Annotated in this window: 107 protein-coding genes, 1 tRNA gene and 1 riboswitch (3 of these 109 only partly in view); of the genes, 79 read left to right on the forward strand and 29 right to left on the reverse strand. The window is 70.2% G+C overall.

All coding sequences use genetic code 11. The features are described from left to right. The 9 genes from alaS to AC1DWR_RS14895 form a co-directional block, all read left to right on the forward strand. Positions 1 to 761 carry the 3' end of an alanine--tRNA ligase gene (gene alaS / locus AC1DWR_RS14855; protein WP_477612696.1) on the forward strand. The gene continues 1984 nt to the left of window position 1, outside the view, so 761 of the gene's 2745 nt are visible here — the last part of the coding sequence; its start codon lies off the left edge, out of view; it ends in the stop codon at positions 759 to 761. A gap of 20 nt (positions 762 to 781) precedes the next feature. Continuing rightward, positions 782 to 1297 carry a Holliday junction resolvase RuvX gene (gene ruvX, locus AC1DWR_RS14860; RefSeq protein ID WP_477613412.1) on the forward strand — a complete coding sequence of 172 codons (516 nt, stop codon included), beginning with the start codon at positions 782 to 784 and terminating at the stop codon, positions 1295 to 1297. Next, a complete protein-coding gene (gene mltG, locus AC1DWR_RS14865; protein WP_477612697.1) occupies positions 1294 to 2475 on the forward strand; it encodes an endolytic transglycosylase MltG in 1182 nt (393 codons plus the stop codon). Before ruvX ends, mltG begins: the two co-directional genes overlap by 4 nt. Beyond that, complete coding sequence (locus tag AC1DWR_RS14870; protein ID WP_477612698.1) at positions 2468 to 3286, forward strand: shikimate dehydrogenase; 819 nt, start codon at positions 2468 to 2470, stop codon at positions 3284 to 3286. Before mltG ends, AC1DWR_RS14870 begins: the two co-directional genes overlap by 8 nt. After that, positions 3283 to 3978 (forward strand): prepilin peptidase, encoded by a 696-nt coding sequence (locus tag AC1DWR_RS14875; RefSeq protein ID WP_477612699.1) that lies wholly within the window; start codon positions 3283 to 3285, stop codon positions 3976 to 3978. The genes AC1DWR_RS14870 and AC1DWR_RS14875 overlap by 4 nt, the downstream gene beginning before the upstream one ends. A gap of 37 nt (positions 3979 to 4015) precedes the next feature. Then, positions 4016 to 5239 (forward strand): chorismate synthase, encoded by a 1224-nt coding sequence (gene aroC / locus AC1DWR_RS14880; RefSeq protein ID WP_477612700.1) that lies wholly within the window; start codon positions 4016 to 4018, stop codon positions 5237 to 5239. Next, complete coding sequence (locus AC1DWR_RS14885) at positions 5236 to 5769, forward strand: shikimate kinase (RefSeq protein WP_477612701.1); 534 nt, start codon at positions 5236 to 5238, stop codon at positions 5767 to 5769. Before aroC ends, AC1DWR_RS14885 begins: the two co-directional genes overlap by 4 nt. Further along, on the forward strand, positions 5766 to 6839 hold the full coding sequence (gene aroB, locus AC1DWR_RS14890; RefSeq protein WP_477612702.1) for a 3-dehydroquinate synthase: 1074 nt from the start codon (positions 5766 to 5768) through the stop codon (positions 6837 to 6839). Before AC1DWR_RS14885 ends, aroB begins: the two co-directional genes overlap by 4 nt. Before the next feature lie 82 nt (positions 6840 to 6921). Next, positions 6922 to 7794 (forward strand): peptidase associated/transthyretin-like domain-containing protein, encoded by an 873-nt coding sequence (locus AC1DWR_RS14895; protein ID WP_477612703.1) that lies wholly within the window; start codon positions 6922 to 6924, stop codon positions 7792 to 7794. 74 nt (positions 7795 to 7868) lie between these two features. Here AC1DWR_RS14895 and AC1DWR_RS14900 read toward each other — a convergent pair whose 3' ends face one another. Beyond that, the gene (locus AC1DWR_RS14900; protein WP_477612704.1) at positions 7869 to 8837 is read right to left on the reverse strand and encodes an aldo/keto reductase; all 969 of its coding nucleotides are present in this window, start codon (positions 8835 to 8837) and stop codon (positions 7869 to 7871) included. A 251-nt stretch (positions 8838 to 9088) separates the two neighbouring features. Here AC1DWR_RS14900 and efp point away from each other — a divergent pair, with 251 nt between their 5' ends. From efp to rpe, 23 genes are all read left to right on the forward strand, one after another. Beyond that, positions 9089 to 9649: an elongation factor P gene (gene efp / locus AC1DWR_RS14905; protein WP_477612705.1), complete on the forward strand. Its 561-nt coding sequence runs from the start codon at positions 9089 to 9091 to the stop codon at positions 9647 to 9649. Beyond that, positions 9650 to 10063 (forward strand): transcription antitermination factor NusB, encoded by a 414-nt coding sequence (nusB, locus tag AC1DWR_RS14910; protein WP_477612706.1) that lies wholly within the window; start codon positions 9650 to 9652, stop codon positions 10061 to 10063. Between the two features lie 131 nt (positions 10064 to 10194). After that, a complete protein-coding gene (gene pyrR, locus AC1DWR_RS14915) occupies positions 10195 to 10839 on the forward strand; it encodes a bifunctional pyr operon transcriptional regulator/uracil phosphoribosyltransferase PyrR (RefSeq protein ID WP_477613413.1) in 645 nt (214 codons plus the stop codon). After that, entirely contained in the window at positions 10836 to 11852 is a 1017-nt protein-coding gene (locus AC1DWR_RS14920; protein WP_477612707.1) for an aspartate carbamoyltransferase catalytic subunit, read from the forward strand. Before pyrR ends, AC1DWR_RS14920 begins: the two co-directional genes overlap by 4 nt. Next, complete coding sequence (locus AC1DWR_RS14925) at positions 11852 to 13141, forward strand: dihydroorotase (RefSeq protein ID WP_477612708.1); 1290 nt, start codon at positions 11852 to 11854, stop codon at positions 13139 to 13141. Before AC1DWR_RS14920 ends, AC1DWR_RS14925 begins: the two co-directional genes overlap by 1 nt. Next, a complete protein-coding gene (locus AC1DWR_RS14930) occupies positions 13138 to 13797 on the forward strand; it encodes a PH-like domain-containing protein (protein WP_477612709.1) in 660 nt (219 codons plus the stop codon). Before AC1DWR_RS14925 ends, AC1DWR_RS14930 begins: the two co-directional genes overlap by 4 nt. Further along, positions 13794 to 15062, forward strand: coding sequence for a glutamine-hydrolyzing carbamoyl-phosphate synthase small subunit (carA, locus tag AC1DWR_RS14935; RefSeq protein ID WP_477612710.1), 1269 nt, complete (start codon positions 13794 to 13796; stop codon positions 15060 to 15062). The genes AC1DWR_RS14930 and carA overlap by 4 nt, the downstream gene beginning before the upstream one ends. Continuing rightward, complete coding sequence (gene carB / locus AC1DWR_RS14940) at positions 15062 to 18427, forward strand: carbamoyl-phosphate synthase large subunit (RefSeq protein ID WP_477612711.1); 3366 nt, start codon at positions 15062 to 15064, stop codon at positions 18425 to 18427. The genes carA and carB overlap by 1 nt, the downstream gene beginning before the upstream one ends. Then, a complete protein-coding gene (locus tag AC1DWR_RS14945; RefSeq protein ID WP_477612712.1) occupies positions 18424 to 19329 on the forward strand; it encodes a dihydroorotate dehydrogenase electron transfer subunit in 906 nt (301 codons plus the stop codon). Before carB ends, AC1DWR_RS14945 begins: the two co-directional genes overlap by 4 nt. Continuing rightward, complete coding sequence (locus AC1DWR_RS14950) at positions 19329 to 20285, forward strand: dihydroorotate dehydrogenase (RefSeq protein ID WP_477612713.1); 957 nt, start codon at positions 19329 to 19331, stop codon at positions 20283 to 20285. The genes AC1DWR_RS14945 and AC1DWR_RS14950 overlap by 1 nt, the downstream gene beginning before the upstream one ends. A gap of 2 nt (positions 20286 to 20287) precedes the next feature. Beyond that, entirely contained in the window at positions 20288 to 21142 is an 855-nt protein-coding gene (gene pyrF / locus AC1DWR_RS14955) for an orotidine-5'-phosphate decarboxylase (protein ID WP_477612714.1), read from the forward strand. 240 nt (positions 21143 to 21382) lie between these two features. Beyond that, the gene (mihF, locus tag AC1DWR_RS14960) at positions 21383 to 21700 is read left to right on the forward strand and encodes an integration host factor, actinobacterial type (RefSeq protein WP_179420118.1); all 318 of its coding nucleotides are present in this window, start codon (positions 21383 to 21385) and stop codon (positions 21698 to 21700) included. Then, positions 21697 to 22281, forward strand: a complete 585-nt coding sequence (gmk, locus tag AC1DWR_RS14965; RefSeq protein ID WP_477624725.1) for a guanylate kinase — start codon at positions 21697 to 21699, stop codon at positions 22279 to 22281. The genes mihF and gmk overlap by 4 nt, the downstream gene beginning before the upstream one ends. Positions 22282 to 22348: 67 nt before the next feature. Beyond that, complete coding sequence (gene rpoZ / locus AC1DWR_RS14970; RefSeq protein ID WP_140737392.1) at positions 22349 to 22612, forward strand: DNA-directed RNA polymerase subunit omega; 264 nt, start codon at positions 22349 to 22351, stop codon at positions 22610 to 22612. A 41-nt stretch (positions 22613 to 22653) separates the two neighbouring features. Next, entirely contained in the window at positions 22654 to 23913 is a 1260-nt protein-coding gene (gene coaBC / locus AC1DWR_RS14975) for a bifunctional phosphopantothenoylcysteine decarboxylase/phosphopantothenate--cysteine ligase CoaBC (protein WP_477612716.1), read from the forward strand. An 82-nt stretch (positions 23914 to 23995) separates the two neighbouring features. After that, positions 23996 to 25216, forward strand: coding sequence for a methionine adenosyltransferase (gene metK, locus AC1DWR_RS14980; protein WP_477612717.1), 1221 nt, complete (start codon positions 23996 to 23998; stop codon positions 25214 to 25216). A 26-nt stretch (positions 25217 to 25242) separates the two neighbouring features. Then, entirely contained in the window at positions 25243 to 27291 is a 2049-nt protein-coding gene (locus tag AC1DWR_RS14985; RefSeq protein ID WP_477612718.1) for a primosomal protein N', read from the forward strand. An 89-nt stretch (positions 27292 to 27380) separates the two neighbouring features. Then, positions 27381 to 27926, forward strand: a complete 546-nt coding sequence (gene def, locus AC1DWR_RS14990) for a peptide deformylase (RefSeq protein ID WP_477612719.1) — start codon at positions 27381 to 27383, stop codon at positions 27924 to 27926. Beyond that, positions 27926 to 28864 carry a methionyl-tRNA formyltransferase gene (fmt, locus tag AC1DWR_RS14995; protein WP_477612720.1) on the forward strand — a complete coding sequence of 313 codons (939 nt, stop codon included), beginning with the start codon at positions 27926 to 27928 and terminating at the stop codon, positions 28862 to 28864. Before def ends, fmt begins: the two co-directional genes overlap by 1 nt. Further along, positions 28857 to 30395: an RsmB/NOP family class I SAM-dependent RNA methyltransferase gene (locus AC1DWR_RS15000; protein WP_477612721.1), complete on the forward strand. Its 1539-nt coding sequence runs from the start codon at positions 28857 to 28859 to the stop codon at positions 30393 to 30395. The genes fmt and AC1DWR_RS15000 overlap by 8 nt, the downstream gene beginning before the upstream one ends. Positions 30396 to 30400: 5 nt before the next feature. Continuing rightward, positions 30401 to 30961 (forward strand): N-acetyltransferase family protein, encoded by a 561-nt coding sequence (locus AC1DWR_RS15005; protein ID WP_477612722.1) that lies wholly within the window; start codon positions 30401 to 30403, stop codon positions 30959 to 30961. Positions 30962 to 31003: 42 nt separating this feature from the next. Next, a complete protein-coding gene (locus AC1DWR_RS15010) occupies positions 31004 to 32056 on the forward strand; it encodes an LLM class flavin-dependent oxidoreductase (protein WP_477612723.1) in 1053 nt (350 codons plus the stop codon). Positions 32057 to 32138: 82 nt separating this feature from the next. Further along, positions 32139 to 32795: a ribulose-phosphate 3-epimerase gene (rpe, locus tag AC1DWR_RS15015; RefSeq protein ID WP_477612724.1), complete on the forward strand. Its 657-nt coding sequence runs from the start codon at positions 32139 to 32141 to the stop codon at positions 32793 to 32795. A 43-nt stretch (positions 32796 to 32838) separates the two neighbouring features. Here rpe and AC1DWR_RS15020 read toward each other — a convergent pair whose 3' ends face one another. After that, complete coding sequence (locus AC1DWR_RS15020; protein WP_477624726.1) at positions 32839 to 34269, reverse strand: HNH endonuclease signature motif containing protein; 1431 nt, start codon at positions 34267 to 34269, stop codon at positions 32839 to 32841. Between the two features lie 214 nt (positions 34270 to 34483). Continuing rightward, a riboswitch (FMN riboswitch) is annotated at positions 34484 to 34612 on the forward strand. Positions 34613 to 34733: 121 nt separating this feature from the next. Here AC1DWR_RS15020 and ribD point away from each other — a divergent pair. Genes ribD through AC1DWR_RS15060 form a run of 8 tightly spaced genes read left to right on the forward strand, consistent with a single transcriptional unit; the run spans position 34734 to position 40393 of the window. Then, a complete protein-coding gene (gene ribD, locus AC1DWR_RS15025) occupies positions 34734 to 35759 on the forward strand; it encodes a bifunctional diaminohydroxyphosphoribosylaminopyrimidine deaminase/5-amino-6-(5-phosphoribosylamino)uracil reductase RibD (RefSeq protein WP_477612726.1) in 1026 nt (341 codons plus the stop codon). Further along, positions 35759 to 36361, forward strand: coding sequence for a riboflavin synthase (locus AC1DWR_RS15030; RefSeq protein WP_477612727.1), 603 nt, complete (start codon positions 35759 to 35761; stop codon positions 36359 to 36361). Before ribD ends, AC1DWR_RS15030 begins: the two co-directional genes overlap by 1 nt. Next, the gene (locus AC1DWR_RS15035; protein ID WP_477612728.1) at positions 36358 to 37062 is read left to right on the forward strand and encodes a nicotinamide mononucleotide transporter family protein; all 705 of its coding nucleotides are present in this window, start codon (positions 36358 to 36360) and stop codon (positions 37060 to 37062) included. Before AC1DWR_RS15030 ends, AC1DWR_RS15035 begins: the two co-directional genes overlap by 4 nt. Continuing rightward, the gene (locus tag AC1DWR_RS15040; RefSeq protein WP_477612729.1) at positions 37059 to 38285 is read left to right on the forward strand and encodes a bifunctional 3,4-dihydroxy-2-butanone-4-phosphate synthase/GTP cyclohydrolase II; all 1227 of its coding nucleotides are present in this window, start codon (positions 37059 to 37061) and stop codon (positions 38283 to 38285) included. The genes AC1DWR_RS15035 and AC1DWR_RS15040 overlap by 4 nt, the downstream gene beginning before the upstream one ends. Then, on the forward strand, positions 38282 to 38767 hold the full coding sequence (gene ribH, locus AC1DWR_RS15045) for a 6,7-dimethyl-8-ribityllumazine synthase (protein WP_477612730.1): 486 nt from the start codon (positions 38282 to 38284) through the stop codon (positions 38765 to 38767). Before AC1DWR_RS15040 ends, ribH begins: the two co-directional genes overlap by 4 nt. Next, positions 38764 to 39027: a phosphoribosyl-ATP diphosphatase gene (locus AC1DWR_RS15050; RefSeq protein ID WP_477612731.1), complete on the forward strand. Its 264-nt coding sequence runs from the start codon at positions 38764 to 38766 to the stop codon at positions 39025 to 39027. Before ribH ends, AC1DWR_RS15050 begins: the two co-directional genes overlap by 4 nt. 14 nt (positions 39028 to 39041) lie before the next feature. Further along, complete coding sequence (hisG, locus tag AC1DWR_RS15055; protein ID WP_477612732.1) at positions 39042 to 39887, forward strand: ATP phosphoribosyltransferase; 846 nt, start codon at positions 39042 to 39044, stop codon at positions 39885 to 39887. After that, a complete protein-coding gene (locus AC1DWR_RS15060) occupies positions 39884 to 40393 on the forward strand; it encodes a PH domain-containing protein (protein WP_477612733.1) in 510 nt (169 codons plus the stop codon). The genes hisG and AC1DWR_RS15060 overlap by 4 nt, the downstream gene beginning before the upstream one ends. A 5-nt stretch (positions 40394 to 40398) precedes the next feature. On the opposite strand, the gene AC1DWR_RS15065 is transcribed toward AC1DWR_RS15060, so the two are convergent. From AC1DWR_RS15065 to AC1DWR_RS15080, 4 genes are all read right to left on the reverse strand, one after another. Next, positions 40399 to 41595 carry an MFS transporter gene (locus tag AC1DWR_RS15065; RefSeq protein ID WP_477624727.1) on the reverse strand — a complete coding sequence of 399 codons (1197 nt, stop codon included), beginning with the start codon at positions 41593 to 41595 and terminating at the stop codon, positions 40399 to 40401. Between the two features lie 23 nt (positions 41596 to 41618). Next, entirely contained in the window at positions 41619 to 42737 is a 1119-nt protein-coding gene (locus AC1DWR_RS15070) for an FUSC family protein (RefSeq protein WP_477612735.1), read from the reverse strand. A 1-nt stretch (position 42738) separates the two neighbouring features. Then, positions 42739 to 43314, reverse strand: coding sequence for a DUF5655 domain-containing protein (locus tag AC1DWR_RS15075; protein WP_477612736.1), 576 nt, complete (start codon positions 43312 to 43314; stop codon positions 42739 to 42741). 63 nt (positions 43315 to 43377) lie between these two features. Further along, complete coding sequence (locus AC1DWR_RS15080; RefSeq protein WP_477612737.1) at positions 43378 to 43959, reverse strand: nucleoside/nucleotide kinase family protein; 582 nt, start codon at positions 43957 to 43959, stop codon at positions 43378 to 43380. 31 nt (positions 43960 to 43990) lie between these two features. Here AC1DWR_RS15080 and hisF point away from each other — a divergent pair, with 31 nt between their 5' ends. Then, positions 43991 to 44764, forward strand: a complete 774-nt coding sequence (gene hisF / locus AC1DWR_RS15085; protein WP_477612738.1) for an imidazole glycerol phosphate synthase subunit HisF — start codon at positions 43991 to 43993, stop codon at positions 44762 to 44764. Positions 44765 to 44786: 22 nt separating this feature from the next. On the opposite strand, the gene AC1DWR_RS15090 is transcribed toward hisF, so the two are convergent. Next, positions 44787 to 45431 carry a TIGR03085 family metal-binding protein gene (locus AC1DWR_RS15090; RefSeq protein ID WP_477612739.1) on the reverse strand — a complete coding sequence of 215 codons (645 nt, stop codon included), beginning with the start codon at positions 45429 to 45431 and terminating at the stop codon, positions 44787 to 44789. 69 nt (positions 45432 to 45500) lie between these two features. Here AC1DWR_RS15090 and AC1DWR_RS15095 point away from each other — a divergent pair, with 69 nt between their 5' ends. Then, positions 45501 to 47330 (forward strand): ABC transporter ATP-binding protein, encoded by a 1830-nt coding sequence (locus AC1DWR_RS15095; RefSeq protein WP_477612740.1) that lies wholly within the window; start codon positions 45501 to 45503, stop codon positions 47328 to 47330. 35 nt (positions 47331 to 47365) lie between these two features. Further along, positions 47366 to 49108 (forward strand): ABC transporter ATP-binding protein, encoded by a 1743-nt coding sequence (locus AC1DWR_RS15100; RefSeq protein WP_477613414.1) that lies wholly within the window; start codon positions 47366 to 47368, stop codon positions 49106 to 49108. 25 nt (positions 49109 to 49133) lie between these two features. Here the strand turns inward: AC1DWR_RS15100 and AC1DWR_RS15105 are convergent, their stop codons facing one another. Continuing rightward, on the reverse strand, positions 49134 to 51818 hold the full coding sequence (locus tag AC1DWR_RS15105) for a P-loop NTPase fold protein (RefSeq protein WP_477612741.1): 2685 nt from the start codon (positions 51816 to 51818) through the stop codon (positions 49134 to 49136). A gap of 261 nt (positions 51819 to 52079) precedes the next feature. Further along, positions 52080 to 53576: a cobyric acid synthase gene (locus AC1DWR_RS15110; protein WP_477612742.1), complete on the reverse strand. Its 1497-nt coding sequence runs from the start codon at positions 53574 to 53576 to the stop codon at positions 52080 to 52082. Positions 53577 to 53952: 376 nt separating this feature from the next. On the opposite strand from AC1DWR_RS15110, the gene AC1DWR_RS15115 reads away from it, so the two are divergent. The 21 genes from AC1DWR_RS15115 (at position 53953) to AC1DWR_RS15215 (ending at position 74065) form a co-directional block, all read left to right on the forward strand. Next, positions 53953 to 54471 (forward strand): hypothetical protein, encoded by a 519-nt coding sequence (locus AC1DWR_RS15115; RefSeq protein ID WP_477612743.1) that lies wholly within the window; start codon positions 53953 to 53955, stop codon positions 54469 to 54471. A gap of 32 nt (positions 54472 to 54503) precedes the next feature. After that, positions 54504 to 54917: a phosphoribosyl-AMP cyclohydrolase gene (gene hisI / locus AC1DWR_RS15120; RefSeq protein WP_477612744.1), complete on the forward strand. Its 414-nt coding sequence runs from the start codon at positions 54504 to 54506 to the stop codon at positions 54915 to 54917. Continuing rightward, positions 54914 to 56467: an anthranilate synthase component I gene (locus AC1DWR_RS15125; protein WP_477612745.1), complete on the forward strand. Its 1554-nt coding sequence runs from the start codon at positions 54914 to 54916 to the stop codon at positions 56465 to 56467. Before hisI ends, AC1DWR_RS15125 begins: the two co-directional genes overlap by 4 nt. Further along, complete coding sequence (locus tag AC1DWR_RS15130; RefSeq protein ID WP_477612746.1) at positions 56464 to 57060, forward strand: Trp biosynthesis-associated membrane protein; 597 nt, start codon at positions 56464 to 56466, stop codon at positions 57058 to 57060. The genes AC1DWR_RS15125 and AC1DWR_RS15130 overlap by 4 nt, the downstream gene beginning before the upstream one ends. A 64-nt stretch (positions 57061 to 57124) precedes the next feature. Then, the gene (locus AC1DWR_RS15135) at positions 57125 to 57385 is read left to right on the forward strand and encodes an HGxxPAAW family protein (protein WP_477612747.1); all 261 of its coding nucleotides are present in this window, start codon (positions 57125 to 57127) and stop codon (positions 57383 to 57385) included. A gap of 125 nt (positions 57386 to 57510) precedes the next feature. After that, positions 57511 to 58302 (forward strand): indole-3-glycerol phosphate synthase TrpC, encoded by a 792-nt coding sequence (gene trpC, locus AC1DWR_RS15140; RefSeq protein ID WP_477612748.1) that lies wholly within the window; start codon positions 57511 to 57513, stop codon positions 58300 to 58302. Beyond that, positions 58299 to 59570 carry a tryptophan synthase subunit beta gene (trpB, locus tag AC1DWR_RS15145; protein WP_477612749.1) on the forward strand — a complete coding sequence of 424 codons (1272 nt, stop codon included), beginning with the start codon at positions 58299 to 58301 and terminating at the stop codon, positions 59568 to 59570. Before trpC ends, trpB begins: the two co-directional genes overlap by 4 nt. Further along, the gene (gene trpA, locus AC1DWR_RS15150) at positions 59567 to 60385 is read left to right on the forward strand and encodes a tryptophan synthase subunit alpha (protein ID WP_477612750.1); all 819 of its coding nucleotides are present in this window, start codon (positions 59567 to 59569) and stop codon (positions 60383 to 60385) included. The genes trpB and trpA overlap by 4 nt, the downstream gene beginning before the upstream one ends. A gap of 2 nt (positions 60386 to 60387) precedes the next feature. Beyond that, on the forward strand, positions 60388 to 60978 hold the full coding sequence (locus AC1DWR_RS15155) for a DoxX family protein (protein ID WP_477612751.1): 591 nt from the start codon (positions 60388 to 60390) through the stop codon (positions 60976 to 60978). Then, entirely contained in the window at positions 60975 to 61754 is a 780-nt protein-coding gene (locus AC1DWR_RS15160) for a DsbA family protein (protein WP_477612752.1), read from the forward strand. The genes AC1DWR_RS15155 and AC1DWR_RS15160 overlap by 4 nt, the downstream gene beginning before the upstream one ends. 90 nt (positions 61755 to 61844) lie before the next feature. Then, on the forward strand, positions 61845 to 62267 hold the full coding sequence (locus AC1DWR_RS15165; RefSeq protein ID WP_477612753.1) for a hypothetical protein: 423 nt from the start codon (positions 61845 to 61847) through the stop codon (positions 62265 to 62267). A 168-nt stretch (positions 62268 to 62435) separates the two neighbouring features. Continuing rightward, entirely contained in the window at positions 62436 to 63002 is a 567-nt protein-coding gene (locus AC1DWR_RS15170) for a hypothetical protein (protein WP_477612754.1), read from the forward strand. Positions 63003 to 63016: 14 nt separating this feature from the next. Then, positions 63017 to 63877, forward strand: coding sequence for a prolipoprotein diacylglyceryl transferase (lgt, locus tag AC1DWR_RS15175; RefSeq protein ID WP_477612755.1), 861 nt, complete (start codon positions 63017 to 63019; stop codon positions 63875 to 63877). A gap of 138 nt (positions 63878 to 64015) precedes the next feature. Then, positions 64016 to 68560: a glutamate synthase large subunit gene (gene gltB / locus AC1DWR_RS15180; protein WP_477612756.1), complete on the forward strand. Its 4545-nt coding sequence runs from the start codon at positions 64016 to 64018 to the stop codon at positions 68558 to 68560. Then, the gene (locus AC1DWR_RS15185) at positions 68553 to 70007 is read left to right on the forward strand and encodes a glutamate synthase subunit beta (protein ID WP_477624728.1); all 1455 of its coding nucleotides are present in this window, start codon (positions 68553 to 68555) and stop codon (positions 70005 to 70007) included. Before gltB ends, AC1DWR_RS15185 begins: the two co-directional genes overlap by 8 nt. 93 nt (positions 70008 to 70100) lie before the next feature. Further along, a complete protein-coding gene (gene pyk, locus AC1DWR_RS15190) occupies positions 70101 to 71552 on the forward strand; it encodes a pyruvate kinase (RefSeq protein WP_477612758.1) in 1452 nt (483 codons plus the stop codon). Between the two features lie 102 nt (positions 71553 to 71654). After that, positions 71655 to 71737, forward strand: a tRNA-Leu gene (locus AC1DWR_RS15195). Positions 71738 to 71980: 243 nt separating this feature from the next. Further along, positions 71981 to 72985, forward strand: coding sequence for a C1 family peptidase (locus tag AC1DWR_RS15200; RefSeq protein ID WP_477612759.1), 1005 nt, complete (start codon positions 71981 to 71983; stop codon positions 72983 to 72985). Positions 72986 to 73024: 39 nt separating this feature from the next. After that, positions 73025 to 73237 (forward strand): hypothetical protein, encoded by a 213-nt coding sequence (locus AC1DWR_RS15205; protein ID WP_477612760.1) that lies wholly within the window; start codon positions 73025 to 73027, stop codon positions 73235 to 73237. 31 nt (positions 73238 to 73268) lie between these two features. Further along, a complete protein-coding gene (locus tag AC1DWR_RS15210) occupies positions 73269 to 73700 on the forward strand; it encodes a hypothetical protein (RefSeq protein WP_477612761.1) in 432 nt (143 codons plus the stop codon). A 5-nt stretch (positions 73701 to 73705) separates the two neighbouring features. Beyond that, the gene (locus AC1DWR_RS15215) at positions 73706 to 74065 is read left to right on the forward strand and encodes a protease inhibitor I42 family protein (RefSeq protein ID WP_477612762.1); all 360 of its coding nucleotides are present in this window, start codon (positions 73706 to 73708) and stop codon (positions 74063 to 74065) included. Here AC1DWR_RS15215 and AC1DWR_RS15220 read toward each other — a convergent pair. The 8 genes from AC1DWR_RS15220 to AC1DWR_RS15255 form a co-directional block, all read right to left on the reverse strand. Then, a complete protein-coding gene (locus AC1DWR_RS15220) occupies positions 74026 to 74757 on the reverse strand; it encodes an AfsR/SARP family transcriptional regulator (protein WP_477612763.1) in 732 nt (243 codons plus the stop codon). The two genes, AC1DWR_RS15215 and AC1DWR_RS15220, sit on opposite strands and share 40 nt — an antisense overlap. Positions 74758 to 74949: 192 nt before the next feature. Then, on the reverse strand, positions 74950 to 75249 hold the full coding sequence (locus tag AC1DWR_RS15225; RefSeq protein WP_477612764.1) for a three-helix bundle dimerization domain-containing protein: 300 nt from the start codon (positions 75247 to 75249) through the stop codon (positions 74950 to 74952). 51 nt (positions 75250 to 75300) lie between these two features. Continuing rightward, positions 75301 to 77301 (reverse strand): DUF6541 family protein, encoded by a 2001-nt coding sequence (locus tag AC1DWR_RS15230; protein ID WP_477612765.1) that lies wholly within the window; start codon positions 77299 to 77301, stop codon positions 75301 to 75303. After that, the gene (locus AC1DWR_RS15235) at positions 77298 to 78026 is read right to left on the reverse strand and encodes an ABC transporter ATP-binding protein (protein WP_477612766.1); all 729 of its coding nucleotides are present in this window, start codon (positions 78024 to 78026) and stop codon (positions 77298 to 77300) included. The genes AC1DWR_RS15230 and AC1DWR_RS15235 overlap by 4 nt, the downstream gene beginning before the upstream one ends. Positions 78027 to 78028: 2 nt before the next feature. Next, entirely contained in the window at positions 78029 to 78904 is an 876-nt protein-coding gene (locus tag AC1DWR_RS15240) for an ABC transporter permease (protein ID WP_477612767.1), read from the reverse strand. Next, positions 78901 to 80868 carry a glycosyltransferase gene (locus tag AC1DWR_RS15245; protein WP_477612768.1) on the reverse strand — a complete coding sequence of 656 codons (1968 nt, stop codon included), beginning with the start codon at positions 80866 to 80868 and terminating at the stop codon, positions 78901 to 78903. Before AC1DWR_RS15245 ends, AC1DWR_RS15240 begins: the two co-directional genes overlap by 4 nt. Then, positions 80865 to 82058 carry a UDP-galactopyranose mutase gene (gene glf / locus AC1DWR_RS15250; protein ID WP_477612769.1) on the reverse strand — a complete coding sequence of 398 codons (1194 nt, stop codon included), beginning with the start codon at positions 82056 to 82058 and terminating at the stop codon, positions 80865 to 80867. The genes AC1DWR_RS15245 and glf overlap by 4 nt, the downstream gene beginning before the upstream one ends. Next, positions 82055 to 82954, reverse strand: coding sequence for a glycosyltransferase (locus AC1DWR_RS15255; RefSeq protein ID WP_477612770.1), 900 nt, complete (start codon positions 82952 to 82954; stop codon positions 82055 to 82057). Before AC1DWR_RS15255 ends, glf begins: the two co-directional genes overlap by 4 nt. 167 nt (positions 82955 to 83121) lie before the next feature. Here AC1DWR_RS15255 and glfT1 point away from each other — a divergent pair, with 167 nt between their 5' ends. After that, complete coding sequence (gene glfT1, locus AC1DWR_RS15260; protein WP_477612771.1) at positions 83122 to 84063, forward strand: galactofuranosyltransferase GlfT1; 942 nt, start codon at positions 83122 to 83124, stop codon at positions 84061 to 84063. 37 nt (positions 84064 to 84100) lie between these two features. Here the strand turns inward: glfT1 and AC1DWR_RS15265 are convergent, their stop codons facing one another. Then, a complete protein-coding gene (locus tag AC1DWR_RS15265; protein ID WP_477612772.1) occupies positions 84101 to 85060 on the reverse strand; it encodes a sulfotransferase family 2 domain-containing protein in 960 nt (319 codons plus the stop codon). Between the two features lie 322 nt (positions 85061 to 85382). Here AC1DWR_RS15265 and AC1DWR_RS15270 point away from each other — a divergent pair, with 322 nt between their 5' ends. Next, on the forward strand, positions 85383 to 85784 hold the full coding sequence (locus AC1DWR_RS15270; RefSeq protein ID WP_477612773.1) for a hypothetical protein: 402 nt from the start codon (positions 85383 to 85385) through the stop codon (positions 85782 to 85784). Between the two features lie 66 nt (positions 85785 to 85850). On the opposite strand, the gene AC1DWR_RS15275 is transcribed toward AC1DWR_RS15270, so the two are convergent. After that, positions 85851 to 86666, reverse strand: a complete 816-nt coding sequence (locus AC1DWR_RS15275; RefSeq protein ID WP_477612774.1) for a hypothetical protein — start codon at positions 86664 to 86666, stop codon at positions 85851 to 85853. A gap of 344 nt (positions 86667 to 87010) precedes the next feature. Here AC1DWR_RS15275 and AC1DWR_RS15280 point away from each other — a divergent pair, with 344 nt between their 5' ends. The 3 genes from AC1DWR_RS15280 to AC1DWR_RS15290 all read left to right on the forward strand — a co-directional run bounded on the left by AC1DWR_RS15280 (position 87011) and on the right by AC1DWR_RS15290 (position 88936). Continuing rightward, a complete protein-coding gene (locus AC1DWR_RS15280; RefSeq protein WP_477612775.1) occupies positions 87011 to 87622 on the forward strand; it encodes an ANTAR domain-containing response regulator in 612 nt (203 codons plus the stop codon). Between the two features lie 2 nt (positions 87623 to 87624). Then, entirely contained in the window at positions 87625 to 88155 is a 531-nt protein-coding gene (locus AC1DWR_RS15285; protein ID WP_477612776.1) for an N-acetyltransferase family protein, read from the forward strand. A 190-nt stretch (positions 88156 to 88345) separates the two neighbouring features. After that, entirely contained in the window at positions 88346 to 88936 is a 591-nt protein-coding gene (locus tag AC1DWR_RS15290) for a GNAT family N-acetyltransferase (protein ID WP_477612777.1), read from the forward strand. 27 nt (positions 88937 to 88963) lie between these two features. Here the strand turns inward: AC1DWR_RS15290 and AC1DWR_RS15295 are convergent, their stop codons facing one another. Next, positions 88964 to 89356, reverse strand: coding sequence for a PaaI family thioesterase (locus AC1DWR_RS15295; protein ID WP_477613415.1), 393 nt, complete (start codon positions 89354 to 89356; stop codon positions 88964 to 88966). Positions 89357 to 89459: 103 nt separating this feature from the next. Here AC1DWR_RS15295 and polA point away from each other — a divergent pair, with 103 nt between their 5' ends. The 3 genes from polA to AC1DWR_RS15310 all read left to right on the forward strand — a co-directional run bounded on the left by polA (position 89460) and on the right by AC1DWR_RS15310 (position 94080). After that, positions 89460 to 92132 (forward strand): DNA polymerase I, encoded by a 2673-nt coding sequence (gene polA / locus AC1DWR_RS15300; RefSeq protein WP_477624729.1) that lies wholly within the window; start codon positions 89460 to 89462, stop codon positions 92130 to 92132. 11 nt (positions 92133 to 92143) lie between these two features. Further along, entirely contained in the window at positions 92144 to 93781 is a 1638-nt protein-coding gene (locus AC1DWR_RS15305; RefSeq protein ID WP_477612779.1) for an MmpA family trehalose lipid delivery protein, read from the forward strand. A 95-nt stretch (positions 93782 to 93876) separates the two neighbouring features. Beyond that, positions 93877 to 94080: a hypothetical protein gene (locus AC1DWR_RS15310; RefSeq protein WP_477612780.1), complete on the forward strand. Its 204-nt coding sequence runs from the start codon at positions 93877 to 93879 to the stop codon at positions 94078 to 94080. On the opposite strand, the gene AC1DWR_RS15315 is transcribed toward AC1DWR_RS15310, so the two are convergent. Beyond that, complete coding sequence (locus AC1DWR_RS15315) at positions 94068 to 95246, reverse strand: glycosyltransferase family 4 protein (protein ID WP_477612781.1); 1179 nt, start codon at positions 95244 to 95246, stop codon at positions 94068 to 94070. The genes AC1DWR_RS15310 and AC1DWR_RS15315 overlap by 13 nt on opposite strands. Positions 95247 to 95331: 85 nt before the next feature. Between AC1DWR_RS15315 and AC1DWR_RS15320 the strand changes: the two genes are divergently transcribed. Both AC1DWR_RS15320 and AC1DWR_RS15325 read left to right on the forward strand, forming a co-directional pair. Further along, positions 95332 to 96093 (forward strand): class I SAM-dependent methyltransferase, encoded by a 762-nt coding sequence (locus AC1DWR_RS15320; RefSeq protein WP_477613416.1) that lies wholly within the window; start codon positions 95332 to 95334, stop codon positions 96091 to 96093. Beyond that, a complete protein-coding gene (locus tag AC1DWR_RS15325) occupies positions 96090 to 100214 on the forward strand; it encodes an alpha-(1->3)-arabinofuranosyltransferase domain-containing protein (protein ID WP_477612782.1) in 4125 nt (1374 codons plus the stop codon). Before AC1DWR_RS15320 ends, AC1DWR_RS15325 begins: the two co-directional genes overlap by 4 nt. A gap of 6 nt (positions 100215 to 100220) precedes the next feature. Here the strand turns inward: AC1DWR_RS15325 and AC1DWR_RS15330 are convergent, their stop codons facing one another. Continuing rightward, positions 100221 to 101432, reverse strand: coding sequence for an acyltransferase family protein (locus tag AC1DWR_RS15330; protein ID WP_477612783.1), 1212 nt, complete (start codon positions 101430 to 101432; stop codon positions 100221 to 100223). Continuing rightward, positions 101429 to 103228 (reverse strand): hypothetical protein, encoded by a 1800-nt coding sequence (locus AC1DWR_RS15335; RefSeq protein WP_477612784.1) that lies wholly within the window; start codon positions 103226 to 103228, stop codon positions 101429 to 101431. Before AC1DWR_RS15335 ends, AC1DWR_RS15330 begins: the two co-directional genes overlap by 4 nt. Positions 103229 to 103369: 141 nt before the next feature. On the opposite strand from AC1DWR_RS15335, the gene pgfA reads away from it, so the two are divergent. Next, positions 103370 to 104368, forward strand: coding sequence for a cell envelope lipid trafficking protein PgfA (pgfA, locus tag AC1DWR_RS15340; protein ID WP_477612785.1), 999 nt, complete (start codon positions 103370 to 103372; stop codon positions 104366 to 104368). 111 nt (positions 104369 to 104479) lie between these two features. On the opposite strand, the gene AC1DWR_RS15345 is transcribed toward pgfA, so the two are convergent. Further along, on the reverse strand, positions 104480 to 105295 hold the full coding sequence (locus AC1DWR_RS15345) for a class I SAM-dependent methyltransferase (protein ID WP_477612786.1): 816 nt from the start codon (positions 105293 to 105295) through the stop codon (positions 104480 to 104482). Positions 105296 to 105447: 152 nt separating this feature from the next. Here AC1DWR_RS15345 and rpsA point away from each other — a divergent pair, with 152 nt between their 5' ends. Continuing rightward, the gene (gene rpsA / locus AC1DWR_RS15350) at positions 105448 to 106956 is read left to right on the forward strand and encodes a 30S ribosomal protein S1 (RefSeq protein WP_477612787.1); all 1509 of its coding nucleotides are present in this window, start codon (positions 105448 to 105450) and stop codon (positions 106954 to 106956) included. Positions 106957 to 107077: 121 nt separating this feature from the next. On the opposite strand, the gene AC1DWR_RS15355 is transcribed toward rpsA, so the two are convergent. Genes AC1DWR_RS15355 through AC1DWR_RS15375 form a run of 5 tightly spaced genes read right to left on the reverse strand, consistent with a single transcriptional unit; the run spans position 107078 to position 113050 of the window. Next, the gene (locus AC1DWR_RS15355; protein WP_477612788.1) at positions 107078 to 108037 is read right to left on the reverse strand and encodes an ABC transporter permease; all 960 of its coding nucleotides are present in this window, start codon (positions 108035 to 108037) and stop codon (positions 107078 to 107080) included. Positions 108038 to 108047: 10 nt separating this feature from the next. Further along, positions 108048 to 109121: an ABC transporter permease gene (locus tag AC1DWR_RS15360; protein WP_477612789.1), complete on the reverse strand. Its 1074-nt coding sequence runs from the start codon at positions 109119 to 109121 to the stop codon at positions 108048 to 108050. Between the two features lie 6 nt (positions 109122 to 109127). Further along, on the reverse strand, positions 109128 to 110210 hold the full coding sequence (locus AC1DWR_RS15365) for an ABC transporter ATP-binding protein (RefSeq protein WP_477612790.1): 1083 nt from the start codon (positions 110208 to 110210) through the stop codon (positions 109128 to 109130). Further along, positions 110207 to 111241, reverse strand: coding sequence for an ABC transporter ATP-binding protein (locus AC1DWR_RS15370; protein ID WP_477612791.1), 1035 nt, complete (start codon positions 111239 to 111241; stop codon positions 110207 to 110209). The genes AC1DWR_RS15365 and AC1DWR_RS15370 overlap by 4 nt, the downstream gene beginning before the upstream one ends. A gap of 9 nt (positions 111242 to 111250) precedes the next feature. Continuing rightward, positions 111251 to 113050: an ABC transporter substrate-binding protein gene (locus tag AC1DWR_RS15375; RefSeq protein ID WP_477624730.1), complete on the reverse strand. Its 1800-nt coding sequence runs from the start codon at positions 113048 to 113050 to the stop codon at positions 111251 to 111253. 242 nt (positions 113051 to 113292) lie between these two features. On the opposite strand from AC1DWR_RS15375, the gene AC1DWR_RS15380 reads away from it, so the two are divergent. Next, positions 113293 to 113976, forward strand: a complete 684-nt coding sequence (locus AC1DWR_RS15380) for a response regulator (RefSeq protein WP_477612793.1) — start codon at positions 113293 to 113295, stop codon at positions 113974 to 113976. 54 nt (positions 113977 to 114030) lie between these two features. Beyond that, positions 114031 to 115343: the 5' portion of an ATP-binding protein gene (locus tag AC1DWR_RS15385; protein WP_477624731.1), read on the forward strand. It continues 22 nt past the right edge of the window; the window shows 1313 of its 1335 coding nt (coding positions 1-1313); its start codon is at positions 114031 to 114033; the stop codon falls past the right edge of the window. After that, positions 115334 to 115343: the 5' end (the start) of a hypothetical protein gene (locus AC1DWR_RS15390; protein WP_477624732.1), read on the forward strand. The gene runs 605 nt beyond the window's last position; the window shows 10 of its 615 coding nt (coding positions 1-10); its start codon is at positions 115334 to 115336; its stop codon lies off the right edge, out of view. Before AC1DWR_RS15385 ends, AC1DWR_RS15390 begins: the two co-directional genes overlap by 32 nt.

Raw genomic sequence — 115343 nt, forward strand, 5'->3', positions numbered from 1 at the left:
TGCCGGAGGCGCGGAAGTTCGGCGCGCTCGCGTTGTTCGGCGAGACGTACGACGAGCAGGTCCGTGTGATCGAGATCGGCGGCCCCTGGTCGCGCGAGCTCTGCGGTGGCACGCATGTCGGGCACTCGAGCCAGATCGGCGCGCTGACAGTCACCGGCGAGTCGTCGGTGGGATCGGGTGTGCGACGTCTCGAGGCCTTCGTCGGCATGGACGCGCTGCACTACCTCGCCAAGGAGCGAGCCCTGGTCGCCGAGCTCACGGACATCGTCAAGGTGCAGCCGGGCGAGCTCAAGGAGCGGGTTGCCGCGCTCGTGGCGCGCGTCCGCGACGCCGAGCGCGAGCTGGAGAAGCTGCGCCGGGAACAGGTCCAGGCGGCGACCGGCAAGCTGGTCGGGTACGCCCACGACGTCGACGGCGTCCGGGTGCTGACGCACGATGCCGGCGACGGGACGACCGCCGACGACCTGCGCACGATGGTGCTGGACCTGCGGGGCCGCCTCGGCGACGCAGCCCCGGCAGTCGTGGCCCTGACGGGAGTGGCCAGTGGTCGCCCGGCCATCGTGGTGGCCACCAACGCAGGCGCTCGCGACCGGGGAGTCAAGGCGGGAGCGCTCGTGCGCCTGGCGGCCCAGACCCTCGGCGGCGGCGGAGGCGGCAAGGACGACCTGGCGCAGGGCGGTGGCACCGACCCCAGCCGCACCGGCGAGGCGCTCGGGCAGATCGACCGTGCCGTGCAGGCGGCGACCCAGGGACCTGGGTGAACCAGTCCACCTCGACCTCGATGCCCACCCGCCCCGGCCGGCGGGTGGGCATCGACGTCGGCAGCGTGCGTGTCGGCGTCGCGGCGAGTGACCCGTCCGCCCTGCTGGCGACGCCGGTGCGGACCGTGGCGCGCGATCCCGACGACACCGCTGACGCACCGACCGACCTCGAGGAAGTGGCCGGCATCGTGACCGAGCTGGAGGCCGTCGAGGTCGTGGTCGGGCTGCCCCGCACCCTCGCAGGCGGGGAAGGGGCCGCCGCAGAGACCGCCCGCACGTATGCTGGGCGGCTGTCGGTGCGCATCGCCCCCGTGCCCGTCCGTCTGGTCGACGAGCGACTCACGACGGTCGATGCCCACCGCAACCTCCGCGAGAGTGGGGTCGACGGTCGGCGGCAGCGCTCGGTCGTCGACCAGGCTGCTGCAGTCCTCATCCTGCAGGCCGCCCTCGACACGGAGCGCAACTCCGGGCGACCGCCCGGGGAGCTGGTCAGGACAGGTGGGCGCAAGCCCAGGACGAAGGACAGGCGGCGATGACCGACCCCCACTTGGAGCACTCGATCTTCGGGGGGCACGAGGACGCGCACGGCAGCCAGCCCGAGGTCCGCAGCCGAGCGGACCGTCGTCGCGCCACGCGCCGACCGCGCCGCAGGGGGCGTCGCACCGGATGCCTGTTCGTGGCGCTGGTGATCGTCGCGGTGGCCGCGTTCGCGGCATACACGGTGTTGCGTCCGATGGTCGAGGGGTTCCTCGAGAGCAACGACTACCCGGGGCCGGGCACCGGCGAGGTGCAGATCGTCGTCAACGACGGCGACACGGGGCGCGCCATCGGCGCGACCCTGCAGAAGGCCGACGTGGTCAAGACGGCCAAGGCGTACCTCGACGCCGCTGCGGCCGACACACGGGCGGCCGCGATCCAGCCGGGCAGCTACACGATGAAGAAGCAGATGTCCGCCAAGGCGGCGCTCGCGATCCTCGTGGACTCCAAGAACCGCAGCGTCCCCCGGGTCACGGTGCGTGAGGGACTGTGGAAGAGCGAGGTGTTCGCGGCCTTGTCCAAGGGCACGGGCGTACCCGTCGCGGAGTACACGGCGGCGGCGAAGAACCCCCAGGCCCTTGGGCTCCCGGCGGGCGCCAAGGGCAACGTCGAGGGCTACCTGTACCCCGCGACGTACGAGTTCCCCGTCAAGGCGACGGCCACGCAGCAGCTCAAGATCATGGTGGCCCAGGCGGTCGCCCAGCTCGAGAAGGCCGGGGTCAGCGAAGCCGACTTCCAGAAGACCCTCATCGTGGCCTCGATCGTCGAGGGCGAGGCCGGGGTCGCCGACCGCGGCAAGGTCGCCCGCGTCGTCGAGAACCGCCTCGACAACCCGAACGGCCCGACGGTCGGGCTGCTGCAGATGGACTCGACGGTCAACTTCGCCCTGCAGAAGCGGGGCAACCTGACCAAGACCGAGTACGACTCCGCGAAGTCCAGCCGCTACGACACCTACGCCTTCAAGGGCCTGCCCCCGGGCCCGATCAGCAGCCCGGGCGCCAAGGCCATCGAAGCAGCCGCCCACCCCACCCCGGGGCCGTGGTTCTACTTCGTGACCGTCAACTACGACACCGGCGAGACGCTCTTCGCCGTGACCCAGGCCGAGCACGACCGCAACAACGCCCAGCGCCAGGAGTGGTGCGACGCCAACAAGCCGAAGTGCGAGGGCGGTGGCTGACCCGCGCCGCGCGGCGGTCCTCGGATCACCGGTGGCGCACTCCCTGTCACCGGTGTTGCACCGTGCCGGCTACCGCACGTTGGGCCTCGCCGACTGGACGTATGCCGCGCACGAGGTCCGCGAGCTTGAGCTCTCCGAGTGGGTGGCTGGTCTCGACGACTCGTGGCGGGGGCTCAGCCTCACCATGCCGCTCAAGGAGGTCGCCTTCACCGTGGCCACGACCGTGACCGAGACCGCTCGCGTCACTGGTGCGGTCAACACGCTGGTGCGCCGCCAGGACGGCGGGTGGGACGCCCACAACACCGACGTCCGGGGGATCGAGGCGTCGCTGGCGGACATCGACCACGGTGGTGTGGCGACCATGCTCGGCGGGGGCGCCACCGCGCGCTCGGCCGTCATCGCCCTCGGTGCGCTGGGGGTGGAGCGGATGAGGCTCGCTGTGCGCGCTGAACCCCGGCCCGAGACCCTGAGGCTCGCGGTGCATGCCGGGATCGCGGTGGAGGTCGTCCCACTGGCGTCGTGGGGCAGGGGCCACCGCGGCGGACTCGTGATCAGCACCCTTCCGCCGGCAGCGGGTGAGGTGGCTGCCCAGGCACTGGGCGTCGGCAGACGACATGGCACCCTCATGGACGTCGTGTACGCCGACTGGCCGACCCCGTTGGCCCGCGCCGCCGCCGCCGTGGGCATGGACGTGGTGTCCGGCCTCGACATGCTGGTCTACCAGGCTGCCGAGCAGTTCCGCCTGTTCACCGGTGAGCAGGCGCCCGTCCAGGCGATGTACGCCGCCGGGCGACAGGCGCTCGGCCGATGATCGAGCTCGCCAACGGCTCGGGCGTCGCGGCCTGGGTGGTCGTCCTGCTGGCCGTGGCGGGGGCAGGCCTCGGAGCGGTGACGGGACGGTCGCTGGCCGAGGCGGGCTACCGCATCGAGTCCGACGAGGCCGGAGCCCCGCCACGGCACTGGTGGTGGCCCGCGGTCGCGCTGGCCCTGCTCTGGGCACTGGTGGGCTGGCGGATCGGTGACCTCGCGGGCTGGGCCGCCGCCCCGGCATACCTGCTGTTCGCGTGGTTGGCCGTCGGGCTGGTGTGGATCGACGCGGACGTGCACCGCCTGCCGGACGGACTGGTCCTGCCCGCCTACCCGGCCCTGCTGGTGCTGGTGGTCGTCGCCACCGCCGGCCTGGGCGACTGGCGGGCCCTGGTGCGGGCGCTCGTGTGCATGGCCGCCCTGTACGTCCTGTACTTCGTCCTCGCGTTCGTCTCCCCGAGCTCGCTGGGTTTCGGCGACGTCAAGCTGTCCGGGCTCATCGGGCTCCTGCTGGGGTGGCTCGGGGTGGGGCACGCCGTCGTGGCGCTGCTGGCGGGCTTCATCGTGGGCGGGGTGGTCGCGCTCGTCATGCTCGTCGGGCAACGGGTCGGGCTGCGCTCGCACATCGCGTTCGGGCCGTCGATGCTCGCCGGCGCCTTCGTGGCGCTGGCGGTCGAGTACCACGTGCTGGCCTAGCCGAACCGGCCCGTGCCCTGCATGGGAGGATCGGGACATGCTTCGCTGGTTGACCGCAGGTGAGTCCCACGGCCCGGCCCTCCTCGCGACGATCGAGGGTCTCCCGGCCGGGGTCGAGGTGACGACCAAGGACGTTGCCGCCGCACTGGCCCGCCGCCGACTCGGCTTCGGCCGTGGCGCTCGGATGAAGTTCGAGCAGGACGACGTCGAGTTCCTCGGAGGTCTGCGCCACGGCGTGACCATGGGGTCCCCCGTCGCCATCCGGATCGGCAACACCGAGTGGCCGAAGTGGGAGACGGTGATGTCTCCCGACCCCGTGTCCGAAGAGGCCTACGCCGCGTCCGACGACGTGAACGCCGAGAAGGAGGTCGCCCGCAACCGACCCCTGACCCGACCGCGCCCGGGCCACGCCGACCTCGTCGGCATGCAGAAGTACGGCTTCGACGACGCGCGGCCGGTGCTCGAGCGGGCCTCCGCCCGCGAGACGGCCGCCCGGGTCGCCCTGGGTGAGGTGGCGTCCCGCTTCCTCGACCAGGCCTATGGCATCCGGCTCGTCTCGCACACGGTCGCCATCGGCGCTGCGGGCGTGTCCGAGGACGCACCGCTGCCGACCCCCGACCAGGTCGAGCAGATCGACGCCGACCCCGTGCGCACCCTCGACCCTGCTGGCTCCGCGGCGATGGTGGCCGAGGTCGAGGCGGCCAAGAAGGACGGCGACACCCTCGGCGGCGTCGTGGAGGTCGTGGCCTACGGGCTGCCGCCGGGCCTGGGTTCGCACGTCCACTGGGACCGGCGGCTCGATGCCCAGCTCGCCGCGGCCCTCATGGGCATCCAGGCCATCAAGGGTGTGGAGGTCGGCGACGGCTTCCGCACCGCAGCCCGTCGTGGGTCTGCTGCCCACGACGAGATGGAGCGCGACGCATCCGGAGTCATCCAGCGGCGCACCGGACGCGCCGGGGGCACCGAGGGTGGCATGTCGACCGGTGACGTCCTGCGCGTGCGTGCCGCGATGAAGCCCATCTCGACAGTGCCCCGCGCCCTCGACACCGTCGACACCACGGGCGCCGAGGCGGCCAAGGCGATCCACCAGCGCTCAGACGTGTGCGCGGTGCCGGCGGCCGGAGTGGTGGCCGAGGCGATGGTGGCCCTCGTGCTCGCGCAGGCCTGCCTCGAGAAGTTCGGTGGGGACTCGGTGACCGAGACGGCTCGCAACCACGCGGCATACCTCGCCTCCATCCCCGAGGCGATGCGCACGTGGTGAGCGGCACAGCCGGACCCCGCGTGGTCCTGATCGGGCCGCCCGGGGTGGGCAAGAGCACGATCGGCCGCCGTCTCGGCAAAGCTCTCGACCTTGCCTGGCACGACACCGACCGCGCCGTCGAGGCAGCCGCGGGGCAGTCGATCGCAGACGTGTTCGTCGACCACGGCGAAGCCCACTTCCGCGAGCTCGAGCGCGCCGAGGTGCTGCGCTCCCTGGCGCAGGAGCCCGGGATCCTGTCGGTCGGAGGCGGAGCGCCGATGGACCCCGAGGTGCAGGCCGCCCTGGCCGGGCACACCGTGGTCTTCCTCGACGTGGGCATCGCGGACGCCGCGCGACGGATCGGGTTCGACGCCAGTCGCCCGCTGCTCATGGTCAACCCCCGGGCGAGCTGGACCAAGATGATGAACGAGCGCCGACCGACCTACCAGCGGCTGGCCACCCTGAGGGTCGACACGGCGGGCCGCAAGCCCGCCGCCGTGGTCGAGGAGATCCTGGCGTTCCTCGGCGCACCCACTGGAGGGCAGGCATGAGCACCACCCGCATCAGCGTCGGAGGGGACTACGACGTCGTCATCGGCACCGGCCTCCTCGACGAGCTGCCCGGACTGGTCGGCGAGGGAGTCCAGCGAGTGCTCGTGGTGCACCCGCGGGCACTCGCGGCCACGGGCGAGGGCGTGCGCGAAGCGTTGGTGGCCAAGGGTTTCGAGGCGTATGCCGCGGAAGTGCCTGACGCCGAGGAAGCCAAGACCGCGCAGGTCGCCGCCTTCCTGTGGGGTGTCCTGGGACAAGCCGGGTTCACCCGCTCCGACGCCATCGTGAGCGTCGGGGGAGGGGCGACCACCGATCTCGCGGGGTTCGTCGCGGCGACCTGGCTGCGCGGCATCAAGGTCGTGCACGTCCCCACGACCCTGCTCGCCATGGTCGATGCGGCCGTGGGCGGCAAGACCGGGATCAACACACCCGAGGGCAAGAACCTCGTCGGGTCGTTCCACCCCCCGGCCGGGGTGCTGTGCGACCTCGCGACGCTGGAGACCTTGCCGACCCATGACTTCGTGGCCGGGCTGGCAGAGGTCGTCAAGTGCGGTTTCATCGCCGACCCCGTCATCCTCGACCTGGTCGAGGCCGACCCCGACGCAGTGAAGCGGGCCGACGGTCCGCACGTCCGCGACCTCATCGAGCGCGCCGTCCAGGTCAAGGCGGACGTGGTCTCGCAGGATCTCAAGGAGGCCGACCTGCGAGAGATCCTGAACTACGGCCACACCTTCGGGCACGCGGTCGAGCAGGTCGAGCGCTATGCGTTCCGGCACGGGGCCGCGGTGTCGATCGGCATGGTCTACGTCGCCGAGCTCGCCCGCCTCGCGGGGAAGATGGACGACGCCCTGGTGGAGCGGCACCGGTCGATCCTGGGCTCGCTGGGTCTGCCGGTGTCCTACCGGGGCGACAAGTGGCCGCAGTTGCTGGACGCGATGAGGCGCGACAAGAAGTCGCGCGGGTCGCTGCTCCGGTTCGTCATCCTGTCCGGGCTGGCCAGACCGGTCCGGCTGGAGGGGCCGGATCCTGCCCTGCTCCAGGCTGCGTACGCCGAGATAAGCCGCGACTGACCAGCAGCCCAACCTCGGGGCTCACAGACAGCGCACAGCAGCCACACAAGAGGTGGATGGCCGGATCGCCCACAGTGGGGGCATGAGCGCGAACCAGAATTCAGAGGATCACGGCGTCGACCACTTCGGCAACGCCCACGACGACCGACACGACCGTGGCCTGGAGTTCGACGTGGCTACGCTGCTGGGCCGTCGGCGAGTCCTGGGCCTGCTCGGCGGGCTCGGCGCCGGAGCGGCGCTGGCCGCGTGTGGGACGTCCGCCGGCTCGGGCACCTCCGGCTCCCCCACGAGCAGCGCTTCGGGTTCCAGCGCCTCAGGCGCGACGCCGAAGGCCGAGGTGCCCGACGAGACCGGAGGGCCCTACCCGGGCGACGGCTCGAACGGCCCCAATGTCCTCGACGACTCCGGCATCGTGCGCTCCGACATCACCACCAGCTTCGGTTCGTCGACGACCAGGGCCGAGGGCATCCCGCTCACGATCAACCTCACGGTGACCGACGGCGGCAACGGCTACGCAGCCATGCAGGGCGCGGCGGTCTACCTGTGGCACTGCAACCGCGACGGTCAGTACTCGCTGTACTCCCAGGGCGTCGAGGATGAGAACTACCTGCGCGGCGTACAGGCGACGAACGCGGCGGGGATGGCGACGTACACCAGCATCTTCCCCGCGGCCTACGACGGGCGTTGGCCCCACATCCACTTCGAGGTCTACTCGTCGGTGGACGACGCGACGAGCAGCGGCCAGATCGTCAAGACCTCGCAGATCGCCCTTCCGGAGGCGGCCTGCAAGGAGGTCTACGCGACCACGGGCTACGAGGCCAGCGTCCAGAACCTCGCCCGGACCTCCGTGACCCAGGACATGGTGTTCGGCAACGACGGCGGGATCTACCAGCTCGCCACCGTCACCGGAAACATCACCGACGGCTACGTGGCCAACCTGACGATCGGTGTCTGACCCCGCCGTCGCACCTCAGCACGCCGGGGGTATGCCGTGTCGTCACCCGGTGCACCTCGCTGAGGCGTCGCCGCTCAGAGCTCGTCGAGCGCGACGAGGTCAGCGGCGGTGGGCTGCCAGCCCGCGGCGCGGGCGTTGCGGGTCACCTGCTCCGCGGTCGTCGCCCCGGCGATGACCGACGTGACGGCCGGCTGCGCGGCGAGACCGCCGATGGCGACGTCCAGCAGCTCGACGTCGCGCTCGGCGGCAAAGCCCTGCAGCGCCTCGACCCGGTCCCAGTCCGCTTCCGCGAGCCACCCGGCCCGGTCTGACTCCAGCGCCGCGCGCGAACCCTCAGGCGCGACTGCACCTCGCCGGTACTTTCCCGTGAGCAGGCCACGGGCCAGGGGGAAGAACGGCAGGATGCCGAGCCCGAAGCGTTCGCAGGCAGGCGTCACCTCGTCCTCGACCGAGCGGTCGAGGAGCGAGTACTCGTTCTGGACGGACACGAAGGAGGCCAGACCCGCCGTCGACGACGTCCACGAGGCGTCGGCGACCTGCCAACCGTCGAAGTTCGAGCACCCGAGGTAGAGCACCTTGCCCTCGCGGACCAGGTCGGTGAGCGCTTCTAGGGTCTCCTCGAGCGGAGTCAGCGGGTCGGGCCGGTGCAGCTGGTACAGGTCGATGTGGTCGGTCTGCAGCCGGCGCAGGCTGGCCTCGACCGCGCGACGGACGTAGCGGCGCGAACCCAGCGCTCCGAAGTCCTCGCCGTTGGCCCCCTGCATGTCCATCCCGAACTTGGTCGCCAGCACGAACTCGTCCCGCTGACCCCGCAGTGCCTCGCCCAGCATCGACTCGCTCTGCCCGGGCTCGCCTCCGTAGATGTCGGCGGTGTCGAGCAGCGTCACGCCGGCGTCGCGGGCGGCGGCCAGGATCGAGCCCACCCCGACCTGGTCCACTCTGCGGCCGAAGGCGTTGCAGCCCACGCCGAGGGCACTGACCATGAGGCCGCTCGACCCGAGCGCGCGGTAGCTCATGTCCTGGGCGGTGTCGGTGGCTGTCATCCACCCAGCCTAGGCGTGCGGTCCAGCCGACCTCGGGCGGTTACCGACCCGGGCTGGCTGCGTGGGGTGGGCTGTGGGGTCGGGTGGGGCTGCGCAGCGATTCGGGGGAGCGTGCGGCCGACGGCTAGACTGTCCGGCGATTCCCACCCCGAACCTTTCCGGGACTGCCGCGCGCGCTCAGCCATGCGGCATACCGGCTCGTGGACTGAGTCCTGACCAGTCTGCGCACCCAAACAGAGAGTGACACCCGCATGGCATCGACCAACGACCTCAAGAACGGCATGGTCCTCAACCTCGAGGGCCAGCTGTGGGCCGTCGTGGAGTTCCAGCACGTCAAGCCCGGCAAGGGCCCGGCCTTCGTGCGCACCAAGCTCAAGCACGTCCTGTCCGGCAAGGTCGTCGACAAGACGTTCAACGCGGGGCTGAAGGTCGAGACCGCCAACGTCGACCGGCGTGACATGCAGTACCTCTACAAGGACGGTACCGACTACGTCTTCATGGACGGGTCGACCTACGACCAGATCCACATCCCGGAGAGCGTCGTCGGCGACGTCGCCAACTACCTCCTGGAGAACCAGAGCGCCCAGGTCGCGACGCACGAGGGCACCGTCCTCTACGTCGAGCTGCCCACCTCGGTCGTCCTCGAGATCACGTACACCGAGCCGGGCCTGCAGGGCGACCGCTCCACCGGTGGCACCAAGCCCGCCACCCTCGAGACCGGCGCGACGATCAACGTCCCGCTGTTCCTCGAGCAGGGCGCCAAGGTCAAGGTCGACACCCGCGACGGCTCCTATCTGGGGCGCGTCAACTAAGTGGGCGCACGGACGAAGGCACGCAAGCGCGCGATCGACCTCCTGTTCGAGGCCGAGAACCGAGGGCTGAACGCCCGCGACCTGCTCGCCGAACGACTCGCGAAGCCGGTCACCGAGGCACCGCTCAGCCAGTACACCTCCGACCTGGTCGAGGGCGTGGTCGCCCACTGGACCGACATCAACGAGCTGCTCTCGACCTACTCGCAGGGCTGGACCCTCGAGCGGATGCCCAGCGTCGACCGCGCGATCCTGCGCCTCGGGGCGTACGAGGTGCTGTACGCAACCGAGGTCCCCGAGAACGTCGCGATCGCCGAAGCCGTCGAGCTGGCCAAGAGCCTGTCCACCGACGACTCGCCGAAGTTCGTCAACGGCCTGCTCGGTCGCCTCGCCGAGGTCAAACCCACCCTCGCCTGAGCTCTGCGCACCGAACGCGTGGTGCGCCTCGGCGGGCCGGTATGCCGCGTGGTCCCGGCACCGGGTAGAGTCACCCGCGAAAGACATCCTTTAACGACCTGTCCTGTGAGGCAGGGAAGGAGGTCCTGACGCTGATGCGTCCTGACTTTGCTGCACCTGCGGCGGTTGAACCCACCGTTCCCGCCTCCCTCTCCGTCGACGCTTCCGGCAGCGCCGGCAATGACTCGGACAGCGACTCCCGTACGGTCATGACCGAGGCCGACGTGGCCCGTGTGCTGCGGCGGATCGCGCACGAGATCCTCGAGCACAACAAGGGCGCCGCCGACCTGGTCGTGCTGGGCATCCCGACCCGGGGGGTCGCGCTGGCGCGCCGGCTGGCCGCCCTTATCGAGGAGGTCGAGGGAGTCCCGGTGGCGGTCGGTGCCCTCGACGTCACGATGCACCGTGACGACCTGCGCAGGCAGCCGACCCGCAGCCCGATGCACACCGACATCCCCGCGAGCGGGATCGACGACAAGGTCGTGGTGCTCGTCGACGACGTGCTCTACTCCGGGCGCACGGTCCGCGCCGCACTGGACGCGCTGTCCGACCTCGGTCGTCCGCGCATCGTGCGCCTCGCCGTTCTCGTCGACCGGGGTCACCGTGAGCTGCCGATCCGCGCCGACCACGTGGGCAAGAACCTGCCCACCTCGAGCACCGAGAAGGTGCGAGTCCGCCTGAGCGAACCCGACCACGTCCAGGACCAGGTCACCATCGCCGGAGGGGACGCCCGATGACCGCCACCACCTCCACCGCCAGCGCCACCCCCACGACGCGCGAGCAGCAGGTGGGCCCCCGGCACACCAAGCGGCACCTCCTGTCGTCCGCTGACCTGTCCCGCGAGCAGGTCCGGGCCATCCTCGACACCGCGTCCGAGATGCACGGCGTCCAGCAGCGTGAGGTCAAGAAGCTCCCGACGCTGCGCGGACGCACGGTCGTGAACCTGTTCTTCGAGGACTCGACCCGCACGCGCAGCTCCTTCGAGATCGCCGGAAAGTGGCTGTCGGCCGACGTCATCAACATCAGTGGCAAGGGTTCGTCGACGTCCAAGGGGGAGTCGCTGCGCGACACCGTCCTGACGGTGGCGGCGATGGGAGTCGATGCCCTCGTGATCCGCCACCACGCGAGCGGCGCCGCCCACCAGGTCAGCCAGTGGGTCGACGCGCACGTCATCAACGCCGGGGACGGGATGCACGAGCACCCGACCCAGGCCCTGCTCGACGCCTACACGATGGAGCGCCGCCTCGGTGACCTCGAGGGCCGACACGTCGTCATCGTCGGCGACCTGACCCACTCACGGGTGGTGCGCTCCAACCTGATCACGCTCAAGACGCTCGGCGCACGGGTCACGCTCGTCGCCCCGCCGACCCTGATGCCCAGCGGCATCACGACGTGGGCGCAGGCTGACGGCTTCGCGCTGTCGCACGACTTCGACGCGGTCCTGCCCACCGCCGACGCGGTGATGATGCTGCGGGTCCAGCGCGAACGGATGAGCGGCGGGTTCTTCCCGACGGCCCGCGAGTACACCGTCGGCTACGGCCTCACGCGCGCGCGGCTCGATGCCCTCATGGCGGCCAACCCCGACGCGGTCATCTGCCACCCGGGCCCGATGAACCGCGGCCTCGAGATCGCGGCCGACGCCGCCGACGGGGCCCAGTCGCTGATCCTCGACCAGGTCAGCGCGGGCGTCGCGGTGCGGATGTCGGTGCTGTACCACTTGCTTGCCGGCAACGAGGGAGAGGACAGCTGATGGCCACGCTGCTCGTCACGGGGGCGGACCTTCTCGGGTCGGGCGCCCAGGACCTGCTGATCGAGGACGGGCTCATCACCGAGGTGGGGTCGATCCGCTCGGCCAAGGGCGCCGATGTCCTGGACGCCGACGGACTGGTCGCGCTCCCGGGTCTGGTCGACCTGCACACCCACCTGCGCGAGCCCGGCCGCGAGGACGCCGAGACGATCGGCTCGGGTTCGGCCGCGGCGGCTGTCGGCGGCTTCACGGCGATCCTCGCGATGGCCAACACCAGTCCCGTGACCGACACTGCCGAGGCGGCCGAGCGCATCCTCGACCTGGGGCGCGCGGCCGGGCTGGTCGACGTCGTGCCCGTCGGCGCCGTCACCAAGGGGCTCGACGGCGAGGAGCTCGCCGAGCTCGGGCTCATGCACCGCTCCCGTGCACGGGTGACGGTCTTCTCCGACGACGGCCACTGCGTCCATGACGCTCGAGTCATGCGCCGCGCCCTGGAGTACGTCCGCGCCTTCGGTGGCGTCGTCTCCCAGCACGCCCAGGACCCCCACCTCGCCGGTCCGCACGCCTGCGCGCACGAGGGCGAGCTCTCGGGCCGCCTCGGTCTGCCCGGGTGGCCCGGCATCGCCGAGGAGTCGATCGTGGCCCGCGACGTCATGCTGGCCCGGCACACGGGTTCGCGGGTGCACGTCGCGCACGTGTCGACTGCCGGCACCGTGGAGGTCATCCGGTGGGCCAAAGCCCAGGGGATCGCCGTCACCGCGGAGGTCACGCCCCACCACCTGGTCCTCACCACCGACCTGCTCGCGGGCTACGACCCCACCTACAAGGTGAACCCGCCACTGCGCCCGCAGGAGGACGTCGACGCCCTGCGCGCCGCGCTCGCCGACGGCACCATCGACGCGGTGGCCACCGACCACGCACCACATGCCCGGCACGACAAGGAGCACGCTTTCGTCGACGCGGCGTTCGGCATGCTCGGGCTCGAGACGGCGCTGTCGGTGGTGAGCGACGTGATGGTGGGCGGTGGCCTGCTCGACTGGGCGGGTGTGGCGCGCGTGATGTCGCAGGCGCCGGCCCGCATCGCAGGGCTGACCTCCCACGGCCAGGCGCTCGTCGAGGGCTCGCCGGCGCACCTGACGCTGGTCGACCCGACGGCCACCGTGACGGTCGACCGCAGCTCGTCGCTGTCGTTGTCCCGCAACAACCCCTGGCACGGGCGCACCCTGCGGGGTGCTGTGCACGCCACGGTCTTCGCCGGTCGAGTGACGGCCCAGAAGGGAGCCATCGCGTGACCCGACTGCAAGCCGTGGGCGTGATGCTCGTGGCCCTCGGCCTGATCTATGCCCTGCTGTATGCCGCGTGGTTGCGCAAGCGGCGCGAGCACGAGTCCGCGGCCATCGCGCTGGAGCGCAACCGCACCACGCGCGACCACGCCCTGGAGGCTCCCGCCCTCAAGGAGAAGCCCCCGCAGGTCATCGCGGAGGGAACCTACGTGAGCACCACGACGGCCGAGAGCAGGCTCGAGCGGGTGACGGTGGATGGCCTCGGCAACCGTGCCAAGGCGACCCTCATCGTCAGTCGCGGAGACGTCGACGAGCTGGTCCGCATCGACAGGCAGGGCGAGGCCACCATCATCATCCCGGCCGCCCGACTCATCTCCGCCCGCCGGGAGCGCGGCATGGTCGGCAAGTTCGTCGGCGCCAACCGCCTCGTGGCGCTGCAGTGGCGGGCCGAGAACGGGGACGTCTACGAGACCGGCTTCCTGCCCCGTTTCAAGGCGGACGTCGAACGGGTCGAGTCGGCCCTGTGGTGGCACACGGGTGACTCGCCAGACGGCCCCGACAGTACCGAGAGCACCGAGAGTGCCGTGAGTGCCGGCGGCGCCGAGACGACCCAGGCCGACGAGGCGCCCACCGATCCCGAGACCGAACGAAAGACGACACCATGAGCGCCGCTGCACACGGGTTCGACCTGGCCACTGCTCTTGACAGGGCCCCCGCCCTCCTCGTCCTCGAGGACGGTCGCACCTTCCGGGGGGACACCTACGGCGCCACGGGCCAGACGGTCGGCGAGGCGGTCTTCTCCACGGGGATGACCGGCTACCAGGAGACCCTGACCGACCCGAGCTACCACCGGCAGGTGGTCGTCATGACGGCCCCCCACGTCGGTAACACCGGCGTCAACGACGAGGACAACGAGTCGGGCAGGTTCTGGGTGGCGGGCTACGTCGTGCGCGACCCCGCGCTGCGCCCGTCCAGCTGGCGCTCCCAGCGGTCGCTCGAGGACGCACTGGTCGAGCAGGGAGTGGTGGGCATCAGCGGGATCGACACCCGTGCCCTGACCCGGCACCTGCGCGAGCGGGGTGCGATGCGGGTCGGCATCTTCTCGGGGGAGCGGGCAGGGCTGCCGGTGACCGAGCTGGTCAACGCCGTCCAGCGGGCTCCGCTGATGAAGGGGGCCGCGCTGGCGGCCGAGGTGAGCACCAAGGAGACCTACGTCGTGCCGGCCGTCGGGGAACGACGGTTCACCGTGGCCGCACTCGACCTCGGGATCAAGGCGATGACCCCGACCCTGATGGCGCAGCAGGGCATCGAGGTCCACGTCCTGCCCGCCTCCTCGACGATCGAGGACATCCGTGCGGTGGGGGAGGACGGCCCCGACGGGGTGTTCTTCTCCAACGGGCCCGGTGACCCGGCGACCGCCGATGCCGAGGTGGCTGTGCTTCGCCAGGTGCTCGACTCGCGCATCCCGTTCTTCGGCATCTGCTTCGGCAACCAGCTGCTCGGGCGGGCCCTGGGTTTCGGCACGTACAAGCTGAAGTACGGCCACCGGGGCATCAACCAACCGGTGCTGGACCGCAGCACCGGCAAGGTCGAGGTCACGGCCCACAACCACGGCTTCGCCGTCGACGCCCCGACCGACCGTGAGGTGCCCGCGCCCGCCGACGAAGCCGACGGCACGGCATACGGACGGGTCCGGGTGTCGCACGTGTGCCTCAACGACGACGTCGTCGAGGGGCTGGAATGCCTCGACGTGCCTGCCTACTCGGTCCAGTACCACCCGGAGGCGGCCGCGGGGCCGCACGACGCCGGCTACCTCTTCGACCGTTTCGTGACACTGATGGAAAGCAGGAGTATGAGCTCGCCAGACATTCGGGGCCCCCGTGAAGTATCGGAGCGAGGCACGAGCGCAGAACTTCGTGGGGTGAATTGATGCCCAAGCGCGACGACATCAAGAGCGTTCTCGTCATCGGCTCCGGCCCGATCGTCATCGGCCAGGCCTGCGAGTTCGACTACTCCGGCACGCAGGCCTGTCGGGTCCTGCGCGAGGAGGGCATCAGGGTGATCCTGGTCAACTCCAACCCGGCCACCATCATGACCGACCCGGAGTTCGCGGACGCGACCTACGTCGAGCCGATCACCCCTGACATCGTCGAGGCGATCATCGCCCGCGAGCGCCCGGACGCGGTGCTCGCGACCCTCGGTGGGCAGACCGCCCTCAACTGCGCGATCGCCCTGCACGAGTCCGGCGTCCTGGAGAAGTACGACTGCCCCCTCATCGGCGCCAACGTCGAGGCGATCCAGCTCGGCGAGGACCGCGAGAAGTTCAAGGGGGTCGTAGAGCGCTGCGGCGCGGAGTCGGCAAAGTCTCTGATCTGCCACACGATGGACGAATGCCTCACTGCCGCAACCGAACTCGGCTATCCGGTCGTTGTCCGCCCGTCGTTCACCATGGGTGGCCTCGGCTCAGGCTTCGCCTACGACGAGAAGGATCTTCGCCGCATCGCCGGAGACGGCCTGCAGTACTCACCGGTCACCGAGGTGCTCCTCGAGGAGTCGATCACCGGCTGGAAGGAGTACGAGCTCGAGGTGATGCGCGACCACGTCGACAACGTCGTGGTGGTCTGCTCGATCGAGAACCTCGACCCGATGGGTGTGCACACCGGTGACTCGATCACCGTGGCGCCTGCGCTGACCCTGACCGACCGCGAGTACCAGCGGCTGCGCGACATCGGCATCGCGATCATCCGCGAGGTCGGTGTCGACACCGGTGGCTGCAACATCCAGTTCGCGGTCAACCCGGTCGACGGCCGGATCATCGTCATCGAGATGAACCCGCGGGTGTCACGGTCGTCCGCGCTGGCCTCCAAGGCGACCGGGTTCCCGATCGCCAAGATCGCCGCGAAGATGGCCATCGGCTACACCCTCGACGAGGTGCCCAACGACATCACCCGCGAGACGCCGGCGTCGTTCGAGCCCAGCCTCGACTACGTCGTCGTCAAGGTGCCGCGGTTCGCGTTCGAGAAGTTCCCGGCCGCCGATCCGACCCTGACCACCACGATGAAGTCGGTGGGTGAGGCGATGTCGATCGGCCGCAACTTCACCGAGGCGCTGCAGAAGGCGCTGCGGTCGATGGAGCGCAAGGACAGCACCTTCCACTGGGACGGCCCGACCCCCAGCGAGGAGCAGGCCCGCACCTTCCTGCACTCCGCCAGGACGCCCACGGACGGGCGCATCGTCACCGTCCAGCAGGCGATGCGCGGCGGCCTGTCCGTCGAGGAGGTCCACGAGGCCACCGGCATCGACCCGTGGTTCCTCGACCAGATGGCGCTGGTCAACGCCATCGCCGACCGGGTCGTCGCCGCGCCCGAGCTCACGCCGACCCTCCTGCGGCTGGCCAAGCGGCACGGCTTCAGCGACGTGCAGCTCGCCTCGTTGCGGGGTATGCCGGAGGCGGTCGTCCGCGGCGTGCGGCACGCCCTCGGCGTGCGCCCGGTCTACAAGACCGTCGACACGTGTGCGGCGGAGTTCGCTGCCACGACGCCGTACCACTACAGCACCTACGACGAGGAGACCGAGGTGGCGCCGCGGGAGAAGCCCGCTGTCCTCATCCTCGGCAGTGGTCCCAACCGGATCGGGCAGGGCGTCGAGTTCGACTACTCGTGTGTCCACGCCAGCTTCGCCCTGCGCGAGGCGGGCTACGACACCGTGATGGTCAACTGCAACCCCGAGACCGTTTCCACGGACTACGACACGAGCAGCCGGCTCTACTTCGAACCGCTGACCCTCGAGGACGTCCTCGAGGTCGTGCACGCCGAGCAGCAGGCCGGCCCGGTCGCCGGGGTCATCGTCCAGCTCGGCGGCCAGACGCCGCTGGGTCTGGCCAAGGCTCTCAAGGAGGCCGGCGTCCCCATCGTCGGCACCAGCCCGGAGGCCATCGACCTCGCCGAGGACCGCGGTGCCTTCGGCCGCGTCCTGGCCGAGGCGCAGCTGCCGGCACCCAAGCACGGCACTGCCTACAGTGCCGCCGAGGCGGTGGAGGTCGCCCGCGAGATCGGCTACCCCGTCCTCGTGCGCCCCTCCTACGTCCTCGGCGGACGCGGCATGGAGATCGTCTACGACGACGAGACCCTGGCCACCTACGTCACCCGGGCCACCGTTGCGAGCCCCGAGCACCCCGTCCTCGTGGACCGGTTCCTCGACGACGCGATCGAGATCGACGTGGACGCGCTCTACGACGGCACGGAGATGTACCTCGGCGGGATCATGGAGCACATCGAGGAGGCCGGCATCCACTCCGGCGACTCGGCCTGCACCCTGCCGCCGGTGACGCTCGGTGTGGCCGAGCTGGAACGCGTCCGCGAGGCGACCCTCAAGCTCGCCGAGGGCATCGGCGTGCGCGGCCTGATGAACGTCCAGTTCGCGCTGGCCCAGGACATCCTCTACGTCCTGGAGGCCAATCCCCGCGCGTCGCGCACCGTCCCGTTCGTGGCGAAGGCGACCGGGGTCCCCGTCGCCAAGGCAGCGGCCAGGGTCATGCTCGGGGCCACCATCAAGGAGCTCCGCGCGGAGGGGCTGCTGCCGCCGCACGGCGACGGGGGCTCGATGCCCGCCCACGCCCCGGTGGCTGTCAAGGAGGCCGTGCTGCCCTTCAAACGGTTCCGCACGCGCGACGGCCAGGTCGTCGACAGCCTGCTCGGCCCCGAGATGCGCTCGACCGGTGAGGTCATGGGCATCGACCAGGACTTCGGGACGGCGTTCGCCAAGGGAATGCTCGCGGCCGGCTCCGGGCTGCCGCGCGAAGGCAGGATCTTCGTCTCGGTCGCCAACCGCGACAAGCGCGCGATGATCTTCCCGGTCAAGCGGCTCGCCGATCTCGGTTTCACGATCGTGGCCACGACGGGCACCGCGGATGTCCTGCGGCGCAACGGGATCCCGTCCCAGGTCGTCCACAAGCACAGCGAGCGATCGGAGGGCGACGAGAGCATCGTCGACCTGATCCTTGCCGGCGAGATCGCCATGGTGGTCAACACCCCCAGCGGCCCCAACGCGCGCGCAGACGGTTACGCCATCCGCGCTGCCACGACGTCGATGGACAAGCCGATCGTCACCACGGTCCAGGAGCTGGCGGCGGCGGTGCAGGGCATCGAGGCGCAGATGCACGGCGTGTTCACCGTGAAGCCGTTGCAGGAGCACGCCCGCGACCTCGACCTCTACGGCACCGGCACCGGCAAGGGAGCGGTCCGGCCGGGCAGCTCGGCTTCCGCGTCCGGCGTCGGGGCGGGCGGGGTCGCGTGAGCGCGGCGACCACGCGGCATACCTCGCAGGGCTCTGGCGTGGTGCAGGTGACCGGCGAGCTGATCGCGACCCGACGGGTCGGCGCCTACCACCACCTCACCTTCGTGGCCCCCGGGCTGGCCGAGCTGGCCCATCCGGGTCAGTTCGTGGCCCTCGCCGTGGGTGGTGACACGAGCGCCACCCTGTTGCGCCGGTGCTTCTCCATCCACAAGGTGAGCCCGTCGGGCACCTACGGCGGCACCGTCGACGTCGTGATCTCGGCCGTGGGGCCGGGCACCCGATGGCTCAGCACGCTGCGCGCCCACGACGAGGTCGACATCGTCGGGCCGCTCGGGCGCCCCTTCCCGCTGCCCAAGGAGCCGGTGGCCTGCGTGCTCGTCGGCGGCGGCTACGGCAGCGCCCCGCTGTTCTGGCTGGCCGAGGCGCTGCGCGCTCGGGGCTGCCACGTCGAGATGGTCCTGGGGGCCGCCACCGAGTCCAAGCTGTTCGGCGTCGTCGAGGCACGGCGCTACGCCGACGGTGTCTCGGTCACGACCGACGACGGTTCGGCCGGGACCAAGGGCTGGGTCTCCGACGTGCTGCCGGAGGTCATCCGGCGCACCGGTGCCTCGGTCGTCTACGGCTGCGGACCCATGGGCATGCTCAAGTCGATCACGGACGTCGCTGCCGCCGAGGGCGCGGTCGCCCAGGTGGCCGTCGAGGAGTCGATGGCGTGCGGCGTGGGTGTGTGCATGACCTGCGTCATGCCCGTCACGGGGAACGACGGGGCCACGCGGATGGTGAGGTCCTGCGTCGAGGGGCCGGTGTTCCGCGGGGACCGCGTGCGGTGGGACGCCTTCGCCGACGGGGTATGCCGGGTGCCCGCCGACACGGTCGGCGCGCCCCGGGTGGGCGGTCACTGATGGCGGTCGACATGTCGGTGCGGCTCGGGTCGGTGACGCTGCCGAGCCCGATGATGACGGCCTCGGGCTGCGCGGCGAACGGTCGCGAGCTGGCGCGGTTCTTCGACATCCGCGAGCTGGGCGCCTTCGTCACCAAGTCGGTGATGGCCGACCCGCGGTCGGGACGTGGCACACCGCGGATGGCCGAGACCCCCGCCGGCATGCTCAACTCGATCGGCCTCCAGGGGCCCGGCATCTCCGCGTTCGTCGACAAGGACCTCGCCTGGCTCAAGCAGGCCGGGGCCCGCACCCTGGTCTCCATCGCCGGCAACACCAGCGGCGAGTTCGCCGACGTTGCCGCGACCCTGCGCGCGAGTGACGCCTTCGACGCGGTCGTGGGCGTGGAGGTCAACATCTCCTGTCCCAACGTCGCCAACCGCGGCCTCGTCTTCGCCTGCGACCCGATGGCCAGTGCCAAGGTCGTCGCACTGGTGCGCGAGCAGCTGCCGCGGGACATCCCCATCTTCGCCAAGCTCACTCCCGACGTGACAGACATCGTCGGTGTGGCCCAGGCCTGTGTGAAGGCGGGTGCCGACGGGCTGACCATGATCAACACGTTGCTGGGCATGGTCATCGACACCGACCGGCTGCGGCCGCAGGTGGCAGGGGTGACAGGCGGCCTGTCTGGGCCGGCGATCCGGCCGGTGGCGGTCCGCGCCATCTGGCAGACACGGGCCGCGATGCTCGAGGGGCGACTGCCGACAGTGCCGATCATCGGGGTCGGCGGGGTGCGCACCGGACGGGACGCGCTGGAGCTGGTGGCGGCAGGCGCGAGCGCGGTGCAGGTGGGCACAGCGACGTTCAACGACCCCAGCGCACCGGTGCGAGTGGGTCGCGAGCTGGCAGAACTGTTGCAGGACAAGGGATTCGAGCGACTCACCGATGCAGTCGGTGTCGCCCACGGGAGGTTGGCGTGACCATGACGGAGCTGACGTTCGGACAAAGGCTGCGCGGGGCGATGGACTCCCGTGGCCCCCTGTGTGCCGGGATCGATCCCCACCGCGCCCTGGTCGAGTCGTGGGGGCTCGGATACGACGTCGACGGACTGGCCGCCTTCACGGACACGTGCGTCGAGGCCTTTGCCGGACACGTCGGGGTGGTGAAGCCGCAGTCGGCCTTCTTCGAGGTGTTCGGGTCGCGAGGGGTCGCCATCCTGGAGCGCGCCATCCTCGCGCTGCGTGAGGCGGGCACCCTCGTGATCCTCGACGCCAAGCGAGGCGACATCGGCTCGACCATGGCGGCCTACGCCGAGGCCTATCTCGGCAAGGACGCCGTCGCGCCCGCCGATGCCGTCACGGTGAGCCCCTACCTGGGGTTCGAGTCCCTGCGGCCCGCCCTGGACCTGGCGGCCCAGACCGGCAGGGGCGTCTTCGTCCTGGGCCTGACGTCCAACCCCGAGGGTCGCTCCGTGCAGCACGCCCGGCTGCGGGACGTCAGCGTCGCCGAGTCGATGGTGGCTGGTGCGGCCGGTGAGAACGCCGCCGCCCGCGAGCGCGGCGAGCTGGGCAGTGTGGGGCTCGTGGTCGGGGCGACGGTCGGCTCTGCCGTCCAGGAGCTCGGTCTCGACCTAGCCGGGGCCACGGCACCGCTCCTCGCGCCCGGGGTCGGCGCCCAGGGCGGCACGAGCGAGGACCTGCGGCGCGTGTTCGGGGACGCCCTGCCCAACGTGCTGCCCGCCAGCAGCCGCGACGTCCTCAACGCCGGACCGGACGTGGCAGCCCTGCGTGACCGCGCCATGGGCACGAACGACTCCTTGGCCGCCCTCCTGCAGTGAGCTTTCCCGCGAGCACCGCTCCGAGCTTTTCCGCACTGCGTCCCGCACCGAGTCCCGCACTGAGCTGCCCGCGCTGAGCACGGCGCTGGACGCACCGAGCTTCGCCGAGAACGCTGAGGTCAGGCCCTGTGACCGGCGCCATGGAGCCTCGAGGGGAAACCCGGCCTCGCGGTTGCTAGAGTCGGAAGACATCACCCAGACACGAACCCGTGCCGACCCGCTTGCGCAAGGAGTACCACCGTGGCCCTTCCCCCGTTGACCCCGGAGCAGCGTGCGGCGGCCCTCGAGAAGGCTGCCGTGGCCCGCCGCGAGCGAGCTGCGGTGAAGAACCGGCTGAAGTACGCCCAGGGTTCGCTCAAGGAGGTCATCGCCGACGGCAAGGCCAACGAGGTCGTCGGCAAGATGAAGGTCTCCGCGCTGCTCGAGTCGATGCCCGGGGTGGGCCGGGTCCGTGCGCGCCAGATCATGGAGGAGGTCGGCATCTCCGAGAGCCGCCGCGTCCGTGGCCTGGGTGCCAACCAGATCTCCGCGCTGCTCACCCGCTTCGACGAGGCGTGAGCCGACGCGCTTCCGTCGGCGAGGACCGCCCCCGGCGGCTCGTCGTCCTCGCGGGTCCCACCGCCGTGGGCAAGGGCACCCTGTCCGCCCACGTCCGCGACAACTTCCCCGAGGTCTGGCTCTCGGTCAGTGCCACTACCCGCAGCCCGCGCCCGGGGGAGGTCGAGGGCGTCCACTACCACTTCGTCGACGAGGCCGAGTTCTCGCGGATGGAGCAGGCCGGAGAGCTGCTGGAGTCGGCGGTCGTGCACGGTCGCAACCACTACGGGACGCCGCGCGCTCCGGTGGAGCGGGCGCTGCGCGAGCACAGGATGGCACTGCTCGAGATCGACCTCCAGGGCGCCCGCCAGGTCCRGGACACCATGCCCGAGGCCTTGTTCGTCTTCCTCGCCCCACCCAGCTGGGACGAGCTCGTGCGCCGGCTGGTCGGTCGCGGCACCGAGGACGCGGAGGAGCGGGGCCGTCGGCTGGACACCGCGAAGGTCGAAATGGCCGCCGAGGACGAGTTCGACGTGACCATCGTCAACGACGACGTTCGTCGTGCGGCGGAAGAACTCGTATCATTGATGCGATCGCACTGACGCCCGGCGTCAGAAGCTGAGCCAACCGTCCAGAAGCTGAGTCAGTCCAATAGAATTGAGTACCCCCGTGTCTGGAACCGTCGCCAACCCGATCGGCATCACCAACCCGCCGATCGACGACCTGCTCACCAAGGCCGACTCCAAGTACGCCCTGGTGATCTACTCGGCCAAGCGCGCCCGCCAGATCAACGCGTACTACAGCCAGCTGCAGGAGGGCCTGCTCGAGAACGTCGGCCCGCTCGTCGACAGCCAGGTCCACGAGAAGCCGATGTCGATCGCCCTGCGCGAGATCAACGAGGGCCTGGTCATCTCCACGCCGATCGAGAGCTGAGCCCGGACGCGGGCCGGACGAGAGCAGGGGACAGGGGCGCCATGGCGCGCATCGTCCTGGGGGTCAGCGGCGGGATAGCGGCCTACAAGGCCTGCTCGCTGCTGCGCCTGTTCACGGAGGCGGGGCACGACGTCACCGTCGTGCCGACCGAGTCGGCCCTGCAGTTCGTCGGAGCCCCCACGTGGGAGGCCCTGTCGGGCAAACCCGTGCACACCGGGGTGTGGGACTCGGTGCACGAGGTGCCCCACGTCCGCCTGGGGCAGACGGCCGACCTGGTCGTCGTCGCGCCCGCCACCGCCGACCTGCTCGCGAAGGCCGCGCACGGTCTGGCCGGCGACCTGCTCACGAACGTCCTGCTGACCGCGCGCTGTCCCGTGGTCATGGCGCCGGCGATGCACACCGAGATGTGGGACCACGCAGCCACCCAGGCCAACGTCTCCACCTTGGCCGAACGCGGCATACACATCATCCCGCCCGCGTCGGGGCGCCTCACCGGCGCCGACACGGGCCCGGGCCGCCTCCCCGAACCCGAGACCTTGTATGCCGTGTGCGAGCGGATCCTCGCCCACCCCGAACCCCACACCCATCGTGGGACTCCCGCTACGACCTCCGAGCTCGCCGGTCGCAGGGTCGTCATCACGGCCGGAGGCACGCGAGAGCCGATCGACCCGGTGCGGTTCCTCGGGAACCGCAGCTCGGGCAAGCAGGGCTACGCCCTCGCCGCCGTGGCGGCCCGCCGCGGAGCCACGGTGACCCTGCTCGCCGCGAACACGTCCTTGCCGGCACCGTCGGGAGTGACCATCGTGCCGGTGTCCACCGCGCTCGAGCTCCAGGCGGCGGTGGAGGTGGCTGCCAAGGACGCCGACGTCGTGGTGATGGCCGCAGCGGTGGCCGACTTCCGACCGGCGCACTACGTGGACGCCAAGATCAAGAAGACGTTCGGTGCGCCGGGCGCTCCCGAGCCGGAGTCGGCGCCGACCATCGAGCTGGTTCGCAACCCCGACATCCTCGCCGGTCTGGTGGAGTCGCGAGGCGAGGAGGCCAGCCCTGTCATCGTCGGGTTCGCCGCCGAGACCGGCGACGACCAGGCCGGGGTCCTCGAGCACGGCCGCGACAAGCTGGCCCGCAAGGGGTGCGACCTGCTCGTCGTGAACGAGGTGGGCGCCGACAAGACCTTCGGCCAGGACGACAACACCGTCCACATCCTGAGGCAAGGCTCCAGCCACGTCACCGAGGCGGGACCGGCCTCCAAGGAGCTGGTCGCCGCCGTAGTGTGGGACGCCGTCCAGGAGATCCTCTGACCTAGGTAGACTCTCGGGGTCGCGCGGCCAGTTGCCGCCGCGCCCAGCATCGTCAGCATTCGCTGCTCCAAAGGAGAAATGAGTGTCCGCTCGCCTGTTCACGTCCGAGTCCGTCACCGAGGGCCACCCGGACAAGATCTGTGACCAGATCTCCGACGCGATCCTCGACGCCATGCTCGACCAGGACCCGGGCAGCCGAGTCGCGGTCGAGACGATGGTGACCACCGGGCTGGTCCACGTCGCCGGCGAGGTCACCACCGAGGCCTACGTCGAGATCCCCAAGATCGTGCGCGACACGGTGCTCGGCATCGGCTACGACTCCTCCACCAAGGGTTTCGACGGCGCTTCCTGCGGTGTCGAGGTCTCGATCGGCCAGCAGAGCCCCGACATCGCCCAGGGCGTCGACACGGCGTACGAGAACCGCACCGGTGGCGTCGACCCCCTCGACAAGCAGGGCGCGGGCGACCAGGGCCTGATGTTCGGCTACGCCTGCGAGGACACCGCCGAGCTGATGCCGCTGCCCATCCACCTCGCGCACCGGCTGGCCGAGCGCCTCACCACCGTGCGCAAGAGCGGCGAGGTCGCCTACCTGCGCCCGGACGGCAAGACCCAGGTCACCATTGGGTACGACGGCGACAAGGCCGTCCGGCTCGACACCGTCGTCCTGTCCACGCAGCACGCCGAGGACATCTCGCTCGACGGACTGCTCCAGCCCGACATCATCGAGCACGTCATCAAGCCCGTCCTGGCCGAGCTGGCCGACGAGGGCACCGAGCTCGACCTCTCCGACTACCGCACCTTGATCAACCCGACCGGCAACTTCGTCATCGGCGGCCCGATGGGTGACGCCGGCCTCACCGGTCGCAAGATCATCGTCGACACCTATGGCGGCATGTCCCGCCACGGTGGCGGCGCGTTCTCCGGCAAGGACCCGTCGAAGGTCGACCGCTCAGCCGCCTACGCCATGCGCTGGGTCGCCAAGAACGTCGTCGCCGCAGGGCTGGCCCGTCGCTGCGAGGTTCAGGTCGCCTACGCCATCGGCAAGGCCCAGCCTGTCGGCCTCTACGTCGAGACGTTCGGCACCGAGAGCGTGCCGGTCGACACGATCCAGGCCGCGATCTCCAAGGTCTTCGACCTGCGCCCGGCCGCGATCGTCCAGGACCTCGACCTGCTGCGCCCGATCTACAAGCCGACGGCTGCCTACGGCCACTTCGGCCGCACGCAGGCAGGGCACGTGGAGAACCCCTTCACGTGGGAGCGCACCGACCGCATCGACGCCCTGCAGAAGGCCGTCAAGGACTGACGGCACCCTCCGCTAGGTTCGCTCCCGTGAGCGGACAGGAGGGCGAGACCGAGCAGCTGGAGCTGATCCGCTCCGCGCTGCCACGGACCCGCACGCCTCGCACCGAAGCCACCGCGTCCACCGACCCGGTGGCTTCGGTCGTCGTCGACACGGGTCTGGCCCACCTCGACCGGCCCTTCGAGTACCTCGTGCCCGAGGCGATGGCCGACACGGCACTGCCCGGCACCCGCGTCAAGGTGCGCTTCGCCGGTCAGGACCTCGACGGTTTCGTCGTCGCGCGGGCGGCTGCCGCCGAGCACGAGGGCCGGCTCGCGCCCATCCGGCGCGTCGTGTCGCCGGAGCCCGTGCTACGCCCCACCCAGCTCCGAGTCGCCACTGCCGTCGCGACACGCTGTGCGGGCTCGCTCGGTGACGTGCTCCGGCTCGCGGTGCCCCCACGGCACGCAGCAGCCGAGAAGGCCCTTGCGCTGGAGCCCCCCACCCCTGACCCCCTTCCCCACGTGAGCGGTCCGGGAGGCGCGTGGGGCAGGTATGCCGCGGGGCCGGCATACCTGTCGCGGCTGGCCGCGGGGGAGTCGCCGGCGGCGTCGTGGCTGGCAGTGCCCACCACCGACCCGACGCAGGACTGGCCGTCCGCCCTGGCGGCCGCTGCGGCGGCGACGCTGGCGGGCGGGCGGGGAAGTGTCCTCGTGGTGCCGGACCACCGCGATGTCGGGCGCGTGGACGCCGCCCTCACCCAGGCGCTCGGCCCGGGGCGACACGTGCGGCTGACGGCCGACCAGGGACCACAGGCGCGCTACACCGCGTGGCTCAAGGTGCTGCGTGGGCACGTGTCCGTGGTCGTGGGCACCCGGGCCGCCGCCTTCGCGCCGGTGCGCGACCTCGGGCTCGTCGCGTGGTGGGACGACGGCGACGACCTGTTGGACGAGCCCAGGTCGCCCTACCCCCACGTCCGTGACGTGCTCCTCACGCGCGCCGACGTCGAGGGAGCCGCGGTCCTCTCGGGAGGGTTCACGCGCACCGTGGCCGTCCAGCGACTCGTCGACACCGGCGAGCTGCGGACCATCACGGGAGGTGGCCTCCGCGGAGCTGCCCCCCGCGTGCAGGTGGCCGGCGAAGGCGTCGAGATCGAGCGGGACGCCGCGGCGGCTTCGGCACACCTGCCTTCCATCGCCTGGCGAACCGCCAAGGCTGCCCTCGAGTCCGGCCCGGTCCTCGTGCAGGTGCCCCGCCGCGGCTACGTCCCCTCGCTGTCCTGCCAGACCTGTCGCACTGCCGTCCGTTGCGCCCACTGCGCCGGCCCCGTCGCCCTGCGCTCCAGGCAGGCCGAGCCGGCCTGCCGCTGGTGTGGGCGAGGAGTGGGACGGTTCGAGTGTCGGCACTGCGGCGGCCGCGAGCTGCGCTCGTCGGTGGTCGGAGCACGGCGGACGGCCGAGGAGCTGGGCAGAGCCTTCCCCGGCGTGCCCGTGCACACCTCTGGAGCCGGTGCCGTGCTCGACCGCGTCGCTGCGGTCCCTGCCCTCGTCATCGCCACACCGGGTGCCGAACCCGTGGCCGAGGGGGGGTATGCCGCGTGCCTGCTCCTCGACGCGTGGGCCAGTCTCGACCGCCCCACCCTGGACGCGGGGGAGGAGGCGTTGCGTCGCTGGGTGGCCGCTGGTGCCCTCACACGCGGTGCGGCGGCAGGAGGCCAGGTCGTGCTCTGTGGGGCACCCACCCACACGACGCTGCCCGTCGTCGAGGCCCTGGTGCGTTGGGACCCCGCCTGGTTCGCAGCCCGTGAGCTCGCCGAACGCCAGGAGCTCTCCCTGCCCCCCACGGTGGCGATGGCGGCCCTGACCGGGGACCGTCGCGCTCTCGAGGCCGCCCTGCGGCTTGCTCACCTGCCGGCCGAGGTGGACCAGCTCGGTCCGCTGCCGGTGGCTGACGACGCGGTGCGGATCCTGCTGCGAGCCCCGCTCGAGCAGCGCCCCGCCCTGGCCGCAGCTCTGGTGGCGATGAAGGCGGTGCGCAGCGCCCGCAAGGAGAAGGCCAGCATCCAGGTCCGGATGGACCCGCGCGACCCCGCCACCTGATCCGCGTTCCAACGGCCCTGCGGACGCGGCATACACTGACAGCCCCTTTTCGCCCGCCCAGCCATGCTCGTCCAACCACAGGAACAGCGTTGTCGATCCAGAACATCCGCCTCTTCGGTGACCCCGTCCTGCGCACGCCGGCCGAGCCCGTCGTCGACTTCGACCGCGAGCTGCGTCAGCTGGTCAAGGACCTGACCGAGACGATGATCGACGCCCCCGGAGCGGGACTCGCCGCACCCCAGATCGGGGTGGGGCTGCGCGTGTTCACGTACTGGGTCGACGGCGAGCTGGGCCACCTGGTCAACCCTGACCTCGACCTCTCGAGCGAGCTCCAGGAGGGCGAAGAGGGCTGCCTGTCGTTCCCCGGCCTGAGGTTCGAGACACCGCGGGCGCTGCGGACCGTCGCCAAGGGCTTCAACCAGTTCGGTGAGCCCGTGGTGATCGACGGCTCTGAGCTGCTGGCTCGGTGTCTGCAGCACGAGACCGACCACCTCGACGGGATCCTGTTCATCGACCGGATGGACCGCGAGCAGCGCAAGGCGGCCATGAAGGCGATCCGTGAGGCGGAGTGGGCCGGTGGCGACACCCCCGTCGTCAAGGTCAGTCCGCATGCCACCTTCGGCCGGGGGATGTGATGCGGCTGGTCTTCGCCGGCACGCCCGAGCCCGCGGTGCCGTCGCTCGACGCCCTGATCGCCTCCCCCCACGAGGTCGTCGCCGTGGTGACCCGGCCCGACGCCCGAGCCGGCCGCGGCCGAGGTGTGGTGAGGTCGCCGGTGCGCCAGCGAGCCGAGGAGCTCGGCATCGAGGTGCTGACCCCGCACCGTCCGCGCGACCCAGACTTCCTCGAGCGACTGCGCGCACTGGCGCCGGATGCGTGCCCGGTGGTGGCCTACGGCGCCCTGATCCCGCAAGCGGCCCTGGAGATCCCGCTGCACGGCTGGGTCAACCTGCACTTCTCCCTGCTGCCCGCGTGGCGGGGGGCCGCACCAGTGCAGCACGCCGTGATGGCCGGCGACGAGGTGACCGGGGCCTCGACCTTCCTCATCGAGACCGGCCTCGACACCGGGCCGGTCTTCGGGCTGATGACGGAGCGGATCCGCCCGCGTGACACCGCCGGGGACCTGCTCGGCAGGCTTGCGGAGGGGGGTGCGGGCCTGCTCGTCGCGACGTTGGACGGCATCGCCGACGGTGCCCTGACTCCCGTGCCGCAGGCGGTCGACGGGGTCTCGCTCGCGCCCAAGATCGAGGTCGAGGACGCACGGGTGCGCTGGGACCGACCGGCCGTCGCGGTGGATCGCCAGGTGCGTGGGTGCACCCCCGCGCCGGGCGCGTGGTCCACCTTCCGTGGCGAACGGGTCAGGCTGCTGCCCGTCCACCCCGACGAGGGTCATGTCGGGCCACAGCTTGCCCCGGGAGAAGTCGCCGCCGGGAAGCGCGAGGTCCACGTGGGCACCGCCAGCGGGCCGGTCTGCCTCGGTGAGGTGCGACCGCACGGCAAGAAGCAGATGGCCGCGGCCGACTGGGCGCGAGGGGTCCGCATCGACGCAGGAGAACGGTTCGACCATGAGTGACCAAGCACCACGCGGACCTCGTCGGGACGACGATGGTGGTCGCCGCAACGCGAAGGGTCGTCAACGCCCCGAGCGGACGCACGGCGACAGCCAGCGATCGGCGCAGCGGCCCAGCGAGCGCAACCGCAGCAGCGACCCCCAACGCCTCGCGGCCTACACAGTCCTGCGAGCCGTCGCCGAGGGCGCCTACGCCAACCTCGAGCTCCCGAAGGTGTTGCGCGACAGGGGGATCAACGGCCGGGATGCCGCGTTCACGACCGAGCTCGTCTATGGCGCGGTGCGGATGCACGGGCTCTACGACCCCATCATCAGCGTTGCGGCAGGACGACCCGTGACCAAGATCGACCCCAATGTCCTGGACACCCTCCGGCTCGGCGCCCACCAGCTGCTGGGCATGCGGGTGCCGACCCACGCGGCGGTCGACGAGACGGTGGCGCTGGCGCGCAAGGTCAACGGCGCCGGAGCGGCAGGTTTCGTCAACGCAGTCATGCGCAGGATCAGCGAACGTGACCTCGAGGCCTGGCTCGCGGAGGTGGTGCCGGCCGACGACCTGACTGCCCGGTTGGCCGTCGAGCAGTCGCATCCGGAGTGGATCGTCAAGGCGCTGCGTGCCGCCCTGCTCGGTCATGGCGCCGCGACCGCCGACACCGTGGACGCGGAGCTGACCGCCTTGGTGACGGCGGACAACGCTGCCGCGAAGGTGTCTCTCGTGGCCCGACCGGGACTGGCCACCGTGGCCGAGCTCGTGGGCGCCGGCGCCTCTGCCTCGCGGCTCTCACCCTGCGGTGCGGTCCTCGACGGAGGTGACCCGGGCGGCATACCCGCGGTGCGTGAGGGGCGTGCAGCGGTCCAGGACGAAGGTTCGCAGCTCGTCGCCCTGGCACTGGCGGCGGTGCCCGTCGAGACCGAGGGGACCGAGCAGTGGCTCGACCTGTGCGCCGGCCCCGGGGGCAAGGCGGGGCTGCTCGCGGGTCTGGCCATCGAGGCGGGCGCCGACCTCACCGCCAACGAGGTCAGCGAGCACCGCACCGAGCTGGTGCGCCAGACGCTGCGTCCCGCGATCGCGCGCGCGACGGAGGCGGGCCGCACCGTCACGGTGCGGACGGGAGATGGTCGGACGATCGGCGAGGACGAGCCGGACCACTACGACCGCGTGCTGGTCGACGCTCCGTGCACCGGTCTGGGTGCCCTGCGTCGACGCCCCGAGGCGCGGTGGCGGCGCACCACGGCCGACCTCGCCGACCTCGGCAAGCTCCAGCGCGAGCTGCTTGCCTCCGCCATCGACGCGACGGCGCCCGGGGGAGTCATCGCGTACGCCACGTGCAGCCCCCACCTGGCCGAGACGTCGTTCGTCGTGGGAGACGTGACCAAGCGCCGGTCGGATGTCGAGCTGCTCGACACGCGTGACTTCGTCCGCGACAGCGACGGCGCCGTCGTGGACATCCCAGGCACGGGTGCCACGGTGCAGCTGTGGCCACACCTGCACGGCACGGACGGCATGTTCCTGGCGCTGTTGCGCAAGAAGGGGTGAGCCGGGTGACCGGTCCCGCGGACCGCGGCGGCAGAGCCACGGTCGCCCATGTGCCGGTGACGCTGCGCCCGATGCTCGTCGAGGACGCGCCGGGTGTGGGGGCCATGCACCACCAGGCATGGGTCGACACCTATGCCGCCGTTCTGCCGGAGGACTACTTCTCCACGTGGACCGTCGACGCCGCCGTCGAACGCTGGCGCGGCCTCTTGGCTGCCCCGACGCCGACCGGCACCAGACGCCTCGTGGCGGTCGAGCAACACGCCAAGGGCGAGGCGATCTGCGGGCTGGTCGCAGCCGGGCCCTCCCGAGACCCGGCCGGGCGACCCGACCACGTCCGTCCGGCGGAGCTGTGGGCGCTCTATGTCAAGGCTTCGCGACACGGCACCGGTTTGGGCCAGCGGCTCCTCGACGCGGTGCTCGAGCGGCAGGATCCCGCGGAGCTCTGGGTCTTCCGCGACAACCCGCGAGCGCGCGCCTTCTACGTCCGGAACGGCTTCGCGCCGGACGGTGCGACGTTCGTCGACGACCGCTTCCCCGACCTCCCCGAGATCAGGATGGTCCGCTGACCCCACCGGAATAGCGCACGGTGGCAGCCGGTTGGCCCACAGGTGAGCACACCTGCGCTGTCCGTCCTCGACCTCGTCCCCGTCCGCAGCGACCAGACCACGGGGGACGCGCTGGCCGCGACCCGGTCGCTGGCGCGGGTTGCGGACAGCCACGGCTACCGCCGCTACTGGCTGGCCGAGCACCACAACATGCCCGCGGTGGCGGCGACGAACCCGCCGGTCCTCATCGCGATGGTGGCCGCCGCCACGGAGCGGATTCGCGTCGGCTCGGGCGGCGTCATGCTGCCCAACCACGCACCACTGGTCGTGGCCGAGCAGTTCGCCCTGCTGGAAGCAGCGCACCCGGGGCGCATCGACCTCGGGATCGGACGTGCCCCCGGCACCGACCCGGTGACCAGCTACGCCTTGCGACACGGCGCAGGCGGGGTCGACCAGGACGCGGTCCAGCGGTTCCCTCAGTACGTCGACGACGTCATGGCCCTGATGTCCCCCGAGGGCGTCGGCATCAGGGTCGGCGGCGACGTCCACCCCTTGCACGCCACTCCCCGGGCCGCCTCGGCACCCGACGTCTGGCTGCTCGGGTCTTCCGACTACTCGGCGCGCCTGGCGGCGGAGCGCGGCCTGCCGTACGTCTTCGCCCACCACTTCTCGGGGCGCGGCACGGCAGCAGCCCTCGACCTCTACCGCGGGGGCTTCAGGCCCTCCGCCGCGCATCCGGAGCCACGCACCTTCCTCACGGTCAACGTCGTGGTGGCGCCCAGCCAGGTCGAGGCCGAGCGACTCACGCTGCCGAACCTGGCGTCGATGGTGGCGCTGCGGACCGGCGGTCGACTTGCCCCGCAACTGCTCGTCGAACAGGCGGAGGAGGCCGGGATCGCGGACGGGCACCGCGATCTCGCCACCGAGATGCGTGGGCGTTGGGTCGTCGGCACTCCCGACGTCGTCGCCGAGCAGCTCACCGCCCTCGCTGCCGAGTACGACGTCGACGAGGTGATGGTCCACCCTGTCGCCGGAGCCATGAGCGGCACCCCCGCGGCCCTCGCACCGGCTCGCGAGGCGACGTTGGCGCTGCTGGCAGACGCGTTCGGCCAGTAGGTCGCATCCGCGTCCCCCACCTCCGCCGCCCCCGACGACGCCCGCCCCGTCGCCGCGTTCGCGGGCGGATACAGTGTCGGCCGTGCAGATCTCGCCGAGCATCCTTTCCGCCGACTTCGCGAACCTCGAGAGCGAACTGGGCCGCATCGCCAACGCCGACTGGGCGCACGTCGACGTGATGGACGGCCACTTCGTGCCGAACCTCACCCTGGGGCTCCCTGTCGTCGAGGCCCTCGCGAAGGTGAGCCCGATCCCGCTGGACTGCCACCTGATGATCGACGACCCCGACCGCTGGGCCCCCATGTATGCCGAGGCGGGCGGCGCGTCCGTCACGTTCCACATCGAGGCCGCTCGCGACCCGCGCGCCCTGGCGAAGAACCTCCGCGCCCTGGATGTCAGGGCGGGCATGGCCATCAAGCCGGGCACCCCCTTCGCGCCCTACGAGGACCTCCTGCCCGACCTGGACATGGTGCTCGTCATGACGGTGGAGCCCGGTTTCGGCGGGCAGTCGTTCATGGCCGACCAGATGCCGAAGGTGGCCCAGGTGCGCGAGGCGGTGCGGCGCCTCGGTGGCGAGGTCTGGGTGCAGGTCGACGGGGGAGTGTCGGCCAAGACCATCGAGCAGTGTGCCGAGGCAGGTGCCGACGTGTTCGTCGCGGGATCGGCCGTCTACGGCGCCGAGGACGCAGCTGCCGCGGTGGACGAGCTGCGCGCCCTGGCGGCGACGCACGCCCACTGAGCAGACCGGCATACTCGTCGGTCCCGGCCGTGTCCTGGGGCCGTCAGCCGGACTCGTCCCAGCGGCGGATCGCGTCGAAGGGGTCGCGCTCGATCACTGCTGGCCCGGCGGGGGACCTCTCGGCTGCGCCTGAGACAACACGCAGTCGCGGCGTGAAGGTGTCCTCGAGCTCGCGATCGGAGGGAATCTCGATCTCAGCCCAGCGAGCTCGTTCCCCCGACGGTGGTCGGTAGGTCGTGACCCTGTCGTCGCACTCGCGCGAACCCTCGTCCGGTGGGGCGAGCTCGTCAGGCCCTGGCGGTCGCAACTGTGGCCCGTAGCGATTCACTACGACGAGCCCATCGTGGCGAGTCGGGTCTCCTGTGACGCTGAAGTCCCCGCGATCGATGGCGTCGTGGTGGAACGGACAGAGGCTGATCTGGTTGTCGTCGTCTGTGGCGCCACCGTGGGCCCAGTCGTCGAGGTGGTGGATCTCGACGAACCGGGTTGCGGTGCATCCTGGAAACCGGCATCCGCGGTCGCGGTCCTCGATCAGCCTGCGTGAGCGCCGGGGGAGGATGCGCATCGTGCGGCCGACGCTGATCGGTCGCCCCTGCGTCTCCCACACTGGCTGGAGCGCGCCGTCCGTGAGGAACCGCTTGACGAGCCGCGTCGGGATGGCGCCCCCGCCGTTGATCCAGGCGCCGTCCGTGTCCAGGTGGAGGTAGACCCTGTAGTGGCTGGCGCGGCTCGTGGAGGCAACGCCGGCCAAGGACCGCTGCGCGACCTCCGCGAGGCCATCCGCGTAGGTGGGTTGAGGGGCTGCAGGCGGGTCGCCGTCCCGCTGCTGGAGGAACAAGGCGTCCTTGGCCTCCTTGACGGCCTGTTCGACGAGCGCCCCGATCGTCGCGGGCGCGCTGTAGCGGAGCTGGAACCGGCCATCTCGGTCGTAGTGCATGGACAGCTCTGGCTTGGCACACGCACGACGCTCAGACTCGCCTTGCGGGCCGCTCGGATGGTCGAGCGCGACAGGATCCGCAGACACCCCGGGGGACGCGGACTCCACCTCGGTCGCAGGGTCGCGGAACGCGTGTCGGCTCACGGCGCGGCGCAGCTGCGGCACCGTGGCGTGCCGAGCCAGGTGGGTCATCGACGCCTGGTGGCTGGCGGGCACGTGGTGAGCCACGACGGCAGCCGCATCGAGCGACAGCTCACCAGCGCTCACCGCCGCGGCTGCATCCGGCAGCTCCGCGCGGCGTCGGGCCACCGCGACGACGTCGCGGGCGTGCGCGGGGGACAGGCCGGCTCGGACGATCAGGTAGTGCTCGGGGGAGCGGAAACCGCCGTCGCCCCAGTGCCCACCCTCAATCAGCTTCGCGACGATGTCGACCAGCTCGGCGTGGGCCCGGTTGAGCCGCCCAGCCACCATTGCCGTGCGGGTCCAGAGGTCCTGCTGGACCTCCTCCCGCTGCGTGGCGATAGCGCTGACCGACATGGCTCAATCGTACACCTGTTCGAATGGCAACGACAAGACCATCCACAACCAATTCTGTTGTGGCGCAATCCATTTCGCGGCCCTACCCATGTCAGAGGTAAGTGGTAGAGGCTCAGGCAGAGCTGGCAAGTGTTCTCCTGGCTGCCCCCTTCGTGAGGACCGTCACGCGGACGGGACGGCGCGCACCCACCCGTGCTGAGGCATACTGGACAGTGACGTGCTCCGGGGTCGGTGTAATTCCGAACCGGCGGTGACAGTCCGCGACCCGACCGCAGCCAGCGGCCGGTTGACTGGGTGGAACTCCCAGACCGACGGTGAAAGTCCGGATGGTAGGCAGCACGCGACAGCGGGACCAGTGGGTTCGCAGTGCGGCAGTTGCCGACCCTGCGTTCCGACCCTCGCCAGCAGGCCCGCCTGCACACCCCCGGAGCTCAGCCGACACGGTTTCGAGCAAGGGCAGGACAGTGGCAGAGCACTCCGCGACAGACACGGCGATGATGCGTCGTGCCCTGGGGCTGGCTGCCCATGGCCCCCGGGCCAACCCCAACCCACGCGTCGGGTGCGTCCTCGCGGACGCCGCCGGCGACGTCGTGGCCGCCGGCTGGCACCGCGGCGCGGGGACGCCCCACGCCGAGGCCGACGCCCTGAGCGCCGCGGGGGACCGCGCGGCGGGGTGCACGGCCTACGTCACCCTGGAGCCGTGCAACCACAGCGGGCGGACCCAACCCTGCGCGGCGGCCCTGCATGCCGCGGGCGTGGCTCGGGTGGTCTATGCCCAGACCGACCCCAACCCGGCCGCCGCGGGTGGGGCCAAGTGGCTGCGCAGGAGGGGTGTCAAGGTCGAAGGCGGCCTGCTGGCCGACGAGGCACAGGCCCTGAACGCGACGTGGACCCATCTGGTCACCACCGGGCGCCCGTGGGTGACCTGGAAGCTCGCGACCACGCTCGACGGTCGCAGTGCGGCGGCTGACGGGACCAGCCAGTGGATCACCGGCGAGGCCGCCCGGGCCGACGTCCACGAGCAGCGCTCCCGCAGTGGGGCGATCCTCGTGGGGACCGGCACGGCGCTGCTCGACAACCCACAGTTGACCGCGCGACGTCTCGACGGCTCGCTCTACCCCGAGCAGCCGATCCGGGTGGTCATGGGCGAGCGTGACCTCCCGCCGGACGCCCGTGTGCTCGACGACGCGGCTCCCACCTGGCAGCTGCGGACGCGCGACCCCAAGGACGTCCTGTCGGCGCTCGCCGAGGCCGAGGTGCACCACCTCTGGCTCGAGGGGGGTCCCACCGTCGCGGCTGCGTTCATGGCGGCCGACCTGGTCGACGAGCTCGTGGCCTACGTCGCGCCCGTCCTGTTGGGGCGCGGCCGCCCGTCGGTCAGCGACCTGGGGATCACGTCGATCGACCATGCGCTCCGCCTGCAGCCGACCGACATCACCCTGATCGGCGACGACGTGCGGATCACGGCATCACTGAAGGGGGCTCGCTGATGTTCACGGGAATTGTCGAGGAGCTCGGCCGGGTCGTTGCCCTCGACGCGGGTGCCGACTCGGCCCGACTGACGGTGGCCGGACCACTCGTCACGTCCGACGCCGAGCACGGCGCCTCCATCGCCGTCAACGGCGTCTGCCTGACCGTCGTGGAGCACGACTCCGAGCAGTTCACCGTCGACGTCATGGCCGAGACCCTCGACCGCAGCAGCCTCGGCACCCTCAGCGCCGGCGACCCCGTCAACCTCGAGCGCGCCATGGCAGCCTCGAGCAGGTTCGGCGGCCACATCGTCCAGGGCCACGTCGATGGCACGACCCGGATCCTCGCGCGAACGCCGGGGGAGCGGTGGGAGGTCGTGCAGTTCGGCCTGCCGAACGCCCTGGCCCGCTACGTCGTCCAAAAGGGGTCGATCACCGTCGACGGCGTCAGTCTCACGGTCTCCTCCGTCGACGACGCGACGTTCAGCGTCTCGCTGATCCCCACCACCCTCACCCTCACCACGTTGGGACACAAGGAAGTTGGCGACACCGTCAACCTCGAGGTCGATGTCCTCGCCAAGTACGTCGAACGCCTGCTCACCTCCAAGGAGACCTCCGCATGAACATCTTCAGTCGGCTCTACGAGGCGCACCTGACGATCGCCGGCCACCCCATCACGTGGCGCGAGATCGTCGGCAACGCCTTCGGCTTCGCCTCCGCCATCGGCGGGTTGCGACGACGAGTCTGGGCCTGGCCGATCGGCATCGTCGGCAACGTGCTCCTGTTCACCGTCTTCATCGGTGCGACCTTCGACGCACAGGCGCAGCAGCCGTTGTTCGGCCAGGCCGGCAGGCAGGTCTTCTTCATCCTGACCAGCGTCTACGGGTGGTGGCGGTGGACCGAGCAGCGCAAGGCACGTCATGACCTCTCCGCCGCCGCGATCACGCCGCGCTGGGCCACGCTCCAGGAGCGGGTGGCATACCTGGTCGCGGCCGCCGCGGGCGTGCTGGTCTTCCAGTGGGTCTTCTCCGTGATCGGAGCCGGCTGGCCGGCGCCACGCTGGTACTTCTGGTGCGACGCCTGGATCTTCGTCGGTTCGATGGTCGCGACCTACGCGATGGCCCGCGGCTGGAACGACTTCTGGCTGGCGTGGATCGCCGTCGACCTCGTCGGTGTGCCCCTGCTCTGGCACTCGAGGTACTACCCGACAGCCATCCTGTTCGTCGTCTACGGAGGCTTGGTCGTCTACGGCTTCTTCGTCTGGCTCAAGGCTTCCCGTGAGGAGCGCGACCCCGCTCCCGAGCTGAGTGAGGTGTCGGCATGATCGGTCTGGCCACCGTCGAGGCGGCCCTCGCGGCGCTGCGCGAAGGGCGTCCGGTGCTGGTCACCGACAGCGAGGACCGCGAGAACGAGGGCGACGTCATCCTCGCCGCCCAGACCCTGACGGACGAGTGGCTGGCCTGGACGATCCGCCACACCAGTGGCTACGTCTGCGCCCCGATCACCAGCGAGGCAGCGGACCGGCTCGGGCTTCCGCTGATGGTCGCCGACAACCGTGACCCGCTGCGGACTGCGTACACCGTGACCATCGACGCCGCGGCGGGCGTGACCACGGGCATCAGTGCCGCCGATCGGGCGCAGACCATCCGGCTGCTGGCAGACCCGTCGTCGACGACCGAGTCGTTCGTGCGTCCCGGTCACGTGATCCCGTTGCGTGCCAAGCCTGGCGGGGTGCTGGAGCGGCCCGGTCACACCGAGGCAGCCGTCGACCTCTGCCGGCTCGCTGGGCTCGCGCCCGTCGGCGCGATCGGCGAGCTCGTCAACGACGACGGCACGATGATGCGCCTGCCCGAGGTGCTGGCGACCGGGGCGGTCACCAACCTCCCCGTCATCACCATCGAGCAGCTGATCGCGTGGCGGCAGCTGCACGACCGCGTCGAGACCCTCGCTGAGACGACCCTGCCCACCCGGCACGGCGACTTCTCGGCGATCGGGTTCCGCGACAAGCTCACCGGTGACGAGCACGTGGCGCTGATCAGCCCGCGCGGTGCCACCGGGCCGAACCCGCTGGTGCGACTGCACTCCGAATGCCTCACCGGTGACGCCTTCGGCTCCCTGAGGTGCGACTGCGGGCCACAGCTCGAGCGATCCATGGAGCGGATCGCCGCCGAGGGCGGTGTGCTCGTCTACCTGCGTGGACACGAGGGCCGTGGTGTGGGGCTCGTCTCGAAGCTTCAGGCCTACGCCCTGCAGGACGCCGGCCTCGACACCGTCGACGCCCAGCTCGAGCTCGACCTGCCGATCGACGGCAGGGAGTATGCCGCCGGCGCGGCCATCCTCAGCGCGCTCGGTCTCGGTGCGGTCCGGTTGCTGACCAACAACCCGGCCAAGGTCGCGGCGTTGCAGGGATACGGGATCGAGGTCGCGGCCGTCGAGCGCCTCTCGATCGCGCCCAACCCCGCCAACCGTGCGTACCTGCGGACCAAGCGCGATCGGATGGGGCACGACCTCGTCGTTGACGCGAGCGACCAGGGAGCCAGCGCGTGAGCGGTCACGGCGCGCCTGCCCTCACCGCCGACGGGTCAGGCCTGCGAGTCGCCATCGTGGCGGCCTCGTGGCACACCGAGGTCATGGACGGCTTGGTCGCAGGCGCCCAGCGTGCCCTCGCCGAGGCGGGGGTCGAGGACGTCCTGCTCGTCCGGGTGCCGGGCACGGTCGAGCTGACCGTGGCCTGCGCGCGTCTCGCGCCCGCACACGACGCACTCGTGGCCCTCGGCGTCGTGATCCGCGGCGGCACACCGCACTTCGACTACGTCTGCTCGGGGGTCACGCACGGGCTGGCGCAGGTCAGTGTCCGCACCGGGGTCCCCGTCGGGTTCGGGGTGCTCACGTGCGATGACGACGCCCAGGCACTCGACCGTGCCGGGCTGTCCGGATCCAGTGAGGACAAGGGGCACGAGGCGGCGATGGCCGCGGTGGCGACCGCGGTCACCCTCGGCACCCTTGCTCCCCGTACCCTTGGCCCGTGAAGACTTTCGACGATCTGTATGCCGAGCTGGCCGAGAAGGCGGTGAGCCGACCCGAGGGCTCGGGCACCGTGCGCGCGCTGGACGCCGGCGTGCACGAGATCGGCAAGAAGATCGTGGAGGAAGCCGCCGAGGTCTGGATGGCTGCCGAGCACGAGGGCAAGGACCGCGCGGCGGAGGAGATCAGCCAGCTGCTCTACCACCTCCAGGTGCTCATGGTCGCTTCCGACATCACCCTCGACGACGTCTACGCACACCTCTAAAGGACTTCACGGACATGCTGCGAATTGCTGTGCCCAACAAGGGTTCCCTGTCCGAGCCCGCGGTCGAGATGCTGCGCGAGGCGGGTTACCGCACCCGTCGTGACACCAAGGAGCTCGTCCTCACCGACGCGGACAACGAGGTCGAGTTCTTCTACCTGCGTCCCCGTGACATCGCTGTCTACGTCGGGTCCGGCACCGTGGACTGCGGTGTCACCGGCCGCGACCTGCTGCTCGACGCCGGCAGTGCGGCGATCGAGGTCATGACGCTCGGCTTCGGGGGTTCGACCTTCCGGTATGCCGCGAAGCCCGGCACCTGCGCGAGCGTCGCCGAGATCTCCGGTCACCGGGTCGCGACGAGCTATCCGGGGCTCGTGGGGAAGCACCTCGCCGACCAGGGAGTCAGCGCTGAGGTGGTCCGTCTCGACGGCGCGGTCGAGACCGCCATCACCCTGGGCGTCGCCGACGTGATCGCGGATGTCGTCGAGACCGGCACGACGTTGCGGCAGCAGGGGCTCGAGGTCTTCGGTGAGGAGATCCTGCGCAGCGAGGCCGTCCTCATCCGTCGCGAGGGCTCTCACGAGACAGCCGCGGTGGACGTGCTGCGTCGTCGCCTCACCGGGGTGGTCACGGCGCGTCACTACGTGATGCTCGACTACGACGTCCCCGTCGACCTCGTCGAGGCAGCCTGTGCCATCACCCCCGGACTGGAGTCGCCCACCGTCTCAGCCCTCCAGAACAAGGAGTGGGCCGCCGTGCGGGCGATGGTCCCGCGAGTGCGGACCAACGCCATCATGGACGAGCTCTACGACCTCGGGGCGCGGGCGATCCTGGTGACCGACATCGCTGCCTGCCGGTTGTGACCACCGTGACCCCGTCGGGTCGGGCCGCCAGCGCGGACGAGCAGGCAGCCTTTGCGGTCTTCCGGGCGCGACGGGGACGGTCCGTCGCCTATGCGTTCGCCGCTGCCACCCTCGTGGTCTTCGGCGTGATCGCGCTGCTGCTGCCCGGGCCGGCGCAGGGTGGGACGTGGCGCACCGGTGACAGGATCTTCTTCGCCGCGGTCGGGGTCGCGATCGCAGTGCTGCTGTGGCGGTTCGCCTCGATCAGGGCGGTCCCGACGCGCGACTCCCTGACCGTCCGCAACCTCTTCACCACCCGCACCGTGGCCTGGCGCGAGATCGTCGACGTGAGGTTCTCGGGTGGCGACCCGTGGGTGACCATCGCCCTGTCCGACACCGACACGGTGGCCGTCATGGCGATCCAGAAGGCGGACTCGGGCTTCGGGCGCGCCGAGGCCGGCCGCCTCGCCGCCCTCGTCCAGGCCCTCGGCCCCTCGGCCACCAGTCCCGACGTGACCCTGGACTGACTCGGTCAGTCGACCTTGCGCAGCCCTGGCCGGAGCAGCGAGGAGAACGCGACCTGGCCGAGCATGAGGACGGTCAGCGCACCCCAGACGGCCGTGAAGGACCCCGACACGTCCCGGACCGTTCCCATCATCGCCGGCCCGAACGAGGCGACCGTGTAGCTGACGAAGAAGGCCATCCCCGCCAGCCGCCCGCTGGCAGCAGGAGTGCCTGCGTAGTCGACCATGAGCACCAGCCCGAGCGCGAAGGACGCGCCTTGGCCGAATCCCAACACCGTGGCCCAGACCCACGGGGCTGCCGTAGGTGCGAGCCACAGCCCGGACTGTCCCAGGAGCCCGAGCACGGCCGCCGACAAGAGCAGCACCCGGCGGTCGGTGATCTTGTCGGTCAGCGCCGGTGCCGCGAGCCCGGACACGAGCTGGGCGGCTGTGAAGACCGAGAGAAGATAGCCCGCGTGGGTCGGGTCCCAGCCGCGCGCGGTGTACGACGGGGCGAGCCAGGCCAGCGTGGAGTAGAACTCGACGGACTGCACCGCGAGGTAGCCCGCCACGAGCCAAGCGGTGACGTGTCGCCAGGGCAGCCCGACGGGGGCCAGCACCGACGGGTTCGCCGCACGGTGCCGGGCGTGCCCCGTCAGGACCGGCACCCACGCCAGGACCCCCACGAGGGCGAGGACTGACCACGATCCCAGCGCGGCCTGCCACGATCCCACCCACCCCTCGAGCGGCACCGACAACGCGGAGGACGCACCGGCGCCACCCATCATCGCCAGCATGTAGAGACCAGTGACGAGCCCGGCCCGCTCAGGGGGGAACAGCTCCTTGACCAGGCCCGGGAGGAGGGTGCCGCCGATGGCGATGCCTACGCCCGCGAGGAAGGTCCCGGCATACAGTGGCCACGTGGCGCCGCCTGCGAAGCGCAGCGCCAGCCCCACGGCCACGGATGCGATGGACAGCTCGATGGAGGCCGCTGCGCCGAGGCGGGCGGCGATCCGTTGCGCGAAGGGCGCGAACAGCCCCATGCACAGGACCGGCAGGGTGGTGAGCGCGCCGAGGGCTGTGTTGGACAGGCCGAGGTCGCCCGCGATGGACTCGGTGAGTGGCGGGACGCTGGCCATGGCGGTGCGCAGGTTGGCAGCCACCGCGACCAGGGCCAGGGCCATCAGCCAGACGGGGGGCAGGTGGGGGCTGGGACGGGAAGACATCGCCGTCAGTCTCGCAGCCCCGCTCAGTCCTCCTGCCGTCCGGTCGACATCGACTCGGGCACCAGGTCACGAGCCTGCGTGAGCGGCATGCCGGTGAGCATCAGCAGGTCGACCACCATCGACCGGATCTGAGCGCGCATCACCTCGCCGGACAGCCCCGCCGACGCGTCGATGACGGCGCTGGCCTCACCGATCCGTTGCAGCCCGACCCGCGCGTTGGTGGGGAGTCGACGTTCGCCGAGCTCATGGGCGATGTCCTCGCTCGTCTCGGCGAGGGCATCCAACAGCCGCAGGTATGCCGTGGGGACCTCTTCCCCACGCCAGGTCGCGATCGCGGCCCGGCGGACCAGGACTCGCAGGTTGCGGATGGCGCGGTCGAGGGGTTCGAGCAGGTCGGCGATGGCCTGCACGCCGGGGAGGTGGCGCCGCCTGAACGGTGAGAGCCGGACGACCGCCACCCCCTCGGCGGACAACGTCCTGGCCTCGTCGAGCATCGACTCTGAGTCGCGGGCGCGGGCGAGCGTGGCCGAGGCGAGGTCGGCGTCGTGCTCCCTCAGCGAACGCGCCGTGTCGGCGAGGATCTCGCCGATCTCGTGGACCACCAGCGCGGCCTGCTGTCGCGGTTTGCGCAGCGGGGCAGCCGGGGCGACCAGGGTGAAGAGCAGGGCCACGACCCCTCCGACGACGGCGTCGAGCCAGCGGGTGAACGCCTGCCCGGACCCGGCCACCAAGGTGGTGACGATGACGGACTGCACCCCGGCCTGGGTGATGAGCAGCATCCCGGCGCCGAGGAGGGCGGCGACACTCATCGCGAGCACGACGACGACCACGATCTGCCAGAACCCGGACCCGAAGAAGTGGACGAAGACGTCGCCGACGAAGACGCCGACCGCCACGCCGATCATCACCTCGGTCACTCGGCGCAGTCGCTGGCCGAACGACATCCCCAGGGAGATCATTGCCGTCACCGGGGCGAAGAAAGGCCGGGTGTGGTGCAGGACCGAGCTGGCCACCCACCAGGCGGTGGCCGCGCCGAGGCCGCACTGGACGATGAAGAACATCCGGCTGAGCAGCCGGTCGGTGCGGGCGCGCGCCTCCCTTCGGGAGCGGGCGGCGGCGCGGGCGAGGTCGGCGCTGGGCACGTCAGCCGTTCTGGCGGTAGGCCGCCTCGAGCAGGGGCTCCAGCGAGCGGAGGTCGTCCTCGTCGGCATCGGCGGCCAGGTGGAGCCAGTGGGTTGCCTGCGCGAAACCCCTCGCGGGAGACAGGCGTTCGTCCTCAGGGGGGCTCCCGCGGAAGCGGAACCCCACACGCACGGTCCCGCGCGGACCTGGGGCGACGGCGACGAACTGGGTCTTGCGGATGACCGGGATGTAGGTGCCTCGCCCCTCGCGCCTGGCGTCCTCGCCGAGGGCTTCGGCCAAGGTCATGACAGCGTCGTGGATCGCACGCAGGTGCGCCTTCGACCCGCTGTAGAGCGCATCCGTGTAGGCGTCGACGTCCGGACGCTGCCAGCCCGCACCGGTGGCAGCGGCATCCGCGATGGCCCACTGCGAGTTCTGCGGGACGCCGTGCACCTCCTTGAGCCAGGCGCGGACGGCCCGCTGGTCCAGGGGGTCGGGGCCGGACTCACGCACCAACGCCACCCACTCGTCCAGCGAACGACCAGTGCGTTCCTCCATGGAGGTCGTGACGGCCGCCATCATGTCTGCCGGTTCCATGCCCCGATTATGTATGCCGCGTGCTCACCGCGGCGTCGAGGACGGTCGACGGAGCTGGGACGGTCAGCGACTGAGCTGCTGCCGCCGGTCCAGGGTCGTGTCGAGATAGAGGTCGGCCCGCTCCCAGGTGCGGTCCGCCTCGTAGAGGCGGCGTTCCTGGACGGCCCAGCCGTCCCAGAACTGGGCGAAGACGGCGTCGCGGGCGATGCCTCTCGCCTTGCGCACGGACTCCTCGGCCTCGACCCACACCAGGACGGATGCCGCCTTCCCGGCCGGGAGGGCGCCCGCCCCGCACCCCTCGAGGACCACCACCTCCGACGACGGCAGCTGCACCCACTCGGCATACCGGTCGGTGGCCCAGTCCCACCGCCGGTAACGGGCCGGGTGGCCGAGCGTGAGCGGCCCGACGATCCACTCCTGGACCCGCTGCGTGCCGGCACGCAGCCCGCCCCAGCCGGGGTAGAGGTCGTCCATGTGCAGGGTGGGCGCTGCGAGGGCGGCCGCCACAGCGCTCGCCAGGGTCGTCTTGCCGGCGCCGCTGGGTCCGTCGATGCAGATGAGGTGTGTTGTGCCACAGAGTGCTTCGCTGGCATCGACCAGCGTGACGATGACCGCGACTGCTTCCGTTATCTGGTCGCTGGGCATGTGTTCCAGACTAGATCGCTAGGCTCGCGTAGTGAGTGTTGCGACGCGTGTCATCCCGTGCCTCGACGTGGACGCCGGCAGGGTGGTGAAGGGAGTCAACTTCGCCAACCTGCGGGATGCGGGCGACCCCGTCGAGCTCGCCAAGGCCTACGGCGAGCAGGGCGCCGACGAGCTCACCTTCCTCGACGTGACCGCCAGCAGTGCCAACCGCGAGACGACCTACGACATCGTGCGTCGCACCGCGGAGCAGGTCTTCATCCCGCTGACCGTCGGAGGGGGAGTGCGCACCGTCGACGACGTCGACCGGCTGCTGCGGGCCGGTGCGGACAAGGTGGGCGTGAACACGGCCGCGATTGCCCGCCCCGAGCTCATCTCCGAGGTGGCCGACAGGTTCGGCTCGCAGGTGCTGGTGCTGTCTGCCGACGTCCGGCGTCGCCGCGACGACTCCGGCTCGCCGACCACGGGGTTCGAGGTCACGACGCATGGTGGTCGCCAGAGTGCGGGGCTGGACGCGATCGAGTGGTGCGCCCGCGCGGCCGAGCTCGGCGCCGGTGAGATCCTGCTCAACTCGATGGATGCCGACGGTACCAAGGACGGTTTCGACCTCGAGCTCATCGAGCAGGTCCGCCGAGCGGTGCGGATCCCCCTGATCGCCAGTGGGGGAGCCGGACGAGTCGACCACTTCGCCCCTGCCGTGCGTGCTGGGGCGGACGCCGTGCTGGCCGCCAGTGTCTTCCACTTCGGCGAGCTCACCATCGGTGAGGTCAAGGAGGCCCTGCGGGAGGGCGGCATACCAGTGCGTTGACCGCGGTCGTTTCCGCAGCGGGTCAGGTCAGGCCGAGCGGGGCGTCCCACAGCGCTTCGATGGCGGCGTCGCTGCCCGTCACCTCGAGCGCGGCCACGCGGCGGCGGCCGTAGGCAGCCAGGAGCAGCTCGGACGGGTGGCCCTCGATCACGACCGTGCCGAGGTCGGTCGTGTCCTTGGCATGGAGGGTCTTGCCCTCCGGGGTGCTGAGGACGACACCCACCGGACTGCGGCGGAAGAAGAGCTTGCCCATGCGGGACAACGTCTTCCAGAGGGCGCGGCTCTCTCGCTCGGTCAGCTCCCTGCGAGGTCCCACCTGCTCGTCACCACGCAGGACGTCCTCGTGGTGGACGAAGAACTCCACGAGGTTGACCGCGTTGTCGACCCGGCTGTTCTGGGTCGGGGACCAGGCCGGCGGCCCCGAACGCACGAGGTCGACGAGCTCGTCCCACGGCTTGGCGGCGTACTCGGCCATGCCGTCCTCGAGCCGTGAGGCCAGGGCGGGGACCCAGATGCCCGGCGCCAGGTCCGGTCGGCGCTCACGCACCACCAGGTGGGCCGCGAGGTCGGCCGTCGTCCACGGGGAGCACAGGGTGGGCGCGTCCGGCCCGGTTGTCAGAAAGGTGTCACACAGGGCGTCGCGCTCGAGCCGGGCGAGGTGGGTCATGGAGGCCATCATGCCCGGCACATGAGAAGGTTGCTCTTCCCACCCCTGTGCCTGATCCGGAGGTTCGTTGTGTCCGTCGACGCCGCGCCGTCGCTGCGCCGCAGCCTCGGCATCGTGGGCGTCGGGATCCGGCGCGAGCCACGCTGGTTCGCGCTGGCGGTGGCCGGGAGCACGCTCTACGGCGTGATGACCGTGCTGACGGCCTGGGCCATCGGCAAGGTGACGCGTGAGCAGGTCCAGCCGGCTGTCGCCGCAGGGCACGCCACCGCGACCCAGCTGTGGACCATCTTCGGATGGATCGCCGGGGTCGTGGTCATCAACGTGGTGGGGGTCGTGATCCGACGGATCGCCGCCGGCTACACGATGTACAACGTCGCTGCCGGGTTCCGCCGCGAGGTGACGCGGCAGTACCTCCGGCTCCCGCTCGCCTGGCACCACCGGCACCCCTCCGGGCAGCTCTTGTCCAACGCCAACGCCGATGTCGAGGCGACGTGGAACGTCTTCGCCCCACTGCCGATGGCGATCGGCGTGATCGTCATGCTGGTGGCCGGCATCGTGCAGATGGTGCTCGTCGACCCGGTGATGGCCATCATCGGCCTGACCGTCTTCCCGTTGCTGTTCCTGGCGAACATCGTGTTCCAGCGGGCCATGTCACCGCGGGTCTCCCGGGCGCAGCAGCTCCGCGCCGAGGTCAGCGAAGTCGCCCACGAGAGCTTCGAGGCAGCGCTCATCGTCAAGTCGATGGGGCGCGAGCAGCAGGAGTCCGACCGGTTCGAGGAGGTCACCCGACGGCTGCAGCGGGCCAACGTCGAGGTCGGCCGCACCCGGGGGACCTTCGACCCGGTCATCGAGTCCATCCCGACGCTCGGCACGCTCGCCGTCCTCGCCGTGGGCGCCCACCAGGTCGCCTCCGGTGCCCTCACTCCCGCGGCGGTCGTCCAGGTGGCCTACCTCATCTCGGTGCTCGCCTTCCCCGTGCGCGCCCTCGGCTGGGTGCTCGGAGAGCTCCCGCGCACGGTCGTCGGCTGGGACCGGGTCGATGCGGTCCTCAAGGCCCGTGGTGAGCTGGCCTTCGGTGAGACGCAGCTGCCGCGTCGAGGCTCCTCGCACGCCGAGCTGAGGGGGGTCGACTACTCCTATGACATCGTCGACGAGGCAGGCGAGGAGGGCACCTTCCAGGCCATCCACGGTGTCTCGCTCGACGTCCCCGCGGGGTCGACGGTCGCCCTGGTCGGGCCCACCGGCTCGGGCAAGACCACGCTGACCAACCTCACGCTGCGCCTGGTCGACCCGCATCGCGGGCACGTGACCATTGACGGTTTCGACCTTCGGGAGATCGCCCGCGGAGGGGTCTCCGCGGCGGCGGCGCTGGTGCCACAGCAGACGTTCATGTTCGACGACACGGTCAGCGGCAACGTCGCGCTGGGCGGCGACTACGCCGACGCCGAGGTGTGGGAGGCGCTGGAGATCGCGCAGGCGACCGGGTTCGTGAAGGACCTACCCCTCGGCATCGAGACCCGGGTGGGCGAGCGTGGCACCTCCCTGTCGGGCGGTCAGCGCCAGCGGATCGCGTTGGCCCGGGCCGTGATCCGCCGGCCTCAGCTGCTCGTCCTCGACGACGCCACCAGTGCCGTGGACCCGGCGGTCGAACAGGCGATCCTGGCCGGCCTGCGACGGTCCAGTGCCGGCACCTCGGTGCTCGTCGTCGCCTACCGGATGTCGACGATCACGCTCGCCGACCAGATCGTCTACGTCGAAGGTGGGCGGGTGGTCGACCACGGCACGCATCGCGAGCTCGAGGAGCGGTGCGTCGGCTACCAGCGGCTCGTCACGGCCTACGCTCGCGAGGCTGCCGAGCGCGCTGCCCTCGCCGCCGACGAGGAGGGGGCGTCCGCGTGAGCACCTCCATCGACACGACCTCGTCCTTGGGGACCATGGCGACCCTGCGTCGCGGGCTCGACCTCTCGCCCGAGCTCCGGCGCGGGCTCGGGGTGACTCTCGGGCTCGCCGCGATCACGACCGTCGGGCGGATCGTCGTGCCGTTCGTGGTCCAGCAGACGACCGACCACGGGCTGCTCGGCAAGGACGGTCCCGACCCGGGGCTGGTCACCCGTTACGTGCTGCTCGCCCTGATCGCCGTCGCGGCCACCGCCCTGAGCGCGTATGCCGTGAACGTGCGCCTCTTCAAGGCCTCCGAGGCCGGGCTGGCGTCGTTGCGGCTCAAGGCTTTCCGCCACATCCACGACCTGTCGATGCTCACGCAGAACACCGAGCGCCGGGGGTCGATGGTCAGCCGCGTGACCTCCGACGTCGACACCATCAGCCAGTTCGTCCAGTTCGGCGGCATCATCCTCGTGCTCAGCCTGGGACAGATCGCCGTCGCGACCGGGTTGATGTTCTTCTACAGCCCCCTCCTGACGGGGGTCGTGTGGCTGTGCTTCGTGCCGCTGCTGTTCGTCATCCGACGGTTCCAGAAGATCGTGGGGCGGGCCTACACGGTCGTGCGCGAGCGGGTCGGCGACCTGCTCGCTGCGGTCTCGGAGTCCGTCGTCGGGGCGGCGACCATCCGGGCCTACGGCGTCGAGGAGCGCACGGCGCACCGCATCGACGGCGCCATCGAGGCGCACCGCAGCGCGTCGATCCGGGCCCAGGTGCGTTCGGTCGTGGCCTTCTCCTCGGGGCAGCTCGTCGCTGGCCTGACCCTTGCCGTCGTGCTCGTCGTCGGCACCATCCAGGCTGTCGGCGGCCACCTCACGCTCGGACAGCTGCTCGCCTTCCTCTTCCTCGTCAACCTGTTCACCCAGCCGGTGCAGCAGGCCACCGAGATCCTCAACGAGCTCCAGAACGCTGTGGCCGGGTGGCGCCGCGTCATCGGCGTGATCGACACCCCCGCCGACGTCGCCGATCCCGGTGACGACGGGCAGGTGCTGCCGCGGGGACCGATCGCGGTCGACTTCGACGCCGTGTCCTTCGCCTATCCCGGGGCCGACACCGTCCTGCACGACGTCAACCTCGCCATCGGGCCGCGCAGCCGCGTGGCCATCGTGGGGGAGACCGGCTCGGGGAAGTCGACCCTCGCCAAGCTGCTCACCCGCCTGATGGACCCCACCGAGGGCACCGTCCGCATCGACGGCGTCGACCTGCGAGACGTGCGCTTCTCCTCGCTGCGCGAGCGCGTCGTGCTGGTGCCGCAGGAAGGCTTCCTCTTCGACGCCACGCTGCGTGAGAACGTCCGGTTCGGGCGACCCGACGCGACCGACGAGGACGTGAAGCTGGCCCTCACCGAGCTCGGCCTCGACGCCTGGCTGGCCGGCCTGCCGCAGGGCCTGGCCACCGAGGTGGGGCAGCGGGGCGAGTCGCTGTCCGCCGGCGAGCGGCAGCTCGTGGCCCTGGCCCGTGCCTACCTCGCCGACCCCGACCTGCTCGTGCTCGACGAGGCGACCTCCGCCGTCGATCCCTCCACGGAGGTGCGCCTCCAGCGGGCGCTCGAGGGCCTCACCCGCGGCCGCACCTCGATCGCCATCGCCCACCGGCTCTCGACGGCCGAGGCCGCCGACGAGGTCATCGTCGTCGACCGTGGGCGCATCGTCGAGCGCGGCCCGCACCGAGACCTGGTCGAGCAGGACGGCGTGTATGCCGCGCTGCACGCCTCGTGGGCGGCCCAACAACGCGGCTAGCCCCGCTGAAGGCGCTTCGGCAGGGTCAACGTGTGGGCCGGTCGAAGCTGAGCCGCTGCACCATCTGGCATCGCTCACCGATGATGCGCGGCGTCACTTGCCTCCAGTGCTGGTTGGCGGGTTGGTCCAACCACGCCGACAGCCGGACCCGTTCGGCATCCTCGGTGCCCAGCGCCATGAGAGCGAGGTCCAACGGCTCGTTCTCCTTGGATTCCTTGAAGAACTCACGCGCAACGCTTGGCGTGCCCTCATGAATGGCGGCGAACAGAGCGGCGGCCAGTCGAGGTGAGTGGGGGCCGTCGCCGACGAGGGGCGGCCGCACCGAGAGCACGAACTGGACGGTGTTGACGAACCGCTTGATGCGCCGCGGTGTCTCACCGACGAGGGGGCCGAGACTCGCGACGAACTCCAGCTCGGTAGGAGTCAGGGCCAACGAGCTGGTCTCGAGCCTGAGCCCGCTTCCGCTCTGGCCGAGCATCGCGTCAAGGGCTTCAGAGCGTGACTCGTCCATGCTCAGCGCTCCGGGTGCCACGTTTCCGGCTTCGGCGGTGTCCCCGCGCACGGTTGGCCCGAGGAGGCCGGACACGATGTTTCGGCGGTCATCCCCTGACAGGGGCTGCACCCAGAACGGGAGCTGGAAGATCTTCTCCAGGTAGTCGCGGGCCGTGGGGAGTCCATCCGCAGAGGTCTTGTCGTCGTCCTGAGCCCGCAGGGCATGAAGTTGCTGGAGCAGCGCCGAGGTGAGCCATCGCGAGTCGACCGCAACGAAGACGACGAACAACGGGAAGGCGAGCAACAAGTGCACGGCCTCAAGGACTTGGACGACCTTCGCGGGTGGGCATCGGTCGAGATCGTCGATATACAGCACGATCCGGTTGGGGATCTGCACATTGTGCGACGGCTGCCCATCGGACTCCGGGGCAACGGCCATCTGGTTGTTCTTGGTGACCTCGGCCTCGATCGTCCTCAGATCAGCCCGAACAGTCCCGAGGAAGCCGAGCTGCGCCCGGTAGTCGGTGCTTCGTTTGTCTGCGAACTCGGTGAACACCCGCCCGGCGGTGAGGGTCTTGAGCTCTGCCTCGAGCTCGAGTGCTCGCTGCTTCTCCTGTGCCACGGTGGCGCTCTGGTCCGACAGCGCCTTCAGCATCTCGGCATGTCGGGCCTGCGCCCGGTCCAGGTCGCGCTGCGCCTGGGCGACAGGTGCCTGATGAGTCGCCCGCACCTGCTGCTGGGCCATGGCGATCGAGTGTCGCTGCTTCTGGCTCCAGCTCGTGAAGAGCCGCAGCCAGGCGATGAGCACGGGCACCCCCGCGGCCAGACCGGCGAGCGCCGAGCCGACGTCTCCCACACCCGTCAGCCACCCGACCAGCCAGGTCACCAACGGGACCACGGCGACCGCTGCGCACAGCACGGCGAACCGGCGCCAGTCCTTCCAGTACGGGCCCAGGAGTGCCTTGCCCTGACGCATCTCCTCCCAGGCCTCCTCGAGAGCAGTGAGCAGCCCGTCCGCGTCGGCTCCGAGCGCCTTGACCCGCTCCTCGGACCAGACTTCGCTGAGCACCTTTCTGGCGGCGATCCTCGTGGCCTCCGGAACGGTCCCCTCCAGCTGGCCCGCCTCGTGCTTTCGCTGAGTGAGAGCGGCACTGGCGTTGGTCACGTCGTTCGCCGCGGCCTCAACCCGAACTCCGAGCTCCTCCTTGGCGAGCTCGGCGCTCTCGACCACGACGAGCTGCTCGGTCCATCGCGTCCGGACGGGGGCCTGCCTTTCCTCGACGAGGGTGCGCGTCTTGATGGCCGTGCCCAGCTTCTGGAAGATCTTCTCGAGCAACCCAGCCCAGAGGTCGCCCTGCACGTACTCCCAGGCGTTGAACTCGATGTGCTGGATGTTCTGCCAGATGGCGGATTCGTGCTGTGGTTGTCCGTCGCTCAAGGCCACCAGACCGCGGACGCGATTGCGCACGTCTCGCATCAAGAAGCTCTTTCCGCTTCCCCAGTCCCCGAACAGGCCAACGGCGAGCGGTGGCGCGAGGTCACGCGAGGCGACGAGATAGGCCAGGGCATTCGCCTCCGGCGAGATTCCCACCAGGTCCTGTTGTGGCAGGTCCGGGCTCGAGATGTCATCGGTCGAGAACCCCGCGACGTTGACCGGAGCACGCGGGTTGTTTCTCTGCAGCCATTCCCGCAGGGACGCCCCGGCGGTGCGCGGCTCGTCCTGAGGTCGAGTGGAGAGCCACGACTCGTACGACGAGGCGACGGCCTGTCGGCTCTCCCCGATGTACGTGAAAGCCGACTCGAAGCTGGTCATCAGCTCTGTCTGGATGGCCAGCATCGCACCGAGGAGATGGAGCAGCTGGACGTCACCGCCGCTCTGCCGCTGTGCCCAGTCGACGATGCCGTCGATCGGACCGCTCGGCACCGGCCGACCCACGCTCACCGACGGAGCCACGGCGGCGAGGTTCACCGGGGTCACGCGCGCGTACTGCTCGCCGACGATGTCGCGCGCCGTCAGACCGAAATGTGTCAGCAGTACCCGGACCTCTCCGTCACTGTCCGCGTGAGCCAGCATCGTGCCGACGAACAGGTCGCTCGGCGTCGGGAGCGGATCGGGGTCGGCCGCAGGAGTCCGTTCCCGGACCCGGGCAACAGCGCTTGCCCAGTCCAGCGCTCTCTGGACGGATGGCGACAAGCCGGCGGCCGGAGCCTCACTCATCTGTGCCCCGCTTCATGTGCTCGGCACCCTGTGCTGCCGGTCCTGGACGGGTCCACCTCGGCCTTGACCGTGCGAGCTCGAGGAGCGCCGAGGCGGGAGCCTGACAACAACTGGACCCATAGGGATGTTCTCACTCACAGACAGGGCATATCTCATGCAAGTGCCGTAGTTCGCGCTGCAACGCAAGGACCTGAGCCTGCATGGGCAACGCGAACAGAGGCAGGTCGGCGCTGTTGCGCTGCTACCTGCGAGCTCGGGCGGTCACCTCGCATCTCCGGGCGGCAGCACAGGCAGGCCCGACGGTGCTCCTTCGTTGATCAGCGTGTCGATCGCGTCCATGTCGAGGCACTCCTCAACCAGGTCGGCCAGGAGATCGAGCCTGGCCTGCCGAGCCGCCTCGAAGCTGACCCCACTGGCGGTGTGGGGGCGTCCCACCCACGCGGCGACCTCGCGCAGGAGCGAGTGCCGGAACTCGTCGGACTCCAGGCTCCCGTGCACCATGGTCCCGAGCACGTGCCGCCGGCGGGCTCCGCCGAAGAACTCCTCCTCCGCGCCGGTGGTGGTCACCCCGTGGTGGATCTCGTAGCCGGACACCGGAGCGCCCAACGCCGTTCCTTGCGCGAGGCGCAGGACCTTCCGGGGGGCGAACGTGGTCGTGGTGTCGAGCAGTCCCAGCCCCTCGGTCACCATCCCGGCCGGGCCCTCGACTCCCTCCGGGTCGGTGATGGTGCGTCCGAGCATCTGGAACCCGCCGCAGATGCCGAGCACGGGGCGTCCGGCGGCGGCATGGGTGACGACAGCTCGGTCCAGGCCGCGATGCCGCAGCCAGGAAAGGTCCGCGATGGTCGATCGGGTCCCGGGGAGCACGACGAGGTCGGCGTCGGCGAGGTCCTGGGGACGGGAGGCGAACCTCACGTCGACGTCGGGCTCCAGCCCGAGGGCGTCCAGGTCGGTGAAGTTGCTGATCCGCGGGAACCTCACCACCGCGACGACCAACGGGTGCTCGGCCTCGGCCGCTCGTCCGGCGAGGTCGAGGCCGTCCTCAGAGTCCAGCCACACGGCTGGGCTCCAGGGGATCACCCCCAGTACCGCTCGACCGGTGATGCGCTCGATCTCGCGGTTGGCCGGTTCGAGGAGGGTCTGGTCCCCCCGGAACTTGTTCGCCACGAACCCGGCCACAAGTCGCTGGTCGGCTGGCTGCAGCAGCGCCACGGTGCCATGGAGGGCGGCATACAGCCCGCCGCGGTCGATGTCCCCGACGACGATCACAGGTATGTCGGCGTGCCGTGCCAGCCCGAGGTTGATGTAGTCGTGCTCGCGCAGGTTGATCTCGGTGGGGCTTCCGGCGCCTTCGCAGATGACCACGTCGAAACGGCTGACCAAGTCGTCGTATGCCGCGAAGGCCGCCTTCGCGAGCGCTCCTCGCGACCCTGCGAACTCGGCCGAGGAGATGGAGCCCGCAGGGAGTCCGTTGAGGATGACATGGCTGCGCCGATCGCTCCCCGGTTTGAGCAGGACGGGGTTCATCGCCACTTCGGGTGCGGCTCCGGCAGCAACGGCCTGGATCCACTGGGCGCGCCCGATCTCGGCGCCCTGGCCGTCGGGGCCGGCCACGACCATCGAGTTGTTCGACATGTTCTGGGCCTTGAACGGGGCAACGCGAACCCCGCGGCGGGCCAACAGCCTGCAGAGCCCAGTGGTCACGACGCTCTTGCCAGCATCCGAAGTCGTCCCGGCGACCAGCAGTGACCCCTTCACACTGCGTAGCCTACGAAGGATCGGTGAGGCTCATCCCGGCGCCCAGCACCCGCAACGGGCCGGGAGCAGCAGGGCTACGCGGATCCCGGTCGCACGACGGGCGCGAACAGGCTTGCGGTCACTGGGGCCTCTTGCGTCACCTGTGGGGACATCGCGGTCAACCGCGGCGAGCGGCGCCGGCGCCACGCAAGGCGAGGACGACGATGCCGCGCAATGTAGCTGCTCATGTGGGGGACTCCTGTCGATCAACACCCTGCGAGTTGATTGCCCTCACCTTGGCATTCCGACGCGGGCTCCGGCCCAGCCCTCGGTGGGTGGTGCGCTTCATCCAACTGACGGAGTTGCGCTCTTCGTGGCCCGGTGCCGACGATGGAGGATGCGCTACATAGAGCTCCGTCGACACACGGACAGCGACGGCGACGAGCTGACTGCACAGGGGGTGGCCGACGCGCAGGCGATCGGCCGCGACGGACTGCAGCCACCGTATGCCGCGTTCGTCTCCTCGGGCGCGGCCCGCGCCACCCAGATGGTCACCATCCTGCGTCACGCCGCCGGGCAGGACGACCTGGCCGTCTCCGAGGTGACTGGGCTGCGCTCGACAGTCGAGGATCGCTGGCGGGCCGCGTCGAAGGCGGCGGGCAAGGGCGCAACGCTCGAACAGATCCGAGGGGTCGACCCAGAGCTGGTCGACCACGAGGAGCGGCTCCTCGGCGAAGCGCTGCGGGGGATCGTCGAGTCACTTCCCGAGGGCGGCCGCGCCCTGGTCGTCGGTCACAGTCCCACGAACGAGGCCGCCGTGGCCGGCCTGGCCGGCCAGCTCGTCGGGCCGCTCGCCAGGGGGGCCGGGGTGCTGCTCGTGGAGGACGGCGGCGGCTTCACGGTCAGCCCGCTGTAGCGAGACTCCCGGCCCCGCGGCATACCTGACGGATGGTGGGCGAGCCGACCGCTTCGGGACGCACACGGCAGAATGGCCGGGTGACTTCGTCTGCAGTGCTCGACCCCGCCATCGCCGCGCGTCTCAAGCGGGACGCGCAAGGGCTCGTGGCGGCCATCGTCCAGCAGCACGACACCGGTGAGGTGCTCATGCTCGGCTGGATGGACGACGAGGCGCTGCGCCGAACCCTGGGCGAGGGTCGCGTGACGTTCTGGTCCCGGAGCCGGGGTGAGTACTGGCGCAAGGGCGACACGAGCGGGCACGTGCAGCACGTCCGCTCCGTGGCGCTCGACTGTGACGGCGACGCGCTGCTGGTGCGGGTCGACCAGGTGGGCGCCGCCTGCCACACGGGCGACCGGACCTGTTTCGACGCCGGCGACCTCGATGCCCGGGTGGGGGAACGGTGAGCGACGTCAGCCCCGACCTGTCATTCGGCACGACCTGGCCTCGCCTCGAGACGTTCCAGATCCTGGCGAAGGACCGCCGCGTCATCCCGGTCGTGCGCCGGTTGATGGCCGATGCCGAGACGCCCGTGGGCCTGTACCGCAAGCTCGCCAAGGACGCCCCCGGCACCTTCCTGCTCGAGTCCGCCGAGCACGGCGGCGTCTGGTCGCGCTACTCCATCGTCGGGGCGGCGAGCCGGGCGACGTTGACGGAGCAGGACGGTCAGGCCCACTGGGTGGGGGAGCCGCCGGTCGGCGTGCCCACCGACGGCAACCCGCTGGACGCCTTGCGTGACACGGTCGCCGCCTTGGCGACAGAGCCCATCGAGGGCCTGCCGCCGCTCACGGGAGGGATGGTCGGTGCCATCACGTATGACGCGGTGCGGCGCTGGGAGCGGGTGCCGGACAGCCTTCCCGACGAGCTGGGCCTGCCCGAGATCTCGATGATGCTGGCGACCGACCTCGCGGTGCTCGACCACGCCGACGGCTCCGTGCTGCTCGTGGCCAACGCCGTCAACTACGACGCGACCGACGAGCGGGTCGAGGACGCCTGGGCTGACGCCGTGGCACGGCTCGACGTGATGACCGCAGATCTCGCTGCTCCCGCGCCGAGCACGGTGGCGACGGTCGACCGCGAGGCCTTCCAGCGGGCACGGGGCGAGGTGCGCAGCAACCTCACCCAGGCGGCCTTCGAGGAGATGGTCGAGCAGGCCAAGGAGGACATCCGGGCAGGCGAGGTCTTCCAGGTCGTGTTGTCGCAACGGTTCTCGACACCGTGTCGCGCTGACGCCCTCGACGTCTACCGGTCGTTGCGCTCGTCCAACCCGAGTCCCTACATGTACCTCCTGCGGCTGCCCGCCGGCGACGGCACGGCCTACGACGTCGTCGGCTCCTCACCCGAGGCGCTGGTCAAGGTTTCCGGCCGCCGGGCCATCACCCACCCGATCGCCGGCTCGAGGCCGCGGGGCAAGACTCCCGAGGACGACCACCAGCTCGCCGAGGACCTGCTCGCCGACCCCAAGGAGCGGTCCGAGCACGTCATGCTCGTGGACCTCGGGCGCAACGACCTCCAACGCGTCTGCGAGGCGGGCTCCGTGGACGTCGTGGAGTTCATGAACATCCGTCGCTACTCCCACGTCACCCACCTCGAGTCCACCGTCGTGGGCGAGATCCGTCCGGACCAGTCGGCCTATGACGTGCTCGTCGCCACGTTCCCTGCGGGCACCTTGTCGGGTGCGCCCAAGCCACGCGCGCTCAGCCTGATCGAGCACTACGAACCCAGTCGGCGAGGGGTCTATGGCGGGGTGGTCGGCTACCTCGACTTCCACGGCGACCTCGACATGGCGATCGCGATCCGCACTGCTGTCATCAAGGATGGTGTGGCGCACGTGCAGGCGGGCGCGGGCATCGTCGCCGACTCGGTGCCCACGGCCGAGTTCGAAGAGACGGTCAACAAGGCGGCGGCTGCCCTCCGTGCCGTGGCGACCGCCGCGGCCCTGAGGACCGTTCAGTGAGCACTCGCCTCACCTCGAAGCTGTCCGTGGTGCTCCTGGCCCTCCTGGGCTCGGGCGTCCTGCTGTCCAGCGGGGGCCGGGTCTGGGTGGAAGGCACCGTCAACGATGCGGTCCTCGGAGCCAGCCGCATCACCGGCACCGGTAGCGAGGTCGCCTCCGGCGTCGTGGCGCTGGCGCTCGTGGGTGCGGCGGCTGCCCTGGCGAGTGCCACCAGCGGGCCGGTCGTGCGACGGGTCACGCTCGTCGTGCTCGCCCTGGCAGGTGCTGCCGAGGGCTTCGTGGCAGCCCGCGTCGGACTCGTGCCCGAGAACTCCCTCGGATCCGTCGCCGCCAAGGCGGCCGGGCGCACCGGATCCATCGAGACCCACGCCATGGCGACCGCCTGGCCGTGGATCTGCGTCGTGGCATCGGTGCTGCTGGTCGTGGCAGCCGTGGCGGGATGGGTCGGAGCGGGCAGCTGGCGCGGACTCGGAGCGCGGTACGAGGCTCCGTCCACGTCGGCGGGGGCTCGGGGACAACGGGTGGCGACCGACTGGGACCGGCTCGACGCCGGCGACGACCCGACGGTGCGCGACGAGTCCGCAAGCACCTGACAGAATGGGCGTCGAGCCCACGCCAGACCAGACCAGACCACGACGACCAGCAGGAGCCACCCCCATGGCAGAGCACGAGATCCACGAAGAAGACCACGGCCACAGCGTCGCCGCCTGGACGGCCGTCGTCATCATCCTCGTCGGGTCTGCCGTGGCGTCCCTGGCCGTGGTGCTGACCAACACGACCTTGTTCGTCATCGGACTGGTCGTCTGCGCCCTGGGCGCGGTGGCAGGCAAGGTCCTGTCGATGGCGGGCTACGGCGCCGTCACGGTCGACGGGCCCGACGCCCCCGACAGCACCAAGCCCGAGGTCGGCATCAACTGACCGGCGCGGGCGCCGCGGCCAACCCGGTCGACCGGGACCACCCGGCCGCCCCGGCCCATTCGGCCCACCAGTCCACCGGCTGACCCGGGCGGGGACCACCCAGTTCTGCTGGATAGCCTGTCGACATGCCCACCGTGCTCGACGACATCGTTGCCGGCGTCCGCGAAGACCTCGCGGCCGCGCAGGCCGTCGTCCCGCGCTCACGGATCGAGGAGCTGGCGGCTGACGCCGCCCCTGCGCTCGACGCGGAGGCCGCGCTGCGCCGTCCCGGACTGGCGCTGATTGCCGAGGTCAAGCGATCCAGCCCGAGCAAGGGAGCGCTGGCGACCATTGCCGACCCGGCGGGCCTTGCGGCGGATTATGAGTCCGGTGGTGCGACGGCCGTGAGCGTGCTCACCGAACGCCGCCGGTTCAACGGGTCGCTCGAGGACCTGGACGCAGTGCGCAAAGCCGTGCGGATCCCGGTGCTGCGCAAGGACTTCATGGTCGAGGACTACCAGCTGTTCGAGGCACGGGCCCATGGGGCCGACCTCATCCTCCTCATCGTGGCCGCTCTCGCCCAGGACGACCTGGTCCGCATGCAGGGCCTCGCCCACGATCTGGGGATGACGGCGCTGGTGGAGGTCCACGACGAGGAGGAGACGCGACGCGCCGTCGACGCCGGGGCCGCGGTGGTGGGCGTCAACGCCCGCAACCTCAAGACCCTGGCTGTCGACCCCGACACCTTCGCGCGACTGGCCTCGTTGATCCCCGACACCTGCGTCAAGGTGGCGGAGTCCGGCATCGGCGGCCCCGCCGACGCGGCCCGGTTCGCGGGTCAGGGCGCCGACGCCGTCCTCGTCGGCGAGGCACTGGTGCGGGGCAGCGACCCCCGCCGCGCGGCATACGAACTCATTGCGGCGGGAGCCACACCATGACCGACCTGACGCCTGAACCCCTGGCCCGCCCGGGCCGCTTCGGCGAGTTCGGGGGCCGCTATGTCCCGGAGGCGCTGATCCCGGCGCTGGAGGAGCTCGACGAGGCCCGCCGCAAGGCCATGGTCGACCCCGAGTTCATGGGCGAGCTGGAGCGGCTGCACCGGACCTACACCGGACGTCCGAGCATCATCACCGAGGTGCCGCGGTTCGCCGCGCACGCCGGGAACGCACGGATCATCCTCAAGCGCGAGGACCTCAACCACACTGGCTCCCACAAGATCAACAACGTGCTGGCGCAGGCGCTGCTGACGAAGCGGATGGGCAAGACCCGTGTGATCGCCGAGACCGGCGCCGGCCAGCACGGGGTCGCCACGGCAACAGCGGCCGCCCTGATGGGCCTCGAGTGCGTGATCTACATGGGCAAGGTCGACACCGAGCGGCAGGCCCTCAACGTAGCCCGCATGCGGATGCTCGGCGCCGAGGTGGTCGCCGTCCCCACGGGCAGCGCCACCCTCAAGGACGCCATCAACGACGCGTTGCGCGACTGGGTCACGAACGTCGGCAACACCCACTACATCCTCGGCACCGTCACCGGACCGCACCCGTTCCCGGAGATGGTCCGCGACTTCCACCGGGTCATCGGGGTCGAGGCCCGCGCCCAGGTGCTCGACCTCACCGGACGCCTCCCCGACGCCGTGATCGCCTGTGTCGGTGGCGGATCCAACGCCATGGGCATCTTCCACCGGTTCATCGACGACGCGGACGTCCGGCTCATCGGGATCGAGGCCGGGGGAGCGGGCATCGAGTCCGGGAGGCACGCGGCGCGGTTCGCGGCGAGCTCGCCGGGGGTGCTGCACGGCACCTTCAGCTACCTCATGCAGGACGACGACGGCCAGACCCTCGAGTCGCACTCGATCTCTGCGGGCCTGGACTACCCGAGCGTGGGGCCGGAGCACGCCCACCTGCGCGACACCGGTCGGGCCGAGTACCGCTACGCGACTGACGACCAGACCATGAAGGCGTTCGAGCTGCTCTGCCGCACCGAGGGCATCATCCCCGCGCTCGAGTCCGCCCACGCCCTCGCGGGTGCGCTCGAGGTCGGGCGGGAGCTCGGCCCCGAGGCGCTGCTGCTGGTCAACCTGTCGGGTCGCGGTGACAAGGACATGCACACCGCTGCGGAGTACTTCGGCCTCCTGGACGGCGAGGCGACCCCGAGCGGCACGGCCGACGAGCCGCGGGCCGAGGGTGACGGAAGGGCCCAGCTGTGACCCCCACGACCACGGGCATCGGGGTCGCCCAGGTCCTCGAGCAGTGTCGTGCCGAGAACCGTGCCGCCCTCGTCGGCTACCTGCCCGTCGGCTTCCCGTCGGTGCAGGGCTCCATCGAGGCGATGGTCGCGATGGTCGAGGCAGGCGTCGACATCGTCGAGGTCGGCATCCCCTACAGCGACCCGCTCATGGACGGCCCCGTCATCGCCTACGCGGCAGACCAGGCTCTCAAGCACGGGGTCCGGGTGAGCGACGCGTTCACCGCCACCCGCGCGGTGCGAGACGCTGGGGCGCCGCCGCTGGTGATGTCCTACTGGAACCTCATCCTGCGGCACGGCCCGACCGCCTTCGCCCGAGACCTCGCGGCCGCCGGCGGTGCCGGCATCATCACCCCCGACCTCATCCCCGACGAGGGCGCCGAGTGGATCGCAGCGAGTGACGAGACCGGCCTCGACCGCGTCTTCCTCGTCGCCCCGAGCTCCACGGAGCAGCGCATCGCCGCCGTGACCGCGCAGTGCCGCGGTTTCGTGTATGCCGTGTCGCACATGGGCGTGACCGGCGCGAGGACGTCCATGGGAGACGCTGCGGCGGTGATCGTGGGCCGCACCAAGGCGGTCACCGACAAGCCCGTGTGCGTGGGTCTCGGAGTCTCCGGTGGTTCCCAGGCGGCCGAGGTGGCGGCCTATGCCGACGGCGTCATCGTGGGTTCGGCCCTGGTGCGGTGCCTTACCGAGGCGGACGACCTCGAGGCTGGGATCGCCAGCCTGCGGGCGCTCGTCGGCGAGCTGGCCGAGGGCGTCCGGAGCGGGCGCTGACGTTGAGCCTGCTGTCCAACCCGCGGTTGCGCGACGTCGTGGGGCTGCTGGCCCGGCTGGTCCTGGGCGGTGTCGTCCTCGTGGCGGGGCTGCTCAAGGTCGGCCACCTCGAGACGTCAGCGCGTTCTGTGCGCGCGTACCAGCTGCTGCCCTACGACGTCGCCGGCTACCTCGGTTACGGCCTGCCGATCCTCGAGGTTGCCGTCGGGGTGCTGCTGGTCCTGGGGCTGTTCACCCGGTTCAGTGCGGTCGTGGGTGGAGTCCTGATGGTGGTGTTCATCGCCGGGATCGCCTCGGCCTGGGCGCGTGGGCTGTCCATCGACTGCGGGTGTTTCGGCCACGGGGGAACCATTGCGGCCTCCCAGACGCAGTACCCCCAGGAGATCGCTCGCGACCTCGGGCTGCTCGTGTGCGCCGCCTGGCTCGCCGTGCGGCCTCGAACGGCTTTCGGCCTCGAGCCGGTCCTGTTCCCCGACCAGTACGAGCCCGACCAGCACGAGCCCGACCAGTACGAGCCCGACCAGCACGAGCCCGACCAGTACGAGCCCGACCAGCACGAGCCCGACCAGCACGACGAGAGGCCCCACGCATGACCAGCAGCAGCGCCAGCCGCAAGGCGAAGATCCAGGCGGCAGCGCCCAAGGGCCCGATCCGCAGCGGTGGCAACGGCGGTGGCCAGGGAGCGAACCGCATCGTCGTGGCCACGGTCGTGGTCGTCGTGGTGCTGGCGGCGGTCATCACGGCTGTCATCCTCGGCAGCCAGGACAAGAAGGCAGCCACGACCGCCGGCGGCGCGACCCTGCCCAAGAACGTGGCCGCCATGGGCGCCGGCATCGTCGTCAACCCCGGCGCCCCGGCGAACGTGCCCACCCTCGACCTCTACGAGGACTTCCAGTGCCCGATCTGCGCACGGTTCGAGGAGATCTTCGGGCTGCAGATGGTGGACATGGTCAAGGCGAACCAGATCAAGCTGGTCGCCCACCCGCTGTCGTTCCTCGACGACAACCTGGGCAACGACTCATCCAACCGTGCGGCCAACGCGGCCGCGTGTGCCTCTGACGCCGACAAGTTCCTCCAGTACCACGCGGCCACGTTCCAGGGTCAGCCCGCGAAGGAGGGGGCCGGCTACACCGATGCCCAGCTCAAGCAGTTCGCCGTGCAGGCGGGGCTGAACAGCACGGCCCTGGCCACCTGGGACCAGTGCTACGCCGCCAAGTCGCACAACCAGTGGGTCGAGTCCGTGCAGACCCAGTCCGAGAAGGACCATGTCAATGGCACCCCGACGGTCAAGCTCAACGGCAAGGCCCTCGAGCTGACGGGTCTGACTCGCGACAAGCTTGCCGCCGAGATCAAGGCCGCCACGAAGTAGCGGCACCCCACCACGTCGAACGACGCCGTAGTGACCAGAACTATCCAGAAACCTATGCATAGCTAGCCAGTTGCTGTATATGGTTGCTCCATGACCATGAACATGGGGAACCCAGGCATCAGCAGATCTCGACTCGCGCTCCTTGCTGCGACGCTCGCAGTTCTGTTCGTATGCGGCCACGCATCGCCGGCCGAGGCGCTGGGGTCGGGAAAGTTCCCGTGGCGCGGCGACGACGCCAAGCGCACGACGTACTACTACTACGGCAGCGGTGGCACCAACGGGGTCTACGCGTACGCCACGACGAACGTCCCCGGGACGGGCTGCCTGCTGTACGTCAAGCGGGCCAAGACCACGATCAGCCTGCCCAACGGCAGCTTCGCGACCCACTCGTCACTCCTCGGTCAGTGCGCCTCGGGGGTGGACATCGCGCGCGGCGGGTACTCGGTGTTCCAGATCAAGTCCACTCACACGCTGCAGAAGTGGAGCGGCTCCGAGTACAACTACGTCCTCTAGATGGCGCGCGGACATCGTCATGCGAGGGTGGCTGGCGTTTCGTGGCCTTGGGCCGCGGTCAGTGTGCTGTCCGTAGGGCTGGCGGGCGGGTGTGGACCCGAGGCGGACCAGCCGCCGCCGAGGCAGGCGCGTGCCGTCGCGACCTACAGCGACCCCAGCGTGTACCGCGTGGGTCCCACCCAGCTCCGACGGCTCGTCGACGCGCTGGATCCGGACTCGTCCCAGCGGGTCATCCTGGCTGATGGCCGGGTCACGCGGGCCGAGGTCGAGGGTGCCTGGGAGGACTATGCCCAGTGCCTGCGGGCCGCCGGATTCGGGGTGACGACGCCGGTCTGGGACCCGGTCACCACCACGACTCGGATCTTCACGTACGCGCGGACCGGCGCCGCGGCGACCGCCACAGGGACGACCACAGCGACCTCGGCGCCGACGACCGGCGTGCTGAGCAAAGGGGAGGCCGAGAGGGTCGACGCCTGCGAGGAGAGCCACTGGTTCCCGGCATCGGCAGTCTATGCAGCCGATACGCCGCCCCACATGGACCCGCCTCTGGCGTCCGCTGTCCAGACGTGCATGGTCGGGCGCGGATACGACGTGCGTGGCATCACCGACTTCGGTGGCATCGTCGGGGCAGTGCGGGGGCAGGCTCGAGGGGAGCGGGTGGAAGCTGGCCGGGACTGCCTCGCGACGGCGTTGGCTCATCTGTACCCCGACCTGCCGTACTTCCCGCGTCCCTGACTGGATAGCCTCCAGTGGTGCCCTACTACCTGCCCAGCCCGACCTCGGGAGTGTGGCACCTCGGCCCGTTCCCGATCCGGGCCTATGCCCTGTGCATCCTCGCGGGGATCGTCGTGGCCGTCTGGATCACGGGTCGGCGGCTCGTCGACCGCGGTCACGCCACGGAGAAAGCCGTCGACATCTCCGCCTGGGCGGTCCCCTTCGGCATCATCGGTGGCCGGCTCTACCACGTCATCACGACCCCGGACCCGTACTTCGGCGAGGGCGGCCACCCGCTCAAGGCGCTCTACATCTGGGAGGGTGGGCTCGGCATCTGGGGCGCCATCGCCCTCGGAGCACTGGGGGGCTGGATAGGGGCACGTCGCCACGGCGTCCCGTTCCTCGACTACATCGACGCCGCTGCCCCCGGGGTGGCCGTGGCCCAGGCCCTCGGCCGGTGGGGCAACTGGTTCAACAACGAGCTCTACGGCCGCGCGACCGACGTCCCGTGGGGCCTGACCATCCACGAGTGGGACCAGTCCGCCGGTCACGCGGTGCGGGACGCGAGCGGCAAGGCCGTGGTGCTCGGCACCTACCAGCCCACGTTCCTCTACGAGTCGCTGTGGTGCCTCCTGCTCGCCCTGGTGCTGGTGTTCGCAGACCGCCGCTGGGCGCTGCGCAAGGGACAGCTGTTCGGCCTCTACGTGGTGGGGTACCCGTTGGGCCGGATCGTCTTCGAGCTGATGCGCAGCGACCCCGCGCACACAATCCTCGGCGCGCGCGTCAACGTGTGGACGAGCATCCTGGTCTTCCTGATAGGCGTGGCCATCGTGTGGTTCGGGAGGCGCCGCGAGGTGGCCGTTCCGCGTGAGGCGACGTCTCAGCATACGGAATGAGGCGGCTCACATGGCGGGACAAACGGCACTCGGGCTATCCTTCCTGCAGCCGTGGCCAAGGCCGTCCACGCGCGTGACCTGGTGTGCCCAACTTGGGTTCCACAACGCACTTCTCCCCCCAAGGACGGTGACCCGAACGTGACCTCTGCGCGCTTCTCCGCCCAGCCCGCCGACACGGGCCTCTACCGCCGCGAGTTCGAGCACGACGCCTGCGGGGTCGCCCTCGTGGCGACGATGCGGGGGAGCGCAGGGCACGACATCGTCGACCACGCCCTCACCGCGCTGCGCAACCTCGACCACCGCGGCGCCACCGGCGCCGACCCGCTCGTGGGCGACGGCGCCGGCATCCTCACGCAGGTCCCGGACGCCTTCCTGCGTGCGGTGGTGGACTTCGACCTCCCCGTCCAGGGTGCGTATGCCGTGGGCATCGCGTTCCTGCCCGGCGACGAGGCCGAGCGTGCCCGGGTCGAGGCCCGGATCGAGGAGCTGGCCGTTGAGGAGGGGCTGACCGTCCTCGGCTGGCGCGACGTGCCGGTGGCCGCGGAGCTGGTCGGCCAGGCAGCGCGCGACTGCATGCCGTTCTTCCGCCAGCTGTTCGTCTCGGCGGCCGTGGGTCGGATGGTCGGCCTCGGCCTGGACCGCCTGGCGTTCTGCCTGCGCAAGAGGGCCGAGCGTGAGACCGACGTCTACTTCCCGTCCCTGTCGTGTCGCACGCTGGTCTACAAGGGCATGCTCACCACCGGCCAGCTCGAGCCGTTCTTCCCCGACCTGTCCGACCGGCGGTTCGAGACCCAGCTCGCGCTGGTCCACTCGCGCTTCTCGACCAACACGTTCCCCAGCTGGCCGCTGGCGCACCCCTACCGGCTGATCGCGCACAACGGTGAGATCAACACCGTTAAGGGCAATCGCAACTGGATGAGCGCGCGGGAAAGCCAGCTGGTCTCCGACGTCATCCCCGGGGACCTCGAGCGGCTGTTCCCCATCTGCACCCCGGAGGCGTCCGACTCGGCGTCCTTCGATGAGGCGCTCGAGCTGCTGCACCTCGGTGGCCGCCCCCTGCCCCACGCCGTCCTCATGATGATCCCGGAGGCGTGGGAGAACAACGAGGAGATGGACCCCGCCCGCCGGGCCTTCTACGAGTTCCACTCGACCTTCATGGAGCCGTGGGACGGTCCCGCCTGCGTGACGTTCACGGACGGCTCGCTCATCGGCGCAGTGCTCGACCGCAACGGACTGCGCCCGGGCCGCTACTCGGTGACCGACGACGGGCTCGTCGTGCTGGCTTCGGAGTCCGGGGTCCTGGACCTCGACCCGACCCGGGTGGTCCGCAAGGGCCGCCTCCAGCCCGGACGTATGTTCCTGGTCGACACCGAGCACGGCCGCATCGTCTCCGACGACGAGGTGAAGTCCCAGCTCGCCGCCCAGCACCCCTATGACGAGTGGCTGCACGCGGGCCTGATCCACCTCGACGACCTCCCCGAGCGCGAGCACATCGTGCACACGGCGGCGTCGGTCGCCCGCCGCCAGCAGACCTTCGGCTACACGCAGGAGGAGCTCAAGATCCTGCTCACCCCGATGGCCCGCACCGGGGGAGAGGCCCTCGGTTCGATGGGCACCGACACCCCGATCGCGGTGCTGTCGGACCGCCCCCGCCTGGTCTTCGACTACTTCACCCAGCTCTTCGCCCAGGTCACCAACCCGCCGCTGGACGCCATCCGCGAGGAGCTGGTCACCTCGCTCGGCACCGTCATCGGGCCCGAGGGCAACGCCCTGGCGGCCGGGCCGGCCCACTCCCGCCAGGTCGTTCTGCCGTTCCCCGTGATCGACAACGACCAGCTGGCCAAGATCGTCCACGTCAACGCCGACGGCGACCTGCCCGGCTACGCCACCCACGTGGTGCGCGGGCTCTACGACGTCACCGGTGGCGCGGCCGCGATGACGGCGCGCCTCGAGGAGATCTTCGGTGAGGTGTCCGCGGCGATCGCCGAGGGTGCCCGGTTCGTCGTGCTCTCCGACCGCGACTCAGGGCGCGACTACGCCCCCATCCCGTCGCTGCTGCTGACCTCCGCAGTCCACCACCACCTCATCCGCGAGAAGACCCGCACCCTCGTGGGCCTGGTCGTCGAGGCGGGAGACGTCCGCGAGGTCCACCACGTCGCACTCCTCGTCGGGTACGGCGCGGCGGCCGTCAACCCCTACCTCGCCATGGAGTCGGTGGAGGACCTCGTCCGCTCCGGCGCAATCGACGGCGTCACCTCTGAGCAAGCCGTCAAGAACCTCATCAAGGCCCTCGGCAAGGGCGTGCTCAAGGTGATGTCCAAGATGGGCATCTCGACCGTCGCGTCCTACCGCGGCGCCCAGGTCTTCGAGGCCCTCGGCCTGTCCCAGGAGCTCGTCGACCGCTACTTCACGGGCACCGTGAGCCAGCTGGGCGGAGTCGGCCTCGACGTCCTCGCCGCGGAGACCGCGGCCCGGCACGCCGCGGCATACCCGCCGGACGGGGTGCGACTGCCGCACCGCAAGCTCGGCGTCGGCGGCGAGTACCAGTGGCGGCGCGAAGGTGAGCCGCACCTCTTCGACCCCGACACCGTGTTCCGGCTGCAGCACTCGACGCGGCAGCGGCGCTACGACATCTTCAAGCAGTACACCGAGCGCATCGACGAGCAGTCCGAGCGGCTGATGACGCTGCGCGGCCTGTTCACGCTCGGAGGGGCGTCGCCGCGCCCCGCCATCTCGATCGACGAGGTCGAGCCGGTCAGCGAGATCGTCAAGCGGTTCAACACCGGGGCGATGTCCTACGGCTCGATCAGCCAGGAAGCCCACGAGACGCTGGCGATCGCCATGAACCGGCTCGGTGGTCGTTCCAACACGGGCGAGGGCGGCGAGGACGTCGACCGGTTGATGGACCCGGAGCGTCGGTCGACGATCAAGCAGGTGGCCTCCGGCCGCTTCGGGGTCACGTCGCTCTACCTCACGAAGTCCGGCGACATCCAGATCAAGATGGCCCAGGGCGCCAAGCCCGGCGAGGGCGGGCAGCTGCCCGGTCACAAGGTCTACCCGTGGATCGCCACGACGCGGCACTCGACGCCGGGTGTCGGCCTGATCAGTCCGCCGCCGCACCACGACATCTACTCGATCGAGGACCTTGCCCAGCTGATCCACGATCTCAAGAACGCCAACCCCGAGGCCCGGATCCACGTCAAGCTCGTGTCGGAGATCGGTGTCGGCACCGTCGCGGCCGGCGTCTCCAAGGCGCACTCCGACGTCGTGCTCATCTCCGGTCACGACGGCGGGACGGGCGCCTCGCCGCTCACCTCCCTCAAGCACGCCGGTGGGCCCTGGGAGATCGGGCTCGCCGAGACGCAGCAGACGCTGGTGCTCAACGGGTTGCGCGACCGCATCGTCGTCCAGTGCGACGGTCAGCTCAAGACCGGTCGTGACGTCATCATCGCCGCACTCCTCGGCGCAGAGGAGTTCGGCTTCGCCACGGCACCGCTGGTCGTGAGCGGCTGCATCATGATGCGGGTCTGCCACCTGGACACGTGTCCGGTCGGCATCGCGACCCAGAACCCCGAGCTGCGGTCCCGGTTCTCGGGCAAGCCCGAGTTCGTCGAGACCTTCTTCGAGTACGTCGCCGAGGAGGTCCGCGAGCACCTGGCGGCCCTCGGCTTCAAGAGCATCGAGGAGGCGATCGGCCAGGTCTCGGCGATCGACGCGACTCGCGCGGTCAACCACTGGAAGGCAGCCGGCCTCGACCTCTCGCCGATCTTCACCGACGTCGAAAGTCCTGACGGCTCGGCCCGGCGCAACACCACGACCCAGGACCACGGGCTCGAGAAGGCGCTCGACCACCACCTCATCACCATCGCCCGCGAGGCCCTCAACGACGGCACCCGGGTCACGGGTGACGTCGCGGTCCGCAACGTCAACCGGACGATCGGCACGCTGCTCGGTCACGAGGTCACGAAGGCCTACCCGGAGGGTCTGCCCGACGACACGATCAACCTCACCCTCAGGGGTTCGGCCGGTCAGTCGCTCGGTGCGTTCGTCCCGCGCGGGGTCACCCTGCGCCTGGTCGGGGACGCCAACGACTACGTCGGCAAGGGCCTCTCCGGTGGCCGGATCGTGGTCCGTCCCGACCGCGCGGCCCCGCTCCAGGCCGAGGCAAACGTCATTGCCGGCAACGTGATCGGCTACGGCGCCACCACCGGTGAGCTCTACCTGCGCGGCCTCGTGGGCGAGCGCTTCTGCGTGCGCAACTCCGGAGCCACCGCTGTCGTCGAAGGTGTCGGCGACCACGGCTGCGAGTACATGACGGGCGGCACGGTCCTCGTGCTCGGGCCCACCGGTCGCAACTTCGCCGCCGGAATGTCCGGGGGAGTTGCCTACGTGCTGGACCTCGACCCCGGGCGGGTCAACACCGAGCTCGTCGACCTGTCCGCCCTGCGGCCCGACGACGAGACGGTCGTGCGCGAGCTGCTGGGCAAGCACGTCGAGTGGACCGAATCGCCCGTCGCCGCAAGGCTGCTGGAGGAGTGGGACAGCGCAAGGACGCGCTTCACCCTGGTCCTTCCGCGCGACTACCAGCGCGTCCTGGACGTGCGCGCCGCCGCTGAGGCGGAGGGACTCGACGTCAACGGCTCCGAGGTCTGGGAGCGGATCATGGAGGCTTCCCGTGGCTGACCCCCAGGGCTTTCTCAAGACACGTGAGCGCGAGCTGCCGGCCCGCCGACCCGTGCCCGTGCGCATCCGGGACTGGAAAGAGGTCTACGAGGAGCAGGAGCTCGGACAGCTGCAGCGCCAGGCCGGTCGCTGCATGGACTGCGGGATCCCGTTCTGCCACAGCGGATGTCCGCTGGGCAACCTCATCCCCGAGTGGAACGACCTGGCCTGGAAGGGCGACTGGCGCGAGGCCATCGAACGGCTGCACGCCACCAACAACTTCCCCGAGTTCACCGGTCGGCTCTGCCCGGCTCCGTGTGAGACGGCCTGTGTCCTCGGCATCAACCAGCCTGCCGTGACCATCAAGCAGATCGAGGTCACGACGATCGACCGCGCCTTCGACGCCGGCTACGTCCAGCCCCAGGCCCCCGAACGCCTCTCGGGCAAGACGGTCGCCGTGGTCGGCTCGGGTCCAGCCGGTCTGGCCGCTGCCCAGCAGCTCACCCGCGCCGGCCACACGGTCGCGGTCTACGAGCGCGCCGACAAGCCTGGTGGGCTGCTGCGCTACGGCATCCCCGAGTTCAAGATGGAGAAGTCCGTCCTCGACCGCCGGATCGCCCAGATGGAGGCCGAGGGCACCCGCTTCCGCAGCGGGGTCGACGTCGGCGGCRACGTCACCGGCAAGCAGCTGCGCGACCGCTACGACGCCGTGGTCCTCGCCATCGGTGCGACGGTGCCGCGTGACCTGCCGGTCCCCGGCCGCGAGCTCGACGGCGTGATGCAGGCGATGGACTTCCTGCCGCCCGCCAACCGGGTGGCGCTCGGTGAAACCGTCGAGGGACAGGTCACCGCCGAGGGCAAGGACGTCATCGTCATCGGCGGCGGCGACACCGGGGCCGACTGCATCGGCACCTCCCACCGCCAGGGTGCTCGCTCGGTCACCAGCCTCGAGATCTTGCCGCAGCCGGGGGAGGAGCGCGTGGCGGGCCAGCCGTGGCCTACCTACCCGATGATCTTCCGCGTCGCCTCCGCGCACGAGGAGGGCGGCGACCGCGTGTATGCCGCGTCCACCAAGGAGGTCCTCGGCGAGGACGGCAAGGTGTCCGGCATCCGGGTCGTCGACGTGCGCATGGGCGACAAGGGTTTCGAGGAGGTCGAGGGCACGGAGCGAGTCCTTCCTGCCCAGCTGATCCTGCTGGCCATGGGCTTCCTCGGACCAGAGGGCCCCGGTGTCGTCGAGCAGCTCGAGGTCGAGCTCGACGAGCGCTCGAACGTCAAGCGCGACAAGGACTTCATGTCTTCGGTGCCCGGTGTCTTCGTCGCCGGTGACGCCGGTCGTGGACAGTCACTCATCGTGTGGGCCATCGCCGAAGGTCGGTCGGCCGCAGCAGGAGTCGACCGATTCCTCACGGGTGGCACCGCCTTGCCACGTCCCATCAACCCGAGCGACCGCCCCCTGGTCGTCTGAGGCTCGGTCGCAACGCGGCATACCTCCGCTGTGGGGTGTCCGCAGGGTGACCGGGGTCACGTTCGGGGGTTGCTGACCGATAGGGTCGTTGCCATGCGTCGCGCCAAAATTGTCTGCACCCTCGGCCCCGCAGTTTCCTCTCCCGAGCGCATCCGCGCGCTCGTCGAGGCGGGCATGGACGTGGCCCGGCTCAACCTCTCCCACGGCGAGTACGCCGACCACGAGAAGATCTACGAGGAGATCCGCAAGGCCAGCGACGAGACTGGTCACGCGGTCGGCATCCTGGTCGACCTCCAGGGTCCCAAGATCCGCACCACGCGGTTCAAGGATGGTCCGGTCGAGCTGGTCAACGGCGCCGAGTTCACCATCACGACGCGTGAGGTCGACGGGTCGCAGGCAGAGGTCGGCACGACCTACAAGGGTCTTCCGGGTGACGTGAGTCCTGGCGACGCGCTGCTGATCGACGACGGCAAGGTCGCCCTGCAGGCCGTTGAGGTCACCGACACCGACGTCCGCTGCATGGTGACCGTGGGCGGCATGGTGTCCAACAACAAGGGCATCAACCTGCCTGGCGTCGCGGTCTCGGTGCCGGCGATGTCCGAGAAGGACAAGGAAGACCTGCGCTGGGCCCTCGGGCTGCGCGCCGACATGATCGCGCTGTCCTTCGTGCGCTCGGCTGCCGACCTCGACGACGTCCACGCCGTGATGGACGAGGTCGGCGTCCGGTTGCCGGTCATCGCCAAGATCGAGAAGCCGCAGGCCGTCGACAACCTCGTCGAGATCATCGAGGCCTTCGACGGTGTGATGGTGGCCCGTGGCGACCTCGGCGTCGAGCTGCCGCTCGAAGAGGTGCCGATCGTCCAGAAGGAAGCCATCGAGATCGCGAGGCGCAATGCCAAGCCGGTCATCGTCGCCACCCAGGTCCTCGAGTCGATGATCGAGAACCCGCGCCCCACCCGCGCCGAGGCCTCCGACGCCGCCAACGCCGTCCTCGACGGCGCGGACGCCCTGATGCTGTCGGGGGAGACCAGCGTCGGCGCCTACCCGATCATCGCCGTGCAGACCATGGCCCGGATCATCGAGAGCACCGAGGAGCACGGCCTCGAGCGGATCCGACCGCTCGGCACCAAGCCGCACACGATGGGCGGCGCTGTGGCTGCGGCTGCCGTCGAGATCGGTGAGCTGCTCGGCGCCAAGTTCCTCATCACCTTCAGCCAGTCCGGCGACACGGCCAAGCGGATGTCCCGCATCCGCCCGCGGATCCCCATGCTCGCCTTCACCCCGGAGCCACACACCCGCTCTCGACTCGCGCTGGCCTGGGGCATCGAGACCTACCTCGTCCCGATGGCCAGGCACACCGACCAGATGGCCCAGCAGGTCGACAAGTCGCTGCTCGCGTCCGGTCGCGCCAAGGAGGGGGACCTCGTCGTCATCGTCGCGGGATCGCCTCCCGGCATCCCTGGGTCCACCAACGCGTTGCGCGTGCACAAGATGGGTGACGCCATCAACAAGGTGGCACCGGCCTACGAGGACCTCGCCGACTGACGTGGTGCGGGGGCACGGCCTGCCGACCCACGACAGGCCACGGCCACGTTCGGTATGCCGCGTGCTCACCGCTATCCTTTCGGAGGCCGCTGACGTGGCCGCGCCGAAGTGGTGGAATGGCAGACACGGAGCACTCAAAATGCTCTGCTCGAAAGGGCGTGCGGGTTCAAGTCCCGCCTTCGGCACCCCTTGACCTGCACAACAGCGCACCCTTGAGGGCTGCGCCGACAACCCCGCCCGGGATCTCGGAAAACGGGTTGACGCAGGAGTGACGCCTCCGTGACGGCCCGTCTCGTTGACTGACAGTCGACCGACGTACCCGTGTGAGGTGGGACATGGCGAAGAACGAACCAACTGTTAGTCAGATTCAGGCCGCGATCAAAGCAGATGGTCTCTCCTGGCAGGCTGAGGAGAACTTCCTGACAGAGATGTCCACGGAGGAGCGGCGCGGTTACCTTGGGGTCATCGTCACTCCCGAGGAGATGGCCGCCTTGGAGGCGGAAACCCAGGGCTACGCGGCGCAGGAGATGTCGGCTTTCGGGGCAGGAGTCGGTGCTCCGACCGCGGTCGACTGGCGAACCGGGGGGTACGTGACCTCGGTGAAGAACCAGGGCGGCTGTGGTTCCTGCGTCTCGTTCTGCACCTGTGCCGTGATCGAGTCCGGAGTCCGCATCAAGCTGAACAACCCGGCCTACGCGATCGACCTGTCCGAGGCGTTCCTGCAGTTCTGCGGCGGTGGTAGCTGTAACGGCTGGGGTCTGACCTCAGGTTTGTCGTTCGCGCAGAGCACCGGGGTCACCGACGAGGCATGCATGCCCTACCAACCGCAGAACATGAACTGCGGGGCCAGCCGGTGCAGCGACTGGCAGAACCGCCTGACCAAGATCTCCGGTTTCACCGGCTACGGAACCATGGCGGCGCGCAAGGAGGCCGTAGCCAAAGGTCCGGTCCTCGCGGGGCTGGAGGTGTGGAGCGACTTCTTCGCCTACAACGGGACGTCGGTGTACGTGAAGTCCTCCGCCGCCACGAGGCTGAACCCTCCTGGCTACCACTGCATCTGCGTGGTGGGTTACGACGACAACCAGCAGTGCTGGATCGTCAAGAACAGCTGGGGCACCACGTGGGGAGCCCAGGGCTTCGGCCGGATTGGATACGGGCAAACCGATCTCCTCATCGACTCGAGCTGGTCCTTCTACTCCGCTGACGTGAGCGTCGGCCCGGTGTACCAGAGCACCAAGGTGACCCAGGTGTACGCCAGCCGGGACGCACAGAACGCGTGGGCACACTTCCCGGGGCTCGGGTGGCGTCGTATCCAGCCCGGTGCGGCCGACGGGGTCACGAACGTGCACGCAGTCCTGACCGAGGCGGCCGCCAAGAACCTGACGGTGACCGTGCTCGTGGACGGCTCACAGATCTACCAGGTGTACCTGTAGGCCGCGAAAGGCTTACGAGACTGAGGAGGAATGGGTTTCATGTGGACGAACATCAATCAGGTCTATGCCAGCCGAGACGCACAGAACGCGTGGGCGCATCTTGCCGGGACCAACGCCTGGCACCGTATCCTCACGGGTAGCGCCGACGGCGTGACCAACGTGTTCCTCATCCTGACGGCTGCCAAGGCGAACAACCGACAGGCATACGTCGTCCGAGACGGTAGCGGCAACATCGTGCAGGCGTACCTGTGAGGTATGCCCTGACGCATCGGAAGGATTCGTCGTGAGCTCCGAAGTCACCATCACGATCAGCGTCGGCGCCGGGCAGGTCGAGTCGACCTCGATGGCCACGGCCGACACGGGTGCAGGACCAGCCCCCGCCGCGCTCGAGGATCTCCAAGCGGCCGGGACCGGCGAGACCCCGTCCCCGCTCGAACCGGCGGAGTTGGCCGGGGCTCGTGGCGAGGTCACGTCCTCCGGCGACGCCCTGCCCACGCCGATGCCCGTCGAACAGCTGAGCGCGGGCAGCGCGGCTGCCGCCCCGCCACCTTCCGACGACCCGTCCCTGGCGGGAGTCGGCGGCGGCGGCGCACCGGGCGGCGCTCCCGCACCGCTGTCGGTGGACGACCTGCAAGCCGCGGTGTCGGCGGCCACGGAGGCCGATGACGAGACGGCACCCAGGTCCCGGGCCAAGCCGAGAGCGTCCAAGCGATAGGGCAGATGGCGCAGATCGAGCTGGGGGCGGTTGACGACGGGCGCAGCATCGTCGTCGAGCTCGGCGACGAGCTCGTCGTGGTGCTGGAGGAGAACCCGACGACCGGGTACCGCTGGACGGTTACTGGGGTGGGCGGCGTCGTCGGGATGGTCGACGACGGGTACGCACGGACTCTGTCGGAGCCGTTGCCCGCCGAGCCCGTCTTCGGACGAGGTGGAGCGCGGGAGTTCCGTCTGGCGGCCTTGTCGACGGGCGTCGCCACGCTCAGGTTCGTCCTCCGACACGAATGGGAAGAGGACGAGGACGACACCGGGGCAATTGCCCGCTACAGCGTGACCGTCGAAGTCGTTGAACGGCGGACTTGACCGCGCGGCAGCCCGATTCGCAGGGCGGGGGACGGCTCAACCCCCAGCTCACGCTGCAGACGTCCTCGAAACGACTCGTACTGGTTCACGGCGTCGATGACGTTGCCCTCCAACAGGTACACCTCGATCAGGGCAGCGTTCGCGGTCTCACGCAACGGTTCTGCACGCACGGCTTCGAGGGCGAGCTGGAGCGCCGTCGCCCGGCGGTGGCTTCGCGCCATCACCACGGCCGTGTGCTCCAGGGCGCGCAGGCGGAGCTGGCTGAGCCGTTCCCTCTCGAGCACGATCCAGTCGTCGTACCACCCGGGCAGGAGCTCGCCGGGCCACAGGATCTCGAGTCGCTCTGAGATCCACTGCTCGTCGATGACCTGCTCGCGCAGCAGCCGAGTCACGAACCATTCCTGTTGTCGACTGTCGACCGTCATGGTCTGTGCGGTCGTGAGGGACATCCCCTCCTGGGCGATCGACCCTGGCAGGATGCGGTTCATCCGCCAGATGCTCGTGCGCAGGCTGGCCAGCGCCTGGCATTCGGGAACCTCGGGCCACAGGGTGCCGGCTACCACGCAACGATGTGCCGGACCCTTGAGCGCGAGGAACGCCACGAGCCGCTGCATGCCCTGAGGCAGGCCGATGCGAGCGTCGGCATCGTGCAGGACGAACCCCTGCAGCAGCTGAAGGCGCATCCCGGCCATCGGAACCCCCTCATGCCGGTCCGGAAGTCCAGTGAACGTCAACATCCACGTTCGCTGGCAAATGCATGATATTCCGCCAGAGCGGTCTCGTACTCGCTCAAATGACGTAACGGACCTGACCGGGCCGGACCACGGCATCCTGGATCGGGGCAACCAGGCGCATCAGTGCGACTTCCGCGTCAGCCCGGTGGCTCAGGCTGAGGTGAGCTCGCCCCGGGCCTGACGTGCTCGCGCAGGGGACGAGGAGCCGGACGTCAGGGCGCGAAGGCGATCCATACTCGCCCGCTCGACGAGGAGCGGCACGTAATCTCGAACGGGGCCATCGAGCGAGGCATGGACCTCGATGACAACGGACTTCACTGTCATCGGGTCCACCGTGGGAAACCGAGAGGCGAGCGTTTCACGTACGTGCTCGAGGGCTTGTGCCTCGTCAACCCCGGACATGAAGCGTAGGTTCCTCCGGTCTCGTCCCGCGCGCAAGAGCCAGTCCATCGGAGCCCTCAGCTCTGGCCCGAAGACGGCTCGCGAACCTGATCGCCGGGCTCAGGAGCAGGCCGTCACCCGGTAGAGCGTCAGTCTTCCCCCGGAGGCAACCGGCACAAAACCTGGGTGGCCCTCGACCTCCAGCCCTGGATAGCGGGTCTGCCGGCGGTCGCCCTTCCAGAACTCGATCGGTCCGTCGATCACGTAGCTGACGTCGAGTCGATGCACCGCAGCGCACACGGCCGGGCTCTCGGCCGCCTCGTTCAGGCTCTTGGCCAGCAGCAGCCGGTCTGGGTCCCACGCCCCGCCCACGTGTGGAAACACGGTCGCGCGGTTGCCGAGAGGGGCCGCCAGGGGCGAACCGTTCCACGGGTTGCCCGCTATCCGCACGTCTGACGGCACCAGCTGCGGCAGGCGCACGAGCATCGACCTCTCCGCTGGTCCCGCCAGGGACTGTCCGTGGTACCAGTTGCCGACAACACGGCCGTTCGCACCGGCATACATCCCCATGGTGAGCGCGGCCAGGACCAGGGCCATCGGACCGACGACGGCCTGCGGCGTCAAGCGGCGCGCGCGCGGCGTGGCCCGGCCGACCGCAATGACGCCGGCGGTCGCGCACCACTCGAGGCCGACTGCCGCGAGTGGCACAGCGGTGATGCCGAGAAGCCCTGCGAAGCGGAACGAGTCGTCGTACCAGGGGCCGCTGAGGGCGCGGGCGAGCCTGCCGTCGCTGCCGGACACGAGGACGAACGCCGCTCCGGCCGCGGCATGGGCGAGGACCAGCCAGCGCAGGCGTGGCTTTCGCGAGGCGACGGCACAGCCCAGGAGGACCAGGGTGGCGGCGAGCCACGGGACCGGACTCCTCATCGGAGCTGCGAGGGCCCACTCGCCTGCCGCCTGGGCGAGCGTCTGCCGCGCTGGCCAGCTGGTGCCGCGCGTCGCCGCGAAGACGGGTGAGAACGCCACGAACCAGAGGTCCGCCCCGACCAGGGCCGAGGCCGCACCCGCGGCCGTCAGCCGTCTCCGAGGACCGGCCCCGTCGCCGAGGCCCCATCTGCCCAGAGCCGCCAGGGCCATCACGGTGAGGTAGAGCATCGCACTGGGCACCGCGTTGGGATGCGCGAGCGCGACGCCCGGGAGCGTTGCTGCTCCCAGGGCCAGGGCGCGCATGCCGTCGAGCCCGTCAAGGTCCCGCGGTGACCTGGGGAGCAGGACAGCCACCCCGCAGGCGAGTACCGAGGGCAACAGGGCGTTCGCGAGGGCGTTGGGCCACAACGTGCCGTAGGACAGAAGAAGGTACGGCGAGGCACCGAAGGCGGCGGACAGCACCCCAGCGGCGAACAGCACGCCGGGACGATCCCCGACGAGCTGACGTGCGAGGAACACGCATCCGAGCGGCCAGACGACGGTTGCGATCGCGATCGAGACGCAGTTCACCGCCACCACCACGTGGGCTCCCGAGACCTGGGCCACCAGGGCCACGACGTCATGCCACGCGGCTGGGTAGAAGGCGGCCGAATGCCCTGGCGCCGACACGCTGCCCAACGTCAACGACGATGCGTCCCCGGTGTGCAGCACCCGCCAGACCGCGCTCAGGTGAAAGAGGGCGTCGAAGGTCTGCGGGAAGACCTCAGGTCGGCCGATCCCACGAACGACGGCAACCGCGGCGCACGTCCCCCCGATCGCTGCCCCGGCGATGCCTGACGCCGTCGCGAAGCGCTCGCTCCCGAGGTGCCTGGTCCCGAGGTGCCCGGTCCCGAGGTGCCCGGTCTGGAGCCGCGCGGTCGCGCGCGTCCTACCCGCGGGGAGCAGGCGCGCTGCGAGGAGAACCGCGGCGGCCGCGGCCGTCGTCGCAACGGCTACCGCCGGCACGCCAAAGGGGACGCCCACGAGTTCGCACACGACTGCCGTGAGCGCCACAGTCGTCACCGACAGGGGCGACGCCATCCCGAGAGCCGCGTTCCCGCGCAACCCTGCCGCGAGGGCGACCAGGAGGCCGGGAAGGACGAGGACGCAGGCGGCCGCGAGCACTGCTGGCGCTGCGTCGGCCCAGCCGGTCAACCGCGGACCCGCATGGTCTCGACCGCGGCGCTCACCGGGCCATCGGCCAGGACGCGACCACTGTCGAGGACCACGCCCCTGGTGCACAGCCGTTCGACCAGCGGCAGGTCGTGGCTGACCACGACGAGGGTGCGACCCTCGGCGCTCAGTCGGGCAATGCGATCGAGGCACTTGGCCCGGAATGCCTCGTCACCCACGGCGAGGATCTCGTCGACCAGGAAGACGTCGGGTTCGGTGTGCACAGCCACCGCAAAAGCGAGCCGGAGGAACATCCCCGACGAGTAGAAGCGGACCTGGGTGTCGAGGAAGGGGCCGATGTCGGCGAAGTCCACGATGTCGTCGAACCGGGCCGCGATCTGCGCGCGCTCCACCCCCAGGATGGAGGCGTTGAGGTACACGTTCTCCCGACCAGTGAGGTCAGGGTGGAAGCCGGCTCCGACCTCGAGCAGACCGGCCAGCCGACCCCGCACGCGGACCTGTCCGCTGTCGGGAGCCATGACACCAGCCATGAGCTTCAGCAGGGTCGACTTGCCGGACCCGTTGCGGCCCAGGAGGGCCACCGTCTCCCCCTGGTTGATGGTGAGGTCGAGGTGGTGCAGGGCCGTGAAGTCATCACGTCGGGCCCGACCCTGCAGGGCCCACACCACGCTCTCCTTCAGTGAGTGGGTGTGCCGGAGCCGGAAGTGCTTCGAGATCCCGTCGACCTCGACGGCGCTGGTCGTCACGGTCACAGCTCCTGGGCGAAGCGGCCGGCCAGCCGCCGGAACACCCACGCCCCCAGCACCACGAGCGATGCCGATAGAGCAAACGCGAGGAGGGTCCGGGAGGCCAGGTCGGGCGGCAACGTCGCGCCGTTGCCCGGAGATGCGTTGGCCCAGGTGCCCCGGTGCACGAGCTCGACCGCCACGGTGAGCGGGTTCGCCTGGTAGATGCCGAACCACACGGAGTCGGAGCCGAGCAAGTCGGCGACGCGCTGCCAGGGGTAGAGAACCGGACTCATCCAGACCAACACCATGAGCACCATGTCGACGACGTTCTCCACGTCACGAAAGAGCACGTTGACCGCCCCGAGCAGCAGCCCCAGGCCGAGCGCCAGCAGGGCGGCGAGGGCGAGTCCCGCCCCGAGTGCGACCACCCCGACAAGGTCGGGGGACCAGCCTGCCACGAAGGCTCCGACGACCAGCACCAGCAGCTGGGGCCCCAGGTGAACCCCGGCCACGCAGAGGCTCGAGACCGGGAAGAGCTCGCGGGGCAGGTAGATCTTGCGGACGAGGTCGGCGTTGACGACGACCGACCGGGTCGCGTTCCCCACGGCCTCGCCGAACGCAGTGATCACGACCAGGCCGCCGAAGAGGTAGACCGCGTAGTCACCGATCGTGGTCTGGCGCAGCAGCAGTCCCAGGCCCACGAAGTACACGCCGAACTGCACGGCGGGCTTGACGTAGGACCAGCCCAGACCGAGCACAGACGCCCGGTAGCGCACCCGGAGCTCCTTGCGAACCAGGAGGCCGAGCAGGAATCGTCGCCCCGCCACCTCGCGCAGGCCACCTCCGCGACCCTGGACGACCAGCGGGGTGTCGGCGGCGATGGCGACCGCGGTCACCGGTCGGCCTCGTGATCGGGCAGAGGCAGGTCGAGGGTCTTGCGCCAGGCGTCCTGGCCCACGAGGTCCGGGAGGGCAGCGCGGTACTCGGCCGCGAGCCGCGGCCACTCACGCAGGAGCTGCTGGTGCACCTGAGTCGCCCTGCGGGCCGCAGCCAGAGACCGGGCGCGGTCACGCCGATGCCACGAGACGCCGGTCCCGTCGGTCGTCGAGACGAGCGCGGAGTCCAGCCGGGAGAGCGTCCACCAGCCGGCATCGGCGGCGGGGACCTCGCGTTCGGGCTGCTGCCGTGCGCCCGCCGGCACTGCTGTGAGCTGCCGGGCCAGGCCGACGAGAGCGGTGGTCAGGGTCGCAAGCTGGCTGGTGGGCTTCTCGGTCCGGGGGTCGCGCTTGCGCGGCTTGGCCGCGCGGACCTGCGCGAAGGCCTTGGCATCCGGCGCCACCCGCGCGTCGTCGAAGCCCGAGCGGGCTTCTCGGACCTCACCGAGCCGTGACGGCAGGCTCGGGTGGAGGTCCTCGGGGCCTGCCAGCACGTCGAGGAGGGCTTGCTCGCGCAGGTGCGCTGCCGAGTACTGCATGGCCATGAGGTGCTTGAGCTGGATGGCAAGGCTTTCACGCACCATCCGGCCACCATGGTCGAACGGCGAGTGGAGCAGCGCTGCGATGAAGCGATTCCGCGCGTGGAAGTAGGCCTGCCAGTCGACCGAGTCGTCCTTGTCGGTCCAGGGGACGTGCCACACCGCTGTCCCGGGAAGCGAGACGGTCGGGTAGCCGGCTTCCGCGGCGCGCAGGCCGAACTCCGCGTCGTCCCACTTGATGAAGACGGGCACGGACAACCCCACGTCGCGAAGTACCGCGGTCGGGATGAGGCACATCCACCAGCCGTTGTAGTCCGCCGCGGCACGACGGTGGAGCCACGGCGTGGAGCGCAGGTTGGAGTGCGAGAGGTCGTGGTCATGCTCGGTCGCGGGGGCTGGAGTCCATCGGAACTGCCAGGGGGAGACCCGCTCTGCGAACGCGTGCAGGACCGACCGTTCGTACATCGAGAACATGTGGCCGCCGACCACCGTGGGCGCACGCGCGAAGTCCGCGAAGACGGCGGCACGGGCGATGCCTTCGGGCTCACAGACGACGTCGTCGTCGAGGAGGAGCACGTAGTCGCTGCGACCCACGTCGAGGGTCTCGAGCATCGCGCGCGCAAAGCCACCGGACCCGCCGAGGTTCTGCTGCTCGAGCACCCGCAGTCGGCCGCCCAGGGACGCCGCTGCCGCCGGAAAGCCCCGGTCGTGGCGCACCTGCTCCGAGCCCTGGTCCACCACGATGACTTCGTCCACCACGTCGGTGAGCTGGTGGTCGGCGGCGAGCTGGGCGAGGAGCGCGCTGCAGTAGGCGGGGCGGTTGAAGGTGGTGATTCCAACCGTGACCGTGCCACGGGGCGCTTGGCGGGAGCCAGGCTCGGTTTGGCCGGCAAGCCACTCCGCAGCGTCGAGCACGAGGTCCTCGCGGCCGGCCACGAGGTCGAACCAGTACCAGCCACCGTCGCCGAACGCATTCAGTGGCAGCGGGATCGACAGCGTCGACTGTCCTGTCAGCGTGTGCGCGCTGACGCGGGCGACGCTGCCTCGCGCCGATGACCGGTAGACGATCAGAGTCCCGTTGCCGGTGGTGCGCACGTCGAGCCGCACCGACTGCAGGACGCTCCACCGCCGCCAGTACCCCGCCGGGAAGGCGTTGAAGTAGGTGGCGAAAGAGGTCCGCGTACCGTGGCCGAGGCGATAGGACCGTCGGCCCAGCACCTGGTCCGGGCTCTGGTCAAAGGGGACAGGCAGCACTGTCTCGCCGTCCTCGACCGCGACCGGCACCTGCTGACCGTCCACGTACAGCGGCAGGACGTCGAGGTCCCCGTCGGTGGGAAACACCACCCTGGCGAGCACCCGGTCGCCGGCGGGAGGCCCCGCGGTCATACCGACACCTCGACGACGGAGCGGCGAGGCGACCGGCCGCGCCCGTGCACCAGCTCGTCGAGGTCGTCGACGAGGCGCAACGCCGAGGCGATCGCCATGTGCATGTCGAGGTACTGATAGGTCCCCAGCCGACCGCCGAACCACACCGAGCTGCGCCGTTCCTGCTCTGCGAGCTCTCGGTAGGCCAACAGCCGGTCACGGTCCTCAGGGGTGTTCACCGGGTAGTAGGGCTCGTCGCCGGGCCCGGCCCCGCGCGACCGTTCGCGGACGATGACGGTGCGGTCCGTGCGGTAGTCGCGCTCCGGATGGAAGTGACGGAACTCCAGGATTCGGGTGAAGTCGACGTCCGCATCGGCGTAGTTGACCACCGGTGCTCCTTGGAAGTCGCCGACGGGAAGCACCTCCCTCTCGAAGTCCAGAGTGCGCCAGCCCAGCGCCCCGTGGACGTCACCGAAGTAGCGGTCGACCGGTCCCGTGTAGACGACGGGCACGTGGCCCCGAACGGCGTTGCGGGACAACGGATGCCCCTCGGCCAGGAAGTCCGTCTCGAGGTGCACGGAGATGCGCGGGTGGTCGGCCATCCGACTCAGCCACGCGGCATACCCGTCGAGGGGTAGTCCCTCGTAGCGGTCGTTGAAGTAGCGGTTGTCGTAGGTGTAGCGGACGGGGAGGCGGCTGATCACCTCGGCGGGCAGGTCCCGCGGATCGGTCTGCCACTGCTTCGCGGTGTAGTCGCGGATGAACGCCTCGTAGAGGGGGCGGCCGATGAGGGACACCGCCTTCTCCTCGAGGTTCGCGGGCTGCCCGGTCACCTCGGCCGCCTGCCGTGCGACGAGGGCGCGAGCCGACTGCGGCCCGTGGTTGGCGCGGAAGAACTGGTTGAGGGTTCCGAGGTTGATGGGCAGCGGGTACACCTCCCCGCGGTGCACGGTCCAGACCCTGTGCTGGTATGCCGTGAAGGCGGTGAACCTGTTGACGTACTCCCACACCCGCTCGTTGGACGTGTGGAAGAGGTGGGCACCGTAGCGGTGCACCTCGATCCCCGTGTCCGGGTCGGTCTCGCTCCAGGCGTTGCCGCCGGGGTGGTCGCGCCGGTCCACGATCGCGACGTCGAGGCCACGCTCTGCGGCCTGTTCGGCGACGGTGAGACCGAACAGACCCGCCCCGACGACGACGAGGTCGGCCCTCACGCGTGCTCCCGTGTCGCGCGGGGACGGAGAACCGTCGACGTCACCTCGCCGAGCAGGAGCTCCGGCGAGCTCCCCGCCTCGGTCGTGAACCGGTTGCGGTACAACGACTTGCGAAGTCCTACGGGGATCACCCGGTAACCGCCCCGGATCGCGACGTTGCGCAGCATCTCGGCCCGGGTTGTGAAGCCCTCACGTCGCAGCCGCCGCTGCAGCCCCAGCTCAGAGCGCAGCAGCCGCATCCCCCCACGACGTCGGTAGGACCCGGCGTCCACTCTGTAGAGGACCAGCGGCTCCGGCACGTTCGCCACCACCGAACCCGACTCGATCATCCGGGTGAACAACCAGTAGTCCTCCAGCAACGGCAGCTCGCGGTAGCCCCCTGCCTGGAGCACCGCCGACCGCCGGTAGACCACCGTGGGGTGGTTGAACGGGCTGCGCAGTCGCGCCTCGGTGGCGATCTGCGCCGGGTCGGTCGGGGGGATCCTGAGCAAGCCGTCCGTCGGTGTCGCCTCGCCGAACTCGCGCATCCCGCTACCGACCAGGTCTGCGCCCGCCTCGATGACGGGGATCTGGACGGCAAACCGGTGCGGCAGGCTGATGTCGTCGGCGTCCATCCGGGCCACCACCTCGTGGGTGCAGGCCGAGAGGCCGCACTGGAGGGCCTGGGACAGTCCCACGTTGTGCTTGAGGCGCAGCCGGCGCACCGGCACCGGGCTGGTTGACTCGAGCCGTTCCAGCGCAGAGGCCAGCTCGGGGCCGACGTGCCCGTCCTGGACCACCACGACCTCCGAGGGTCGCAGCAGCTGTTCCTGCACGGTGCTCTGGAAGGCTCTCGCCAGGTGGTCAGCGCGGTCACCACGGTAGACGGGCAGGAGCAGGGAGAAGGGGATGCTCACGACGACGACGGTAGGCAGCCAGACCAACGAGATGGTGAACTCGACGCGTCGCGCGGATGGACCCCGGGCCAAGGCCCCTACCGCGCGGCCGAGTCGACACCGCGGGTGCATCCGGCGTTCACCCGCGAGCCGCCAGCCGGGCCGTCGCGACTTCTAGCGTTGGGTGGGTGAGGACCGAGGTACCTGCCCGCCAGCCATGGGTGGCCTGCGTCATCGTGACGCGCGACAGGGCAGCCCTCCTGCGAGCGTGCCTCGAGGCCGTTGCCTCGCAGCAACGACGACCCGACCACCTCATCGTCGTGGACAACGGCACGGAGCCCGGTGCCGCCGATGCCCTTGCTGCGACTGGGATCCCGCACACCCTGCTCCAGTCCGAGACGAACCTCGGTGGGGCCGGCGGCTACGCGTACGGCGTGTTGACCGCACGCGCTCTGGGCGCCGACTGGGTGTGGCTCGCCGACGACGACGGACGACCGGGGTCCAGGTGGACGTTGGGTCGACTGCTGGCCTGCGCTGCCGATCATCGTCTCGACGTGGTTTCCCCCCTGGTCGTCGACCAGGACGACCCGGACCGACTCGCGTTCCCCCTGCGGAGGGGTCTCCGGTGGATCCGGCAGCGCGGGGAGCTGGGAGACGATGTCCTCGTGCCCAACGTCGCCAACTTGTTCAACGGCGCCCTGTTCTCGGCCCGAGCCGTTGACGCGGTGGGTGTGCCTGACCCGCGGCTGTTCGTCCGCGGTGACGAGGTCGAGATCCACCGGCGGCTGAGGCGTAGTCAGCTCCGTTTCGGCACCTGCCCACCCGCGACCTACCTCCATCCCCAGGGCCACGATGACTGGGCGCCCATCCTGGGTGGACGGCTCACTGTCCTGGTTCCCCGTGACCCGGTCAGGCGGGCAGGCACGTTCCGCAACCTCGGGTACCTCACGGCGCAGCCCGGTCTGCGTTGGCGGCGCTGGCCTGATGAAATGCGGTACCTCTGGTACTTCCTGGTGCAACAGCACGACCCGACCGGTTGGCGCGCCTGGCGCCGGTCGAGCCGGGCAGGGCGGCGGGAGCTCTTTGCCTCGCCATCCGGCTCCGGCTCGCGACACACCGCCTTCGTGTAGTCCGGACGCAGCTGGTGCGTCGAGCTAGGGGGCGCCGTCAGGCCCCGATCGCCCTGTTGAGCGACGACGACAACGCAGTGCGCAGCGAACGGTGCGGACCGGCCCGGTTCGGACGCCCGTGTGCAGCGCGGTGGAGGACCTCGGCGCGGACGTTGTGCTCGATCTCCCGGTTGAGGATCCCGAGCATGGCGTCGCTGAGAGTCCCGTTCAGCCTCACCTCAGTGGGGTCCAGGCCGAGGAAGCCGTAGTCCTCCGCGTAGAGGTCATGGATTCGTTGCACGGTCCGCGGGTCGACCATCGAGAGGTCGACGTCGATGGGGGAGTCGTTGTCGTGGCCGACGTCGCAGAGCTCGGCGCCCTCGGTGGCAAGGCGACCGCGAAGCCACTCGATGGTCTCGCCCAACCGGTCGGTGCGTCCGACGTGGTCGAAGCGGGTCAGGTCGCGGCGCAGCAGCTCGTACTGCGACACGAGGTGCACATCACGGTGGACGAGCGCGGGGTTCGCATGGAGGTGCGCCACGAGCTCGTCGAGGTCTGCGAGTACGTCGTCCACGCGCTCGAACCGTCGCAGGCCGGGGTCCGGCAACCCGAGCCTGGCGCGATAGTAGGGAGCCCGGACGAGGTACTTGCTGGACCAGGTGGTCAGGAGGCGTTCGACGGGGTGGCGTACCACCGTGAAGACGTGGCGGAGGCCGGTGCCCATCAGGCGTTCGTATGCCGCGTCGTCCAGTGAGTCGACCATCGGTCGGCCGCCCGCGTCCCCGTCCCAGATGGTCTGGCTCACGAGCGACTCCTCGCCGAGCGAGTCGACGAAGGCGCCCGGGAAGGGGACGCCCGCGGAACGGGTGAGAGCCACGTTCAACGAGGTCCCGGCGGCCTTGGGTACGGAGATGTACAGGAGCCGCCACCCAGGGTGCAGGAAGGCCAGGCCGTTGTACTTCCTCACCCACTCGGTGAAGGTCGGGCTTTCCCTGGTCGCACCTGTCGCGTGGGTCACGGTGACACGATCGCGGGCGAAGGTGTGGGCCAGGTGACTCTCGGCGCCGAGTGAGGTTGCGAGAGGGAGAACGCTGAGAGTCCAGGGCCCGGCAGCAGGTGGCGATGACCGGACCAGGGCCAGTTCCACAGCGGCAACGCCGACGCAGGACGCAGAGGACCCGATCGGGCGACTCGATGCTCGTCCCTTCAGTCAACGCAAACGACCTGATCTGCCGTGTAGTGCGCTGTTCCGGCTTCCACCGGGGGCAGGACGCACCACGATGGGGCGAACGTCCCATCCAGAGTGGAAGAGACCCTTCCACGTCCACGCAGGGAGCACCATGGGGAACGAGCTCGGCATCGTCATCGAAGAGCGGCTGCGAGAGAAGGGATGGTCCCTTTCTCAGTTCACGCTCGAGAGCGGACTGAGCCCGGAGGTCGTCGCAGACCTCGTGGGGGCGGAGCAGCTGGCTGCCATGCCCGACGAGTCGACGCTCTCGATGCTCGCCAAGACCCTTGACCTGACCTACCGTCAGCTCGTCGTTGCTGCCGGCGTTGCGTGTGGTCTGCCGAAGAACCAGGAGGGTGAGCCCACGTTCGTCCTGCGGTTCGTGTCGAACCAGGAGCTGGTCAACGAGCTGCGTCGCCGACTCGTGCGAGGTCGGAACACCGGCGACGGGCGTCAGCGGCGGCTGAGCCACCTCGCGCTGATGCAGACCGCCCTGGTCAGCGAAGCGAGCTGACCCCGCTGGACATCCACCGCGAGTCGCCCCCTGTCGGCGCCCCAGCGAGGGGATGACGTCCGACGGCTATCTCCAGCCGGTCGTGTGGACGGCGCACCGGCGGGGGTCGGGGTCGCTGCCTCGCCTGACGACCGTCCGGACCGCCCAGCGGATGCGACGGCGAGTCAGGAGCAGGAGGACCCCGACCCAGAGAGCGATGGCCCAGCCCTGGGGTCCTCGCGGCGGGACGGGCGGTGGGGGATACGCGCCGTCGAACAGACCCGCAGCCTGTTCGAAGTGGTTCTCCGAGCCCGGGTACAGGGTCTCGTCGACGAGGTAGAGCACCGGCAGCAGGCTGATCCCGCCGACGATGGTGCACACGGCCCACTGGTCGACGTGACGTGACTCGTGTTCGGCGACGCCGCGGGCCCGCACGGCGTTGATGCGCGGCACCGGGGAGGCCAGGAACACCTCGCCGACCATGCTTCCCATGTGCTCCCCTGCCTGCGGCACGAACGCCAGCGTGATGGGCGGGTCACCGACGCTGCACAGGCCTTGCCCACGGACTTCCGCGAACCCCAGTGCAAGCCCGCTCACGGGAGCCGTCATGGCGGAGCGGACCGTCGACCACAGTGGCGGCGGCCTCGGAGCGCGCGGGTCGATGACCCGACGCCCCTCCGCGATCGAGGTGTCGGCGGCGCAGGCGGGGAGCTCACGCGCCCGCTGGGAGACCCGCAGCCCGAACCCAGCGACCGCGAGGAGCGCCAGGACCATGGTCACGCCGAGCAGCCGTCGATGCCGGGCCTGGCACAGGTCACAGGCGAGGACGCGGCGCGGGCGCAGCGAACGGGTGCGAGGGAGCACGAGGAAGAGCCCCAGGAGGCCGCCGCCCAGGAATGCCACGAGCATCCACACCACGCGCATCGACGCAGAGGTCGGTCGGCGCCGGGGATGGGGAGGGCGCCGGGGATGGGGAGGGCGCCGGGCACGGCGACGTGGACGGGCTGTCTCAGCCACTCCGTCCTCCAACTGCCATGCCTCCGGCAGCCGGACCGCAGCGGACGGGGACACCCGGGCACCGCCGGGGTCGTCTCCATCATCGCCCCTCGCCGCGTCTCAAACCAGAGCGGGTAGCGTCCGGGCGAGGACCGCATCGCGCAGGCCGGCACGCGGCATACCAAGCCTCGACGAACGGCGGCGGCGCCTCCCGCAACGTGCCGTTAACGCGAGTCCCCTAGGCTTTCTCCGTGAGCCAGACCGAAACCGCGAGCCCCCCGCCTTCCGCACCCACCCGCATCCTGGTGGCGGAGGACGAAGCCCTCATCCGCCTCGACCTGGCCGAGATGCTCGTCGAGGCCGGCTACGAGGTGGTCGGGCAGGCCAGCAACGGTGAGCAGGCCGTCGAGATGGCCACCGAGCTGACCCCTGACCTGGTCATCATGGACGTCAAGATGCCGGTCATGGACGGCATCACGGCAGCCGAGCAGATCGGGGCCGCTCGCATCTGTCCGGTCGTCATGCTCACCGCATTCAGCCAGACCGAGCTCGTCGAACGGGCCCGTGATGCGGGCGTGATGGCCTACATCGTGAAGCCGTTCACCGCCTCCGACCTCTCGCCTGCCATCGACATCGCGCGGCACCGCTGGACCGAGGTCAAGGCGCTCGAACAGGAGATCTCCGACCTGGGCGAGCGGCTGGAGACCCGCAAGTCGGTCGACCGCGCCAAGGGTGTGCTCATGAAGAAGCTCAAGATCACCGAGGCCGAGGCGTTCCGCTGGATCCAGAAGACGGCGATGGACCGGCGCCTCGGCATGCGCGAGGTCGCCGAGGCCGTCGTTGCCGGGATGGACAAGGCCTGACCGTGGGCGTGGAGGTACGCCGGGCGGATCCGGCCGACTCCGGGGTGCTGGCCGAGGTGGCAGCAGCGACGTTTGCGCTGGCCTGTCCGCCGCACACGACGCAGCAGGCGATCGACACGTTCATCGCGAACGTGCTGTCGCAGGACTGTTTCGAGGGCTACCTCGCCGACCCGCACCGCGACCTGTTCGTCTCCGTCGACGGTGACAGGGTGACGGGGTACGCGATGGTGGTGAACGGTGAGCCCACGGATCCGGACGCGCGAGCCGCCCTCACGCTGCGACCGACGGCGGAGCTGAGCAAGATCTACGTCCTGCCCGACCACCACGGTGCCGGCACGAGCCGGCTGTTGATGCAGGCTGCCATGGACGCCGCGCGGGCACGGGGTGCGGTCGGGGTGTGGCTGGGGGTCAACCAGGAGAACGAGCGCGCCCAGAAGTTCTACGGCAAGAGCGGCTTCGCCAGGGTCGGGACCAAGCGGTTCCTCGTGGGGGACCGCTACGAGAACGACTACGTCTTCGAGCGTGCCCTGTGAGGACGCTGCACCCGGACCGGCGCGGAACACCGGCGTCGCACGGAGTTGACGCACGAAAGTTGTTGAACCCTTCACGAAGGCCCGCCAATGGGCCTAGAGTCCAGAGTCGGTCGCCTTTCGAGGGACCGCGGCCGTCGGGGGAGCCGTCTGCAGTGGTGAGCAGTGCCAGACCGACGATGGAGGAACCCCGGTGAGCCGTCCAGCGATCTCTGTCAGGCGTGTCTCCGCGGACGAGGAGCGCACGTTCACCGAGTTGTGGTTGTCGTCCCGCGTCGAGGCCGGCGTCGGCCCTGAGGTCGCCGCGCGCGCCGCCTCCGAGGGACGGGTGGCGACGGCCCTGCACCGTGAGGACGTCCGGGCCTACCTCGCCACGTCCGACGGTCGCGCGGTCGGTTTCGCCGTCGCCGCCACGAGCCCCTTCTCGTCGCTCACCGACACTCCGTGCGTCACCATCGACCAGCTCTATGTCGTGCCCGAGGCGCGCAAGCACGGTGTGGCTCGTCAGCTGATGACCGCCGTCACCCTGTATGCCGACTCGCGCGGCTGCGACCAGATCGGCTGCAACGTGCCGGCCCAACACCGCGAGGCCAACCGCTTCTTCGCCCGGCTTGGCTTCTCGTCCCAGGTGGTGCGCCGGGTCACGAGCGTCGCCGCACTGCGTCGCCGACTCGGCCAGGACGAGCCCAGGCACCACTCGATCGAGGCGTTGCTGCACCGTCGGCGGTCGCTGCGGGCGCGGGCCACCGCATCCGCCGGCTCCGACAGCCGCCTCGCGGGCTGAGACTCAGGAGTTCGGGCGTTCGGGCGCTCAGGCGCCCGGTGCGCCGTCGCGCAGCAGGCAGGTGATCCGGCAGGTGCAGATCCGCTTGTCCTGGTCGTCGGTGACGACCACCTCGTAGCACGCGAGGGTGCCGCCGAGCGACAGCGCCGTCGCCGTCCCCGTGACGAAACCTGATCGGGCGGCGCGGTGGTGGGTCGCGTTGATGTCGAGGCCCACGGCGATCCTGTCCGGGCCAGCATGCAGCGCGGCGCCGATCGAGCCCAGCGTCTCGGCGAGGACCACCGAGGCGCCACCGTGCAGCAGGCCGTAGGGCTGGGTGTTGCCCTCCACCGGCATTCGCGCGACGAGGCGCTGCGGTGTGGCCTCGAGGACCTCGATCTCCATGCGGTGCAGCAGGGAGTTCGGGTTGAGGGCCTGCATCGCCTCGAGCGCGGCGGTGAAGTCGTCGGTCGTGGCCCTGGAGTCGGCGACGGCGGTGCGGTCGGTCATGGGGGTGTCACTCATAACCAATAGGCTGCCATGCGTGAGTCGCCTCCTGCTCCTCGACGGTCATTCCCTCGCCTACCGGGCGTTCTTCGCCCTGCCGGCCGAGAACTTCTCGACGAGCACGGGCCAGCACACCAACGCTGTCTACGGGTTCACCTCGATGCTGATCAACGTCATGCGTGACGAGCAGCCGACTCACCTCGCGGTGGCGTTCGACGTGTCCCGGCAGACCTTCCGCACCGAGCAGTACGCCGACTACAAGGCCGGCCGCTCGGCGACCCCGAGCGAGTTCAAGGGTCAGGTCTCGCTGCTGCACGAGGTCCTCGACGCCCTGCGCATCCGCTACGTCGAGGTCGACGGCTACGAGGCCGACGACGTGCTCGCCACCCTCACCACCCAGGCGCTGGCCGAGGGGATGGAGGTGCTGATCTGCTCGGGCGACCGCGACTCGTTCCAGCTGGTCACGGACACCAGCACCGTGCTCTACCCCGTCAAGGGCGTCTCCGAGCTTGCCCGGATGACCCCGGCCGCGGTGGAGACCAAGTACGGCGTGCTGCCCGAGCGCTACTCCGACCTCGCGGCGCTCGTCGGTGAGTCCTCCGACAACCTGCCGGGCGTCCCGGGGGTCGGCCCCAAGACGGCGGCCAAGTGGATCAGCCAGTACGGCGACCTCACCGGGGTGGTCGCCCACGTCGACGAGATCAAGGGCAAGGCGGGTGAGTCCCTGCGCGAGCACCTTGACGGCGTGCTGCGCAACCGGCGCCTCAACCAGCTCGTCCGTGACCTCGACGTGCCCCTGACCATCGCCGACCTCGAGCGCCAGAACTGGGACCGCGAGCAGGTGCACGCGGTGTTCGACAGCCTGGAGTTCCGCGTCCTGCGCGACCGCCTCTTCGAGTACCTCGACGCTCCCCAGGAGGAGGCCGACCACGGGTTCGACCTCGACGGCGCGCTGCTCGCGCCCGACGAGGTGGCGGGGTGGCTGCAGGAGTATGCCGCGCCCGGCGCCACAGTGGGCGTGCACCTCGTCGGCCAGTGGGGTCGTGGCACCGGGGACGCGACCGCCCTGGCGCTGGCCACCGACGGCGACGCCGCGGCCTACGTCGACCTGACCGCGCTGGACTCGGCGGGGGAGGCGGCCGTCGGTGCCTGGCTCGCCGACGCGCAGCGTCCCAAGGTGCTGCACGACGCCAAGGGACCCCTGCTCGCGCTGGGGGCGCGGGGTTGGAGCGTCGAGGGGATCACGACCGACACCGCGCTGGCCGCCTACCTGGTGCGACCCGACCAGCGCTCCTACGACCTGGCCGACCTCGTGCTGCGCCATCTCGGCCGTGAGCTGCGGGCCGAGGCGGATACCTCCGGGCAGGGTCTGCTCGACTTCGGTGACGAGGGCGACGCCGGCGCGCAGGATGCCATGGTCCGTGCCCGCGCCGTGCTCGACCTCGCAGGGTCGCTGGCCGAGCAGCTCGAGGCCACCGGCGGCACCTCGCTCCAGCAGGACGTGGAGCTGCCCCTCGAGCAGGTGCTCGCTGGCATGGAGCGCACCGGCATCGCGGCCGACGTCGAGGTGATGACCGGGCTGGAGGCCGACTTCGCGGCGAAGGTGCGCGAGGCGCAGGGCGATGCCTACGACGCCATCGGTGGAGACCAGATCAACCTCGGTTCGCCCAAGCAGCTCCAGGTGGTGCTGTTCGAGACCCTGGGCCTGCCCAAGACACGGCGCACGAAGACCGGCTACACGACCGATGCCGATGCTCTGACCGACCTGTTCGCCAAGACCGAGCACCCTTTCCTCGAGGCGCTGCTGCGGCATCGTGACGCCTCGCGCCTGCGCGTCACGGTCGAGGGCCTGCTCAAGTCGGTGGCCGAGGACGGGCGCATCCACACGACCTACCAGCAGACGATCGCGGCGACCGGCCGCCTCTCGTCGACCGACCCCAACCTGCAGAACATCCCGATCCGCACCGACGAGGGACGCCGGATCCGCGAGGTCTTCATCGTGGGCGAGGGCTACGAGTCCCTCATGTCGGCCGACTACAGCCAGATCGAGATGCGGATCATGGCCCACCTCTCCGGTGACGAGGGCCTGATCGAGGCGTTCCGGTCGGGGGAGGACCTGCACCGGTTCGTCGGGTCGCGCGTGTTCTCCGTCGACCCTGAGGACGTCACCTCGGCGATGCGCTCCAAGGTCAAGGCGATGTCCTACGGCCTGGCCTACGGGTTGTCGGCGTTCGGCCTGTCCAAACAGCTCACCATCTCGACCGGCGAGGCGCAGGGTCTGATGGACGAGTACTTCGCCCGGTTCGGGGGGGTGAAGGACTACCTCGACTCGGTGGTCGCCGAGGCGCGCGGGACGGGTTACACCGAGACCATGCTGGGCCGCCGGCGATACCTGCCCGACCTGACCAGCGACAACAGGCAGCGCCGTGAGATGGCCGAGCGGATGGCGCTCAACGCGCCCATCCAGGGATCGGCCGCCGACATCATCAAGCTGGCGATGCTGCGCGTCGAGGCCGCGCTCAAGGAGTCCGGCGCGCAGTCGCGTCAGCTGCTCCAGGTGCACGACGAGCTGGTCCTCGAGATCGCGCCCGGTGAGGCGGCCGACGTGGAGGCGTTGGTCCGCCGCGAGATGGGCGGCGCCATCGACATGGACGTGCCGCTCGACGTCAGTGTCGGGGTCGGCCGCTCCTGGCACGACGCCGCCCACTGAGCGGCTCCGAGATGCCGGCTCCGGTCGCGGCTGCCCGCCGCGGGCTGCGCGACAGTGCAGCGGGCTCTCACAGCGGCGCGCGCGACCTAGCCGTGGCGGCGCTGGTATCACTGGTGGTCACGGCCGTGGTGTGCGGTCGGTCGCTTGGCCAGGGCCTCTACCTGTACCGCGACTTCGTGAGCGTGCCGCGACCCGTGTGGAGTCCCACGACGTGGGGCGGGGGTCAGGCACCCCGGGCGGTCCCGCTCGACGCGGTGATGACAGCCCTGTCCGGAGTGGTGCCGACGGGGGTGCAACAGCAGGCGATGCTGACGGGTGCGGTCTTCATGGCGGGGCTCGGGACGGCCCTCCTGCTGCGACGGTGGGGGCTGGCCGCGATGGTGACGGGCGCAGTCCTGGCGATGTGGAACCCCTACGTCGCCGAGCGCCTGCTCATCGGGCAGCCGCCGACCTTGCTCGCCTACTCGATGACGCCGTGGCTCGTCGCCGTGGTGCTCTCGAGGTCCGCGCCGTTGAAGTCGTTGCTGCTCGTCGCCCTGGCCGGACTGCCTGCGGCCCTGACGCCGTGGGGTGCGCTCGTGGCCGGTGCCACCGTGCTGGGCTCGTCGGCCGCGGTTGCCCACCGCCGCAGCGGGGCGTGGCTCGTCGGGTGCGTCCTGGTGGTCACCGCCTGGTGCCTGCCGTGGGTGGTCCCGGCACTCGCGCACGGCTCGGGTGGCGCCGATCCCGATGGCGCTCGCGCTTTCGCGCTCGCGGCAGACTCTCCACTGGGCGTCCTCGGCTCGGCCATGACCCTGGGCGGCGTCTGGGCATCAGGTGCCCAGCCGGCCTCGCGCACCGAGCTGACGTCCGTGGTCGCGTCCTGCCTCGTCCTGGTCGCCGCCGGGGCAGGCGTCCTCACCCTGCACCGTCGGGGTCGTCCTGGCTTGGCGCTCGGCCTCGCCCTCGGATGGCTGGTGCCACCGCTGACCGCGTGGCTGCTCTCGACAGGCCCGGGCCTGTCCCTGTTCACCTCCCTTCAGGCCGTCCCGGGCGTGGCCATCGGTCGCGACACTCATCGCTGGCTGGGGCTCAGCGCGCTGGCCGCAGCGGTGCTCCTCGCCATGGCGGTGGCTGAGCTGGGCCACCTGCTCCGGCGCCGTGGTCGTCAGGCACCGGGCCGGCTGGTCTCGGCCACGGCTGCCGTGGTGGTGGCGAGCCTCGCTGTGCTGTCGGCGCCGGACCTGCCCAAGGCCGTGCACACCGCATACCGGCCGGTCACGATGCCGGCAGACTGGCAGCCCATGGTGAGCGCGGCAGTTGCGGCCGCGGGCAGAGGAACGGTGGCCGTCCTGCCCTGGCAGCCGTTCAGGGCGGTGTCCTGGGCCGGCGGGCGGCCGTTCCTCGACCCGCTGCCGAGAGCCTTGCCCGGGCGGGTGCTGACGGCACACCAGCTCACCGTGGTGCGAGACGCCAGGCGGATCACGGTGGATGACGATCCCGCCGTGGTGGCCGGGTGGCAGGCTGGCCGGGTCGACGTCGCAGACCTCCGCGCGCAGGGAGTGGCAGCCGTGGTGATCTGGAAGGGAACGCCCGGTGGGGCACCCTCGCGGCCTACCGGAATGCGCGTCGTGCAGGACTCGGCGAACTTCGCAGTCTGGGCGTGGTGACACGCCCGCGAGGCGCGAATCTCGGAGGATTGCACGAAAAAGGCAACCAGCCGGTAACATTCGCGGGACACCACTAGCCGGGGAGGCCCTGGAGCATGAAGTTTTTCCGTCCAAACGAGCGTGGCGAGGTTTCGTCAGCCGTTGCCGTCACGCTGCTCAGCCTCGTGCTCGGTGGGGGCGCCGCCGCCGCCGCTGTGATCACCGTGGTGAACACGCAGGGTCCTGGCGACAGCGCCGCGGTCCAGTCGGGTCAGAAAGACATCGTCGACCCCGCCCAGATCATTCCCTACGGCGGCTGATCAGCCACCGCTGACCAGCCCTCTACTGCCTGGGAACGGGCGTCGGTCATCGCGATCGGCGCCCTTCTCTGTGCCACGTGGGTCAGGAGTCGCTCCCAGTACTCAGCCGTTCCCGTCCAGGTGAACTGCTGGGCGTAGTCGCGGGCGTGCTGCCCCATCTGCTCCCGGCGGACTCGATCGGCAAGCAGTTCCGACACCTCGTGCGTCATGGCGTCCAGGTCCTCGACCAGCACTCCGGTGCGGCCGTCGACGATGGACTCCGACAGGCCGCCGGCATCGTCGTAGGCGATGGTCGGGACGCCGTGGCTGGCCGCCTCCACGACACACAGCCCCCAGCCCTCCTTGACGCTGGGGGCGAGGGCGAGCCACGCCGCCGCCAGTTCGGCGTGCTTGGTCTCCTCGTCGACGAAGCCGAGCAAGGACACGTCGTCCTCGACGCCGGACTCGTGAGCGTGCTCGGCGATACGGTCGTGCCACCACCCGTGGCCGATGACGCGCAGCTGGAGCCCGGGATGCGTCGGTCGGAGGCGGGCGACCACGTCGATGGCATGCTCGACGCGCTTGTGCGGCACCAGCCGCCCGAGGACCACGATCGTCGGTCGGTCGGCGCGCGCGACACCGAGCGAACGTGGCGCATCGGTGCCGTTGTGGATGACGGCGATGCGCTCACGATCCACCCTCAGCTCGACGAGCTCGTCCCGCGTCTTGCCGGACACGGCGACGTACTGCCTCGTGCGATAGGCACGAGGGGCCACTCTCGACTCGATGAACCAGCCGATCCGGGCCGCGAGCGGACCGAAGACCACCGGCCACTGCTCCCGGTGCACGTGGTGGACCAGCACGACGAGCGGGCTGCGGGTGCCCCAGGCAGAGAAGAAGGGAATGCCGTTCTGGGTGTCCACCACCGCGTCGTACGGGCCGTCTGCCCGCTCGTCGCGGCGCAGCGCCCGCATGGCCGCGGCATACACACTCAGTCGGCCGCCCTGGCGGCGGTAGGTCACGCCGCGGATGGTCTCTCGCGGCGAAGCGTCTCCGTGGGCGGCGCAGTAGATGGTGACTTCGTGGCCGCGCGCGGCCAGGTGCTGCCCGACGGTTTCGAGGTAGTGCTCCGCGCCGCCGCCCTCAGGGTGCGTGAAGTCGCGCCAGCTGAGAAGGGCGATACGCACCTGTTGCGATCCTCACACGTCCGGAGATTGGCTAAGTTGACTCATGAGTAACCGTAGCGGCATTAGGGTTCACCCCGTGATCGAGATGGGAAATCCGGCTGCGCCTGAGCTGCCGAGGGGGTCCCTGCGGCGCTCGCTGGAGCTGTTCCGGGCCTTCCTGGTGGAGCAGACCGATCCCGACCGCTTCTACTCGACCCTCGCCGTCGACTCGGTCGCCGAGGTGCGCCGGTGGACGACGCTCGAGGGCGCCACCGTGGTCGACATCGGTGGGGGACCGGGCTACTTCGCCGACGCCTTCGTCGCGGCCGGTGCAGGGTATGCCGGTGTCGAACCGGACGTGGGCGAGCTGACGGCCCGGGGCCAGGTGGGGGCCAACGCGGTGCGGGGCTCGGGCCTTGCCCTGCCCTTCGCCGATGGCTCGGTGACGGTCGCGTACTCGAGCAACGTGCTCGAGCACGTGCCGGAACCGGAGGCGATGGCGGACGAGATGCTGCGGATCCTGCAACCGGGCGGCCTCATGGTGCTGTCGTGGACCCCGTGGCTGTCGCCCTGGGGCGGCCACGAGACGGCACCGTGGCACTACCTGGGGGGTCGGCGCGCCGCCGACCGGTATGCCGCGAAGCACGGCAAGCGCCCCAAGAACGACTTCGGTCGTTCCCTGTTCGCCTGCTCGGTCGGGCGGATGATGCGTTGGCTGAACGCGGTCGAGTCGACGGGGGCCGTGCGGGTGGTCGAAGTGCTGCCTCGGTACCACCCGTCCTGGGCGAAGTGGGTCATCCGTGTCCCCGGGCTGCGCGAGGTGGCGTGCTGGAACAGCGTCATCGTCGTGCAACGCGTGGGCGGATGATGGCCGACCGACATGCCGTCGAGCGGGGACGCGACACTCTCAACCTGATCGCCCAGTCGGCCGTTCTGGTCGCCTTCGCCTTCACCCAGGCGCCGCGGTGGACCGCGGGTGACACCAAGCTCGACCTCACCCAGGCTCCGGGAGCACTGCTGGCCCGAGCCTTCACCCTGTGGGACCCCCAGGCCGCCGCCGGACAGCTGCAGAACCAGGCGTACGGCTATCTGTTCCCCATGGGGCCGTTCTTCTGGTTGTGGCACCAGCTGGGAGCGCCACCGTGGGTGGTCCAGAGGCTGTGGTGGTGCCTGCTGCTGCTCGTGGCCTTCCACGGGATGCGCCTGCTGCTGGTGAGGCTGGCCATCGGGACCGGCACGTCCCGGATGCTCGCGGCCTTCGCCTACGCGTTGGCACCACGGATGCTGGAGGGTCTGGGCGCCATCAGCTCGGAGATCTGGCCGATGGCGGTGGCGCCGTGGGTGCTGCTGCCCCTCGTCGGTGCACGCCGGGGGGACGAACGCGTGGTTGCGGCTCGGTCGGCGGCGGCATTCCTCGCCGCGGGCGCGGTCAACGCGGTGGCGGCCCTGGCGCTGCTCCCGCTGCCAGCGCTGTGGATCCTCACCCGCGCCAAGGGGGCACGACTGCGACTGGCTGGGTGGTGGTCGCTGTTCGTCGTCCTGGTGTCCGCGTGGTGGATCGGGCCCCTGCTCCTGCTGGGGCGCTACAGCCCGCCCTTCCTCGACTGGATCGAGTCGAGCGCTGTGACTACGTCGGGGGCCTCGACCACCGAAGCACTGCGTGGCACGACGCAGTGGATCGCAGCCATCTCAGGTGCTCGTGGACCGCAGTGGCCGGCAGGATGGCAGATCCTGACCCAACAGCCCGTCGTCTGGCTCGGGCTCGTGCTGGTGGCGGTCGGACTCCTGGGTGTCTGGCGCGCCGGCGCCTCCTGGTCGCTCTTCGTCCGTTGTGGCCTCGTCGTCGGGCTGGTGCTCGTGACCTTGGGCCACGTGGGCCCGGGGGTCGGGCCGTTCGCCGGGTCCTTGTCCACCCTGCTGGACGGCGCCCTCGCCCCCTTTCGGAACACGCACAAGTTCGAACCGGTCATCCGGGTCGTCCTCTGCATCGGTATCGCGCACGCGCTCCCGCGTCTCGAGGGAATGCTGCGTCGGGCCGGAGGCCGGATCCCGCACGTCGTGACCGCGGTCGTTCTGGTGGCGGTGGCGGCGCAGGCTGCTGCCCCGGTCTTCCAGGGAGTGAGCCAGCGTGGGCAGTTCCTGGCCGTGCCGGGGTACTGGAAGCAGGCCGCCGACTGGCTGGGGGACCACCCGAGCGCGGGACGCACCCTGGTCCTCCCGGGAGCCAACGCGCCGGCCAGCTACTGGGGTGACCCCCGGGACGAGGCGCTGCAGCCACTCGCATCCAGCCCCTGGATCGTGCGCGACGCCGTGCCGCTCGGTTCCGCTGGGGCGACTCGCATGCTCAACGACATCGAGGCTCGGGTGGCGTCGGGTTTCGGCGGCGTGGAGCTGCGCAACGCCTTCGTCCGCATGGGCATCAGCAGGGTGCTGCTGCGTTCGGACCTGGCCTACCGGGTCACGGGGGCGCCGGCACCGATGGTGGTGCAGGCCGCCTTGGCGTCGGCGGGGGCGCGACCGGTGTCCTTCTTCGGCCCCGAGCTCGGAGGAAGCCTCAACCCGGAGGTGGCCTTCGACGGAGGCCAGGACCAGCCGATCCCGGCCATCGTCATCTATGACGTCGCCGACGACACCAGCATCGCGCCAACACGGACCCAGCCGGTCGAGTCCACCTCTGTCCTGGCCGGAGGCCCGGAAGGCACGGTGCTGCTTCCCGACGCGGAGCAGCCCGTGCTCCTGAGCTCGGACGGAGCGTCGCTGCGTACGGCGGGGCTCGAGAAGGCGCCTCAGATCCTCACCGACACGTTGCAGCGCCGCGAGGCCAACTTTGCCGCCGTGCGCAGGAACTACGGCCCGCCGCTTGCGGCGTCCGAGGCCTATCCGGCGCCACGGCTGGCGCACGACTGGTTGATGCCGTGGCTGTACCACGACGCTTCGCTCGTCGACCAGCAGACCGTCAAGGAGCTCGTGGGGGCGCGCTCGGTCACTGCCTCCGGATCGTTGGCCTATCCCGACCTGGGTCAGGTGCGCGACCTGACGCGGGTACCGGACAGCGCCTTCGACTCCAGCCTCGACACGATGTGGGAGAGCCGCGGCTACCAACCTGCGGGTCAGTACGTCGAGCTCCAGCTGCAGCAGGCGGTGACGCTGCCGGATCACCTCGACGCGGTCTTCGACATGCAGGACGGTGCAGACATCGCCGCAGTGACCGTGACCACCGACACGGGAACCGTCAGAACTCCGGTCAGCTCGCCCGAGCGTGGGTCGGCGGCGGCACGTACGGTGGTCCGGCTCTCGGTGCAGCCCGGTGCGACGACAAGGTTCCGGATGGCCGTGGTCGAGACCCGTCCTGGCAAGCCGACCGTTCGCGTGCGGGACATCGGCGTGGGAGTGCTGCCCAGGGTCGAGAGCTGGCTGCGCCTGCCCGAGCCGACGTCCGACACGATCGACGGAGTCCTCCTTCAGGCCTCGCCGGACCGGGTCCCCGCGTGCGTGCCGGGGTTCCACGACGTCCTGCACTGCCGCCCCGACAAGGCACGGGTGAGTGAGGGCGAGCTCGACCTGCGCCGCATCTTCAGTGTCCCCTCGGGCACGACCATGGAGGGCACGGGCTCGGTCGTGCCGCGTGCGGCCACGGCGACGGCCAGACTCCTGGACCGACCTGACGGCATCAGGGCCGCGGCCACGAGCACATGGGTGCCGGGTGCGTCGACCGCACCGCAGCTGGCCATCGATGGCGACCCCGCCACCTTCTGGGCCTCGTCGCCGTCACAGTTCGGCCCCAGCCTCACCCTGCGCTTCCCGCACAAGCGGGTGGTTCGTGGCCTAAGCTTCGAGACCGACCCCGCGGTGACCGGCCGGCGGATCACCGAGGTCGACGTGACGGCCGGCGGTCAGACCTATCGCCGCACCGTGGAGGGGGATGCCGCACGCGGCACGGTGGTCATTCCCGAGACCGAGGCGGCCAGCGTGGTGGTCAGGGTCATCAAGAGCACCAACCTCGCCCTTCGCTCGGATGGCCGCAACGCGCCGGCTCCGATCGTCCTCGGCGACGTCAACCTGGTCGGAGACTCCTGGCCACCCCTCGAGGGCACCGACGTCGCGATGCCCTGCGGCTTCGGACCACGACTGCAGGTCAACGGCACCGAGTACCCCACGGAGGTGACCGGGTCACGTGCTGCCCTGATCCAGGGCCTCCCGCTTCGGCTCCGGGTCTGCGAGCGGGTCCGCCTCGACCAGGGGGTTTCGCGGTTGAGGGTGCTGGCCTCCGCGGAGTTCGGAGTGCGCAACCTCTCGCTGTGGGCCTCGGAGACGTCGGCGACGCAGTCGCCCGTCACGGCCTCCCGGTGGTCGCCCGCCGACCGTGCCATCACGGTGACCGACCTGAGCCAGCCCTCCGTGGTCCGGGTGCGCGAGAACGCCAACCCCGGGTGGACAGCACGCTTCGGCACCAAGCAGGCGTCATCGGTGACGCTGGACGGCTGGTCCCAGGGGTGGATCGTCCCTGCGGCTGACCGTGGCGTCCTGCGGCTCGAGTTCAGCCCGCAGACTCCGTTCCGGGTCACGCTGGGCCTCGGCCTCCTGCTCGCTCTGGGAGTCCTGGTCGTGGCGGTCACGGGTCGGAGACGGTTCTCCCTCGCGCTCGGTCCCGAGCTCCGGCTGCCCGGTCTCGTCGGTGCGCTCGCTCTCGTCGCTGCCCTCGCGGTACTGGCTGGGCCTTGGGGGCTGGCGGGAGCCCTCGCCGGCTTCGCCGTTCGCCGGCTCGGCCCACGGCGTGGGGTCGTGGCGTTGGTCGGGGTCTTGGGAGTGTGGGCCACGTGGGGCGCCGCCGCACCCTGGCCCGAGCCCGCCGCGACCAACCGCGGACTCGTTGCAGCGGTTCTGACCGCCGTGGTGCTGGGTGTGGTGCTGCTGCCAGCGCGACGGCACCGGGGACCGGACCACCGCGCTGGCGACCACCGCGCCGGCGACCACCGCTCCCGCGTCTGAGCTGGCTCAGCCCGTCCGGTCGCGCACGAAACGCTGGGCCGGTTGCTCGACGAAGTGCCAGCTCGCCGCGGCCACGGGAACGGTGATCGCGAGGGTGCCGATCAGGGTGAACCAGAAGTGGCCCGCGAACAGCGTGAGGCCGCGGGCCTCCCGCAGGGCGAACATGATGGGCATGTGCCACAGGAAGATCGCGTAGCTGATCTGCCCGAGGTAGCGCATCACCCGACTGCCGAGGAACCCGCTCAACGGGTTTCCACCACCCACCGCGGACGGGGCGATCACGAGGAACGCGAAGAGGCCGTAGCCGAGGTGCTTGAAGGTCTGTTCCCACACCGTGGCCTGCGACAGGTCGTAGGGTCCGGCGAGCCTGGTCGTCAGGACCCACATCACGCAGGCCGCCAGCACCCAGAGAGCGACGGGCGAACGGCGGATCGTGGAGGTGGCCGACGACCAGCGCCCGGGACGAGCCGTCAGACAGGCCAGCAGCATGCCGTAGCCGAACCAGTCGAGCGTGGCAGGGAGCGTCTGCAACCAGGTGTACCCCGCGGGCAGGCCACCCCAGGCATCGACGGCGCGGAATGCCTCGGCGAACAGCATGATCCCGACGATGGCGGCCAGCTCGTGACCGGGGGAGCGTCGTCGGACGATCCGCGCGACCAGCCAGGCCAGGCCTGGCAGCGCGAGGTAGAACATCACCTCGGTCGACAGGCTCCAGAGCTGGGCGAGTCCGGGCATGACCCACGACTGCTTCACCCCCTGGAGCTGGGCGAGGTTGGCCAACCAGGTCGTGAGGCGGGCTTGCCGCGCCTCTGCCCAGAGCAGCGGAGTCGCCGCGAGGACGCACAGCCACGCGGGGACCAAGCGGGCCGTCCGGCGCAGCGCGAAGGTCCGCAGCGATGGCCAGACGCCCAGGCCGGCGTTGAACCGGGCGTACGGCCGGTACAGGAGGAAGCCGCTCAGCACGAAGAAGAGGGCGACCCCGATGTCCATGCGCGCAACGAAACCGGGCAGCACGTTCCGCCCGATGGTCCCCGCCATGAAGCCCGCGTGGGTGACGACCACCGCCAACGCAGCGAGGGCACGCAAACCCTCGAGCTCTCGGACGTGGTGCACTGCGTGCTCGGCGCCTCGTGTGCGCCTGCCATCAGCAGTGACGTCAGAGGGGGCTTCTGGGGGAGCGCCGGTGCCGGCGCCGGTGGGAACGTCGGTCGCGGTCACTGGGGCTCCGGAGGCTGGACGACCTGCAGGGTCGTGACGCACACGTCGGCGCTCGCACGGCTTCGGCTGATCTGGACGCTCTTCACGCGGACATCCGGCATGACCGGCAGGAGCAGCCGGTGGGGACCTCGCTGCATCTCGGGCGTGACCCCGGGCCGCGGAGCCGAGACCGAACCGTCCTCGGCGATGACGCGCACCGTGAGCGAGGTGGTGTCTGACACGAGAACGCCGAGCTCCAGCAGCGCCCCCCTGTAGTAGGGGACAGCCTCGGTGAAGTCGATCGTTGCGTTCTCCTGACCGGCGGGCAACGCGTGCCTGCAGAAGTCCGACCGTTCGTCCGGTGCCACCGCGATCCGTTTCAGCTGGCCGTCCGTGAGATGCCCGTCGGGGCCGACGAGGCGCGCTGCGGAGTCGAAGACGGCCGTGCGCGTGGTGGGGCGCAGGATGGCGATCAGGTCGGCCGTCGAGAAGTCGGGTTGGACCCAGTTGGGCACGATCGTGACAGGCACAGGGGAGGCGACCACGGGGGAAAGGTTCTTGGTGAGGTCGGTGCGAAGCGCCTCCACGTAGGAGGGGCTCGAGTTCTGGTGCCAACGGTGGGCGAAGCCGACCCAGGACAGGCCGCACGCCACCGTCGCAGCGATCGCGCCGGCCGCGAGGGCTCGGACTGTCGCGCGTCGGGGGCGACGGACGGCGACGTCGAGCAGCACTGCCACCGCAAGGGCAAGGAACACGCCCACGTCCGGGAACAGCCGGAGGTCGTCCACGGACGAGACCTCGGCGCGCGCGATGCGTCCGACGTAGAGCATGCAGTAGATCGGCACGACGTATGCCGCCACCACCAGGAGGGGTCGCCACACAGGTGTGCCGCCGTGTCCCTCGCGACGGCGGCGAACGGCGAGCACCACGAGGAGGGCGAGGGCGGCGCAGCCGACGATCGCGAGCCACAGGGGTGTCTGCGCATACGAGTAGCTCTCACCGCCGGGCCGCCAGCTGATCGGGCCGCCCACCAGGCTCGGGATCGAGTTGCGAAGGAGGGACCGTCCGATGGCGGCTGCGAACCCGGCAAGGCTCGGTGTCCCCACGCCAGCGTGGTCGAAGTCGCCGCTGCCGTAGAACGCGAGGAACGCGAGGTTCAGGACGATCATGGGCCCCACGGCCACGGCCTGCCGCGGCAGGGCGCGCCGGAACGTCGTGCTGGGGACCAGCAGGAGGCCGGCTGTCACGAGGACCACGGGGACGACCAGGGTTCGCTCGGAGAAGGCCAACCCTGCGGCGTGCGCCAGGCACGCGGCATACGCCCACGTGCGCGAGCCGCCGCGAAGGTAGCGCAGCCCCGCATCGATGGCCACGAGGATCAGGACGAGTGCGGTGAGGGTGGTGAGCGCCTGCCGGTACCACGCGATGGCCGGGATGATCGACGGAGCGAAGAGGGCCAGGCCGAGTCCCACGAGGGCCACCGAGCGGCGGGTGACGAGCTGGTTGACCAGCCGCCACACCGCCACGCCCAGCAGCGCGCACACCGTCAGGGTGAACAGGACGGCAGGCAGGCGTTCGAGCGGCCAGTAGTGGGCCTGGAGCCAGTCCATCGTCCGGGCACCGGGAGCAAGGTGGGTCGCGTTGCTCTCGACGATGAACGGCCACGGCCCTCGACCCGCGGCGTAGGCCTGTGCCCGGAAGTCGTCGATGTAGTAGCCGCTCGGGACGATCAGGTAGGCGCTGGCGACCACGAAGGCAGCGATCACGGCACCGGCGCCCCGGTCGAACGGTCGCCCCGGACGTGCTGCATGCCGCACCCGAGTGGCCTCGGACGGCGCAGTTTGCTGCACAACTCCCACCAAAATCAGCTCATTTCTCGCAGTGGCGCCAATATGCGCGTGACAAAGGCTACTCGCTGGTAGTGTCCAGCCACCTCATAACGCAAGGAGAAAGCCGGGATGCGCAAGGTGCTTGGCAGTGTTGCCACGCTTTTGGGAGTTTTGCTGTTGGTTGTAGGTGTTTCAGCGAAGCCGGTTCTGTACGACGGGCTTGCGACCGTCAAGCTGAACCAACGCTCAGTGTCTGTTTCAGAAGGCACTGGCATGTCTGCGCTGCACGTCTACAAGGGCGACGACGGCAAGTCACACTACGACAAGCTTGAGAACGCCCATCTCAAGAGCACACGGAACGTGATCGGGATCCCTGGCCGGGCCAAGGATGCCAAGAAGCAGGACACGGACGCCTTCTGGCAGACAACCGTGCAGTCACAGGCCGAGATCGACGGCAAGTGGACCGACCTCAGCTTCACCAACGAAGGTGTCTCCTTCAACCGGAAGACCGCTGAGGCCACGAACTGCTGTGGCGACTTCAAGTCCGCCGGTGACCTTGACGACCCGGCCAAGGTCACGCCGCTCGACCACAAGGGCCTGTTCTTCAAGTTCCCGTTCGACGTGCAGAAGAAGACCTACCAGTGGTGGGACGGCGACCTGGGCAAGGCCACCGACATCAGCTTCGTCCGCGAGGAGAAGCTGGAGGGAGTCAGCACCTACGTCTTCCGCCAGAACATCCCCAAGGCGGAGGTGACGCAGCGCGATGTCCCCAAGGCACTGTTCGGCGACACCGCCACCGGCAACGTCACTGCCACGGTGAACTACGGCAACATCCGCACGCTGTGGATCGAACCCAACACGGGCGTCCTGATCAAGGGCCAGGAAGAGGTCGAGAAGTCGCTCACGACCGACGCCTACCCCGAGCTCTTCACGACCAAGGGCACCATCGGCTACTCCGAGGCGACGGTGAAGAAGAACGCCGAGGACTGGGGCTCCAAGGGCTCTACGCTCGGCCTCATCAACGGTCCGTTGACCGCTATCGCGATCGTGCTCGGACTGGTGTTCCTCGCCCTCGGCCTGTTCCTCACCTTCGGGGGCAGGCGCCGGGGTTCTCGCGAAGCCACCTGACGCCACCCGCACCACACCACGAAGGGCCGCTCGGAATCCGGGCGGCCCTTCGCGGTGCCTGCCTTGCGTTTCGTGTGCCGGCCTGCGCGGGTCGTGTGCCCGCTCCTGCCTTCACATTCGTGTGCAGACGAAGATCGCCGTCCCCGGGAAGACGCGGCCACGCAACGGCGACCAGCCGCCCCAGGTCTGGTCATTGCGCTCCGGCCACTCCGGCTCGACGAGGTCGACGAGGACCAGACCGGCGGCCACCAGCTCGCGCACCCGGTCGCCCAGGGTCCGATGGTGCTCGACGTAGGTCGCCTCACCGTCGGGGTCGGCCTCCACGTACGGGGTTCGGTCGAAGTAGGACTGGGTCAGGGTGAGGCCCGGCGAACCGGGGTCGTCGGGAAAGGCCCACCGGAACGGATGGGTCGTGGAGAACACGAACCGACCGCCGGGGCGCAGCACCCGCGCCACCTCGCGCATCAGCCGCGCCGTGTCGGCGACGAAGGGCACCGCTCCGTAGGCCGTGAAGACGATGTCGAAGGTGGCCTCGCCGAACGGCAGGGCCACGGCGTCGCACTGAGCGAACGGCACCGGCTGCGCAGGCGGAGTCACCGTCCGGTTGAGGTCGAGCCCCTGTCGGACCATCCCCGCTGACAGGTCGGTGGCCACCACCCGGCCGCCGGCCGCGGCCACCCAGCGGGCGCACTGCCCCGCGCCGGCGCCGATCTCGAGCACCCGCCGACCCGCCACGTCGCCCAGCAGGCCCAGCTCGTCCTCGCGCCAGCCCTCGGGGCCCCACACGAAGTCCGCGTCGCCGAGGAACGTGCCGTGCTCGGCGTAGTACTCGCCGGCCTCGGCGTCCCACCACGACCGGTTGGCCGCGGCGGTTTCCTCGGCCCCCGCCTCCCGACGGCTCACCTGCGCATACTCACTCACCGGCATACCCCTCGCGTTTTGACCCTGCACGGACACCGTCGGTAAGGTGGAGGCGCACTTCCGTGTGCGCGCTTCGTCGTGCCGCCGTCCGGTGGCCCGCTGAGCGTGAGCACAACAACCACCTTCTATTCACTGTCCACCATCGGAGTTCCTACTACATGACTGCCAGCACGGTCGAAAAGACCGCCCCTCAGGTTGCCATCAACGACATCGGCACCGAGGAAGAACTGCTCGCCGCGATCGACGCGACGATCAAGGATTTCAATGACGGAGACATCGTCGAGGGTGTCATCGTCAAGGTCGACCGGGACGAGGTCCTGCTCGACATCGGCTACAAGACCGAGGGTGTCATCCCCTCCCGCGAGCTCTCGATCAAGCACGACGTCGACCCCTCTGAGGTCGTCAAGGTCGGCGACGAGGTCGAGGCCCTGGTTCTCCAGAAGGAGGACAAGGAGGGTCGGCTGATCCTGTCCAAGAAGCGTGCGCAGTACGAGCGCGCCTGGGGCACGATCGAGAAGATCAAGGAAGAGGACGGCGTCGTCACCGGCACCGTCATCGAGGTCGTCAAGGGTGGACTCATCCTCGACATCGGCCTGCGCGGCTTCCTGCCCGCGTCCCTCGTCGAGATGCGTCGCGTCCGCGACCTCCAGCCCTACGTGGGCAAGGAGATCGAGGCCAAGATCATCGAGCTCGACAAGAACCGCAACAACGTGGTCCTGTCGCGCCGTGCGTGGCTCGAGCAGACGCAGTCCGAGGTGCGCACCACGTTCCTCAAGGAGCTCCAGAAGGGGCAGGTCCGCTCCGGCGTCGTGTCCTCCATCGTCAACTTCGGTGCCTTCGTGGACCTCGGCGGCGTCGACGGTCTCGTCCACGTTTCCGAGCTGTCCTGGAAGCACATCGACCACCCGTCCGAGGTTGTCGAGGTCGGCCAGGAGGTCACCGTCGAGGTCCTCGACGTCGACATGGACCGCGAGCGTGTCTCCCTGTCGCTCAAGGCGACGCAGGAAGACCCGTGGCAGCACTTCGCCCGCACCCACGCGATCGGTCAGGTCGTCCCGGGCAAGGTCACCAAGCTGGTCCCGTTCGGTGCGTTCGTCCGCGTGGACGACGGCATCGAGGGCCTGGTCCACATCTCCGAGCTGGCCGAGCGCCACGTGGAGCTGCCGGAGCAGGTCGTCACGGTCGGTTCCGACATCTTCGTCAAGGTCATCGACATCGACCTCGAGCGTCGCCGGATCTCGTTGAGCCTCAAGCAGGCCAACGACGACAGCGCGCCCGTCGCCGAGTTCGACCCGACCCTCTACGGCATGGCCGCGGAGTACGACGAGGCGGGCAACTACAAGTACCCGGAGGGCTTCGACCCGGAGACGAACGAGTGGCTCGAGGGCTTCGACACCCAGCGTGAGAAGTGGGAGAAGCAGTACGCCGAGGCCCACACCCGCTGGGAGGCCCACAAGACCCAGGTCGAGGAGGCCACCAAGGCCGACGCCGAGGCTGCCGCCAACGCTGGCAGTGGGACGTCCTACTCGAGCGACTCGGGTTCGTCCTCGTCGTCCGACAGCGACACGGGCAGCGCCAGCAGCCGCCCGGCCGCCCCGGAGTCCGAGGGCACCCTGGCCTCTGACGAGGCCCTCGCCGCACTGCGCGAGAAGCTCACCGGCAACTGATCCGTTCCACGCGGCACACTTCGGTATGCCGCGTGGCCGGCACGGCCTGTTGGCTGAACGAGAGGCCCGGTCCCCTGAAGGGGGGCCGGGCCTCTCGGCGTTCCCGGTGTGCGGAGACCCCTCAGTGGAGGCGGACGCGGGGGTCCAGCACGGCATACGCGAGGTCGACCAGGATGTTGGCCACGACGACGGCCGCCGCTGCGAAGAGGACGATCCCGATGATGACCGGCAGGTCCTGCTGGTTGATGGCGTCGATCGCCGTCTTGCCGAGCCCGGGCAGGCTGAACACCGTCTCGGTGACCACCACGCCGCCAAGCAGGGAGCCGACGTCGATCCCGAACTGGGTGACGATGGGCGTGAGCGCGGCTCGCAGGCCGTGCCGCAGCACGACCCGGCGTTCGCGGATGCCCTTGGACCGCGCGGTCCGGATGTAGTCCTCGCCCAGCACGTCCAACATCGAGGCGCGGGTGAGCCGGGTGTAGGTGGCGGCGGAGACCAGCGCCAGCGTGAACCACGGCAGGACCAGGTGCTGGGCCCAGCCGCCGAGACCCAGGGCGAGCGGCGAGTAGCCACCGGCCGGGAAGGCCGTGTGCCCGGCCAGGGTGAGCCGGAAGTACAGGAGGTAGAGCAGCAGGATGCCGAGCAGGAACGTCGGGGTCGAGTAGAAGAACAGGCTCATGGCCGTCAGGGAGCGGTCGGTGAACGACCGCGGGTGGGTGGCGGAGATGACGCCGTTGAAGACGCCGAGGCCGAGCCAGATGAGGGCCGCCCCCAGCACCAGCGAGATCGTGATCGGCAGCGCGGCCCCGAGGATCGTGGTCACCGGGACCTGGTGGTAGTAGTCGTAGCCGAGGTCCCCCCGCACGGCGTTGCCCACGAAGTCCAGGTACTGCTTCCAGAGCGGTTGGTCCAGACCGAGCCGGTGGGAGATCGCGGCAACCGTCTCAGGCGTGGCCTGGCGACCGGCGAGGGTGCGCGCCACGTTGTTGGGCGCGACGAAGAAGAGGCCGAAGACTGCGACCGTGATCAGCCACAGGACGAGCACGCCGAGGACCAGCCGTCGGATCAGGAAGCGCAGCATGACCGTCTCCTCACTTCGCCATGAGCCGGGCAGCGCGCGGGTCGAAGGCGTCCCGGATCCCGTCGCCCAGCAGGTTGAAGGCGAGGGTGGTGACCAGCAGGGCGGCGCCCGGGAAGACCACGAACCACCATGAGGTCGTGTAGTAGTTCTGGGCCTCGCTGATCATCCCGCCCCAGTCGGCAGTCGGTGGCGCCAGCCCGAGACCCAGGAACGACAGCGTCGCCTCGACGACGATCACCACCGGGATCAGCAGAGAGGCGTAGACGATCACGGGGGCAAGGACGTTCGGAAGGATGTCGACGAACATGATCCGCGAGTTGGAGGCGCCGAGCGACCGGGCCGCCTCGACGAACTCGCGTTCGCGCATCGACAGCACCTGTCCCCGCACGATGCGGGCGACCGACGCCCAGCTGAAGAACCCGATGACCAGGACGGTGACGATCAGGCTGGGACCGGTGATGGACACCAGGGCGATGGCGACGAGCAGGAAGGGCACCGACAGGACGACGTCGATCAGTCGAGCCAGGACCGTGTCCACGATTCCCCCGAGGAACCCTGCCGCAAGCCCGATGACCACGCCGATGACCACGGTCAGCGCCGTCGATGCGACACCGACGAGCAGCGAAATGCGCGAGCCGTAGGCGATCCGCACGAGGATGTCCCTGCCGAGGTCGTCGGTGCCGAGCCAGAACTCGCTGGACGGCCCCCGCGGGAGGCCCTCCGGCGTGAGGCCGGTGGTGCGGTACTGCTCGTTGACGGGGTGCCCGGTGATCATCGCGGCCAGCGGCGCGAGGAACGCCATCAGCACGATGACCACGATGACGACCAACGAGATCATCGCCACCCGGTCTCTCCGCAGGCGCTGCCAGGCGAGCTGCCACGGAGTGCGGCCCTGGATGCTCCCGACGCCCCGGGCTTGGCCCGCGCCGGGGTCGCCTGCGCTGCCGTCGCCGGGCCCACGGGCGGGACGGCCGGAGCCGCTGCCGAGGGCGTCAGGATCGAAGGCGGCGGAACCCACGGCGGCAGGACCGGAGGCCTCAGGGGAGGGACGTCCGACCGCCGCCGTGCCCTTCATGTCGCTCATGCCGACTCAGCCTCCTGTGGATGGTGCGACCCGATGGTGCGACGACGTGTCGATCTCGGTGTCCTCGACGCGGGGGGTGGCGAGTGAGAGGTCCTCGCCGACCTCCAGCGGGTGCAGGCACGCCGTCTGGTGCGCGGTGCCGTCACCGAGCACCGGAACCAGCGGAGGGTCGGTGACGGCGCAGTCCTCGCGAGCCTTGGGGCAACGGGTGTGGAACCGACAGCCCGAGGGCGGGTTCGTCGGAGTGGGCAGGTCCCCGACCAGCACGATGCGTTCGCGACTGTCCGCCACGTCGGGGTCGGCGTGCGGCAGGGCCGACAGGAGCGAGCGGGTGTAGGGATGGCGGGTGCGGTTGAACAGCTGCTCCGCGGGGGCGAGCTCGGCGATCTTGCCCAAGTGCATCACGGCGATCCGGTCGCTCACGTGCCTGATCACGGACAGGTCGTGCGAGATGAAGACGTAGGTGAGGCCGAAGTCGTCCTGGAGGTCGATCAGCAGGTTGATGATCTGCGCCTGGATCGACACGTCGAGAGCCGACACCGGCTCGTCGCAGATCACCAGCTTGGGCCGCAGGGCAAGCGCCCTCGCCACTCCGATGCGCTGGCGTTGCCCACCGGAGAACTCGGCCGGGAACCGGTTGTAGTGCTCAGGGTTGAGCCCGACGCGCTCCATGAGCTCTTGCACGTTGCGCTTGCGCTCGTCGGCAGACCCGATCCCATGGATGACGAACGGGTCACCGATGATCGACCCGACGCGACGGCGAGGGTTCAACGAGCCGTAGGGGTCCTGGAAGATCATCTGGATGTCCTGGCGCAGCGGGCGCATCTCCCGTCCCGAGAGCGAGGTGATGTCGCGGTCCTCGAACAGGACGGAGCCCGAGGTCAGGTCGTAGAGCCGAGCCAGGCACCGGGCCAGCGTCGACTTGCCGCACCCGGTCTCACCGACGAGTCCGAGGGTCTCCCCGCGCCGCACGTCCAGGGTGACGCCCGCGACCGCCTGCACCACGTCGTGCTGCCGCCGCCAGCCCGCCGATCGGACCGGGAAGGACTTCGTCACGTCCTGGGCCCGAAGGAGCACCTCGGACCTCATGGCCGGGCCCCCGTCGGAGCGGGCGAGACACCACCGGTGTCGAGGGGTCGGCTGGTACGGCGCCCCTGGGCGTCGTCCGGCAGCCAGCACGCCGACTGGTGCAGGGGATCGTCGTGAACCGTGTCGAGCGGTGGGGTGGCGCCCCAGCACCGCTCGAACGCATAGCGGCAGCGGGGGGCGAAGGGGCACCCCGCAGGGAGTCCGATGAGCGAGGGAGGTGCCCCCGAGATGGGGGTGAGCCTGGCCCCGGGACCGCCCTGTGACGGCAGCGACGCGAGGAGGCCCTCGGTGTAGGGGTGGTGGTTCCGGTAGAACAACGTCCGCCGCGGCGCGCGCTCCATGACCGACCCGGCATACATCACCACGACCTCGTCGGCCATCTCGGCGACCACGCCGAGGTCGTGGGTGATCAGGATGATCGCCGTTCCAAAGCGCTCCTGGAGACTGCGCATCACGTCGAGCACCTGAGCCTGGACGGTCACGTCCAGGGCGGTGGTCGGCTCGTCGGCGATGAGCAGCGCAGGGTCGAGGGCCATCGCCATGGCGATCATGACGCGCTGGCGCATCCCGCCGGAGAACTGGTGTGGGTAGTCGTGGATCCGACTGGAGGCACGGGGGATTCCGACGAGGGTCAGCAGCTCGGCCGCGCGTTGCTGGGCCGCCGACTTGGAGACCTGACGATGCGCGCGGATCATCTCCACGATCTGCCATCCCACGGTGTAGTAGGGGTGCAGGCTCGAGAGCGGGTCCTGGAAGATCATGCCGATCTGGTCGCCGCGGACCCGGCGGAGCACCTCCGGGTCGGCGCCGATCAGGTCGATGCCGTCGAACCGCGCCGACCCGCTGACCTGGGCGCCGCGGGTCAGTCCGGCGATGGTCTGCGTCGCGACGCTCTTGCCCGAGCCGGACTCTCCGACGATGGCGAGCGTGCTGCCACGTTCGACGTCGAAGGAGAGTCCGCGCACGGCCTGGACGACACCGTCGGCGGTGGTGAAGGCGACCTTCAGGTCACGAACCTCCAACAGTGCCATGGTGTTTGCCTACCCGCCCTGCTTGCCTGCGGTCAGCCAGACGTTCGCAGGGTCGAAGTTCTGGAAGGCCGGGATGTAGACGGCGTTCTGCACCTGGCTCGCCCGGTAGTTGGGGTTCAGGGAGTTGGTGATGGGGAAGAACACCGCGTCCTCCATGACCTGGTGGTCGGCCTTGGCCCACAGCTCCTTGGCCTCCTGCTCGGTCTTGGCGTTGGACGCCTGCACGATGAGGGCGTTGGTCGCCGGGCTGTTGTAGAACCCGAAGTTGCTGCCGATCGGCGGGTAGGCGGCCTGACCGAAGTAGAGCGGCTTGAAGAACGACAGGGCCGCGTTGCCGTACCAGTCCGCGCCCCAACCAGAGGGGGCGATGTCCCACACGCCGCGTTGCGCGACCGTCGGCACCTGGAGGTACTTGGTGTAGAAGTCCGCGTTCGGCGAGGGGACGCCGACGACCTTCACGCCGATCTTGGACAGGTCCTGCTGCACGGTCTGGAACGACTTGCTCTGCCCCTCGGACGCGTTGCGGTAGAGCATCTTGATGGTGAGCCCGTTGGGGTAGCCGGCCTGGGCCAGCATCGACTTCGCCTTGGCCGGATCGGTGGGGTAGAGGTCGAAGTCCTGCTCACCTCCGACGATGTTGGACGGGAGCACGTGGGTCAGCGGAGGGGCGATCTTGGGCCCACCGAGCACCTGGATGATGTTGGCCCGGTTCAGCCCGTAGGACAGCGCCTGCCGGACCTCCTTCTTCTGGAGCGCCTTGTTGTTGTTCGGCGACACCGTGTTGAAGACCAGGTACGGGTTGCTGGACGAGCCCTCGCCGAGGTTGAGGTTCGGGTCCTTCTTGGCGATGAGAGCGGGCAGCTGGGACGGCGGGACGAACGCGTCGAACTCGAGGTCCGCGCTGGGGGTGCCGGTCTGCAGCTGCTGCTGGATCGAGTCCTGGCTGAYGGTCTCGTTGATCACGATCTTGTCGACGTATGCCTTGCGGATCGGGTCGGAGGCCGCGTCCCACGCCGTGTTGCGGCTGAACGTGATGTTCTTCGTGGCCGTGTAGGAGTCGATCTTGTACGGCCCGTCGGAGATCGTGTGGGCGGCCAGCTCCGGGCTCGCGGGCAGGTAGGCGTCCCACTCCTTGGGGGCCGGGGAGAACGCAGGAAGGGTCAGCATGTCGACGAAGTAGCTCGCCGGGTGGGTGAGGGTGAACACGACGGTCTCGTCGTCCTTCGCGGTCACGCCCGCCACCGGGGTCTTGTCGACGTATGCCGCGAGGGCAGCGGGCGTCTTGCCCACCTTCGCGAACCCGTCGCAGAACGACTGGAAGCCGACGATGAGGTCGGCGTAGTCGGGCAGGCCGCCGAAGGGCTGCACCGGGTTGCAGGTGCGCTTCACCCCGCGCACCATGTCCTGCGCCGTCACCTGACGGGCCGGGGTGGTGTTCCACTTGGCGCCCTGGCGGATGCTGATCGTGTAGGTCTTGCCGTCGGCACTGATGCCTTTGCCCTCGGTGGGGAGGGCGGTGGCCAGGTCGGGTGCCGCCTTGGTGACCTGACCCTCGATGGCCGGGTAGGTGAACAGCTGCCGGCTCCACAGCCTGAGCGCCATGTAGCCGGCCGAGTAGTAGCTGATGTTGGGATCCATGTAGTCGACGTCGCCGGCGCCGAGGATGTTGAGCGTCCCGCCCTTGGCGACGGCGCCGCTGGAGCTGGACGAGCCTGACGCGGTGCCGTTGTTGTTGGCGCAGGCCGCCAGTCCGAGACTCGCAGTGCAGACGGTTGCCACCGCTGCGAGCCGACGTGTCCTGGGGATCATCACATCCTCCTCGGATGGGTAGACGGATCCGGTTTGAAGGGGCATGGCCTGCCGGTCGCGCCGGACAGGTCGACTGCGAACCTAGGCACTCGGGAGGGTGCCCGGCGGGCCTTCGACTCGACCGTCACGGGACTGCAAGGGGCTCGTCATGGACCATGGCCCTTCATGACGATTACGTGACGGAACGCCATGTCCGAGAGGACTTCCGGACGGACCTCGTGAGCCGGTGTGATACTGGCGAGGTGACGCGACGCGTGTTGCTCGTGGAGGACGACGCCCGAGTTCGCCGCGTCCTGCGCCTCGCCCTGGAGGACGAGGGGTACCACGTCTCGGAGGCGGCGACGGGGGAGCAGGGTCTGGCCGACCTGCCGCGCGAGGAACCCGACGTCGTGCTCCTCGACGTGATGCTCCCGGACATGGATGGCTTCTCCGTGTGTCGCGAGATCCGGCACCGGAGCAACGTGCCGGTGATCATGGTGACCGCCCGCTCGGACAGCCACGACGTCGTGGCTGGGCTCGAGGCCGGTGCCGACGACTACGTCACGAAACCCCTTGTCGCCAAAGAGCTTTCAGCGAGGATCCGTGCCCTCCTCCGTCGGGTGGAGCCCGCGGTGGACCACCGCCCGCGCCGTCCAGTCCTGGGCGACCTGTCGATCGGGCTGGACGACGGCGTGGTGCTCCGCGACGGCGAGCCGGTCGCGTTGACCCGCACCGAGTTCCGCCTGCTCGCGGAGCTGGCCGTGGCCGAGGGCCGCATCCTCAGCCGCGAGGACCTGCTCGACAAGGTGTGGGGCTACGGCTACTTCGGCGACTCGCGGATCGTCGACGTCCACATTCGTCGGTTGAGGACGAAGGTCGAGCGCGACCCTGCGAGTCCCCGCCACGTGGTGACTGCCCGCGGCCTGGGCTACCGGCTGGCCGGTTAGGTGGGGCGCGGTCCGCGCACGTCGCGCCGGGTGCTTGCGACGCGACGGGTCGGGGTGCGTGGCCGCGTCACGCTCGGGTTCGGGGTGCTGGCCCTCGGTCTGTCTGCGCTCCTGTCCGGACTGGCCTGGACGCTGGTGACCCGCACCATGGTGTCGCAGACCGAGCAGACCGCACTGGTCGAGACGGCGCTGGATCGCGGCGAGGTGGAGAACGCGCTCTCGACCGGAGCCACCGGCCTCCCTGCCGTCCTGGAGGGAGTGCCGGGGACGGACTCCGCCGCGGTGCTCGCCCAGGTGGACGGGCGGTGGTACGCGACGTCCCCCAGCCTGGGCCCGGCGAGCCTGCCCGGCGGGCTCGTGACGATGGTGAGCGGCGGCCAGGGTGCGACCCAGCGCATCCGGGTGGACGGCACCCTGCACCTCGCGGTCGGGTTGCCGCTCTCGGGAGGGAGGGGTAGCTACTTCGAGGTCTACTCCCTCAGTGAGATGCAGCGCACGGCTCGCGTCCTGTCACTCGGCCTCGTGGCGGCGGCCATCGTCACCGTCCTCATGGGGCTGGGAGTGGGGCGGTTCGCCAGTCGGCTCGCGCTGCGCCCTCTCACCGAGCTGAACCGGGTGGCCGCGGACGTGGCAGCGGGCCGGCTCTCCACACGCCTGGATGCCGACGGCGACCCGGACCTCGAGGAGCTCGCCGGTTCGTTCAACCAGACCGTCGAGGACCTGCAGCGCCACGTCGTCGCCGATGCGCGGTTCGCCGTCGACGTGAGCCACGAGCTGCGCACGCCCATGACCACCATGCTCAACTCGATGCAGGTGATCCAGAACCGCCGGGACCAGCTTCCCGAGTCGGTCCGCGAGCCGGTCGAGCTGCTGGCGGACGAGCTGGAGCGGTTCCGCGCCCTGGTCGTCGACCTGCTCGAGATCTCGCGGCACGACGCGGGCGACCAGGTGGTCCGGGAGACCGTGCGGATGGGCGACCTCGTCCGCCGGGCCGCCGATGCGGCTGCAGGCCGGGAGGTCACGTCGGTCGACGAAGCCGTGGCCGGGCTGACGATGGACGTCGACAAGCGACGCCTCGAACGCGTCGTCGCCAACCTGGTCGGCAATGCGGAGACGCATGGAGGCGGGTGCACGGGGGTGCGCGTCGAGCGTGGGGCGCACGGGCTGCGTGTGGTCGTCGAGGATGCCGGGCCCGGAATCGCGCCCGAGCGGCGGTCGCGGGTGTTCGAGCGCTTCGCGCGCGGAGGCTCGAACGAGCGCACAGGAGTCGGGCTCGGGCTGGCGATCGTGCAACGGCACGTGGCGCTGCACGACGGTCAGGTGCTCGTCGAGGAGACCCCCGGGGGAGGTGCCCGCTTTGTCGTCGA

Source organism: Pedococcus sp. P2_E2 (assembly GCF_056403955.1).

Bases quoted from the DNA above. Each gene is read 5' to 3' on its own strand.
- pyk (WP_477612758.1), top strand. From the start codon at position 70,101: ATGCGTCGCGCCAAAATTGTCTGCACCCTCGGCCCCGCAGTTTCCTCT.
- AC1DWR_RS15365 (WP_477612790.1), bottom strand. From the start codon at position 110,210: ATGAGGTCCGAGGTGCTCCTTCGGGCCCAGGACGTGACGAAGTCCTTC.
- AC1DWR_RS15100 (WP_477613414.1), top strand. From the start codon at position 47,366: ATGGCGACCCTGCGTCGCGGGCTCGACCTCTCGCCCGAGCTCCGGCGC.
- trpB (WP_477612749.1), top strand. From the start codon at position 58,299: ATGACCGACCTGACGCCTGAACCCCTGGCCCGCCCGGGCCGCTTCGGC.
- AC1DWR_RS15065 (WP_477624727.1), bottom strand. From the start codon at position 41,595: ATGTCTTCCCGTCCCAGCCCCCACCTGCCCCCCGTCTGGCTGATGGCC.
- AC1DWR_RS14900 (WP_477612704.1), bottom strand. From the start codon at position 8,837: ATGACAGCCACCGACACCGCCCAGGACATGAGCTACCGCGCGCTCGGG.
- AC1DWR_RS15105 (WP_477612741.1), bottom strand. From the start codon at position 51,818: ATGAGTGAGGCTCCGGCCGCCGGCTTGTCGCCATCCGTCCAGAGAGCG.
- AC1DWR_RS15115 (WP_477612743.1), top strand. From the start codon at position 53,953: ATGCGCTACATAGAGCTCCGTCGACACACGGACAGCGACGGCGACGAG.
- AC1DWR_RS15215 (WP_477612762.1), top strand. From the start codon at position 73,706: ATGGCGCAGATCGAGCTGGGGGCGGTTGACGACGGGCGCAGCATCGTC.
- aroC (WP_477612700.1), top strand. From the start codon at position 4,016: ATGCTTCGCTGGTTGACCGCAGGTGAGTCCCACGGCCCGGCCCTCCTC.
- AC1DWR_RS15205 (WP_477612760.1), top strand. From the start codon at position 73,025: ATGTGGACGAACATCAATCAGGTCTATGCCAGCCGAGACGCACAGAAC.
- AC1DWR_RS15360 (WP_477612789.1), bottom strand. From the start codon at position 109,121: ATGAGCGACATGAAGGGCACGGCGGCGGTCGGACGTCCCTCCCCTGAG.
- AC1DWR_RS15090 (WP_477612739.1), bottom strand. From the start codon at position 45,431: ATGACCCACCTCGCCCGGCTCGAGCGCGACGCCCTGTGTGACACCTTT.
- carA (WP_477612710.1), top strand. From the start codon at position 13,794: ATGAGCGCCGCTGCACACGGGTTCGACCTGGCCACTGCTCTTGACAGG.
- hisI (WP_477612744.1), top strand. From the start codon at position 54,504: ATGGTGGGCGAGCCGACCGCTTCGGGACGCACACGGCAGAATGGCCGG.
- AC1DWR_RS14920 (WP_477612707.1), top strand. From the start codon at position 10,836: ATGACCGCCACCACCTCCACCGCCAGCGCCACCCCCACGACGCGCGAG.
- AC1DWR_RS15325 (WP_477612782.1), top strand. From the start codon at position 96,090: ATGATGGCCGACCGACATGCCGTCGAGCGGGGACGCGACACTCTCAAC.
- fmt (WP_477612720.1), top strand. From the start codon at position 27,926: ATGCGGCTGGTCTTCGCCGGCACGCCCGAGCCCGCGGTGCCGTCGCTC.
- carB (WP_477612711.1), top strand. From the start codon at position 15,062: ATGCCCAAGCGCGACGACATCAAGAGCGTTCTCGTCATCGGCTCCGGC.
- hisG (WP_477612732.1), top strand. From the start codon at position 39,042: ATGCTGCGAATTGCTGTGCCCAACAAGGGTTCCCTGTCCGAGCCCGCG.
- rpsA (WP_477612787.1), top strand. From the start codon at position 105,448: ATGACTGCCAGCACGGTCGAAAAGACCGCCCCTCAGGTTGCCATCAAC.
- AC1DWR_RS15345 (WP_477612786.1), bottom strand. From the start codon at position 105,295: ATGCCGGTGAGTGAGTATGCGCAGGTGAGCCGTCGGGAGGCGGGGGCC.
- AC1DWR_RS15040 (WP_477612729.1), top strand. From the start codon at position 37,059: ATGATCGGTCTGGCCACCGTCGAGGCGGCCCTCGCGGCGCTGCGCGAA.
- AC1DWR_RS15080 (WP_477612737.1), bottom strand. From the start codon at position 43,959: ATGCCCAGCGACCAGATAACGGAAGCAGTCGCGGTCATCGTCACGCTG.
- AC1DWR_RS15270 (WP_477612773.1), top strand. From the start codon at position 85,383: ATGGGGAACGAGCTCGGCATCGTCATCGAAGAGCGGCTGCGAGAGAAG.
- AC1DWR_RS15075 (WP_477612736.1), bottom strand. From the start codon at position 43,314: ATGGAACCGGCAGACATGATGGCGGCCGTCACGACCTCCATGGAGGAA.
- AC1DWR_RS15245 (WP_477612768.1), bottom strand. From the start codon at position 80,868: ATGACCGCGGGGCCTCCCGCCGGCGACCGGGTGCTCGCCAGGGTGGTG.
- coaBC (WP_477612716.1), top strand. From the start codon at position 22,654: ATGGCGCGCATCGTCCTGGGGGTCAGCGGCGGGATAGCGGCCTACAAG.
- AC1DWR_RS15165 (WP_477612753.1), top strand. From the start codon at position 61,845: ATGACCATGAACATGGGGAACCCAGGCATCAGCAGATCTCGACTCGCG.
- pgfA (WP_477612785.1), top strand. From the start codon at position 103,370: ATGCGCAAGGTGCTTGGCAGTGTTGCCACGCTTTTGGGAGTTTTGCTG.
- AC1DWR_RS15220 (WP_477612763.1), bottom strand. From the start codon at position 74,757: ATGGCCGGGATGCGCCTTCAGCTGCTGCAGGGGTTCGTCCTGCACGAT.
- AC1DWR_RS14875 (WP_477612699.1), top strand. From the start codon at position 3,283: ATGATCGAGCTCGCCAACGGCTCGGGCGTCGCGGCCTGGGTGGTCGTC.
- AC1DWR_RS15355 (WP_477612788.1), bottom strand. From the start codon at position 108,037: ATGCTGCGCTTCCTGATCCGACGGCTGGTCCTCGGCGTGCTCGTCCTG.
- mltG (WP_477612697.1), top strand. From the start codon at position 1,294: ATGACCGACCCCCACTTGGAGCACTCGATCTTCGGGGGGCACGAGGAC.
- AC1DWR_RS15295 (WP_477613415.1), bottom strand. From the start codon at position 89,356: ATGCAGGCCCTCAACCCGAACTCCCTGCTGCACCGCATGGAGATCGAG.
- aroB (WP_477612702.1), top strand. From the start codon at position 5,766: ATGAGCACCACCCGCATCAGCGTCGGAGGGGACTACGACGTCGTCATC.
- trpC (WP_477612748.1), top strand. From the start codon at position 57,511: ATGCCCACCGTGCTCGACGACATCGTTGCCGGCGTCCGCGAAGACCTC.
- AC1DWR_RS15310 (WP_477612780.1), top strand. From the start codon at position 93,877: ATGAAGTTTTTCCGTCCAAACGAGCGTGGCGAGGTTTCGTCAGCCGTT.
- ruvX (WP_477613412.1), top strand. From the start codon at position 782: ATGCCCACCCGCCCCGGCCGGCGGGTGGGCATCGACGTCGGCAGCGTG.
- AC1DWR_RS14895 (WP_477612703.1), top strand. From the start codon at position 6,922: ATGAGCGCGAACCAGAATTCAGAGGATCACGGCGTCGACCACTTCGGC.
- AC1DWR_RS14925 (WP_477612708.1), top strand. From the start codon at position 11,852: ATGGCCACGCTGCTCGTCACGGGGGCGGACCTTCTCGGGTCGGGCGCC.
- AC1DWR_RS15370 (WP_477612791.1), bottom strand. From the start codon at position 111,241: ATGGCACTGTTGGAGGTTCGTGACCTGAAGGTCGCCTTCACCACCGCC.
- AC1DWR_RS14950 (WP_477612713.1), top strand. From the start codon at position 19,329: ATGGCGGTCGACATGTCGGTGCGGCTCGGGTCGGTGACGCTGCCGAGC.
- AC1DWR_RS15035 (WP_477612728.1), top strand. From the start codon at position 36,358: ATGAACATCTTCAGTCGGCTCTACGAGGCGCACCTGACGATCGCCGGC.
- AC1DWR_RS15305 (WP_477612779.1), top strand. From the start codon at position 92,144: ATGCCGGCTCCGGTCGCGGCTGCCCGCCGCGGGCTGCGCGACAGTGCA.
- AC1DWR_RS15020 (WP_477624726.1), bottom strand. From the start codon at position 34,269: ATGTCGGTCAGCGCTATCGCCACGCAGCGGGAGGAGGTCCAGCAGGAC.
- AC1DWR_RS15225 (WP_477612764.1), bottom strand. From the start codon at position 75,249: ATGGACTGGCTCTTGCGCGCGGGACGAGACCGGAGGAACCTACGCTTC.
- AC1DWR_RS15200 (WP_477612759.1), top strand. From the start codon at position 71,981: ATGTCCACGGAGGAGCGGCGCGGTTACCTTGGGGTCATCGTCACTCCC.
- AC1DWR_RS15135 (WP_477612747.1), top strand. From the start codon at position 57,125: ATGGCAGAGCACGAGATCCACGAAGAAGACCACGGCCACAGCGTCGCC.
- AC1DWR_RS15030 (WP_477612727.1), top strand. From the start codon at position 35,759: ATGTTCACGGGAATTGTCGAGGAGCTCGGCCGGGTCGTTGCCCTCGAC.
- pyrF (WP_477612714.1), top strand. From the start codon at position 20,288: ATGACGGAGCTGACGTTCGGACAAAGGCTGCGCGGGGCGATGGACTCC.
- AC1DWR_RS15320 (WP_477613416.1), top strand. From the start codon at position 95,332: ATGGGAAATCCGGCTGCGCCTGAGCTGCCGAGGGGGTCCCTGCGGCGC.
- AC1DWR_RS15160 (WP_477612752.1), top strand. From the start codon at position 60,975: ATGACCAGCAGCAGCGCCAGCCGCAAGGCGAAGATCCAGGCGGCAGCG.
- efp (WP_477612705.1), top strand. From the start codon at position 9,089: ATGGCATCGACCAACGACCTCAAGAACGGCATGGTCCTCAACCTCGAG.
- AC1DWR_RS15000 (WP_477612721.1), top strand. From the start codon at position 28,857: ATGAGTGACCAAGCACCACGCGGACCTCGTCGGGACGACGATGGTGGT.